We start from the raw sequence: 113,927 nt of genomic DNA, 5'->3' as shown, positions 1-113,927 counted from the left end.
TAGATGACGTCGGCGATGATGTGGGCGATGCGGCGCCAGTTGCCGCCGCTGGTGGTGTAGGCGGTGCCCTGGAGCTGTTGTCCGGTGAGCGCGTTCCAGAGGCGGAACTCGACGCGCACGGAGCCGCCGGAGCCGGAGGTGGTGCCCTGGGCGATCGCCTGCGCGCCCATCGCCTTGTAGCTGTTGAAGTCGGGCACGCCGCTGCCGCCGGCGGACGCGGCCATGCTGAGCGGACGGAACAGGCCGCAACCGGCGAGGTCGTCGCTGATCACCTGCGTCATCTGTTCGCCGATGCCGGGGCCGAAGCTGGGGATGGCGATGGGGATCGGCGCGGTGCGGGCCTGATCCACCGTGATCTCGGCGCCGCCCGGACCGGCGCCCTGGCCGCCTTGCGGCGCCGGGGCCTGTGCCAGCGCCTGCAGCGGCAGGGTGACGATTCCGGCGCCCGCCGCGCCGATCAGGCCGCGACGGGACAGGGTGCTTCGGTCGGAGGTGAGAAACGACATGGTGGTCTCCCTGGGATCTTGAGGCGGCCGGCCGTCATCGGAGGCGGCCGGGGATGCGCCCGTTACGGGCGGAACACGAACGAGAGTTGCTGCGTCTTGCCGAGCAGGTTGGGCGGGATCGGCAGCTTGGAACAGGTGGGGTTGAGCACGGCGTCGCGGGCGCGTTCGGCGAGCGCGCGGTAGCCCGGATCGGCGGCCATGCGTGCGGCGGTGTCGGGCTTGAAGTCGACGCGTCGCGCCTCGCCCGTGGCGTCCACCGTCACCAGCAGATGCGCGGTGAAGGAGGCGTAATCCTTGGCTTCGGTGTCTTCGGCATAGCAGCGGCGCACGGAGCCGCCGATCGCCTTCTGCTGTCCGGCGGTGAGCTGTCCGGTGACGTCTCCGGCGCGCGACGGCGAGCCGCCCTGGTCCGGGTTGGCGTGGGCGCGCGGCGGATGGGTCTGCGGCTGGTCGGCGCGGAACTTCTCCAGCGTCGCCATCAGCGAATGGGTGTCCGGCTGCGCGTTGGTGGTCTTGTTGGGCTGAGTGACGTGCGACGGCATCGTCATCTTCGGCAGCTCCGGGGTCGGATGCGGCACGGGCGGCGACGGGGTGCGCGCGGGCGACGGCGGGGCCGGCTTCGGCGGCGGCGGTGGCTTGGCCACCTCCGGCGACGGTTCCTCCACCTTGGGCGGAATGTCGATCGGCGGGGTCGGGGTCTGCACGGCCTGCGGCGGCGGCGGCACCGGGGTGGGCGGCGGCGGCGGCGGCGGCGGTTCCTCGACCGGCATCTTCTCGGGCGGGGTCGGCGACGGGGGGGCGACCTTCTCGACCTGAGACGGGGCTTCCACCGGCTTGGGCGCGGGTTCGTCGCCCTTGCGGCTCTTGGCCGGGGGGCCCACGAAATCCATCTCGACCGCCGGAGGCTCGGGCGGCTCGGGCGGCTTGGCGATCGGCGGCAACCCGACGACGAGGGCGAGCAGCACGGCCAGATGCAGCCCGCCCGAAATGAGGCCCGCGCGCGTCAGGCCGCGATTCTCATCCTGTCTGGTGCGGGCCACTGTCGGAAACGCCTTGGCTGGATCGTTGGGTCGTGAGGACGGGAGGCGCGGCGGCTTAGTGCGCGCCGCCGCCCTGCGGCTGCTCGGCCAGCAGCGCCACGTGGGTGAAGCCGCCCGAGGTGATGGTGCCCATGACCTGCATGACGCGGCCGTAGTCGATGTGCTGATCGCCGCGCACGAAGATGCGGTGGTTGGGGTCGTTCTGCGACGCGGCCTGCAGCTTGGCGACGAGCTGGTCGGTGGTGACCGCGTCGTCGCCCATGTAGAGCGAGCCGTCCTGCTTGATGGTGACGGTGATCGGCTTGGTGTCGGCGTTGACCGGCGAGGCGTTGGTCTTGGGCAGGTCCACGTTCACGCCGCTGGTCATGAGCGGTGCGGTCACCATGAAGATGATGAGCAGCACCAGCATCACGTCCACCAGAGGCGTCACGTTGATGTCGGACATCGGCTTGTGCCGGCGTCTGCCGCCGATCCCGCCGCCGCCACCGCCCATCTGCATGGCCATGGATTAAGCCCTTTCCTCGGACTGGCGGGACAGGATCGCGCCGAACTCGGTGCCGAACGCTTCGAGGCGGGCGGCGAAGCGGCTGAGATCCTGGTTGATCTTGTTATAGGCGATCACCGCCGGGATGGCGGCGACGAGGCCGATCGCGGTGGCAAACAGGGCTTCGGCGATGCCGGGCGCCACCACCGAGAGATTGGTGTTGTGCATGGCGGCGATGGCCGAGAAGGAGTGCATGATGCCCCAGACGGTGCCGAAAAGGCCGATGAACGGCGCGGTCGAGCCGACGGTGGCGAGAAAGATCATCCAGCGTTCGAGACGCTCGAGTTCGCGCGTCACGGTGATGCCCATGGCGCGGTCGACGCGCTCGCGGACGCTGCCGCGCGACAGGTCGACGCCTGCGACGCGGGCGCTGCGACGCCATTCGCCCATGGCGGCGCCGAACACGGCGGCCATCGGGTGCGCCGGCTTGGCGCCGTCGGTCTCGTAGAGCTCGTCGAGCGAGCCGCCGGACCAGAAGCGGTCCTCGAAGGCGGTGGCCTGCTTGTTGGCGCGGCGGATGGAGATCGTCTTCTCGAAGATGATCGCCCAGACCCACACGCTGGCGCCGACCAGGCCCAGCATCACCAGCTTGACGACAAAGGATGCCTGCATGAACAGGGCCCAGAGGGAAAGATCCCCGCCAGACGCCGCCGCCGCCAGGTTCGCCGCATCAACCGCCCGATCCAACCACGCCTCCATTGCTCAAACCGGGCCGCCGCTTCGGCCGTCGCCACTGCCGCGCCCTCCGTAGAGGGTTTTGATGCGAAGCAGAAGCTTCATCCCGTAGCAGGTTGCGGATGGACGCTTTTTAAGCTGGCGAAATCATGGCGGCCTGGTGTTCGGGCATGAAAAAGCCCGGTCCGGAGAGCTCCGGACCGGGCTGATTGCGGGAGAGCGGCCGTTACAGGCGGTCGGAGCCGACCACCGGGCGGGTATAGGGTTCCGCCGCGACGTCGTGCGCGGTCCACCCGCCGGATTCGTATTCGGAACGACGCGCGGCGGTATCGACGCCACGATGGGTGTCGAGGATGCCCTGCACGACCGGCACCTGAGTCTCGTCGGCGCGGACCGAGACGAGGTTGCCGCCGCGACGGACGCCTTCGGCATAGACATGCGCGTCGCGCTCCGGGACGCCTTCGCCGGTGAGCGATCCGACCAGACCGCCGGCACCGCCGCCGACCGCGGCGCCGACACCGGCTCCGGTCAGCGTGGCGACAAGCCAGCCCGCGGCGACCACCGGGCCGACGCCGGGGATCGCCAGGGCGCCGATTCCGGCGAGCAGACCGGCGCCGCCACCGACCAGCGTGCCGATGGAGGCGCCTGTGCCGGCCCCCTTCTCCGCGCCCTCGACCTTGTCGCTGGTGGTCCCGTCATGCACCGCGTGATCGCGATGTTCGTTGCCGATCAGGCTGATCTGGGAATGGGGAATGCCGGCGTCTTCCAGGGCCGAAACGACCTTTCTGGCTTCGTCATAGGTGTCGTAGAGCCGGGTGATGGTTTGATGGGCCATGGCGCGTTTCCTTGTTCGGCGATTTTTCGTGTGTGTGACAGCGATCTTCGGTGGAGATCACTCGGTGCCGACGTTGCCCTTGTAGTCGAGCCAGACTTTCACCGGCGCGCCGTCATGCGTGGCGGTACCGTGCCAGACGCCGTTGTCGTCCTTGGTCAGATCCTTGACGTCGGAATAGCCGTGCTTGCCGAGGCGGTGCATGACCTGCTTCTCGGTGAAGCTGTTGGAGCCGTGCGCGGGCTGCATCGCGTTGGCGGAGGTGGTGGCGACCGCCTGATTGTCATTGCCGGAGGCGGCGGTCTGCGCGAAGGCAGATGCGGTCGGCACGGCGAGCGCCAGGGAAACCAGAAGCGCCGTTGTTTTCGCCGTTTTTCTCATTGTCGACTCCCATGTGCTGAACAGCAGCATGGTCGGACAACGCCGGGATTTCCCGTTCGGTCATGCGCGACCTGCGATTAATTATCCGTGATGCCCATATTGCGTCGCGGCAATCTTTTTCAGGCGAGTCGGTCGAGAACGCCGGACCAGGGTTCGGGAAGACGGGTCGGTCTGCCGTCGTTCATGCGCATGAAGGCGAGCTGCACGAGAAGCGTGGCGCGATGGTCCCCGTCGACGGACAGGGTTTGTTGCAGTCTGGCACTGGCGCCGCGCCGTTCCAGCAGGATCGTCTCGACGCAGACCAGATCGTCGAGGCGCAGCGGGCGCGCGTAGTCGGCTTCGAGCCTGCGCACGACGAAGACGATTCCGTGCGCGCGTGCGAGGCTGGCCGCGCTGGCGCCGGCGGCGCGCAGGGCTTCGCTGCGCGCGCGTTCGGCGAAGGCGAGATATTGCGCGTGATACACGACGCCGCCTGCATCGGTGTCTTCGTAGTAGACGCGGACGAGATGCTGATGTGCGGCCATGGGATCAGTCGTCCGACAGCAGGTCGAACTGCGTGCGCGGATCGGTGGTGGGCGGCTTCAGGCCGAGATGGCGCCAGCCGCGCTCCGCGAGCACCCTGCCCCGGCTGGTGCGGAGAACCAGACCTTCCTGGATCAGATAGGGTTCCACCACGTCTTCCAGCGTGTCTCTCGCTTCCGCCAGAGCGGCGGCCAGGGTTTCCACACCGACCGGGCCGCCATGATGATGTTCGGCGATGCGTCGCAGATAGCGGCGGTCCATCGAATCGAGGCCGATCGCATCCACTTCCAGACGGTTCAAGGCGGCATCGGCCAGGATGCGATCCACCGGGCCTGAAGTCGTGCGTCCGACGGTGGCAAAATCGCGCACGCGTCGCAGCAGGCGTCCGGCCACGCGCGGGGTTCCGCGCGACCGTGCGGCGATTTCCTCGGCACCGTCATGGGTGAGTTCGAAACGCAGCTTCTCGGCGCCGCGCGACACGATCCGGCGCAACTCCTCCGGCGTGTAGAAGACAAGACGCAAGGGAATGCCGAAACGGTCGCGCAGCGGCGTCGCCAGCAGGCCGGCGCGCGTGGTGGCGGCGACCAGGGTGAAGGGCGACAGGTCGATGCGCACGGAGCGCGCGGCCGGGCCTTCGCCGATGATCAGGTCGAGCTGGAAATCCTCCATCGCGGGATAGAGAACTTCCTCGATCGCCGGTTGCAGGCGGTGGATCTCGTCGATGAACAGGACGTCACGTGGCTGCAGGTTGGTGAGGATCGCAGCCAGGTCGCCGGCGCGCTGGATCACCGGGCCGGAGGTGGCGCGGAAGCCGACGCCGAGTTCGCGCGCGACGATCTGCGCCAGGGTGGTCTTGCCCAGGCCCGGCGGGCCGTGCAGCAGCACGTGATCCAGCGCCTCGCCGCGTCCGCGTGCGGCCTGGATGAACACGGACAAGTTCTCCCGGCTGGCCTGCTGGCCGACGAAATCGTCCAGGGTCTGCGGGCGCAGCGTGGCTTCCGCCGCATCCTCTTCCGCGCGCCGCGAATCGATGGTGCGCGGTTCGCTCATCGTGCGAGCTCCTTGAGACTGTCTCGGATGATGGTGTCGAGACGGGCATTCTCGCCGAGGCGGGCGGTGATGCGGGTCACCACCGGATGCGCCTCGACGCGTCGGAAGCCGAGCCCGGCCAGGGCGGCGAGCGCGTCGGCTTCGAGACCGCCGCCGGCCTCGCGCATCGTGCCGCTGGTTGCGCCGACGCTGCCCGTGGGCATGCCGCCGGCCTTGTCTTTGAGCTCGCTCAGGATGCGGTCGGCGAGGCGCGGACCGACGCCGGGGGCGCGCGTGAGGCTGGGGCGGTCGCCCGCGGCGATGATGGCGATCAGGTCGCGCGCCGACAGCGCGGACAGGATGCCGAGCGCCACCTTGGCGCCGACGCCCTGGACGGTGGTGAGGAGACGGAACCAGTCCCGCTCGGCGGTTTCGGCGAATCCGTAGAGCAGGATCGCATCCTCGCGCACCACGGTCTCCACCAGCACGCGGCTGATCTCGGGCGGCGTGGGCAGGGCGGAGAGGGTACGCGTGGAGCACTGCACCAGGTAGCCGACGCCGTTGACGTCAATGACGCAGCGATCCGCCTCCACCTGCGCCAGCAGGCCTGTGAGCTGGGCGATCATGGGCGAAGGGCGGAGGAGGTCATGGGCAAGAGATAATGGAGGCGGGCCTCGCGCACCACAGGGCGGATTGGAACCGGACGGGAACGGGTCCACATAGACCGGATGCCCGAACCCCCTGCCCTCACCGACCGGGAGATGATCGCCATCGCCAGGGCGCTGGGCGATCCGCGCCGGTTCCAGATGCTGCGCGAGATCGCCGAGGCCGGGTCTCTCTGCTGCCAGGACATGCGGGCGGTGCATCCGGTGTCGGCGGCGACGGTGTCCTATCACGTCAGGGAGCTGGAGATGGCGGCGCTGGTGGAGATCGTCCGCGAAGGCAAGTTCGCCCGGCTGCGGTTCCGGGCCGAAACGATGCGGGCCTATCGCGCCCGGCTGGGCGCGGTGTTCGGCGAGCCCCTTGAAGGCGGAAACGTTTAGACGATTATCTAATCGTCTAAACGAGAAAGGGTCGTCATGTCTGTTCTCACCGGAAAGGTCGCGCTGGTCACCGGCGCGTCGAAGGGGATCGGCGCCGGGATCGCGCTGGGTCTGGCGGCGGCCGGGGCGAAGCTGGTGGTGAACTACGCCAGCAGCCGCGAGGGTGCCGACAAGGTCGTGGACGAGATCGTGGCCAAGGGCGGCGAGGCGATCGCCGTGCAGGGCGACGTGTCGAAGCCGGAAGAGGTGTCGGCCCTGTTCGGCGCGGCGCGCGAGCGGTTCGGGCGGGTCGACATCCTGGTGAACAATGCCGGCGTGTTCGCGTCGACGCCGCTCGAATCGCTGACGGAGGCGGACTACCGGCGCCATTTCGACATCAATGTCCTGGGACTTCTGCTGGCGTCGCAGGCGGCGGCGGCGCAGTTCGAGAACGGCGGCAGCATCGTGAACATCGGCTCGCTGGCCAGCCGCATCCATCCGCCGGGGCTGGTCGTCTACAACGCGACCAAGGCGGCCGTGGACGCCATCACCCGCACGCTTGCCAAGGATCTGGGCAGCCGGGGCATCCGGGTGAATTCGGTGAATCCGGGCGCCACCGATACCGAGGGCACGCGGGCGATGTTCGCCGGCAACGAGGAGGCGTTCACCAGCATGGCAGCGACGGCTCCCCTGGGACGGGTCGGCTTGCCGGCGGATATCGCCCGCGCCGTGGTGTTCCTGGCGTCGGACGAGGCGGGCTGGATCACCGGTGAAACGCTGGCGGCCGCCGGCGGGATGTGAGAGGGGTCGCGACGTCTGCCGGGAGCGAGCGTCGCGATCCGGTTCAGTGCGCTTTGGCTTCGGTCGCCGTGGAAACGCGCTTCGTGGTTCCGGGCTCGTTGGCCTGAAGGAAGCGCTGGGCGAGCGCGCCGTAGAGGGCGCGCGGCGAGATCAGGCGCGACACGCCATAGGCGATGAAGGCGGTGGCCATCAGCGGCAGGGTGAGGCCCTGGTTGTCGGTCATTTCCATGACGATCACCGTGGCGGTGAGCGGCGCCTGCACCACGGCGGCGAAATAGCCGACCATGCCGAGCAGCACCACCGCGCCGGCCGGGCTGTGCGGCAGCAGCAGGGCGATGTCGCCGCCGATGCCGGCGCCGATGGCGAGCGAGGGCGCGAAGATGCCGCCGGGGATGCCGCTGCAATAGGAGACGAGCGAGGCGAGGAATTTCCAGGCCGGAAAGAAACGGCCGAACTGCTCGTCGCCGTCGACCATGTGCCGCGCCTGGGCGTAGCCGGTGCCGTAGGTGGCGCCGTCGGTCCAGATGCCGATCAGTGCGAGCAGGAGGCCGCAAAGGGCGGCGAACAGCACCGGCCGGTCGCGCACGAAGCGTCCGAACGCGCCGGGCAGTCCGCGCGCGGCGCGCACCAGCAACGCCGAGAACAGGCCGCCGGCCAGACCGCCGCCGAGGCCACAGACCAGCACCGCGGCCCAGCCGATGCCCATCGGCAGCGTCGCGGTGGTGTGACCGAAATAGGTGTAGTTGCCGACCAGCGCGAGGCTGGTGACGCCGGACAGGATCACGGCGGTGAGCATGGTGCCGCTGGTGCGGACCTCGAAGGAATGGCTGAGTTCCTCGATGGCAAAGACGATTCCGCCGAGCGGGGTGTTGAAGGCGGCGGAGATGCCTGCTGCACCGCCGGCGAGGATCAGGCCGCGACGCACGGACACGTCGGCAAGGCCCATCCAGCGCCCGAGCGTGTGCATCAGCGCCGCGCCGATCTGCACGGTGGGGCCTTCGCGGCCGATGGAAGCGCCTGCGAACAGGCCGAGGATGGTGAGCAGGATCTTGCCGGCGGCGATGCGGAGCGAGAGCACGCGATCGACGGCGCGGTCGGATTGCATCTGCAGCGCGGCGATGGTCTGCGGGATGCCGCTGCCCTGGGCGCCGGGAAACACGGTGCGGGCCAGGAACACGGACACGGCGAGTCCGGTGGGCGCGATCAGCAGCATGAGCCAGGGATGCGGCGACACCAGCGCGTGACGCCAATGCGCGACGCGGTCGCCGGCGGTGGCGAAACCGATCGCGACCAGGCCGATCGAGATCGCGCCCAGCCACCAGACCAGACGACGTCGGAGAAAGGACGGAACCGCCGGCATCGCTTGCATCAGGCCATCCTGGTGCCGGCGGCGACGCGCAGCCGGCTGGCACGGTGATGGGCGTGGCAGATCGCGACCGCGAGGGCGTCGGCGGCGTCGGCACGTTTGATGTCGGCGCCGGGCAGCAGCCGGCGCACCATGACCTCGACCTGATCCTTGCTGGCGGCGCCCGTGCCGACCACGGCGCGCTTGACCTCCATCGCGCCGTATTCGGCGACGGCGATTCCGGCCAGAGCTGGTGCCAGCAGGGCGACGCCGCGCGCGTAGCCGAGCTTGAGCGTGGAGGAGCCAGAGCGGTTGACGTAGGTTTCCTCGACCGCCGCCTCGGCCGGGGCGTAGGTGTCGAACAGGCGGTTGAGGCCTGCGTGCAGGGTCTTGAGGCGCTCCGGCACGCTGTCCGTGCCGGTAGTGGCGATCACGCCGTCGGCGATATGACGCAGGCGGTTTCCGTCCACCTCGATCAGGCCCCAGCCCATGAAGCGCAGGCCTGGATCGATGCCGAGCAGACGGATCACGCGCTGAGTTTTTCGGCCACCGCGTCGGGCAGGTCGAAATTGGCGTAGACCGCCTGCACGTCGTCGTCCTCGTCAAGCACGTCGATGAGTTTGAGAAGCGAGACGGCCTTTTCCTCGTCGAGGGTGACGAGCACGTTGGGGCGCCAGTCGAGCTTGGCGACATCCGGCTGGCCGAACCGGGCTTCCAGCGCGTCGCGCACGCCGAAGAAGTTCTCGATGGCGCAGGTGACTTCGTGACCTTCGTCGGTGCTGGAGACGTTGTCGGCACCGGCCTCGATCGCGGCTTCCAGCATGTCGTCCTCGCTGGCGACGGAGGCCGGATAAGCGACGATGCCGACATGGTCGAACATGAACGAGACCGAGTTGGTTTCGCCCAGGCTGCCGCCATGCTTGGAGAAGGCGGCGCGCACGGCGGAGGCGGTGCGGTTGCGGTTGTCGGTGAGGGCCTCGACGATCACGGCGACGCCGGCGATGCCATAGCCCTCGTAGCGCACCTCGACGTAGTCGTCGCCGGCGGTGGCGCCGCTCGCCTTCTTGATGGCGCGCTCCACCGTGTCCTTCGGCATGTTGACCTTCTGCGCGGCCCACATCGCCGCGCGCAGGCGGGCGTTGGTGGACGGGTCGGGCAGGCCGGAGCGTGCTGCGACGGTGATCTCGCGGATCACCTTGGCGAACTGCTTCGCACGGCGCGCATCCTGGGCGCCCTTGCGGTGCATGATGTTCTTGAATTGCGAATGGCCGGCCATGGAACTTCTTCTTCTGAGACGGGTCTCGGGGGAACCTTAGGCGAGACGCCCGTGGCAGTGCTTGTATTTGTTGCCCGAGCCGCACGGGCAGAGTGCGTTGCGCGGCGTGTCGATCCAGCTCGCCGGATCGGCGGTCAGCGTCGGGTGCGCGGGCGCCAGATGCACCGCGTCCGGCGCCGGTTCCACCACCTGTTGCAGCGTGGCGTCGGCCGGTGCGGACAGGGTGACGTGATCGGCGATCGGTGCGGCGGCAGGACCGTTCGGGGTGACGGAGACCGTCGTGTCGATGCCCTGGCCCGGGAACGGATCGTCGGCCGGCGGCATGATCTCGACGCGCGACAGCATGCCGGTGACGCGCTCGCGCAGCTCGTCGAGCATGACGTTGAACAGGGCGAAGGCCTCGTTCTTGTATTCGTTGAGCGGATCTTTCTGGCCATAGGCGCGGAGCGAGATGCCCTGGCGGAGCTGATCCAGGGCGAGAAGATGTTCCTTCCACACGGTATCAAACGTGTTGAGCAGGAGCTGCTTCTCGATGTAGCGCATGACGGACGGGCCGAAATTCGCCGCCTTGGCCGCGGCGGACTGCGTGGCGGCCAGCTCGACCCGTTCGAGCACTTCGGTGAGGCCGACGCCGTCTTCCCTGGACCAGTCCTCGATCGGAAAATCGATCGCCAGCAGGCGCTGCAGATCCTCGCGCAGCGCTTCGCTTTCCCACTGCTCTCCGAACGACTTTTCCGGAATGCGCGCGCGCACCGCATGATCGATCAGCTCGTTGCGCATGGTGGCGATGATCTCGGACACGTCGTCGGACGACATGAACTCGCGGCGCTGCGCGTAGACTTCCTTGCGCTGGCTGTTGTTGACGTCGTCGTATTTGAGCAGGTTCTTGCGCGTGTCGAAGTTGCGGGCTTCGACCTTCTTCTGCGCCTTTTCCAGCGCGCGGTTGATCCAGGGATGGATGATCGCCTCGCCCTGCTTCAGGCCCATCTTCTGCAGCATTCCGGCCATCCGGTCGGAGCCGAAGATGCGCATGAGATCGTCCTGCAGCGACAGGAAGAAGCGGGATGCGCCCGGATCGCCCTGACGGCCGGAGCGTCCGCGGAGCTGGTTGTCGATACGGCGGCTTTCGTGACGCTCGGTGCCGATCACGAACAGGCCACCGGCTTCGCGCACGATGGGAGCGTAGGCGGCGACTTCGGCGCGGATCTGCGCTTCGCGCTCGGCGTGGGTCGCCTCGTCCAGATTGGCGAGTTCCTGACGCACGCGCATCTCGACATTGCCGCCGAGTTTGATGTCGGTGCCGCGCCCCGCCATGTTGGTGGCGATGGTGATGGCGCCGGGTGCGCCGGCCTGCGCGACAATGGTGGCTTCCAGCTCGTGGAAGCGCGCGTTCAGCACGTTGTGCGGGATCTTCTCGGCGGCGAGCAGGGACGACAGGTGCTCGCTCTTCTCGATCGAGGTGGTCCCGACCAGGATCGGTTGTTTGGTCTGGTGGATTTCGGCGATCAGGCGGGTGACGGCGGCGAACTTGTCGTGCTCGTTGAGATAGACCTCGTCGTCGCCGTCCTTGCGCTGCACCGGCAGGTTGGTCGGGATCTCGACCACGTCGAGCTTGTAGATCTCGGCGAACTCGTCGGCCTCGGTCATCGCCGTGCCGGTCATGCCGGACAGCTTCGGGTAGAGCCGGAAATAGTTCTGGAAGGTGATGGAGGCGAGCGTCTGGTTTTCCTGCTGGATTTCCTGATGCTCTTTGGCTTCCAGCGCCTGGTGCAGACCGTCGCCGTAGCGTCTGCCTTCCATCATGCGGCCGGTGAACTCGTCGATGATCACCACCTTGCCGTCGCGGACGATGTAGTCGACGTCACGCGAGAACAGCGTGTGCGCGCGCAGGCTCTGCTGCACGTGATGCACCACGGACACGTTGTGGATGTCGTAGAGGCCGCCCTGGGCGACAATGCCGGCTTCCTGCAGCATCCGCTCCACGGTTTCCGTGCCGTGCTCGGTAAGGATCACGGTGCGGAACTTCTCGTCCTTGTCGTAGCAGGACGCGTCCTTGCTCAGCTCGGCCACCACTGCGTCGACGGAGCGGTAGAGTTCGGAGCTGTCCTCGGCCGGGCCGGAGATGATGAGCGGTGTGCGGGCCTCGTCGATCAGGATCGAGTCCACCTCGTCGACGATGGCGTAGTTGAAGTCGCGCTGGACCATGTCCTCCAGCCGGTACTTCATGTTGTCGCGCAGGTAATCGAAGCCGAATTCGTTGTTGGTGCCGTAGGTGACGTCGGCAGCGTAGGCGGCGCGTCGTTCCGGGTCGGAGATGTTCGGCACGATCACGCCGGTGGTGAGGCCGAGAAAGGCGTAGAGCTGGCCCATCTCCTCGGAGTCGCGCCGGGCGAGATAGTCGTTGACAGTGACGACGTGGACGCCCTTCCCGGAGAGCGCGTTGAGATAGGTCGGCAGGGTGCCGACGAGGGTCTTGCCTTCGCCGGTGCGCATCTCGGCGATGCGGCCGGAATGGAGCACCATGCCGCCGATGAGCTGCACGTCGAAATGGCGCATGCCGAGCACGCGTCGGGATGCCTCGCGCACCACGGCGAAGGCTTCGGGCAGCAGGCTGTCGAGGCTGGCGCCCGCGGCGATGCGCTGACGGAATTCGGCGGTCTTGCCGGCGAGCTGCGCGTCGTCCAGCGCCCGCATCGCCGGTTCCAGCGCGTTGATCTCGGGCACGCGCCGCTGATGCGTCCGCAGCGAGCGGTCGTTGGCGTTGCCGAACAGGGAACGGGCGAGAGCAGCGAACATGCGGGCCTTCCGGGTGGCGTCCGCCCCAAACGCCCAATGTCCGGCATCCCCGCCGAGGAACGAACCGTGGCTCCCGGGGGATGCTTGATCCCGGGGCACCGAACCCAGAAGAGCTGGCCCATGACACTGGCGCGCGGGGCGCAGGCGAGCAGGCGCCCGACACCGTTCGGGCCGGACGCCACGCGGGTTTTCACATAGGACCGGCCCGGTGTCCGGTCAACCAAGCGTCCGGTTTCCGGGGTGCGGCCGGGGCCCGATCGGGGCCGGTTGGGGCTCGCCGGGGGCCTCGCTTGTGACCCCGGTCTGGTTTTGGCATCATCGGAGAACCGAAAGCTCGAGGTTTCCATCCCATGCGGCGTTCCAGCCCGGCTGCCCTTTTCTCGGCGGCCGCCTTCTTCCTGTCTGCTTCCGCTCTCACGCCGGCCGCGTTCGCCGCGCCGCACAAGAAGGATGCGGGCGCCGTCGAATCCTCCTCGAAGCCGGCCGCTGCCGCGCCTGTGACCAAGGACAGCAACCCGGTCGTCGCCTCGGTGAACGGCCAGCAGATCCATCTCGACGACGTGCGCGCCGCGGCCCAGGCCCTGCCGGAAGACATGCGCAGCGTGCCGCCGCAGATGCTGTTTCCGATGATCGTGAACCAGCTGATCGACCAGAAGGCGCTGGTGATCGCGGCCAAGAAGGAAGGTCTGGAGAAGGACCCGGCCGCCCAGAAGGCGATGCAGGCCGCCGCCGATCAGGCGCTGCAGAACGTCTATCTGTCGCGCATCGTCGGTCCGCAGGCCGACGAGGCCGCGGTGAAGAACGTGTATGCGCGCGACTACGCCGGCAAGCCGGGCGAGGAAGAGGTCCATGCCCGCCACATCCTGGTGGCCGACGAGAAGACGGCGCAGGACATCATCAAGCAGCTGAAGGCCGGCGCCGATTTCGCCACGCTGGCCAAGAAATATTCCACCGACAAGGCGTCGGTGGATGCCGGCGGCGGCGATCTGGGCTGGTTCAAGAAGGGCGACATGCTGCCCGAATTCTCCAACGCCGCCTTCGCGATGAAGAAGGGCCAGATTTCCGACACCCCGGTGCATACCCGCTACGGCTGGCATGTGATCCAGGTGCTCGACACCCGGACCTCGACCCCGCCCGCCTTCGACACCGTGGCCGCGCAGATCCGCCAGAAGCTGATCCAGGACGGCGTGCATGCCGCCGTGGACAAGGCGGTGGCGCAGGTGAAGGTGCAGCGCTTCAACCCGGACGGCACGCCCGCTTCGGACAAGCCGGCGCCGGCCTCTTCCGCTCCGGCCGGGTCTTCGCCGGTTCCGGCCCAGGCCGCGGCGCCGACCACGCCGGGCGCCACGCCGCCGAACGGCAACTGACGCCCTTCCATCCTGAACGCCCGGTGGCGGCGGGCCTACAGCCCGCCGCCATTTTCATGTGTTCCCGGGGCGGGGTACAGCCCGCCGCCGGTTTCATGTTTTCTGGGGCGCGCCTACAGCTCGTCGCCGTCTTTATGCGTTTCTGGAGCGGGCCTACAGCCCGTCGCCGCTTTGTTTCGTTACTGGAGCGAGCCTACAGCACGCCGCTCTCTTCGTTTGTTTCTCGGGGCGAGCGCGCAATCCATTGCCGCTTTCCTCCGATTCTGGCGCAGGCCCACAGCCTGCCGTTTTCATGTGTTCCTGAGGCGGGCCGATAGCCCGTCGCCGTTTTCATTTGTTTTGGACGCGCCATGGCCAAGTCGATCGCCCGTTCCCCGCTCGCCGTTCCGTTTCCGTCCCTGGGGACCGTTCCGGGGGTCCGCTTCGCCGCGGCGGCGGCCGGCATCCGCTATCGCGACCGCACCGATCTGGTGCTGGCGGCGTTCGCGCCGGGTACGACGGTCGCGGGCGTGTTCACGCGCAATCTGTGCCCGGGGGCGCCGGTGGATTGGTGCCGCGCCAGCCTGGTCGGCGGCGTGGCGCGCGGTCTGGTGGTGAATGCCGGCAATGCCAACGTGTTCACCGGCAGAGCCGGGCGCGATGCCTGCGCCGCGACGGCGGATGCGGCGGCGGCGTTGCTCGGCTGCACGCCGGCCGAGGTGTTCCTGTCCTCGACCGGGGTGATCGGCGAGGTTCTGCCGTTCGAGCGCATCACCGCCGCCCTGCCCGCCATGCTGCCGGAGCTGTCCGAGGCGAACTGGGAAGCGGCGGCGCGCGGCATCATGACCACCGACACCTTCCCGAAAGGGGCCGTCGCGCGGACCCGGATCGGCGAGACCGAGGTGGTGATCCAGGGCATCGCCAAGGGCAGCGGCATGATCGCGCCGGACATGGCGACCATGCTGTGTTTCGTCGCCACCGACGCGGCGCTGCCGTCTGCGGTGATGCAGACGCTGTTGAAGCGGTCGGTGGACCGGTCGTTCAACCGCACCACGGTGGATTCCGACACCTCGACCAGCGACACGGTTCTGTTGTTCGCCACCGGCCAGGCCGGGAATGCGGCGCCGGAGGGAGCGGAAGATCCGGCGCTGAGGGAGTTCGCGTCGGCGCTGGACGGGCTGATGCTGGATCTGGCGTTGCAGGTGATCCGCGACGGCGAAGGGGCGCAGAAGCTGGTGCGGATCGCGGTGAGCGGTGCGGCCTCGGACGAATCGGCGCAGCGCGTGGCGATGGCGGTGGCGAACTCGCCGCTGGTGAAGACCGCGATCGCCGGCGAGGACGCCAACTGGGGCCGCATCGTGATGGCGGTGGGCAAGAGCGGCGAGCCGGCCGATCGCGACACGCTGTCGATCGCCGTGGGCGGCACCTGGATGGCGCGGGCCGGGACGATCGTTCCGGGCTACGACGAGGCGCCGGTCGTGGCGCATATGCGCGGGCAGGAGATCGGCATCGAGATCGATCTCGGCATCGGCCAGGGGCGCGGCCACGCATGGACCTGCGACCTGACGCATGGCTACATCGACATCAACGGCAGCTATCGGAGCTAGGACAGCATGAGCGGCGCCTTCGGCAACGGGTCCATGCCTCCCGCGACGACGATGTCGCCGCCCGCCCTGGTGTGGGGCTATGCCGGGTTCTGGTGGCGGGTGCTGGCGTTCATTCTCGACATGCTGATCCTGGCCGTACTGGAGCGGGTCCTGCTTCTGGTGACCGGGATGCGCCACTTCGGCGTGTCGTTCCAGGACGATAACGGGGTGGTGCAGGACGGGCCGTTCTCGACCATCGATTATTCGGTGACGGTGAACCAGGCGCCGCATCTGCACTGGCACACCTACGGCCAGGAAAGCGGGCTTCTCGCGATCGCGCTGGCGGTCTGTTATTTCGCGCTGCTGGAATCGTCGCGCTGGCAGGCGACGCTGGGCAAGCGGATCTGCGGCATGAGGGTGACCGATCTGCACGGTCGCCGGATCGGTCTGGGCCGCGCGCTCGGTCGCTATGCCGGCAAATACGTGTCCTGGCTGATCTTCTGCATCGGCTTCCTGATGGCCGGCTGGACGCGCCGCAAGCAGGCGCTGCACGATCTGATGGCCGGCACGCTGGTGATGCGCCGTCACGAGGCCGACCCTGTGTTCGTGATGAACCCGCCGTAATTTTCCGGCATCGGGCCGCTTGTTTCGGGGCGGCTCGTATGACCACTCTCGGTTTCGCGCCAACGCCACGAGGACAGATGAACCACACCGTTCCGCCGGTTCGCCTGCAGCCCGATCCCGCTCTGTGCGGCGAGCCCGATCTGCGTCGCGTGGGCGCCCATCCTGATCACTGGTATCCGCTGGCCTGGTCGCGCGAGCTGAAGAAAGGCGGCGTTCTGGCCTGCGCCTTCGCCGGCGAGCCGATCGTTCTGGTGCGGCCCAAGGAAGGACCGGTCTTCGCGCTGGAGGATCGTTGCGCGCATCGCCAGGTGCCGCTGAGCAAGGGCAAGGTCGATGGCTGCGCGGTGCGCTGCGCCTATCACGGCTGGGCCTATGCCCAGACCGGGGCCTGCGTGGACGTGCCGTATCTCGGCAAGGACCGGATGCCGAACGGCGTGCGCTCCTATCCCGTGCGGGAAGTGAACGGGCTGATCCTGGTGTTCCCGGGCGATCCAGCCCTGGCCGAGGAGACTCCCCTGCCCGGCCTCGGTTCCGTGGCGGATCCGGCCTACAAGACGCGCCGTTTCGGCCGCGAGGTGGGCTGCCACTACTCGTTCATGCACGAGAACCTGATGGATATGAACCATCAGTTCATGCACTCGAAGCAGATGGGGCAGATGAAGCCCCGCGTTCTCGGCCAGTCCCGCGGCGAGGATTGGTGCGAGGTGAAATACTCGTTCAAGCGCACCGGCGGGTCGCAGCCTCTGGGCGAGGCCCTGATCTTCGGCGAGCGTCGTTCGGGCATCAAGAACGAGCTCGAGCGCGACGTGATGACGGTGCGCACCGAGTATCCGTACCAGACCCTGCGCATCCAGACCGAGGGCGAGCCGCCGGTGATGGATCTGTGGATCGTCTACGTGCCGCTCGATAAGGAACAGAAGCGCAATCGCGTGTTCGGGCTGTTGTCCGTCCGCAAGCCGAAGATCCCGTTCGTTCTGGATGCGGCCTGGCCGCTGCTGGTGCTGTTCACCGAGCGCATCTTCCGCGAGGACCGCGACATCGTGGAGCTGGAACAGGCGGCGCACGACGCCCAGGGCGAGGACTGGAACCAGGAAGTGTTCCCCGTGATCCGCACCCTTCGCGGACTTCTGGCCGAACGCGGCATTCATGGTTCCGCCGAACCGGCCTGAGCCGGGCGGCACGGGGCCGGAGGGCGAGCGGAACGGGACCGGCGCGGCCGGACCGGTTCTGCGGACGCGCCGGTTCTCCTTGCGTCCGCTCCTGCCCGGCGATGCCGAAGCGATCCACCGTCTGGTCAACGACTGGAGCGTGGTGCGCATGCTGTCCACGCTGCCGTTTCCGTATCCGCGCAGCCTGGCGGATGAGTGGATCGCCTCGACCGAGACGCAGCGTCTCGATGGGCGCGCCTGGCATTTCGCCATCATCGACCCGGATGCGACGCCGGAGCGTCTGCTGGGCTGCATCGGCATCCGCGTCGATGCGCAGACCCGGTCCGGCGATATCGGCTACTGGGTGGGCGCCAAGTTCTGGAACAACGGCGTGGCCGGAGAAGCCGTCGGGCGCTTGTCGCACTGGGCGCTGGCCAATCTGGAGATCGACCGTCTGACGGCGCGGGTCGCCAGCGACAACCCGCCCTCGGCCGCCGTTCTGCGCCGGATCGGGTTCCGCGAATGCGGCAGCGGCCGCCTGCCGTTCCTGGCGCGTGGCGGCGAGCATCCCGTGCTGTTGTTCGAGGCGCGGCATGACGATCTGCATCCCGCGGCACCGGAGCCGCCGCCGGTCGAGGTGAACGCCGAGGCCGTGCCGGTGCAGCGTCGCACCGTGCTGGTGGCGGCTTGCGCGCTGATCGATTCGGATGGGCGCGTATTGTTGGCGCGCCGTCCGGAAGGCAAGGCGATGGCCGGGCTGTGGGAGTTTCCGGGCGGCAAGGTCGAGCCGGACGAGACGCCGGAGCAGGCGCTGGTGCGCGAGCTGGCCGAGGAATTGGGGCTCGATGTCGGCGAGGCCTGTCTGGCGCCGTTCGCCTTCGCGTCGCACCCCTACGCGAAATTCCATCTGCTGATGCCGCTCTACGTGTGCCGGCGCTGGAAGGGCGTGCCGGTGGCGCGGGAAGGCCAGACCCTGGCCTGGGCCTCGGCCGAGCAGCTCGACCGCTATCCGATGCCGGATGCGGACAAGCCGCTGGTACCGTTGTTGCGGGATCTGCTCTAGGGAGCGTTCTGGATTGGAAACGTCAGAAGCCTTCTTTTTCTGAAGAAAAAGAAGGCTTCTGATTGTTGAAATCGTCAGCTTCCAGCTTGTACCGATCAAACAAACAGAAGTTCTTTGGTTCTTTCTTTCAAGAAAGAACACCGCTTCTGGTTCCGATGGTGGCTCGCATTCAGGCGCGGAACACGCACGGCGGTTGGCCGGGGGTTTCGACCTCGAAGCGGAACAGGCCGCCGGCGAGCGGCTGGGCGGCGAGAGCTTCGGGGCTGAGACCCTTGCGGGCGCTGCTGACGAAGGCGGTGCGGTAATCGGGGCCGCCGAAGGCGATCTTGGTGATGTTGGAGGCGGGGAGCGGGACGAAGCGGTCCCTGGTGCCGTCAGGGGCGAAGCGTTGCACGCCGCCGCCGGCGAACAGGGCGACCCAAAGGAAGCCGTCCCGGTCCACGGTCATGCCGTCGGGATAGCCGGTCTCGATTTGGGCGAAGATGCGCTTGTTCGACAGGGTGCCGTCCTCGGCCAGATCGAACAGGACGACGGTCTGGCGGACGGAATCGTTGTGGTAGAGGCGGTTGCGGAGCGGGTCGATCGCCGGGCCGTTGCTGACGATGTAGCCGGTGTCCATCTGCACCGGTTCCGCGCCGTGCCGGTTGTCGAGGCGGTAGAGCGAGCCGCTGGCCTCGGTTTCGGGATCGTGCATGGAGCCGAACCAGAGCCGCCCCTGCTTGTCGGCGCAGGCGTCGTTGAGGCGGTTGTCCGGGAGGAAGGATTCCACCGGCACCAGCGGGCCGAAGGTTCCGGTGCTGCCGTCGAACGTGCGGAGGCCGTCGGCGCAGCCGCAGAGCAGATGGCCTTCCGCGTCCGGCACCAGGAAGGTCGGCCGGGCCGGTGCGTCCCATACGGTGCGTTCGCCGGAGTCGGGGTGGAAGCGGTAGACCAGCCTGCCGATGATATCGACGCCGTAGAGCGCGGCTTCGCGCTCCATCCAGACGAGGCCCTCGCCAAGTTCGGCTTGGAGGTCCCATATGCAGGATGGTTCGGGGAACAGGGTCATCGGCCGCGCTTTCCTTTGCCGCGACTGTGTAGAGCATCGTCCCGCCGGACGGAAACGCCGGGCTGGCCGGAACGGCTCGCCGAAGCCACGAGGAGATCCATGAGCAACCCGCCCTCCCCCGTTCCGGCCCCTGTCGCCGCCATCCTGGTGATCGGCAACGAGATCTTGTCCGGGCGCACCCAGGACATCAACGTTCAGTTCCTGGCGCGCCGTCTGGGGGCGCTGGGCATCGCCGTGCGCGAGGTGCGCGTGATCCCGGACGTGGCGGACACGATCATCGGCACCGTGAACGAGCTGCGGGCGCGGTTCGATTATGTATTCACCACCGGCGGCATCGGGCCGACCCATGACGACATCACCAGCCCCTGCGTGGCCGAGGCGTTCGGAGTGCCTTGGGAGCCGCACCAGGAGTCGATGGAAAAGCTGGAAGCTTTGTTCGGGGCGGGCGAGTTCAACGCCGCGCGGCGCCGGATGGCGACGCTGCCGCGCGGGGCGGTGCCGATTCCGAACAGCGTGTCGGTGGCGCCGGGCTTCACCATCGGCAACGTGCATGTGATGGCCGGCGTGCCGCGCATCATGCAGGCGATGTTCGAGGCGCTGGAGCCGTCGCTCGGCCGGTTCGAGCCGGTCCGGATGGTAGCGGTGCATGCCGAACGGCTGGGCGAAGGCGCGCTGGCGGCTGGGCTCGAGGCGATCCAGCACGCGCATCCGACGCTCGATCTGGGCTCCTATCCGTTCGAGCGGCCGGACGGGCGTCGCGGCGTGGCCCTGGTGGCGAAGGGCACGGACGCGGCGGGGCTCGACGCGGTGCAGCAGGCGCTGCGGGCGCTGATCGCCGGTCTGGGGCGCGAACCGATCGACGGCGAACCGGCGCCCTGACGGAAAACCCGGCCTGCGGGGCTGGCGTGGCGGCGACACGGATGGTTTTGTTTCGGCCATGATCCGCCCCCTGCTGCTCGCCTCCGCGCTGGTTGTTTCCGCCCTTCCCGTCCGCCTGGCCTGGGCGGACCCGGCATTCCGGATCGTGGAAAGCGTTCCGGAGACCTCGATCTACGGCCAGCCGGGCGTTCCCCGGACGCAGGCGGTGTGGCTCGACATGATCGGGGGCGCCCAGCACAGCATCGACGTCGCCGCGTTCTACATCACCGACAAGCCGGGCAAGGCGATGGCGCCGGTGCTGGACCGGCTGATCGAGCGGGCGCGGGCCGGGGTGAAGGTGCGGCTGCTGGTTGGGCGCGCCTTCATGCGCGAGACCGGCCCGTCGATCGAACGGCTGAAGGGCGTGCCGAATCTGGAGATCGCCATTCTGCCGACCGGCGCCCTGACCGGCGGCGTGCTGCATGCCAAATACATGATCGTGGATGGCGAAAAGGTGTTCGTCGGCAGCCAGAACTGGGATTGGCGCGCCCTGGAGCAGATCCACGAGATCGGCGCCGAGATCGTCGATCCGCGGTTCGGCGCCAGTTTCGAGGCCGATTTCGCCGAGCTGTGGGCGCTGGCGCAGGGCGAGGAACTGCCGAAGGCGCAGAAGGCGGCGGCTCTGCCCGCGCCGTTCCGGCCGGCGACGGAGAACGATCCGGTTCTGCTGGACGGGTCGCTGATCGCGTTTCCGGCCTTCAGCCCGCCGGAGATGATGCCGTCCTTCCTGACGGCGGAGCAGCCGGCGCTGATCCACATGATCGCGGCCGCGCGACACAGGCTGCGCATCCAGGTGATGACGTTGAGCGCGTTGAAGGGCTACGGCGCGAAAGGGTGGTGGCCGGAGCTGGATTCGGCGATCCGCGATGCGGCGGCGCGCGGCGTGAGCGTGCAGATCGTGGTGGCGGACTGGTCCCTGACGGAGCCGTCGCAATCTTATCTGAAGAGCCTGGCGGCAATGCCGGGGATCGAGGTGCGGTTCAGCACCGTGCCGGAACTGGCGAGCGGCCATATCCCCTATGCCCGGGTCGAGCACTGCAAATACGCGGTGGCGGACGACGACAGCGTGTTCATCGGCACCGGCAACTGGGAATGGAGCTATTTCAACAACACCGTGGATGCGTCCGTGCTGGTGCATGGTGCGGCGCCCGCGGCCACGCTAAACGCGATTTTCGAACGCGACTGGACCGGGCCCTACGTGACCCGCTTGCAGCCGGGCGCGACCTACACTCCGCCTCATAATGGCTGATCGGATATGCCTGCCTTGAAATACGCCCTCGCCTGCGCCGGCCTTGCCGGTTTCCTGAGTGTCGCCGCACACGCCGCCGGAACGCCGATCGCGCCGACACCCGCCGGATGGTCAGAGCCGGAGAACATCGCGGACGCCGAGAAGCGCGCAGTCGCCTATCACGATTCCGGCCGCTACGAGCGCGACATCGCGGCGGTGGACACGGAAGCGGGCGACTGGATCGCGGCGCAGGCGCCGCATGTGCGCAAGCCGGCGCTGGTGCTGGATATCGACGAGACCTCGCTGTCGAACTGGGACGAGCAGCGCGCCAACGGGTTCGGGTTCTTCACCGACGGGTCGTGCGACCGGCTGCCGAAAGGGCCGTGCGGCTTCGGTGCCTGGGAGAAACTGGCGCAGGCGCCCGCGATCGCGCCGACGCTGGAGCTGGCGCGCCGGGCGCAGCGCCTGGGTGTGGCGGTGTTCTTCATCACCGGCCGCAACGAGGATGTGCGCGCCGCCACGGCCGCCAATCTCAGCAAGGCGGGCTATGCGAACTGGGCCGGGCTGGTGCTGGAACCGGTGGGCTCTTGGTACAAGAGCGCTGCCGATTTCAAGGCGCCGGCGCGGGCCGAGATCGAGAAGCAGGGCTACACGATCGTCGCGACCGTGGGCGACCAGCGTTCCGACCTGTCCGGCGGGCACGCGATGCGGGGGTTCCAGTTGCCGAACCCGTTCTACTTCATCCCGTAAGCCCGGCCTGACGGCGGGATGGCGCGGCCTCTGCCGGGATCAGGCGCAGCGGCGGCCTGAGTGCCGTCGGCAACCGCGCCTTGATCCGGTCTGGGGCGTAGTTCAGGACCATCATCTGCTGGCGGCGATTGATCGCGTTCCATGCCGCGGCGGGCGTGGCGGCCTGTTTCGGCAGTTCGGCCGGCAGGCCCAGGATCAGGGCGACGGTGACGCGTTCCGGGCGCGTGGCGATCGACCAGAGTTCGGGCAGAGCGAGCGTGCCGTCCCTGACCCGTTTCACCGCTTCCAGCACACGCATCCCGACCTCCTCTCCTGCGTCGGGAGGAGGATAGGACGGGTTTGGTTTCCGGCCGGTTAAGAGCCGAGCCGGCCCATGGCGAGGTATTTTTCACGTCGTTGCGCGCGCAGGGCGGCTGGATCGAGCTGGCACAAGCCCGGCAGCGCCTGACGGATCAGCTGACCGACATTGCGGATGGCGGCATCCGGATCGCGATGCGCGCCGCCGAGCGGCTCGGGCACGATCTCGTCCACCAGACGGAACTGTTTCAGATCCTGCGCGGTGAGACGCAGGGCTTCGGCGGCGGTGGTGGCCTGGCTGGTGTCGCGCCACAGGATCGACGAGCAGGCTTCGGGGGTGATCACCGAATAGATCGCGTGTTCGAGCATGAACACGCGATCGCCGGCGGCCAGGGCGATGGCGCCGCCAGAACCGCCCTCGCCGATCACCGTGGCCAGGATCGGCACCGGGGATGCCAGGCAGGCGTCGATCGAGCGGGCGATTGCTTCGGCCTGACCGCGCGCCTCGGCGTCGATGCCGGGAAAGGCGCCGGGCGTGTCGACGAAGCTGAGGATCGGCAGGCCGAACCGGCCGGCGAGTTCCACCAGACGCACCGCCTTGCGGTAGCCTTCGGGCCGGGCCATGCCGAAATTGTGCTTGAGGCGGGTGTCGAGATCGGAGCCGCGCTCGGTGCCGATCACGACCACCGAACGGCCCTCGAAGCGGCCGATGCCGCCGACCACGGCCTCGTCGTTCGCGAAGGAGCGGTCGCCGGCCAGCGGCATGTAATCGGTGATGAGGGTGCGGATGTAGTCGAGCGCGTGCGGCCGCTGCGCGTGACGCGCGACCTGCACCTTCTGCCAGGGCGTGAGCTTGGCGTAGGTGGCGCGGAGCTGCTTGTCAGCCTTTTCCTGCAGCTTGGCGATCTCGTCGCCGATCTGCACGGGATTGGCATCGCCGGCAGGGCGCCCGCCGCCTTCCGCGGGGGCGGACAGGAGCCGGAGCTCGTCGATCTTGGTCTCCAGTTCGGCGACCGGCTTCTCGAAATCAAGGAATTGACGCATCGTTCTCGCGCTTTAGCACAGTTCGGCCGCCCGCGAAGTCCCCGACTGCGGCGACCGCCAGCGGATGGTGCTGCTCCACCAGCTTTTGCAGCCGTTCGGCGAGCACGTGGGTGTAGATCTGGGTGGTGGCGATGTCGGCATGGCCGAGCAGGCGCTGCAGGCTGCGCAGATCGGCGCCGTGGGCCAACATGTGGCTGGCGAAGGAATGGCGCAGCATGTGCGGATGCAGCAGAACGGGGTCGAGGCCGGCGCAGCGGGCCACGTCGGCGAGGATCTTGTCGAAGCCCTGGCGGGTGAGCGCTGCGCGGCGGTCTCGGCCGGGAAACAGGAACGGTCCGGCGTCGCGCCCGTCGCGTTCCAGCAGAACGAGAACCGCATCGCGGGCCGGTTCGGACAGCGGCACCAGACGCTCGCGTCCGCCCTTGCCGCGCACCAGCAGCGCCGCGGCGTCGCCGGCGAAGGCGGCGCGCCTGAGGGACAGGAGTTCGGAGATTCGCAGGCCGGTCGCATAGAGCAGTTCGAGAGCGGCGGCGGCGACCGGCTGTCGGGCGGCGGAGAGAAGGCCGCCGGGGCCGCCCTCCGGGCCGGCCGAGCGCAGCAGCAGGGAGACTTCCGCCTCGCTGAGGACGCGCGGCAGGGTGCGGCGTGCGCGCGGGGTTTCGATCCGCGCGGTGGGATCGCTGTCCGACACCGCCTCGCGGACCAGGAAGCGATGGAACTGGCGCAGGCAGGACAGGCGGCGCGCCGCCGTGCGCGCGGACAGGCCGCGGCCGGCGAGATCGGCCATATAGGCGCCGATTTGCGCTGCGCCGGCCTCTTCGCCCTCGCCGAGGAACTGTTCGAAATCGGCGAGATCGGCGGCGTAGGCCTTCAGCGTGGCCGGAGACGCGCCGCGCTCTGCGGCGAGCATCTCCAGAAACGCTTCGGCGTGCTGGTTGCGCATCGGTGTGCCAGGATCAGCCACCGGGCGCCAGGGTCGCCGGGGCCACCGTCACATGCACCGGCTGCGGCACGACGTGCGGCGGAAACAAGCCCAGGTAGAGAAAGCCACCGGCCAGAAGCACCACGATGGTGAGGAACAGGATGGCGAGAATCCGGCGCATGGTGCCTCCCCGGCGGTGAAACGCTGCCCCCGCGCCGGCTCCGGGGAACCCGGTCGCGGCATGGTTGCCGGGCAGGCTCTATGGTAGGAATCGGTTCATGTCACGCACCCTTCCTGCCGGGGAGATCGGCCGGCCGCTTCCTGCCACCGCCCTCGTTTCCCCAGCGTCTTCGTCGAAAGACCAGCGCTCGATCGTGCTGGTCGGATTGATGGGGGCTGGCAAGACCACGGTCGGACGGCGCCTGGCGACACGTCTGGGGCTGCCGTTCCACGATGCGGACGTGGAAATCGAGCGCGCGGCGGGGATCACCATCGCCGAGTTGTTCGCCCGCTACGGCGAGGCCGAGTTCCGGCGGGGCGAGCAGGGCGTGATCCGGCGGCTGCTGGGGGGTGCACCGATCGTTCTGGCGACCGGGGGCGGCGCGTTCATGGATGCCGCGACGCGCGAGATGGTGCGGCAGACCGCGCGCTCCGTGTGGCTGCGCTGCCCGCTCGACCTGCTGGTGAAGCGCACGGCCGGGCGCAGCCATCGCCCTTTGCTGCAGACCGGCCAGCCGCGCGAGATCCTGGCGGGGCTGATCGAGCGCCGCCACCCTTTCTATGCCGAGGCCGACATGATCGTGGATTGCACCGATGACGGGGTGGAGCGCACCACGGAGCGCGTCGCGGAGGCGCTGGAGGCGCATGTTCCGCCGCGAAGGCTGGAGGTGTCGCTGCCCGGACGACGCTACGAGGTGATCACCGGCGCGGGGCTGCTCGGGCGGGCGGGAGCGCTGCTGACGCCGGTTCTGCCGCAGAAGCGGGTCGTGGTGGTGACGGATTCGACCGTTGCGCCGTTGCATCTGCAAGCGCTGATGGACGGTCTGGCGGCGACGGGGATCCGGGCGGAGTTCCTGGTGGTGCCGCCGGGCGAGGCGTCGAAGAGTCTGGCCGGGTTCGGCGATCTGGCGGATCGCATGCTGGCTTTGGGGGTGGAGCGTCGCACCACGGTGATCGCTCTGGGCGGCGGGGTGATCGGCGATCTGGCCGGGTTCGTCGCGGCCTCGGTGATGCGCGGCCTGCCGTTCGTCCAGGTGCCGACGACCCTGCTGGCGCAGGTCGATTCGAGCGTCGGCGGCAAGACCGGCATCAACATGAAGGCCGGCAAGAACCTTCTCGGCGCGTTCCACCAACCGATCGCGGTGCTGGCGGATACGGACGTTCTGGCGACACTTCCCATTCGCGAGTTGCGGGCCGGCTATGCGGAGATCGTGAAGGCCGGGCTGATCGGCGACGTGCCGCTCTACGATTGGTGCGAGTCGCATGCCGCGGCGTTGCTGGGCGGCGATGCCGCGCTGCAGGCGGAGGCGGTGCGTCTCGCCTGCGCCTTCAAGGCGCGTGTGGTGGGCGACGACGAGCGGGAAGAAAAGCCGAACGACGGCAGGGCGCTGCTGAACCTGGGCCATACCTTCGCGCATGCGCTCGAGGCGGAGATGGGGTTCGACGGCACGCTGCTGCATGGCGAGGCGGTGGGGATCGGGCTGGTGCTGGCGTTCCGGCTGTCGCACAGGCTGGGCCTGTGTTCCGGCCAGGATGTGGTGCGGGTGGCGCGGCATCTGCAGGGCGTAGGGCTGAAATGGCGTCTGGCGGATTGCGGCCGTCCGCTCGATGCGGAACGGCTCGTCGCGCACATGGGGCGCGACAAGAAGATGCGCGACGGCGCGTTGTCCTTCGTGCTGGTCCGGGGGATCGGCGAGGCGTTCACCAGCGCCGATGTGGGGCGCGACGATGTGCTGTCCGTACTGGCGGGCGATGACGCGGCGTTGACGATCGGCGGGTGACGCCATGCGCCGGGTTCACATCTGTGATGCGAATACCACGGCAAGTAAATAGTCCGTAACTTCCGCGCAACAGGTTTGCTCACGTAAACGTGTGGGAACCATGTCAGAACTATGGCACCCCGTTTCAAAACCGATACGGGACACGGTTTTCGTGGTTTTCGTTCCGATAACGAACCTGACTGTGGCGGCAATGACACGGTGCACAAACCGAATGGATTACGACCGCACTCACGGTCTCTCCATCGGCAACCGAAGGAACTATACGGTGCTTACGCATCCCGATGAGTTTGTGCTGCCGATGGTTGGCGGCCGATCGAACGGATCAAGAAGGACGAGACAATGCGTCTGCGCACGGCACTACTTGCAACAACCCTGCTGGCGGCGAGCACCGCCGTCGCGGTCGCCCAGCCGATCGTCGGCCCGTATGTCAGCCTCGGCGCTGGCTACAACCTGCGTCAGAGCCAGGGCGCGCATTACAGCCCGACCACCGTGGCCGACGGCCGCAGCAACACGACCGCTGGCAGCAAGTCGACCTTCCGCTTCGGCGACGGGTTCAACGGTTCCGGCGCCGCCGGCTGGGGCTTCGGCAACGGCCTGCGCGCTGAACTCCAGGGCGCGTACTACTACAACAACGTGAACCACCGTCATGGCACCCCGGTGCCGGGCGTGACGAGCGGCCATGCCGAGAGCTACGGCGCGCTGGTGAACGTGCTGTATGACATCGACCTGAACCAGTTCGGCATCGCCTCCCCGGTCACCCCGTATGTCGGCGTCGGCGCCGGCTACATGTGGAACCACCTGTCGCCGTTCACCACGACCTACACCAACGGCAACGTGAACCGCACCGGCGGCACCAACGGCTCCTTCGCCTACCAGGGCATCATCGGCGCCGCCTACAACATTGCTCCGGTCCCCGGCCTGGCCGTGACCGCCGAGTACCGCTTCCTCGGCCAGCTGGACCAGGAGGCCTATCAGTCCACCGCTTACACGCGGACCGGCGTCCACAAGGGCAACGCGGACTTCAACGACCAGTTCAACCACAGCTTCATGCTGGGTGTTCGGTACGCGTTCGACACCGCCCCGCCGCCGCCGCCGCCGCCGCCGCCGGTTGTCCCGGCTGCTCCGCCGGCCGAGGCTCGCACCTACCTGGTGTTCTTCGACTGGGATCGTTCGGACCTGACCCCGCGCGCTCGTGAGATCGTCGCTCAGGCCGCCCAGGCGTCGACCCACGTGCAGACCACCCGCATTGAGGTCAACGGCTACACCGACAACTCCTCGATCCATGGCGGCGCTCGTGGCGCTCGCTACAACCAGGGCCTGTCCGTCCGTCGCGCTCAGAGCGTGAAGGCCGAGCTGATCCGTGACGGCGTCCCGGGTGCGGCGATCGACATCCATGGCTACGGCGAGACCCACCCGCTCGTCGCCACCGGCCCGAACACCCGCGAGCCGCAGAACCGTCGCGTCGAGATCATCCTGCACTGATCTCGTCCTCTTCGGGACTGAACGACGGAAGGGGCGCCCTCGGGCGCCCCTTTCTCGTATCCGGGCCACTCTTTTCTTGTCTCCGCTCCAGCCACGCGATACCGATCCGCCCGTGACCAGCGCCTCGATCGATCTCCTTCCGGACGACCCTCTCCTTCCCGATGCCGGGAGCCCGATCGCCGATCCGGTGATCGCGGCCGTCAGCAGCCGGCAGAGCCAGTGGCTGAAACTGGCGGCGCAGCTTCTGCGGTTCGGAACCGTGGGCGGTCTCGGTTTCCTGTGGGATGCGGCGACGGTCTATGCCCTGAAGCCGTTCGTAGGGCTGACGATCGCAGCGCTTGCCGCCTATCTGGTCGCGGCGACCATGAACTGGATGCTGAACCGTCTCTGGACCTTCCGCGGTTGCGCGGGAGAGGACGGGCTGTTCCGGCAATGGCTGACGTTTCTCGGCGCCAATCTGTTCGGGTTCGCGATCAATCGCGGCATGATGTTCTCCCTGGTCTGGGCCTCGCCGTTCTGCGCGGCCTATCCGGTGCTGCCTCTGGCCGCCGGGTCTCTGGCGGGGATGTTCGCCAATTTCGGCCTGTCTCGCCGTGTCGTGTTCCGCGACGCCGTTTAAGGCGGAGGGTCCGACGGTCGCGCTCAGCGATCCGGACGCAGTTCGGCCAGTTTCAGCCGGGCGATTCGCGCCGCTTCGCTGTCGGGCGCCGTTTCCAGGATTCGTTCCAGGCACAGCACGGCCTGACCGGGCCTCCCCAGCGAGCGGTTGAGTTCGGCCGCGTCGAGCCAGTTCGACATCACCTCCGGCGCGATCAGCAGCATGCCTTCCAGCGACCCGAGGGCGCCGCGCAACTGGCCTGCCATCAGCCGCCGCTGGACGATGTTCCGCTGCAGCCGCAGCAGAACGGCGCGCGTGGACATCGGCCTGGTCAGGCCGGGGCCGATCGTGGTGGCGCTGCTTCCGGTGGCGTCCAGCATGGACAGGAGTCGCGCATTGCCGAGCGTGACGCCCTGCGCGAACGGGTCCACCAGCGTGCTGCGCGGCTGTCGCATGCGCATGCCGGGGCGGGTGCCCGACTGGACCGACAGCAGGAAATGGCCGGGGAAATCGACGCCGTGCGCGTCCCATCCCGCGGCGCGCACGCAATGCAGCCACAGGATTCCCAGGGCCACGGGCAGGCCGCGCCTGCGTTCGATTACCCGGATCAGATTGGCGTTGGCGAGGTCGTCATAGGTTTCGCTGTCGCCGCGATAGCCGTAACGCGCATGCAGCAGGCCTGCGAGTGCGCCGATCCGCGCCTCTGCGGTGCGGCCGCCCATCACCGCGCCGATCGCCGCGGCATCGCGCGCGAGCTCGGAGAGATGGGCGGAGGCGTCGTTCCACTCCGCGCCCGGCGCATCGAGGCGTGCGAGTTGAAGGGCCGCCATCGCCGGTTCGATCTCCGCGTCCGGCAACACGCCGATCGCGGCCAGGGCCTCGTCCGCCTCCGCCATTCCCACCGTTTCTCCCGTTCCACTGCCCTGACGCGCGAGGAAGCGGCCGGTTTGGAACGCGTCCGTTACGGGGTGCCCTTTCACCGCGGCGGTCCGTGCGCTAGGTGAACACGTCACGTTCAGGACCATCTCGCCGCGCCATGGCCTCCTCCAACGATATCCGCGCCACCTTCCTCGATTATTTCGCCCGGAACGATCATCGGATCGTGCCGAGCAGCCCGCTGGTGCCGCGCAACGACCCGACCCTGTTGTTCACCAACGCAGGCATGGTCCAGTTCAAGAACGTCTTCACCTGCCAGGAGACCCGGCCCTACCAGCGCGCCACCACGGCGCAGAAGGTGGTCCGTGCCGGCGGGAAGCACAACGATCTCGACAATGTCGGCTATACCGCCCGGCATCACACCTTCTTCGAGATGCTCGGCAATTTCTCGTTCGGCGACTACTTCAAGCCGCTGGCGATCGAGCTGGCCTGGAACCTGGTGACGCGCGAGTTCGGCCTGCCGGCCGATCGCCTGCTCGCGACGGTCTATTCCGAGGACGACGAGGCGGCCTCGCTGTGGAAGCGCATCGCCGGTCTGCCGGACAGCCGCATCATCCGCATCCCGACCTCAGACAATTTCTGGCGCATGGGCGATACCGGCCCGTGCGGTCCGTGCTCTGAGATTTTCTTCGACCATGGCGACCACATCCCCGGCGGACCGCCCGGTTCTCCGGACGAGGATGGCGACCGGTTCATCGAGATCTGGAACCTGGTCTTCATGCAGTATTACGAGGACCCGCCGGGCACGCGTTCGCCGCTGCCGCGGCCGTCGATCGATACCGGTCTCGGCCTGGAGCGCTTCGCCGCGATCCTGCAGGGCAAGCACGACAACTACGATACCGATACGCTGCGCGCGCTGATCCTGGCCTCGGCCGAGGCCACCGGGCAGGAGCCGGACGGTCCGTTCCGCACCAGCCATCGCGTGGTGGCCGACCATCTGCGTTCGTCCTCGTTCCTGATCGCCGACGGGGTGCTGCCGTCCAAGGAAGGGCGCGGCTACGTTTTGCGCCGGATCATGCGCCGCGCCATGCGCCATCTGCACATGATGGGCACCACCGAGCCCGTGTTCTGGCGTCTGGTGCCGGCCCTGGTGCGTCAGATGGGTGCGGCCTATCCGGAGCTGGTGCAGTCGGAAGCGCTGATCCGCGAGACCATGCGTCTGGAGGAGGAGCGCTTCAAGCAGCTTCTGGAGCGCGGTCTGGGCCTGCTGGCCGAGGAGACCGACGGGCTCGGCGAGGGCGAGGCCCTGTCCGGCGCCGTGGCGTTCAAGCTCTACGACACGTTCGGCTTTCCGCTCGACCTGACCCAGGACGCGCTGCGCGAGCGCGGCCGGACCGTGGATCTGGACGGGTTCGAGACCGCCATGCAGCAGCAGCGCCAGCGCGCCCGTGCCGCCTGGGCCGGGTCCGGCGACGCCGCCGACGAACAGGTCTGGTTCGATCTGCGCGAGACCCTTGCCGCCACCGAGTTCCTCGGCTACGCGACCGAGAAGGCCGATGCCGAGATCACCGCGCTCGTGGCCGGGGGCGCGTCGGTGACGGAGGCGGCGGACGGCGCGGAGGTGATGGTTCTGCTGAACCAAACGCCGTTCTACGCGGAGAGCGGCGGCCAGGTCGGCGATACCGGGCTGATCGAGGGCAACGGCTTTACGATCGAGATCGCCGACACGCAGAAGAAGCTGGGCGAGCTGTTCGTGCATGTGGGCCGCGTGCGGGGCGGCGTCGCCCGCGTCGGCGTGCCGGTGACGGCGACCGTGGACCATCGCCGCCGGTCCGACATCCGCGCGCATCATTCCGCCACCCATCTGCTGCATGAGGCGCTGCGTCGCCGTCTGGGCACGCATGTGGCGCAGAAGGGCTCTCTGAACGCGCCGGACCGCCTGCGCTTCGACATCAGCCAGCCGCGGCCGGTTACGGCGGAAGAGCTGGCGGCAGTGGAAGCCGAGGTGAACGAGAAGATCCGGGAGAACGGGGTGGTTTCCACCCGGTTGATGACGCCGGAGCAGGCCGTGGCCGGGGGCGCCATGGCGCTGTTCGGCGAGAAATACGGCGACGAGGTCCGTGTCGTGTCCATGGGCGCGCCGGAGGACGGGTCCGACCGCGAGAGCTACTCGATCGAGCTGTGCGGCGGCACGCATGTGGCCCGCACCGGCGATATCGGCCTGTTCCGCATCACCTCGGAGAGCGGCGTGTCGGCCGGCGTGCGTCGGATCGAGGCGGTCACCGGCCGCACCGCCGAACAGGCCGCGGGCCTGAGCGAGACACGTCTGGCGCAGATCGCCGCCCTGCTGCGCGTTCCGGCGGCCGAGGCGGTTGATCGTTTGTCGGTACTGCTGGACGAGCGTCGCGGCCTGGAGCGCCAGATTTCCGAGTTGCAGCGCAAGCTGGCCACCGGCGGCGCCGGCGCGACCGAGGCCGAGCAGGTGAACGGCGTGTTGTTCGCCGGTCGCAACCTGGGCGAGGTGCCGCCCAAGGAGCTGAAGACGCTGGCCGAGGAGATCGGACGCGGCCTCGGCTCCGCCGTCGTGGCGCTGATCTCCACCGCCGAAGGCAAGGCCAGCGTGGTGGCGTGGGTGTCGCCCGATCTGGTCGAGCGTTTCGACGCCGTGGCGATGGTGCGCGAGGCCAGTGCGGCCATGGGCGGCAAGGGTGGCGGCGGCCGTCGCGAGCTGGCCCAGGCCGGCGGGCCGGATGCCGGTCAGGCCGATGCGGCGCTGGCCGCGATCAAGGCGCTGATCGCCGCCGTCTGAGCAACGGAGAACGACGCATGATCCGGCCCACCAGACGCGACCTGCTGCGGCTGGGGGCCGGAGCGTCCCTGCTGCCGGCCTCGATCCGACGTGCCTTGGCGCTGCCGGCCCAGCGCCGGCATGGCAGCATCGAGGATGTCGAGCACGTCGTCGTGCTGATGCAGGAGAACCGGTCCTTCGACCATTACCTGGGCCGTTTGAATGGCGTGCGCGGCATCGGCGATCCGCATCCGCTGCGCCGCGCGGACGGCCTGCCGGTCTGGTGGCAGGACCGGCTCGATCCCGCGCAGGGCCTGGTCGCGCCCTTCCGTCTGCGCACCGACACCAGCAGCGCCGAGTGCGTGCTGGATCTGGACCATACCTGGCTGAAGACGCATGCGGCACTGAACGGCGGCCGCAACGATCGCTGGCCCGCGCACAAGACCGACATGTGCATGGGCTACTACACGCGCGACGATTTGCCGTTCCATTACGCGCTCGCCGACAGCTTCACCGTCTGCGACGCGTGGCATTGCTCGACGCCGACCCAGACCCATCCGAACCGGTTCTATCTGATGACCGGCTGCGTCGACGGCGCGGGAAAAGGCGGCGGTCCGTTGCTGGACAATGTGGACTGGGTGGACCGGGCCTTCTACCAGCAGGTGCCGCCGCCCTTCACCTGGACCACCTTCCCGGAGCGGCTGGAGCAGGCCGGCATCTCCTGGCAGGTCTATCAGCAGGGCACCTCCGTCACGGACAAGCTGGAAGGCAATTTCGGCACCAACGTGCTGGCGAATTTCCGGCAGTTCGTGGAGGCGCCGCCGGACTCGTCCCTGGCCCGGCGCGGCATGAGCAAACGCACGCTGGACCAGCTCCGTGCGGACGTGATGGCGGAGACGCTGCCGCAGGTCTCGTGGCTGCTGCCACCAGCCGCGTTCTCGGAGCATCCGCGCTACACGCCCGATTACGGCGCCGCGTTCATTTCCCGCGTGCTGGATGCGCTCACCGCCAACCCCGCCATCTGGGCGAAGACGGTGCTGCTGCTGACCTATGACGAGAATGACGGCTATTTCGACCATGTCTCGCCGCCGCAGCCTTGCGGTCCGGTGCTGCCCGGCGCCAGCACGGTAACGACGGAAGGCGAGATTCATGACCGCGCGCCGTCCCGCGACGCGAAGATCCTGCCGCCGGACGGGCTGCCCTATGGGCTCGGTCCGCGCGTGCCGGCGGTGGTGATCTCGCCCTGGAGCAGCGGCGGGCATGTGTGTTCGCAGGTCTTCGACCATACCTCGGTGATCCGCTTCATCGAGACCCGGTTCGGCGTGCACGAGCCGAACATTTCGCCCTGGCGGCGTGCCGTGTGCGGCGATCTGACCAGCGCGTTCGACTGGAGCCGGTCGGAGCCGCGCAAGATCGCCCTGCCCGATCCGGCCGCGCTGATGCGCAAGAGCGACGAATCCTGCCGCCTGCCGACGCCGGGACTGCCCGCGGTCAGCAGCGCCGCCGATATGGGAACGCAGGAGCTCGGCCCGCGGCCTGCGCGCGCCCTGCCCTACGATCTGGCCGTGGATGAGGAGCCGGGTGCGGATGACGCGCTGCATCTGCGGTTCCGGTGTTTCGGGCGGCAGGCGGTGCATCTGCTGGCGATCCGCGAAGGCGTGGCGGAGCTGCCGCGCCGCTATACGGTGGAGCCGGGCAAGTCGCTGTCGGATCGGTGGATACTGCCGGAGGGCGAGGCGCTGGTGCTGACGGTGAGCGGGCCGAACGGCTTCCTGCGCCGGTTCAGCCGGACGCGTGGGGTGCGCCTGCCTGTGCATGCGCGTCATGACGGTGCGTCGGGCGATCTGGTGCTGCGCCTGCCGGAGAACCGGACCGGCCGCGTCGTGCTGCGCGACAACGCCTATGGGCGTGCCGACATCGTGCTGGCGCCGGGGCAGCCCCTCGAGCCGATCGCCCTGTCGGACAGCGCGTACTGGTATGATTGGAGCGTGTTGCCGGAGGGGCGTGCCGAGAACGGGACGCGTCTGGCCGGGCATGTGGAGACCGGACGAGCGAGCACGACCGATCCGGCGATCGGGCCGGTGGTGACGGAGCGTGCGGCGCTGATCTGAGCGTCAGGCGGTCATGGTTCGTGCCGTCTCGACGCGTTTGCGTCGTCGGACAAGCGAGACCAGGGGCAGCACCGGCCGCACGGCGCTGTAGAGGGCGAGGAAGCCGAGCGAGCGGGCGTTCCGGTTGCGTTTCCAGAGTAGGATGGCGATGCGCAGAGGCGACAATCTGCGTTTCACCAGCGCGCGCAGCAGCACCGTGTCGACCCTGTGCGGCGAATCGCGTCTCGCCCGTCTGGACAAGGCGGCGATGGCTTGCCAGTCGCCGCAGCTCGCCGCCTCGGCCAGGGTGGCAAAGTTGCGTCCGCCGGCCAGGATGGGCGTGACGTGATGGCCGACGAACGGGATGTTGTAGAGGGTGACGTCGGCAGACAGAGCGGCGATCGCCTCCGCATGGGCGAGGTCGGCGTGATCGTAGCGATCGACCAGCACGGCGATAGTGCCGTGCAGTTCTTCGGCACGGAGCCGCCGGTGGCGGAGCGACGCGTCGGGATATTTAAGCAACCGGCGATCATGCAGGCCCGAATCGTCGGGATGCGGCCCCACTTGCGGGCACAGGCTGAGCACGAGGTCGGGCGAGAAAAGCCGCGAATATCGCAACGCCGCGTAGCCGCCCATCGAGCCGCCGTACAGGATCACCTGCCGGTATCCCTGCAGGAAAGGCTGCAATGCGAGAAAGGCGGCCTGTACGCTCGCCGGAGGATACCAATTCGGACGCCGCGCCATCAAACCGAGAGCGGCGATGCCGTATTTGCGGAACATCGGTTCGCCGAAAAAGACGTCGACGTTCTCGCAGCCGACGAGATCGCCGAACGTGATCACGAGGCGGTCGTGGGCGCCGTCGAGGCGATAGGCGACGATATGGTCGTCGGCGTAGACGAGGATCTTTTTCGCTGGATCGGACGCGTTCATGAAGTCTTCGCCGGCTTGAGCACGGTCTCGTAAGGGAATTCCGCCTGGTCGCATCCGGCGACGAGAGGCAGACGGATCAAGCCGCCTTGTCCCCAGAGCACGGTCTGGTCGTTGGCGTTGGCGCTGCCGATCCAGCCATCCTGGCCGCCGAGCTGGATGGTGAAACTGTCGGTCGCATGGGCGAGATCGGCGATATGGCGTGCGCAGGAGCCGTAATGCGCGCCGTGGGGACCGGCGGGAAACGAATGGCCGGATTTGTTGACCGTGTCGTTGCTACCGCCGGCGGCGCAGTCCGTGCGCGGGAAGCGTTTGCCGATCAACGGCAGAGCGGCGAGCGGGTGATGCAGGCGGATACGATGCCGATCGCCCCAGTTTTGGTCGGGAGAAAAGCAAAGGGCGGCTTTCCGGAAGGCGTCGGCCAGGAGACGGTGTTTTTCCGCTGCGTCGCGCTCGTCAAGCGCGTCTTGCACGAAGCGCTCCACGCCCCAGACCTGTTCGTGCCCGTGAAACGCGTCGGCGCTTCCGAGTTGGTCGATCAGCGCCTGGATCAGCGAGACGAAGGCGGAGGCGCCTTGCGATGTTTCGGCGTAATGGCCGTCCCAGTCGCGCAGGTTTTGAAACAGTGTCGTCTCTGGACCGGTCGCGGGTTCGGGCAGGAGGGGCAGCAGGGCGTCTCGCGTGTCCGCACTCCAGCGGCTGAACACGTCGCGTTGGATCGCGCCGATCGTGGCGATGTCGACATCTCCGGCGTCCAGCAGACAGGCGCGGATGCGGGTCTCGCGGTCGGGCGGCGCGAAGAAGAAGCCGACCGGCACGGTGCCGCCCGGCGGTTTCGCATTGGCCGACACTACGACGCCTTCGGTCGGGTCGAACTCGCGCGGCAACGCCGTGCTGTCGACGATCGCATCCCAGCGCCGAATCTCGCCGGGCGGGAGAACGAGATCGGGCGGCGGTGTTTCGGGACGGTTCGGCATCTGCGCCGCGCAGAGCCGTCCGACATGGCCGTCCCGATCGGCGAACACCATGTTGAGTCCGGAAATGGCGAAACCGCGCAGGCTGTTCTGGAAACCGCTCCAGTCCCGGGAGCGCGCGACGCCGAGCATGGCGGTGAGTTCGTCGCTCGCCCGATGACCGAGCCAGCGCATCGCGAGCGGCGTGTCGCTGCGGAACTGCATGCCGTCCGAGACCACCGGGCCGATGGCGTGTTCGCGCAGGCCGACGCGGCGGGCACGCGCGCCGCGTGCGCGTATCCGGATCGTGCGGGTTCGGAACGACGCCGACGGTTCCTGCGACAGATCGAACAGATCGCTGCTTTGCGCGTGCAGGCTGGTGCCGCCCCAGGCGATGTCGCGATTGCGTCCGAGCGCCAGGAAGGGCTGGCTCGGCATCATCAGCCCGGCGCAGTCGAAGCCGGGCGAGCGCATGGACACCGCGATCCACGGGCTGGGCAGGCTGTAGGGCAGATGCGGATCGCTGGCGATGAGGGCGGCGCCGGAGCGACGGCGGCATCCGGACACGGCCATGGAATTGGAGCCGTGACGTGCGGACAAGGCGAACAAGGCGGTGGCGGCGTCTGCGCTTTTGGTGTCCGGGGCGGCGGGCGCACCGCAACGGAGCAGGCGCGGCCAGAGGGCACGCCACGAGTCGCGCCCCATGCGCGCACGCAGAGGCAGGAGGCGCTGCCAGATCTGCCAGCTCATATCCGTGGCGCACAGGCGTTGCACGGCGAGCGCGTGCTCGATCGTCCAGGGTTCAGGCTGGATCGCGAGAATCCGAAACTCGTGCGGACGCTGCGCGGCATGCGCGATGACATGGTTGATGCCGGCGACGAAAGCGCCGAGCAGGACGCGCGTCTCGTCCGGCAGGGCGTCGGCGATGGCCGGAACCGCACGCGCTATGTCGAGCAGACGGACGGCGTGATCGAGTTCGAGTCCTGCCGGACCGACGATCTCGGCGGTTCTGCCGAGGGCCACGCGACGCAGGAGTTCGAGCTGCGCCAGACGAAGATGTGCATGGACAATGCCGAGCGCCGTGAACAGATCGGCGTCGCTGGACGCGTCGATCGCCGGGATCTGCCGGGCGTTCCAGCGGATCGAGACCGGCGCACGCAACGGCGCATCCTCGAGCGGCAGCATGCGCAGGCGCTCGGCGACGCCGGTGCCGCGCGGACGGCGCTGCACCGCGCCGCGTGCGAGAATGGCGAACAGGACGCAGCCGGACCAGAGCTTGCCGAAACGGCTCGTCCCGATCCGGTGTGCCGCCGGCCTCACGGCTGGATGCGCGAGAAGCTGTAGGTGGCGGCGGCAAGAAACAGCAGGTCGAGACCGCCGAGCAGGGACAGCGAGAACACCGGGTCGAACAGGTGCCGGCCGACCAGGGCGCCGCGCATGCCGTCGATTCCGTAAGTGAGCGGGTTCAGCGCGGCCAGGTTGCGGATCAGGGCGCGCTGCCCTTCGAGCGGGAACACCGCGCCGGACAGGTAGAAGAGCGGGCTGACCACGAAATTCACGATCTGCGAGAAGGCCTGCGGGTCGGTCATCACCGATCCAAGGATGGAGCCGATCATCGCGAAAAGGAACGCCGTCATGGACGCGAACAGGATCGTCAGCAGGACGCGGCCCGGATCGGGGTAGTGGAAACCGACCAGGCCGCACACGGCGGCGACGATCACGCCTTGCAGCAGCGACACGCTGGTGACGCCGAGCGCGCGGCCGAACATGATCTGCGACCGCCTGACCGGCGCGGCCAGCGTTTCCTTCAGGAAGCCGAATTGCCGGTCCCAGAGCAGATCGGCGCCAGAGAACACGGCGTTGAACAGCATGGCGCTGCCGATCACGCCGGGGATCAGGAACACGAAATAGTTGCCCTCGCCGGCGCGGGAGAAGACGGGACCGAATCCGAAGCCCAGCGCCACCAGAAGAAGAAACGGCTGCACCATGGTGGAGACGATGCGCGCGCGGGCCCGCATGAATCCCCTCACCTGCCGGAGCCAGAGAACGAAGATCACATCCATCGTCTTTCTCCTCAGGCTCGGTCGCGTCCGGCGTTCTCGTCGCGCCACGGATCGGCTGTCGCCACATCCGTTTCCACGGCCGGACGCGTCAGATGGATGAAGGCTTCTTCCAGACTGCGATGGTTGGTCTGGTCGGCGATCTCGCCGAGCGTTCCCTGCGCGATGATGCGCCCCTTGCGGATGATGGCGGAACGCTGCGCGAAACGTTCCACCTCGTCGAGATAATGGGTGGTGAGAAAGATGCTGATGCCGGTGGTGAGTTGCAGGACGCGCAGATGATCCCAGAGCAGCCTGCGGCTGTGCGGATCGAGGCCGAGCGTCGGCTCGTCGAGGAACACGAGGGACGGTCTGTGCAACAGCGCGCGGGCGATCTCGACGCGCCGTTTCAGCCCGCCGGACAGTCCCTTCACCAGATCGCCGCGACGATCGCCGATATCGAACATCTCCAGCGCGTCGGCGATCCGGGCCCGTCGCTCGCGACGCGGAATGCCGTAGAACGAGCAATGCGCGTAGAGATTCTCGTGCACGGTCATGCCGACATCGAGCGTGCAGTCCTGGAACACGATGCCGAGCCTGCGCCGCACCTCCAGCGGATGACGCGTGACGTCGAGCCCGTCGATCAGGATCTCGCCGGCATCGGGGCGCAGCAGCGTGGTGAGCATCTTGATGGTGGTGGTCTTGCCGGCGCCGTTCGGGCCGAGAAAGGCGAAGGTCTGGCCTGCGGCAACCTCCAGATCGACGTGATCGACGACGCGCTTTCCGCCGAAGCTCTTGACCACTCCGCGCGCGCTGATGATCGAGCGCGGTGGAAGGCCGCTCATGCGTGGCCCGCCGGACGCATCGCGTCGAGGTTGTTTCCCGGCGGCGGCGTCACGGGTTCGCGTTCGGTTTCGCCTGCTTGCGGCAGCATGTTCCAGCGGCGCAGGGCGGCGATGGCGTTGGCGATTCCATCCTCGCGCGCCATGGCCGACGCCACCCGTTGCGCTTTCGCGCGCGATGGGGCGGACAAGGCGTTGCGGATCGCGTCGAGCAGGGTTTCAGCATCGAGCCTGCGGCGATCGAGCAGTGCGGTGGTGAGGCCCGCGGCCTTGAGGCGCCAGCTCCAGAAGAACTGGTCGGCCACGAACGGCACGACGATCTGCGGGATGCCGACGCGCGCCGCCGCGGCGACCGTGCCGCTGCCGCCGTGATGGATCGCGAGCTTGACGCGCGGGAACAGCCAATCGTGCGGCGCGCCCTCGATGCAGAGGATGCGATCGTTGCCTTCACGACGCACCGTTTCGGCATCGAGCGCGCCCCAGCCGGTGGCGACGATCGCGCGCTCGCCGGAACGGCGAACGGCGTCGAGCACGCGCCGCGTGAAGCCGACCGGATCGCCGGACAGCATGCTGCCGAAGCCCATGTAGATCGGCGTCTCGCCGTGATCGAGGAAGGCGGCGAGATCGGCGGGTGGCGTCCAGGATTCGGTCTCATCGTAGAACCAGCTTCCCGTCACGCAGACGCTGTCATCCGGCCAGTCCGGTGGCTGCGGCTGCAGATGGCGGCTGAACGCGTAGAGGATGCGGCGCTCGCGTTTGAGCTCCGGCACCGCCCAGGGCCCCTGCCACGGAAACGGCTCCAGCCCGAGTTCGCGCCGGATGATGGCGGTGGGTGCGGCCTGCAGGCGCCACATGGTGGCCCGCACCGCGCCGTAGAGCGCCAGGTTGATCGGGCCGGGCAGCTTGCGCCGCGGCGACGGCCAGAGCGGCGGGATGTCGCGAGAGGGCGTCAGCGGCATGAACTGCGCTTGCACGAACGGCACGCCGAGTTTCTCCGCGAAGGACAGGCCCATCACCGTGCCGGACCCCGACGCGATCACGAGTTCGGCGCCGCGCGCGGCCCGCTCGCCCTGACGCACCCATTCCGGCATCCAGTCCGTGACCGCGCGGGCCATCTTGAGGCCCATGCGGAGCTGGTTGCCGGCATCCATGGTCGCGTGTTCGCGCGCCATCAGGTCGGCGAAATCGGAGCGGATCGGCGCGAAACCGACGCCGGCGCCTTCGATCAGCGCCTGGTGACGTTCGGCCGTGGCGATCGTCACCGCGTGGCCTTCGGCGACGAGCGCCTTGCCGAAGGCGGCGAACGGGCGGGCGTCGCCCTGCGTGCCGATGGTGAAGATGACGATCCTCATGGGCGAACCTCGAACGCGCCGGTACCGTCGAGATGGTTGTTGAGGATGTCTGCCAGTTTCTCGATATGGCCCGGTTGCAGCATGTCCTGATGACGGCAGTCGAGGTCGAAGTGACGGATGGTGCCGGTGTTGTGCTGGCTCCACACGTCGATGGTGTCCGCGATGATGGTGTCGGCGCCGCTGCCGCCGCGCTGGCTGGCGCGCACGAAGATCATGTCCAGCTCGGTCTGCTTCGGTTTGTGCGAGCGGACCAGATCGACATTGTGCAGCGTGACGCGGCGAAGATCGGAGGCGAGCTTGTCGATCGTGCCGCCGCGCGCCCGGAGCTGGGTCGGCACCTGCGCCAGTTCCACCGCCAGGATGGTGTCGGCGAGTTCGTCCAGCGTGCGCGGGACGGGCATGCCGCGCGGCAGGTCGATGGACAGGAAGTCCATCACCGCGCGCACGGTTTCCGGACTGTCGATCGGCTGCTGCGCGGCATGTTCCTGGTAGGGATAGGCGTCCATCAGCGCCAGCATGGCGACGGTTTCCCGGTCGTTCTGCAGGGCGCCCGCGATGGCGTGCGCCAGCAGACCGCCCATGGACCAGCCGAGCAGGTGATAGGGGCCGTTCGGCTGGATGCGTCGGATCTCTTCCAGATGCATCTGCGCGAGGGCGCCGAGATCGCTGGCCGCGCGATCTTCCAGCACCGGCTTGGCATGTTGCAGCGCATAGACCGGGTAGCGCGCCGGCAGCAGCGAGGCGAGACCGGAGAAACCCCAGCCCACGCCGATCACCGGATGGATGCAGAAGATCGGCGTCTGCGCACGCCCGGCACGGATCGGCAGCACGCAGGAGAGCGGGTCGCGCTGTTCGGTTTCGCGCTCGAAATGCGGCGCCAGCGCGGCGATGGTCGGCACGGCGAAGATCTGGCCGATCGGCAGCTCAAAGCCGCGCTCGCTGAGGGCGGAGACGAGCTGGAGCACCATCAGGCTGTCGCCGCCGAGATCGAAGAACGACGTGTTGACGTCGATCTCGCGAATGCCGAGCAGGGACGACCAGAGATCGGACAGCATCCGCTCGGCGTCCGTGCGCGCCAGGACGAGGCCGGTCTCCACCGGTGCGCTGTCGATGCTGCGCAGGGCGGCACGGTCCAGCTTGCCGGCGGCGGTACGCGGCAGGGCTTCCACCGCCACCATGCGGGTGGGCACCATCTGCGACGGCAGCTCCGCCAGCAGGGCCTGACGGATGGCGGCGGGATCGAACGGCGCGGCGGGATCGGCCGGCACCAGATAGGCGGCCAGGATCGGCGCCGACTGCGGCGTATCCCGTTCCGCCAGCACCGCGGCCTGCGATACCGATGGCAGCGCGACCAGGACGGTTTCCACCTCCCCCGGCTCGATCCGCATGCCGCGTATCTTCACCTGGTCGTCGTCGCGGCCGAACAGCCGGACGATGCCGTTCGCCTCGCGCGCGGCGCGGTCGCCGGTGCGATAGGCGCGCTGGTCCGGCCGGCCGAGCGGATCGGCGACGAAGCGTTCGGCCGTGAGGTCCGGGCGGCCGAGATAGAAGCTGGCGACGCCGTCGCCGCCGATCGCGAGTTCGCCGATCACGCCGTCCGGGAGTGGGCGTCCTGCCGCATCCATAATGAAGAGTTCGGTATTGGCGATGGCGTGGCCAACCGGCGGCTCGTCGAGATCGGCGGCGGTGAGACGGTGGGCTGTGGACCAGATCGTGGTCTCGGTCGGTCCGTAGAGGTTGAACACGGCGGGCGACAGCCGGAACAGGCGGCGCGCCAGATGGCCCGGCAGCATCTCGCCGCCGGTCAGCAGCGTCATGCCGCGCATGGCGGCGCCGTCGCGATCGGTGAGCAGGGATTGCCACAGAGTCGGAGTCGCCTGCATCGCGGTGACGGAATGGGCTTCCAGCATGCGCGAGATGCGCGAGGGATCGCGCACGTCGGCGCGCGTCGCGATCACGATCGAGCCGCCGACGACCAGAGGCAGCAGCAATTCGAGCGCTGCGATATCGAAGGTGAGCGTGGTGACGGCGAGCAGGCGAAGATGCCGGTCCGCGCCCAGGGTTTCGCGCATGGCGTGCAGCAGATTGGCCAGGGCGGCGTGCGGAACAACGACACCTTTCGGGCGGCCGGTGGTGCCGGAGGTGTAGGTGACGTAGGCGGAACCGGCCGGCAGGGTTTCGGTGCGCGGGGTGGGCGGGTTCGGGTTGCCGGCCAGCACCATGCCGCGCACCGGATCGCGCGCGTCCGGCATCAGCAGGAAACGGCGCTCCCCGTCGAGTTCGAGCACGCTTTCATCGGCGGCGATCACGAGGATCGGCGATGCGTCCTCGACGATGGCGCGTGCGCGCATCACCGGACCGTCCATGTCCACCGGAAGCCATGCGGCGCCGGCCATGGCGGTGGCGAGCAGAGCGATCACCATGCGCCGGTCGCGCGGCAGGGCGATCGCGACGATCTCGCCCTGCCCTGCCCCCAGTTCGGAAAGACGGCGGGCCAGCAAGCGGCTTTGACGCATCATCTCGCCGCGCGACAGCTCGCCCTGCGCGTCGGTGATGGCGGCGGGACCGCGTCCATCGAGCGGAACCGCCTCGAGCATGGAGACGAGGTGGTTCTGCGGCCAGGCGCGGAAGGCGATCGCGGCGCGTCGGTCGGCTTCCGCTCTGTCGTGCGCGGTCAGCAGATCGTGGGACAGGATCGGCGCGTCGGGCGCCGCGATCAGCTGCGTGGCGAGATGATCGAGACGGGCGAGATGGGATTCGAGTTCTTCCGCGCTATATAAAGCCGGATTGGCGTCGAACTGGATCACCAGGCCGCCGCCGTCCTTGCGGTCGAACATGAAGATCGTCAGATCCTCCATCGCGCCGTTGCTCAGATTGCCGTTGCGGGCTTCGATGCCGCCGAAATCGAGCTTGTAGTCAAAGGGCTCGATGTTGATCCCGACCCGTGCGACCTGCTGGCTGGTTTCGAACAAGCCGAGTTCGCGCCTGAGGTCTTCGTAACGGAACTGCTGATGACGCAGCGCGCCGCGCATGGCCCGGCGCGATTGCGCCATCAGGGCGACGAAGCTGGTGTCGGGCTCGATGCGGAAGCGCAGTGCGACGGCGTTGGCGACCATGCCCGGCGTGTTGCGCAGCACGCGATTGGCCCGTCCGCTGACCGGCATGCCGACCACCAGATCGGAGGCGCCGGTGACGCGCTGGAGATAGGCAACCGCCATGGCGGTGAGCGCCTGCGGCAGCGTGGTGTCGAACGGCTTGGCCATGGCAGCGAGCCGGTCGACGCGGTCTTGCGAAAGGCACAGGCTGCGGCTGACGAATCCGCCATTCTCGCCGTCCGGACGGCGCTGCGGCGTGAGCGACAGCGTGACCGGCGGCGGTGGATCGACGAGATGATCGAGCCAGTAGGCCCGGTCGGCCTCGCGACGGTCGGAAGCGCGATAGATCGCTTCCTGTTCGAGCAGGTTGGACAAGGGCAGGAACGGCGTCGGTCCCGCATCGCCGCCGGATACGAGCGCGCTGTAGAGCGCCGCGACGCGTGCCGCGATCAGGCCGCCGGAATAACCGTCCAGCACCGCATGGTGGCAGCAATGGAACCAGATATAGGCTTCGTCCGCGACGCGGATCAGCGCGTTCTGCCAGAGTTGATCGCGATGGAGCGTCACCGGCGCCCGGATGCGCGCATCCATCCACACCCGCGCCGCCGCGTCCGGATCGGGACGATCGCGAAGATCGAGAACCGGAAAGGAAAGTTCCACGTCGTCCCGGATCTCGATGCGCGGACCGCCGTCGGTTTCGACGATGCGGGCGCGCAGCGTTTCCGCTTCGGCGGCAACGAGAGACAGGGCGCGCAGGAAGCAGGATTCGTCGACCGGGCCCGGCAGCAGGATCGCTTCGGCGATGTTGAAGGTCGATCCCGGTGGAGCGATGAAGCTGGCCATCCAGAGGCCGCGCTGCGCGACCGTCAGTGCTTCGCGTCGAACCGTTGAGTGCGCCGACATGTCCGCCTCCACCACCGTTCTGTTCGCGAACGCTACAAACGGTGTCGAAGGCGGGTGAACTGTTTTTTTCGTTGCAAGGCGACGTGGGAGACGAGCGGACCGGATCGCGATCGTCTCAATGTCGGGCGTTTTCGTTTATCGCCCGAAAGCCATTTTGCACTGCAACATATCGCGGTCAGAAACTTCGCTGAAAACTAAACGATCGTTTGAGGCAGAGAATTTGACTGATTATTACAGATCCTCGTCTCAAAACCGATCCGAACTCTATTATATCAATTCCGCGCGTGATTTCTCACAAATTCGTTAGGCAACCCCTCGCTCTGATCGGAGGCTGCCGTTTCGGCTCAGCCGGCGTAGTCCAGCCCGATATCCAGCACCGAGACCGAATGGGTCAGCCAGCCGATCGAGATCAGATCGACGCCCGTTTCGGCGATGGCCGGGGCGGTTTCCGGGGTGACGCGGCCCGATGCTTCGGTGATGGCGCGGCCGGCCACCATGGCGACCGCTTCGCGCAGGGTCGGCGGGGTCATGTTGTCGAGCAGCACGGCATCGACGCCGATCCGCAGCCCTTGTTCGAGCTGTTCGAGCGTATCGACTTCCAGCTCGATCTTCACCAGATGGCCGACGGTGCGGCGGGCACGCTCGATCGCGACGGCAACGCCGCCGGCGATGGCGATGTGATTGTCCTTGATCAGCACCGCATCGTCCAGGCCGAAGCGGTGGTTCGACCCGCCGCCGACGCGGACGGCGTATTTCTGCAGCGCGCGCAGGCCGGGCGTGGTCTTGCGCGTGCAGCACACGCGGGCCCTGGTGCCGGCGATGGCCTGCACCACGCGGCCAGTGGCGGAGGCGATCCCGCTCAGATGGGAGAGGTAGTTCAGCCCGACCCTCTCGCCGGTCAGCACGGAGCGGGCCGATCCTTCCACCGTAGCGATCAGATCGCCGGGGGCGACGCGGCTGCCGTCCGGGGCGTGGACGGTGAAGCGGAGAGCGGGATCGACCAGGGCAAAGCTCAGCCGGGCCATGTCGAGCCCGGCGATGATGCCGGGCTGGCGTGCGGCGAGCACGCAGCGTGTCTGGAGGGAGCTCGGCACGATGGCGTCGGTGGTGATGTCGCCGGCCCGGCCCAGATCCTCCAGCAGCGCCGCGCGCACCTGCGGTTCCAGCATTAGGTCGGGCAGCGGGGGAACCAGGCGGGCATCGGTGTCGGGAAGCATCAGGAGGCCATTCTTTCCGGTTCGCTGCCGGCGCGGTCGAGCGCGTCCCGCAGGGTGATGCGATGCCGCACGGCGTCCGCCGCCGGCTCGGGGTGATCGGTGCGGAAATGGCCGCCCCGGCTTTCGCGGCGGTCGCGTGCGGAGAGCGCGATCAGGAGCGCCACCAGAGCGGCGTCGTCCCGCCGGGCTGCGGGCGCCAGCGCGCGGATGGCCGCGGCCAGTCCCGTGTCGTGCCGCAGCACGCCGGCGGCGCTGGTCATGATCGTACGAATCGCGAGGCCGGACGGGCCGGTGGCCTCATCTGCCCCCTGCTCCGAGACGGTCCCGTCCTGATCCGCTTCCCCCGCCAGCACCCTGGCGACGGCGAGGGCGCCCGCGGCGGCTTCCAGCAGCGAATTGCTGGCCAGGCGGTTGGCGCCGTGCAGGCCGGTGCAGGCCACCTCGCCGCAGGCGAACAGGCCCGGCACAGAGCTGCGCCCATCCGCACCCACGACGATGCCGCCCATATGATAATGCGCGGCGGGACGGATCGGGATCGGCATGCGGGCGGGGTCGATCCCATGGGCGCGGCAGATGCGGTCGATACCGGGGAAGCGCGCGGCGAACCGGTCGCCGAGCGCCGGGCGCGCATCCAGGAACACGGTGTGCCCGGCGGCGAGATGATGCCACACCGCGCGCGACACGACGTCGCGGGGCGCCAGCTCCTCGGTGAAACGCGCGCCGGTCTCGTCGATCAGATGCGCGCCCTCGCCCCGCACCGCCTCGCTGATCAGCGGCAAGGGCGGCCCCCCGCCCGGACCGGCCGCGAGCGCCGTGGGGTGGAACTGCACGAATTCCAGATCGCCGAGGACGGCGCCTGCGCGAGCCGCAGGGGCGAGACCGCTGCCGACGGAATCGAGCGGATTGGTGGTGTCCTCGAACAGGCCGCCGACGCCGCCGGTCGCCAGGACCACGCTGGCGGTGGGAACGCGCAGGCTGCGTCCGTCGCGTCCGAGATGCACCGCCCGCACCACGCCGTCGCTCTCGATGCGAAGCAGCCGGGTGCGGTCCAGAACCGTGATCGCCGGTTCCGCGCGGACGCGTGCGGCGAGCGCGCGAACGATGGCGGCGCCGGTGGAATCGCCTTCAGCGTGGACGATGCGGCGGTGGCTGTGCGCGGCCTCAAGGCCGAGCGCCAGCGCGCCGTCGGCGGCGCGGTCGAACCGGACACCGTGGCGCTCCAGCAGACGCACCACCTCCGGGCCTGCGGCGACGATGCGGCGGACCGCACCGGGATCGCACAGCCCGTCACCGGCGGCGATCGTGTCGGCCTCGTGGGCGGCAAACGAGTCGTCCGGCGCCATCACGGCGGCGATGCCGCCCTGGGCCCAGGCGCTGGAGGTATGCTCGCCGAGCGTGCCTGCGGTGACGAGCACGGACGGGCGCGGCAGAAGCGACAGGGCGCACAGCAGCCCGGCCAGGCCGCTGCCGACGATCACCGGCTGTCCGGCAGGGATCGGCATGGTTTCGGTCCTTTGCCTGCGACCGGATCAGATCGCCAGCATGCGCTCCACGGCGGCGCGTGCGCGATCGGCCAGATGCGGCTCGATGGTGACTTCGGTGGTCATGGTTTCCAAAGCATGGCGGATCGCCGGCAGGGTGATCCGCTTCATGTGCGGACACAGATTGCAGGGGCGGATGAATTCGATCTTCGGGTGCTGCACGGCGAGGTTGTCGCTCATGGAGCATTCGGTGATGAGCACGACCTTCTCCGCCTTGCCGCTGGCGACGAAATCCGACATGTGCGCGGTGGAGCCTGCGAAATCGGCTTCGGCGACCACCTCCGGCGGGCATTCCGGATGCGCCAGGACGACCACGCCCGGGTGTTCCTCGCGCATCCGGCGGATCTCGCCCGGGGTGAAGCGCTCATGCACCTCGCAATGGCCGGCCCAGGTGATCATGCGGATGCCGGTTTCCTTGCCGATGTTCTGGGCCAGGAATTCGTCCGGGATCATGATGACGCTGTCGGTGCCGAGGCTTTCGACGATGCGCCTGGCGTTGCCGGAGGTGCAGCACATGTCGCTTTCCGCCTTCACCGCGGCCGACGTGTTCACGTATGTGACGACCGGCACGCCGGGATGGGCGGCGCGGAGGGCGCGCACGTCTGCGGCGGTGATGGAGTCCGCGAGCGAGCAGCCGGCCTGCATGTCCGGGATCAGCACGGTCTTGTTCGGATTGAGCAGCTTGGCGGTCTCGGCCATGAAATGCACGCCGGCCATGACGATCACGTCGGCTTCCACGGTCTGCGCCTCGCGGGCGAGAGCGAGGCTGTCGCCCACGATGTCGGAGACGCAATGGAAGATTTCCGGCGTCTGATAGTTGTGCGCCAGGATCACGGCATTGCGCTCGCGCTTCAAACGAAGGATCGCCTCGATGTCGTCCTCGAACAGCGCCCATTCCGCCGGCGGCACGACCCGGCTGACGCGATCGTAGAGCGACGGGATGCGTGGCGACACGATGTGGTTCACGAGGCCGGTTCCTAATTCTCAATCTGAGTATAAGGGTGGGTCGAGAAAAGGCGCCACCCAGCGCCTCGGCAAGAATGAGGGCATGGCGCGGCGTTTCGTCAAGAGGCCATGCGAAAACCCGCGCCCGGCCTGGGGCCAGAACGCGGGTTCGGAGGCGTCGGAAGACGACGATGCCCGCCCCGGCGACGACCGGGACGGGTGAGTGCCTTTCAGAAGTGCTTGCGCAGGGTGAAGAACACCATGCGCGGCGCGCCGCTCTGCAGGGTGGCGAAGGTGGCGGTCGGATCGTTGAAGACGAAACCGTTGGTGCCGACCGAGGCGACGTATTTCTTGTCGAACAGGTTGGTGACGTTCACCTGCGCGTCCACGCCGCGCAGCACGCCGGTGGCGTTCACGAAGCGGTAGCCGACGTTCAGGTTGAACACCGCGTTCGGGGCGACGACCTGATCGTTGGTGTATGTGTAGTAGCGGCGATCCTGGAACTGCATCAGCACGTTGCCCCAGATCTCGCCATTGTCGTAGCCGAGCTGGATGTTGGCGAGATTGCGCGGCGTGGCGACCACGTTCTTGCCCGAGGTGCGGTAGGTGGTGCTGCCCGAGGTGACGTCGTCGTTGTAGCGGCTGTCGTTGAAGGCGTAGGAGCCGTAGATCGACCAGTTCGGCGCGAATACGTAGTTCACGGCGGCCTCGATGCCGCGCGACGTGACGCCGCCGACATTGGCGAGCGCGGCTGCGTTGCCCTGGATTCCGGTGCCCTGGGTGATGGACAGGAGGCGGTTCTCGAACTCGACGTAGTAGCCGGTCAGAGAGGCCTGCAGATCGCGATCGTGGTAGCGCCAGCCGAGTTCTTCCGTGTACGACATCTCGGGGTCGATACGGCCCTTGATGGCGTTGTAGCCGGCGACGGTGGTGGCGAACGGGCTGGTGGCACCGGTGGCCGAATTGTCGAACGCCGCCATGTTGCGGGCGAAATCGCCGAAGATCTCGTTGTGGCGATTGATGCGGTAGTTCGCGCCCACCTGCGGCAGGAATCCGTTGCTGGCCTCGATGCTGCCAGACGGATGCGTGTTCGCTGTCGGCACGCCGAGATAGTTGCCCGGCAGCGCCTCGGCCGTGTCGTCGACGATCAGGGACTTGAAGCCGTAGTTCAGCTTCAGCGCCGGCATGATTTGCCATGTATCCTGCAGATGCACCTGATAGGTCTTGGTGCGGAAATTACCCTGCCAGGCAGTCTCATAGGAATTGCCGCGATACCAGTAGGTGCTGTTCGGCGTGCCCGACAGCGACAGCGGGTAGAAGCGCCGCGCCTGTTCGAAAATGTTGTTCTCGAACCAGAAGCCGCCTTCGATGGTGTGGTGGCCGATCTGATACGACAGGCTGCCGATGAAGCCTTCGCGATGGATGTCGTATTCGGTGGTGCGCGTGGACAGCGGCGAGCCGCCGAGCGAGGCCGGTGTCGGCGAATACGGCGTTACCCAGACGCCCTCGCCCGTGTTGGTGTGGCCGTACACCGTGGCGAAACCGCTCAGGCGGTTAGTGAAATGCGCGTCCAGGCGCCCGTAGCCGAGCACGTCCTCGCGCAGACCGGCGGCGTTGTAGTATTCCAGATCCTGCGGGCCGCCGCTGGTCGGTAGCAGGCCGGCCGGGAACGGCGTGTTGTTCTGGTAGGCGTAGGCGATCTGTTTCGCCAGCGCGTAATTGCCGGTGATGTTGTCGACGTCGTAGCCGTACTGGCGGATCGTCGCCGGCGACAGGTCCTGGTAGTCGTTCTCGCGTCGCAGCGAGTAGTCGCCGAACAAGGTCAGCTTGTATTTCTCGCCGATCGGCTGGACGAACTTCGCGTTCGCCTGCTGCTGCTTCTGGACGCCGTCGCCCTTCCACTTGTTGGCATCCTGGTAGTCGTAGCTGGCATAAAGCTTGCCGCCGCCGGGCAGGATGCCGGAATTGACGCGCAGGAAGGTGCGATAGGTTCCGGACGAGCCGACCGTGCCGGCGACGTCTGCGCCGAACTTGTCGCTCGGGTCGATCGAGGTGAACTGCACCGCGCCGCCGAGATCGTTGGAGGCAGCGACGCTCACCGCGCCCGCACCCTGCGCCAGAGTGGCCGCGCCGTTGTTCTCCGTTTGCAACGCACGACCGATCGAAAGACCATTATCGTTGCCGTAGGCGAGATTGCCGAGCGGAATCCCGTCCATGGTGAAGCCGAGACGGCTCTGGTCGAAACCGCGGATGATGATCTGCTGCGACCATTCGTAGGCGCCAAGCGGATCGGAGGCGGTGAACATCACGCCCGGCAACTTGCTCAGCACCTTCAGCGGGCTGGTGCCCGGTGCCACGGTCTGGATCGCCGTGCGCGTGATCGTCTGGGTCTGGCGCGAGGAGCCGTGACCAAGCACGACAACGGACTCTGACCCGGCATTGGCCGAAGCGATGCCGGTCTTGGCGGCAGGCGCGGCGGTATTCGCGGATGTGATCTGCGCCCGCGCGGCCGGCGCGCACAGGGCAAACATGCAGACATTGGCCAGCAGGAAATCTCGGATCTTCATCACTCTTCCGTTCCGCGACCGACCCGGCAGCCTTGTGGGTCTTCGATCGCGGCGGGAACCTATGGACGGGCGCCGATTCCGTCTCGTGATCGTTTCGTTACGCTCTATGTCTGCAGGAACCTCGGTCGGTTCATCAAACGGTCACACATCGTCAAGGACGCACCCTGGTCGTACGGGGTTGACAACGGCCCTGGAAGACGCGTCCAAATTCGGGCGACAGACAAACGGCCGTTTAAATGGCACGTTGGTTCTGTCCGACAAATAAATGAAGCAAGAACAACGACCCGGAGGAACCCATGAGAGTCCGTTTTTCGGCTCTGTTCGGCACGACGTTGCTGTGCGGCGCCTTGATCGGAGCGGCGCATGCGCAGCCGGTCCCCCTGCCCGGCCAGGACCCATTCTATGTCGCGCCGGCCAACCTGTCCCAGCTATCCAACGGCGCGCTGATCCGCGAGCGGCCGGCCAATTTCGGGTTGAGCCCGGCCGGTCTGGCGTCGACCCTGGCCGGTTATGCCGGCGCCGATCTCGGCGGGCTCCTGCCGCAGCTGGTGCAGGCGGTGGCGAACGGCTTCGTCACCTATCAGGTGCTCTACAAATCGACCGACGGCGCCGGCCAGCCGGTGGCCGAGGCGGCGACCATCCTGGTGCCGAACATTCCCTGGTACGGCACCGGCTCGCGACCGCTGGTATCGTATCAGACGGCGGAGGATTCCGCGTCGAACAACTGCCAGCCTTCTTATGTGATCCAGACCGGGTTCCTGGCCCAGGGCGGCGGCGCTCTGTCCGGCTCGCTGGAATCGCTGTTCGGTCTCACCGCCCTGCTGAAGGGCTATGCGGTGGTCTACCCGGACTATGAGGGTCCGCAATCGCAATGGCTGGCCGGCCCGCAGGCGGCGCATGCGACGCTGGACGGCGTGCGCGCCGTGCTCCAGTCCGGACATGGCTTCTCGGCCAGCACCAAGGTCGCGCTGTGGGGTTATTCCGGCGGCGGCGGCGCCACCGGCTGGGCGGCGGCGCTCGCCAAGCAATATGCGCCGGATCTGAACATCGTCGGCGCTGCAGTGGGCTCGCCGTCCAACGGCACCCTCTCCACTGTGCTGAACAACCTGAATGGCGGGTTGCTGAGCGGATTCGTGGCGACCGGTCTGGTCGGTCTGTCGCGTGCGGAATCCGATCTCGACGTCACCCGCTATCTGAACGATCGCGGTCTCGCCTTGCTGAAAGGCGCCGGTGATCCGAACAAGTGCCTGGTGCAGGAGATCACCAGCTACGCCACCATGGGCAAGATCGAGGCCTACACCAAGACGCCGCAGACGCCATTCACCAGCATCCCTGTGGTGAAGCAGATTCTCGATCGCAACAGCCTGTCTGTGCAGACCACGACGCCGAAGATTCCCGTTCTGTCCTATGCGGATAATTTCGACGACGTGATCCCGATCTCGTCCACCAATGACATGACCAAGCGCTGGTGCGCCGCCGGTTCGCCTGTGGAGGTGATGCGCTATTCGACGCCGGTGGTGGTCGATCCGACGCAGCTGCTGATCCATGTGGTCGGCGCCGTGGAAGGCACGACCAGCGCGCTCAGCTATCTGACCGCGCGCTTCAACGGCGACACGCCGCGCAACGATTGCAGCGCGGCGTTCGCCTGGGACAATCCCCTGAAGATTCCGTATCTGCCCGGGATCGTGAAGTAGAGACCGGCCGGCGCGCTTCCGCGGTTCAGTTCCAGGACGGGACCGTGAAGTGCGCCGGGCAGTTATCCTGCGGCACCGGAGAGTCCATCAGACTGTCCGGTGCCGGAAAGTCCGCGATCCTGTCATGACGGATCGTGATCCAGAGCTGCGACAGAACCGCGCTGCCGTCGTGATCGACATGACATTGCAGTTGCAGCGCGCGCGGATGATCGGTGTGGAAATCGCGTGCGAACGCGGCCAGAAGATCGGTGCGCGCGACGTCGTGGCCGGTATCGGCGACGAGTTCGGTGCCGAACGGGCTGTTCGCGACCAGGTCGCGCATCGCGATCGCGGTCTGGAAGAATTCCGGCGTGTCGAAGCCGAAGCACTGAACGTGCTTGTCGTATTCGTGCCTGAGCAGATCATGCGCGGTTTGCGGCATGATGGCGGCGAGACGGCGTCGCAGCGCGATCGGCATGGACGGATAGGCGCGGCTGCGATGGAAATAGTCGCAGCCTTTGGCCCACCATTCCTTGTTCTCGATGCCGCGCGCGCGCAGCGTGTCCGGCAGAGACGCCCAGAGCCCGTGCAGGCCGATCGGCGAGGTGCGCGCGGTCTCTGCCGTGCAGCTTCCTTCGGCGCAGAAGCCGGGAGTCCAGCTCAGGGCCAAAGTGTAATGGTCGAAATCGCCGTGCTGGGCGGGTTCCAGATCCGGCACCGCCGCCGAGGCGGCGACGGGTGCGGCCAGAAGCACGGTGCAGGCGAGCAGGATGGTGCGGAGCATGGGGCGGTTTCCGATCATCGCGTGGGCAGAAGGGGAAGCTTGGTGCCGACGATCGCCCTCGCCTCGAGGATCTCGCGCCGGAAGCGGAACAGTTTGGCCGGGCGGCCGGGACGGTCGGCGCTGATCTGGCCGGTATCCTCGATCAGGTTCTGCTGCGCGATCAGGCGGCGGAAATTCGGCTTGTGCAGACGCACGCCCGACAGCGCCTCCACCGTATCCTGGAGTTCGAGAAAGGTGAACCGTTCCGGCAGCAGCTCGAAGAAGACGGGCCGGTAGGTGATCTTGGCGCGCAGCCGGGCGATGCCGGTGGCCAGGATGCGGCGATGGTCGCGCGGCATCGGCCGCCCCGCCGGTTCGAACGGCGCGCCGCCGGCTTCCGGCACCAGACCGGCCTCGAACAGAAGCTCGTAGCGCTGGAGCACCAGCTCGTCCTGCCAGTGTTCGGCGGAAAACGCGCCGTCCACCCTCTGGCGCCTCGCCTCGCGCAGCGCGTCGGGCGCGTCCCGGCACCAATCGGCCAGTCGCGCCGACAAGGCGGCCAGAAGGCGCCGTCCCGCCTCGCCGCGCTGGTCCTCCCACGGGAAATGCGCGTACCAGTCCACCCAGCCGGTTTCCTCCGGCGTGGTGCGCGTGAGCGCCAGATAGGAGATCGAGATCGCCCGCACCGGATCGCCGAGCCCCCCGCCCCGTTCACGCGTGCGATCGCGATCGGCGAAGGTGTAGAGTTGTTCGACATGGCCGAGCGGATGACGCGTGGTGTGTTCCACCCAGGCGCGCAGCCCGGCCTGGAGCGAGCGGTGTTCCGGCGCCAGCGGCCCGGCCGGCAGGGCGCCGTCGGCCAGGGTCAGCACCGCGGGCACGACGCCGCGCCCGTCCGGCGCCGGCTGCACCGCGACCAGCACCGCCGTCAGGTCCGCCTTGAACGCCGCTTCCATGGTCCCGCCCTTTCCCGCCGGCCCATGGCTCCGGCATGATGCATCCTGCGCCGTCCGGTTCCGAACCGGCGGCGCTTTCCGCATCTACCGGCTCAGGGGCGCCCGGCCCAGGGGCTTTCGGCTGGAAGGATCGTTCCATGACCGCGCCGCGTCCGCCTCATGAACTCTTGTCGCTGCTCGAAGGCGTGCAGGATTTCGCCACGCGGGTTTATCCCGAAAAGCGCGACCTGTTCGACACGCTGGCGCAGGGCCAGGCGCCGCACACGCTGCTGATCGCCTGTGCGGACAGCCGCGTCAGCCCCGGGCTGATCACGCAGAGCGAACCGGGCAAGCTGTTCGTGCTGCGCAATATCGGCAACATCGTGCCGCCCTACGGCGAGATGCTGGGCGGCGTGTCGGCGGCGATCGAGTATGCGGTGCTGGCGCTGGGCGTGCGCAACATCATCGTCTGCGGCCATTCCGATTGCGGGGCGATGAAGGCGCTGCTCGATCCGGCGGGGAGCGGACTCGACACCATGCCGACCGTGTCGTCCTGGCTGCGTCACGCCGATGCGGCGCATGCGGTGTGCGAGGCGCTGCATCCCGGGCTGGACGGCGCGGAGAAGCTCCAGGCGGTGGCGGAACAGAACGTGCTGTTGCAGCTCGATCATCTGCGCACCCATCCGGCGGTGGCCGCGCGGGTGGCGGACGGGCGTCTGTTGCTGATGGGCTGGCTCTACGACATCGCCACCGGCACCGTCCGCGTGTTCGACGGCACCAGCCGCGACGCGCGCACGGTGTCCGAGGCGATCGACACGCTGCGCGCCGGCGCATGAAGCGGTTTCTCGGCGCCGTTCTGCTGCTGGCCGGGCTGGCCGCGCCGGCCGTCGCGGAGACGCCGTCCGGCGGGTTTAAGATCGCCACCTGGAACGTGGAATGGCTGACCCAGCGCGGCGCACTGTTGCCGCCGGACGCCGCGCCGAAGCGCGACGACGACATCGCCACGCTGTCCGGCTACGCGTCGCGTCTGGATGCCGACGTGGTGGCGCTGGAGGAGGTGGACAGCCTCGATCTGGTGGCGCGGATCTTTCCACCGGAGCGCTACCAGCTCTTCATCACGGGCGATCCGGTGCTTCAGAAGGTGGCGCTGGTGGTCCGCCGCGGCATCGCCGTGGAGCGCCATCCCGATCTCACCGCGCTCGACGTGATCCCGGATGCGAAATACCGGCTCCGCTCCGGCCTCGACGTCTCGCTGTCGCTGGACGGCAAGACCTTGCGCGTGCTGGCGGTGCATCTGAAGAGCGGCTGCTTCGACGGGCCGTTGCAATCGTCGCCGCGCAATGCGTGCCGCAAGCTGATGCTGCAGCTTCCTGTTCTGCAGGACTGGATCAGGGCTCGCGCCGCAGAAGGCGTGGCGTTCGCGGTGATCGGCGATTTCAATCACCATCTTCAGCCCGGCGATCCGCTGCTGGCCGGGCTGGAGACCGCCGCCCCGATGCTGGTGGCGACGGCGGGAAATGCCAGCCCGTGCTGGGGCGGCGAGGATTTCATCGACCAGATCCTGCTGGGCGGTCCTGCCGCGCGCTGGGAGGTGCCGGACAGCCTCCGGGTGATGGTGTATCGGGAAACCGACCCGGAGATGAAGGAACGCCTATCCGATCATTGTCCGGTGTCAGTCAGGATGCGGCCGAACGGGTGAGTCCGTCCGGCCGCATCAGGCAATCAGAAATTGTCGTCGCCGCCCCAGTCGCCACCGCCGCCGAAATCGCCGCCGCCGCCGTTGAAGTCGGGATCGATGTCGCCGCCGCCATTGTTGAACGGATCGCCGCCGACGCCGCCGGCATCACCGTAGTTGTTGTTGATGATCGTCTCGCCGCCACCGAATTCACCGCCGCCGAAGCCGCCGCCGCCGTGATGGCCGTCGAACATGTCCATCAGCAGGTTGCCGGCCACCATGCCGCCGGCCACGCCGGCCGCGGTGGTCAGCGCCGAGCCGAGGAAGCCGGAGCCCTGGCGCTGGAACATGCCGGGCTGGTAGCCGGGCGGATAGCTCGGTGCGGGCGGCGGCGCGGCCTGGTAGCCACCCGGATAGCCGCCGGCATAGCCCTGCCCGCCCTGCTGTCCGCCCCAGCGCGGTGGGGGGGCCTGGTTCTGGTTCTGCTGGCCGCCGCCGAACAGGCCGGAGAAGAAGCCGCCGCCGCGGTTCTGCTGCCCCTGGGGCTGGGCGCCGCTCTGCAGCTGGGCCTGCGCCTGCTGCAGCTCCCATTCCAGGCGCTTGATTCGGTTCTGCGCTTCGGCGAGCGCCGCTTCCTGCACCACGGCCATCTGGGTGATGCGATAGGGCGCCTCGGGGAAGCGGTTGAAATTGTCGCGTATGGTGCGGTCGGCCTCCGGGTCGATCGGCGGCAGGGCGGTGCGCGTTTGCGGCACGCTGCCGAAGCCGCCGCCGCTACTCTGCCCGCCGCCGACGCGGGCGACGAAGCGTTCGATGAGGTCGCGTTCTTCGTTGGTCATGGGATGTTCATCCGGGTTTGGTGGACGAAAAGTCGTGGCGGGGATGGTGCGCGTCAAGCGCCCCTACGGTTCGACCGGCGGGAGGCCGAGGCGGGGGATCTCGATCTTCGGGCAGCGATCCATCACCACGACCAGACCCGCCGCCCGGGCCTTGGCGGCGGCGCGCTCATGCACGAGGCCCAGCTGCATCCAGACGCTGCGCGCGCCGAGACGGATGGCATCGTCCACCGCCGCCTCGATCTGATCCAGGCTGCGGAACAGATCGACCATGTCGAGCGGCCCCGCCTCGTCCAGCGAGCTGACGACGGTGCGGCCGTGGATGGATTGCCCTGCGAGCCCCGGATTGACCGGCGTCACGTCGTAGCCATGGCGCACCAGCATCGCCAGAACGCCATTGGAGGGCCGTTCCGGCTTGTTGGAGGCGCCGACCAGTGCGATCCGTCGCGTCTCCCGCAGGAGCCGCGCGATCGCGTCGTCGTCTAGTCCGTCTGCGCTTGGCATGGCGTTTCCGTTCCCGCTTCCTTGCCGGGGTTCGGCCGCTTGCCTATGGTGCCGCCCCCTCTTGCCGGAGCGAACACGGAATGGAAACGGCGGTCGCGCGAGCCCCCGATCACACGGAAACGGCGCGGAACGGTTCGCGTTCCACGCCCCGGAAAGGCGCCCTGTCGTTCCAGGACCTGATCCTCACGCTGCATCGCTTCTGGGCCGACCAGGGCTGCGCGATCCTGCAGCCCTACGACACCGAGGTCGGTGCCGGCACGCTGCATCCGGCCACCTCGCTGCGCGCGCTCGGCAACACGCCCTGGCGCACCGCCTATGTGCAGCCCTGCCGCCGCCCCTCCGACGGACGCTATGGCGAGAACCCGAACCGTCTGCAGCACTACTACCAGTATCAGGTGCTGCTGAAGCCGACCCCGGCGGAAAGCCAGGCGCTGCTGCTGGACAGCTATCGCGCCATCGGCATCGACCCGCTGGAGCACGATATCCGCTTTGTCGAGGACGATTGGGAGAACCCGACCATCGGCGCCTGGGGCCTGGGCTGGGAGGTCTGGTGCGACGGCATGGAGGTGACGCAGTTCACCTATTTCCAGCAGGTCGGCGGCATTCCCACCGTTCTGCCCTCCACCGAGCTCACCTACGGGCTCGAGCGTCTGGCGATGTACGTCCAGGGGGTCGAGAACGTCTACGATCTCGATTTCAACGGCCAGGGCCTGCGCTACGGCGACGTGTTCCTGCGCGCCGAGCGCGATTACTCGCGGCATAATTTCGAGCTGTCCGACACGGAGATGCTGCTGCGCCACTTCGCCGATGCCGAGCGCGAATGCGCCAGCCTCGTGAAGCACGGCGTGGCCCAGCCGGCCTACGACCAGTGTTTGAAGGCCAGCCATCTGTTCAATCTGCTCGACGCGCGCGGGGTGATCTCCGTGTCCGAGCGCGCTTCCTTTATCGGCCGTGTCCGCACCCTCGCCCGCGCCTGCGCCGAGGAATGGCTGCGGGGCGAGGGCTGAGATCATGAGCGAGCTGTTCATCGAACTGTTCTGCGAAGAGATCCCGGCGCGCATGCAGGCGCCGGCGGCCGAGCAACTCGAACGTCTGCTGACCGAGGCATTGTCGTCGCTGGCGCCCGCCGCCGCGCGACGCTGGTGGGGCCCGCGACGCATCGCCGTGTCGCTTCAGGTGGCCGAGTCCGTCGCCGCCAGCGCCAGCACCGAGCGTGGTCCGCGCGAGGGCGCGCCGGAACAGGCCCTGGCCGGGTTCCTGCGCAAGCACGGCGCCGAGCGCGACGCGCTGACGCTGGAAAACGGCTTCTGGGTGCTGTCGAAGCAGAGCCCGGCCGTGGAGGCGTCCGCCCTGGTCGCGCAGATCATGCCTGGGCTGCTGCGCCGTTTCTCCTGGCCGAAATCCATGCGCTGGGGCGGCACCAGCGCCTTCGCCTGGGTGCGCCCCCTGCGTCGCATCACCTGCCTGCTCGACGGCGCCGTGGTGCCGTTCGATCTCGCCGAGGGCGAGGATGACGGGCATGGGCTGCGCTCCGGCAACGAGACCGAAGGCCATCGCTTCCTGTCCCCTGCCGCCTTCGCCGTGTCCGGCGCCGACGATTGGGCGGCGAAGCTGGCGGCGGCGCATGTGGTGGTGGATGCCGCCGAGCGTCGCCAGCGTCTGGGCGACGAGCTGGCCCGGCTCACCGCCGCGCGCGGCCTGTCCGTGGTGCCGGATGCGGGTCTGGAGGACGAGGTCGCCGGTCTGGTCGAGTTCCCGGTCGCGCTGATCGGCCGCATCGACGACAGCTTCATGGATCTGCCGCCGGAGGTGATGCAGGTCTCCATGCGGGTGAACCAGCGCTATTTCGCCCTGCGCGGTGCGGACGGCGCGGCGGCGCCGTTCTTCGGCTTCATCGCCAACCATGCGCCGGAGGATGGCGGCGTCACCATCGTCGCCGGCAACGAGCGCGTCCTGCGCGCCCGCTTCTCCGATGCGCGCCATTTCTGGGATCTGGACCGCACCACCCGCCTCGCCGACCGCGTCGCGGCGCTGGATGCGGTGACGTTCCATGCCAAGCTCGGCACCCAGGGTGCGCGGGCGCAGCGTCTGGAGCGTCTGGCCGCGTCGATCGCGGAACGGATCGGCACCGACCCTGTGCAGTCCGCTCGCGCCGCTCTGCTGGCCAAGGCCGATCTCACCACCGGCATGGTCGGCGAGTTCCCCGAGCTCCAGGGCGTGATGGGCGGCTACTACGCGCGTCATGACGGCGAAGGCGACGCGGTCGCCGATGCGGTGGCGCAGCACTACCAGCCGCGCGGCCCCGGCGATGCGGTGCCGACCGCGCCGGTCGCGATCGCGGTGGCCTTGGCCGACAAGATCGACACGCTGGCCGGGTTCTTCGCTGCGGGCGAGCGCCCCGGCGGCTCGGGCGATCCGTATGCGCTGCGACGCGCCGCCCTGGGCGTGATCCGCATCCTGCGCGAGAACGGGTTGCGACTCGATCTGCACGCCGTGTTCGCAGGTGCGGCCGACGCCTATCCGGAGGCGCTGCGCGGGTCGGACGATCTCGCTCTGCTACCGGGCTTCATCGCCGAGCGCCTGCGCGTGCAGCTTCGCGCCGAGGGCTCGCGCCACGACGTGCTGGAGGCCGTCTCCGCTACCGGGCGCGACGGCGATCTGGTACGCCTGCTCGCCCGCACCGACGCGGTCGCCGCGCTTCTCGGCACCGAGGACGGCGTGAACCTGCTCGCCGCGGCCAGACGCGCCGCCAACATCCTGCGCATCGAGGAGAAGAAGGACGGACCGCATGACGGTGCGGTCGACCCGGATCTGCTGGATCAGGACGAGGAGCGCGCCCTGCTCGCCGCCCTGGACGGCGCCGCCCCGGCGATCGCGGACTCGCTCGCAGCCGAGCGTTTCCCGGAGGCCATGTCGGCGATGGCGGGCTTGCGCGCGCCGCTGGACCGGTTCTTCGATGCGGTGATGGTCAACGATCCGAGGCCGGATGTGCGGCGGAACCGCCTGCGCCTTCTGTCGCGGATCCGCGAAACAACCAGCCGCGTGGCCGATTTCGGCGCGATCGAAGGCTGACCGACGGGAGAAAACGAGCCATGACCGATGTGCGTGCCCTTGAAGACAACGGCGTCCTGCATCTGGTCATGGACCGGCCCGCGAAGAAGAACGCGCTGACCGGCGCGATGTATCACGCGCTGTCGGACGGTCTGGAGCGGGCCGGGGCGGCCGACGCGATCCGCGCCGTGCTGATCTCCGGCGCAGGCGACGCGTTCAGCGCCGGCAACGACGTGGCCGATTTCCTGGCCAGCGGCGCGTCCACCGCCGCCGATGCGCCCTCGGTGCGCTTCATCCTGGCGCTCACCCGCTTCGCCAAGCCGCTGGTGGCCGCCGTGCAGGGCAATGCGGTCGGCATCGGCACCACCATGCTGCTGCATTGCGATCTGGTGTTCGCGGACGAGACGGCGCGCTTCGCCACCCCGTTCTCCAGGCTGGGTCTGGTGCCGGAGGCCGGCTCGAGCCTGCTCCTGCCTGCCCGGATCGGCCCCGTCCGCGCCAACGCCATGTTGCTGCTCGGCGAAGCGATGGACGCGACCACGGCCTTTGCCGCCGGGCTGGTGAACGCCGTGGTTCCAGCCGGGACCGTGCTCGCGCATGCCCGCAAGCAGGCCGAGACCCTTGCCGCCCTGCCGCCCGCCGCGCTCCGCGCTTCCAAGAGACTGATCCAGGGCGACCGCAATGCGTTGGAAGAGCGGATCGATGCCGAACTGGAAGCGTTCGGCACGGCGCTGCGGTCCGAGGAAGCCCGCGCCGCCTTCAACGCCTTTCTGAGCCGCGCCAAGGGCTGAGCGGCAGCGAGGATGCCGCGCGCCCGGTCCCTGCCGGCAGCACTGTTCGGCGACGGCCTGATCCAGGCGCCGATGGCCGGTCTGACAAACGCCGCTTTCGTCGCCGCCTGCTGCCGGGCCGGCGTGCTCGGCTCGCTCGGCGCCGGCGGTCTGCAACCGGAGACGATCCGGGGCGAGATCGCGGCGATCCGCGCTGCGACCGATCGACCATTCAACATCAACCTGTTCGTGATCGACTCGCGCGACGGCGCCGCCGTGCCCGAGGCCGAGCAGGACGCGCTGGTCGCCTATTGCCGCGCCCATGACCTGCCCTTCGCCGTGCCGGAGCGGTTCGCCCCGTGTTTCCGCGACCAGTTCGACGCCGTTCTGGAGGCAGCACCGCCCGTCGCCAGCTTCACCTTCGGCATCCTGGACCGCGCCGATCTCGCCGCTCTTCATGCGCGCGGCGTGTTCGTGGTCGGCACCGCCACCGGCCGGGCAGAGCTGGAAGCGTGGCAGGAGCGCGGTGCGGATGCGGTCTGCGTGCAGGGCGTCGAGGCCGGCGGTCATCGCGGCAGCTTCCTGCACCCCGATCGGCGCGACGGGCTCGACGCGCTGCTGGCGGAGCTGGCACCGATCGCCCGCATGCCGCTGATCGCCGCGGGCGCGATCATGAATGGCGCGGCGGTGGTGGCGAAGCGCCGCCTCGGCGCGTCGGCCGTGCAGATGGGCACGGCCTTCCTGTGCTGCGACGAGGCGCCGACGCCCGCCGCCTATCGCGACGCTCTCCTGGCCGGCGGCGAAACGGTGCTGACCGAAGCGTTCTCAGGACGCTGGGCGAGGGGGCTTCGCAACGGCTTCATCCGGCATTTCGAGGCGGCGATGGTCTCGCCCTATCCGATCCGCAACGCGTTGACGCAGATGCTGCGGAAGACCGCGACCGCGCGCGGCGACACCGAGAACATGTCGCTCTGGGCCGGTACCGGCGTCGGCGCCGTCCGCGCCCTGCCGGTCGCGGATCTCGTGGCTACGCTCCGCGCAGAGATCGACGCTTCTCGTTCTGCCTGAGAGGGCGCGCTCAGGGACCGTCGAGCGAAGACCATCCCAGCAGACTGTGGTGCAGAACGGAGCGGAACTGCTCCAGCCCTTCTTGGTCGCTGAAACCGATATACTGCGACACGTCCTGGCTGATCGCCACCGTTTCGATCCGCAGCCTGTCGTCGATCCAACGTGTTTCGGCGCTCAGGATCAGGAAGCGCGTCCAGCTTCTGCGCAAAAGCAGCGCGTCCCCATCCAGATAGACCCACCAGCGGTCATCCATGGAGGCAGGGCGGCATCCCATCGCCACCAGACGGGATTCCCAGGGGGTCAGCGTTCGGTCGAACGGGACTGTCCGCATGCTGACGGGCGGCGGCGGGAGTTCGGCTGCAGCATAGGCACGCAGCGCGAAATCGCCGATCTCGTTTTCGGTCGCGCCGAACAGACCGCGCAGATAATCGGCGGCGCTCCAAACGGCGGACAGCCCGAACATCGGCCAGGCCGGCGACCGCGCCGCCAACAGGCGCGGACAGGAGGCGGAGAGCCAATCGGCCGTGCATGAAGCGATCGTCGCCACCCGGAGACTGCCATCCAGGTCGCGATAGGTACCGACGATCAGCTCCGACCTGTGCAACTGTATCCGCAGCACGAGCGTGCGATGGGCCGGACAGCGCGGCACCAGCACCTCGATGAAGCGCAGATGAAGCTCGCTCAGCCCATTCCCGCGGGGCTTTACGTCGCAGAGAAAGATCGGCGACGCGCCCCATCCCGGAATGCGGAAGGGCTGCTCGCTCCATCCCCACCATTGCCCGGCTTCGAGATGCAGCATCTCGGTCAGCCCAGCAGACGCGTCCTCGCCGCCCGGTATTCGCGGTCGAGACGGGCGACCAGTTCGGCGGCCGGCAGCACGGCGTCGATCGCGCCGATCCCCTGCCCGCTGCCCCAGACGTCGCGCCAGGCCTTCACCAGCCCGTCACCGAAATTCATCTTGCTCGGATCGGAAGAGGGCAGCGCCTCAGGATCGAGCCCGGCGGCGCGGATCGAGTTCTTCAGGTAGTTGCCCGGCACGCCGGTGAAGAGATCGGAATACACGATGTCCGCGGCATGGTCGGTGACCACCATGCGTTTATAGTCCGGCGCCGCGTTGGCCTCCTCCGTGGCGATGAAGGCCGAGCCGACATAGGCCAGATCGGCGCCCATCGCCTCTGCGGCGAGCACGGCGTCGCCTGTGGCGATGGCGCCGGACAACGCCAGCGGACCGTCGAACCAGCGCCGGATCTCGCCGATCAGGGCGAAGGGCGACAGGGTGCCGGCATGGCCGCCCGCCCCGGCCGCCACCGCCACCAGCCCGTCTGCGCCCTTCTCGACCGCCTTGCGGGCGAACGCGTCGTTGATGATGTCGTGGAACACGATGCCGCCATAGGAATGCACGGCCTCGTTCACTTCGGGCCTGGCGCCCAGCGACGTGATGACGATCGGCACGCGATGCTGCACGCAGAGCGCCAGATCCTGCTCGATCCGAGTGTTGGAGCGGTGCACGATCAGGTTGATCGCGAAGGGTGCCGCCCTCTGCCCGGGATGGGCCGCGTCGTGCTCAGCCAGCGCCGTCGTGATCTGGGTGAGCGCCGCGTCCAGCGCCTCGGTGGTGCGGGCGTTAAGCGACGGCATGGCGCCGACCACGCCCGCCTTGCATTGCGCGATCACCAGCGCCGGCGTGGACACGATGAACAAGGGCGCCGCCATCATCGGCAGGCGCAACCGCCCACGCAGAACAACGGGAAGGGTCATGGCGTTCTCTCCAAACGGCCGTTTGACACGGCTCGGGCGAACGCTAGCAGCCCTTCCCGCCGCGCGGGAAGCCGGTTCGGTCAGAGCAGCGGTGCGTCCTGTCCGGTCATCTCGCGCCGGATGATCCGCATCGGCATCAGCCCCGCGCCCAGCAAGGCGTCGTGGAAGCGCTGGAGAGAGAATGTCGGCCCTTCCGCCCGCTGCTGATCGTCGCGCAGATGCAGGATCATCAGCTTGCCCAGCGTGTAGGCGTAGTATTCCGGGTCTTCGGTGCCGCGACGCGCTTCCTTGGCGGCGGCGGCACCCGACTGGAAGCACTGCGTCCGCATCATCGCGGTGGCGTCGGCGAGGCTCATCCCCTCCGCATGCATGCCGAACGCGGCCAGCAGGCGGCAATCGCGCAGGAGCGCGTCCTGGAGCTGCATCAGATGCAGCTTCGGATCGTGGTCGCGCAGCCCCTGCTCCACCATCATCTGCTCGGAATAATGCGCCCAGCCTTCCGTGGTCGCGTAGGAGCTGGCCAGCTTGCGGATCAGCGACCAGCCCGGATTGTGATGAAGATAGAGCGACTGCACGAAATGGCCCGGCATGGCCTCGTGCACGGTAATGTTCAGCAGCAGCGGCCGGTTCAGATCCTCCAGCGCCTCGCGCTGTTCGGCGGCTGGCGCGGACGGGTCCGGCGGCGTGACGTTGTAGAACGCGGTCTGCGCGCCCGGCCGCGTGCTGTGCTCCAGCGCGCCGGGCCAGTCCATCGCCGCGGTGATCAACGAACGGCCGAAAGGCGGCGTCTCGATCACCCGCGGCAGGGTATGCGAGGGCAGCGTGACCAGCGCATGCGCCATCACGAATTGCTGCAGGCCGTCGAGCTGCGATTGCGCTGTCGCGATCAGCCGGTCGGCGGCGGGATGATCGGCACGCACCACGGACAAAGCCTGATCCGGCGCCGTCGGGTCCACCTGCTTCTCGGCCGCGAGGAAATCGGCGTGGTCGCGCGCGAGCTGCGCCCGTCCCGCGGCGACCACGGTCTCGATCGGCAGATCGACCAAATCGGCCGACAGCATCGCCTGCATGGTGTCGCGGCCCAGCACGAAGCTGCCGGACGGTTTCACGGCGTCCAGATCGTCCTGGAACCGGTGCAGGGCGGCGACCACGTTGCGGCTGGCCTCGGCCAGGGCCTGCTGCCGCTTCGGGTCGTCCACCCCGCGGAAGGCGGCATGCACGTCATGCGTGACGAACGAGAACGAGCCGGCGAGATCCTCTCGGGCGATGTCGCGGAACTCCGCCGGAACCGTGGTGAGCTGAGTGCGTGCCTGATCCAGCATCGCCGGCATGGCGCGCTCACGGGCGATCGCCGCATCCATGCGCCGGTCCAGAGGCGCGAAATCGCGCTCGATCAGCGAATACAGGGCGCTGGTGAGCGAGGACACATAGAAATCGGGGTCGTGGCGCTGCGGCTGGATGCGCTCGTCGGTGATCAGGATGCGGGCGATCTCTCCGTCCAGCGTTTCGGCCTCGTCGCGCTCGCGCGGCGACAAGGTCTTGCCGGCCAGAAGCGCCCGCAGCGAAGCCCGCTCGCGATGCAGCCGGGCATCGCGCGCGGCGAAACCGGCCAGCGACACATCGTTCAGGCGCCCGTCGCCGGAATGAACCCCGGTCTGGGTCGCCGTCACAGGGTTGAACGCCCACTCGGCCTGGTAATGCGCCTGCGCCAGCGCCTCGAGCGGCGTGTCCGCCCGCGCCGCGAGACACGGCCCCGTCGCGAACATCGCGCCGCACAAAAGCAGGAAACGCAGATTATACGATCTCATGGCGCAACGAGTGCACGAAACGCGCCGTATCGACAAGGCACTCCGGAACGCAAACCGCCCTGCCCGTCATGGCGACGGACAGGGCGGCGAATGCGAAGATCGGCGAAGAAGACCGCTCAGCGCGGCGACAGCACCATGATCATCTGACGGTTTTCCATGCGCGGCATCTGCTCGACCTTGGCACGCTCGTCGAGATCGCCGCGAATGCGCTCGAGCACCTTCACGCCGAGATCCTGGTGCGCCATTTCGCGACCACGGAAACGCAGGGTCACCTTGACCTTGTCGCCTTCCTCGATGAACGACTTCATCGCGCGCATCTTAACCTGGTAGTCGTTCTCGTCGATGTTCGGACGAACCTTGACTTCCTTGATCTCGATGACTTTTTGCTTCTTGCGCGCCTCGTTCTTCTTCTTCTGCTGCTCGTACTTGAACTTGCCGTAGTCGAGGATCTTCACGACCGGCGGTTCGGCGTTCGGGCTGATTTCCAGAAGGTCGAGGCCCACGGAGAAGGCGCGCTGGAGCGCATCGCGTGTGGTCATCACGCCCTGCATCTCGCCCTCCTCATCGATCAAACGAACGGTGGGGACGCGGATCTCTTCGTTGACGCGGGGGCCCTCGCGAGTCGGCGGCGCGGGCATCGGGGGTCTGGCTATTGGACTGCTCCTGTTATCGTCGTGCGTCGGGGGACACTAGCACGCGAAGATTGTCAAGTGGTGAAGGCTGGACGCAACGCTGTCACGCGGTCTCGCGCTTCAGATCGGGCGGCAGGGCCTCGGCTGCAAGAGCCGAAACCGCCTCGTCGAGCGAGAGGATCGTCTGGTCGGTGCTGCCCAGACGGCGCATCGCCACGGTGCGGGCCTCGGCCTCCTTGCGGCCCACCACCAGGATCACCGGGACGCGCGCGAGCGAATGGGTGCGGATCTTGGCGTTGATCTTTTCGTTCGCGACATCCGCCTGCGCCACCAGACCGGCACGCTTGAGGGCATCTGCCACCTCGACGGCGTAGGGCTCGGCATCGCTGACGATGGACGCCACCACCACCTGCACCGGCGCCAGCCAGAGCGGGAAGCGGCCGGCGAACTGCTCGATCAGGATGCCCAGGAAGCGCTCGAACGAGCCCAGGATCGCCCGGTGCAACATCACCGGCCGGTGACGGCCGCTATCCTCGCCGATGAAGGACGCGTCGAGACGGTCCGGCAGAACGTAATCGACCTGCAAGGTGCCGCACTGCCAATCGCGGCCGATCGCGTCGCGCAGAACGAATTCGAGCTTGGGACCGTAGAAGGCGCCCTCGCCCGGATTGTGTTCGTACTCGACGCCGGCCAGCACGCAGGCTTCCTTGAGCGCCGCTTCGGCGCGATCCCAGCTCGCATCGTCGCCGGCGCGGTTCTCGGGGCGATCGGCGAACTTCACGCGGAAGCTTTCGAAGCCGAGATCGCGATACACCTCCGCCAGCATCGCCACGAAGCGGGCCGTTTCCGGCGCCACCTGCTCCTCGGTGCAGAAGATATGCGCGTCGTCCTGGGTGAAGCTGCGCACGCGCATGATGCCGTGCAGCGCACCGGACGGTTCATAGCGATGGCAGGCGCCGAACTCGGCCATGCGCAGCGGCAGTTCGCGATAGGAGCGCAGCCCGTGGCGGAAGATCTGCACATGGCACGGGCAGTTCATCGGCTTCAGGGCGAGGGTCTTGTCCTCGTCCTCCACCGTGGCGATGAACATGTGCTCGCGATAATTCTCCCAGTGCCCGCTTTGCTCCCACAGCACGCGGTCCACGAGCTGCGGCGTACGCACTTCCTGGTAGTCCGCGCGGGTCTGCATGCGGCGCATGTAGTCCTGAAGCACCGTGTAGAGACGCCAGCCTTTCGGATGCCAGAAGATCGAGCCGGTGGCTTCTTCCTGGATATGAAACAGGTCCATCTCGCGGCCGATGCGGCGATGGTCGCGCTTCTCGGCTTCCTCGAGCTGCAGCAGATGCGCGTCCAGCTCCTTCTGGTCGCGCCAGGCGGTGCCGTAGATGCGGGTCAGCATCGGGTTGCGATGATCGCCGCGCCAATAGGCACCGGCCACCTTCATGAGCTTGAACGCCGTCCCGGCATCGCCGGTGCCGCGCATATGCGGACCGCGGCACAGATCGAGCCAGTCGCCCTGGCGATAGATCGAGATGGTCTCGCTTTCCGGCAGATCGCGGATCAGCTCTGCCTTGAAGCGCTCGCCCTTGTTCTCGAAGAAGGCGATCGCCTCCTCGCGCGGCCATTCCTCACGCTGGAACGGCGCGTTGGCGGCGACGATCTCGCGCATGCGCGCCTCGATCGCGGCGAAATCGTCCGGGGTGAACGGCTCGTTGCGGCTGAAATCGTAATAGAAACCGTTCTCGATCGCCGGCCCGATCGTCACCTGCGTACCGGGATAAAGCCCCTGCACCGCCTCGGCGAGAACATGCGCGATGTCGTGGCGGATCATGCCGAGCGCCGCATCGTCCTTGCGGGTGATGAAACGCAGGGCGGCATCGTCGCGGATCTCGCGCGACAGATCGGCGAGAACGCCGTCCAGTTCCATGGCGAGAGCGGCCTTGGCGAGACCCGGTCCGATGGACGCGGCCACCGCCGTGCCGGTCACCGGGCCGTCGAAGCGGCGAACGGTTCCGTCGGGCAGGGTGATGGCAGGCATGGAGGACGCTCCGAGATTCGGGAAAGTGTGTTCCTATGGAGGCAGGGCGACGCAGCCGCAAGCCTCGGTCCCGTCAGGGCACGGCAACGCCCAGCCGATGGCTCAGGCCGTCGCGGCCTTCGGGCCGGATGCGGCGAAGCGGTCCGGCGACGGCAAGAACCCCAGCAGAGGATCGAGTGCCGCCACCACGTCCGCGACCGGCAGATCGGCCAGGGTTTCGCGACGCAGAACCGCGCAACGGCCTGGCACCGGTCCGACCGGAGCGGTCAACGCCGGATCGCTGTCGGCGGAAAACAGCGTGAGCGTGGCGCAGCCCATGGCGGCAGCCATGTGCATCGGACCGGTATCGTTGCCCACCGCCAGAACCGCCCGGCCGCACAGGCCGCCGAGCTCAAGCAGGCTGGTGGCGCCGCACAGATCGACTGCTTCCGGACAGATCGCCCGGACCACATCGGCCAGAGCCCGGTCGGCGGCACTGCCCACCACCACGGGGCGCAAACCGCGTGCGTGCAGAAAGGCGGCCACCGTACCGAAGCGTTCCGTCGGCCAGCGTTTGCGCGGACGATGCGGCGCCGCACCCGGCACGATCAGGGCCATCTGGCCGCCCGGCGCGGGGCCGAAGGCGGACAGCCAGGACAGATCGGCATCGGGAACGGCGGCGATCCCGGCCTGACGCAGCTGCCCGGCCTGACGGATGCGGGTATGGAGGTTGTTGCGGTTCGGATCGGCATCGGGATGCGACGCACCGCGCGCGATGCCGGACCAGGGGGGCGCACCGGCGAGACGATGATAACGCGACGAGCGGCCGGAGGTCTGGAGATCGTAGACGAAATCGAAGCCGCGCAGCTGCGCCCGCAGACGATTCAGGCCGGCGAGGTTCCAGAACGAAGGGCGCTCATCCACAGAGATGGCGTCGAACCAGGGGCTCGCGTCGGCGAGATCGCGAAACGCGGCGGTGGTGAGCAGGGTGATATGGTCGCCCGCGTGATGCGCGCGGATCGCGGCGAACGGTGCGGAGGCCAGAACGACGTCGCCCAGGGCGCCGAGCTTGATGACCAGGATTCGTCGCCCGCTCCGGTCCGGCGTCTTGTCCGCCTCGGCGGTCAAGCGCCGCCGCCCAGAAGCTCGGCATACACGGCCAGCGTCGCCTCCTGCATGCGCCGAGCGGTGAAGCGGTCGAGCACGGACTGACGTGCGACGGCGCCGATGGCGGAACGGGCGGTCTCGTCCAGCCCGAGGGCGTGCTCGATCGCGTTGGCCAACGCCCCGGAATCGCCGGGCGGCACGTGAAAGCCGGACACGCCGTTCTCGACCGTTTCCAGGGCGGCGCCGTGCGCGGCGGCGAGGACGATCCGTTCCATCGCCTGCGCCTCGACGATGGTGCGTCCGAACGGTTCGGGTTTGAGCGACGGGATCACCACCAGATCGGCGAGCGCGAAGGCGGCCGGCATGTCGCTGCAACTGCCGGCGAAGCGCAGGCGAGAGGTCAGCCCGAGACGCGCCGCCTCCTGCACGAGGCTGGCGCCGAATTTGTCGCGGCCGGTGCCGGACGGCCCGACCATGACGCAGACCCAATCCGGCATGTCGCGCAGTTTCGCCAGAGCCTGCAGGAGCAGCGCCTGCCCCTTCCAGGCGGTGAGACGCCCGGGCAGCATGATCACACGGGCCCCGTCCGGCAGCTCCCAGCTCTTGGCGAGCGCATGGATACGGTCGCCGCGTACGGTGGCGGGATCGAAGGAGGCGGTATCGGCGCCGCGCGGGATCACGCGCAGGCGGTCGGAACCGACGCGATACTGGCCGGCGATCCGGTCGGCGACGAACTGGCTGATGGCGATGACGCGGTCACCCGCCGCCATCACCGCATTGTAGCGGCGCTTGAAGGGGAAATTCTCCGAATACACGCCGTGCCAGGTGGTCACGAACGGCACGCCGGTCCTGCGCGCCGCGAACCGCGCCGACCAGGCCGGCGCGCGCGAGCGGGCATGCACCAGATCGACTCCGTACCGGCGGATCAGCGTTGCCAGCTTGGCGGCGTTCAGCAGGATAGCGACAGGGTCCTTGGTCATGAGGCCAAGTTTGATATGGATGGCACCCGCCCGTTCGAGCTGCGGCACCAACCGTCCGCCGGCGCTGGCCACGATCGCGGTTCCACCTGCGTCGACGATCGCACGTGCCATCTCGATGGTGCCGCGCTCGACGCCGCCGGTCTGCAAAGACGGCAGAACCTGCAGGATCACGGGTTTCTGGTGCTGAATCGGCAAGGCGGATCGGAGCGGCATAGAGTTCGGCTCTAGCACGCCGTTTTTCCGGCGGCGACAGAGGAGCCGACGGCAACTGTCCGGCCGGGTGAGATCCGCCTACCCTCCCGCCATGAGCCAAGAAACCCTGCACACCGTCACGCGTGACGGCAACGATCTCGCCGCCCTGCACAGACCGGGAAACGGGCCCACGCTGGTGTTCCTGCCGGGCCTGCGCAGCGACATGACGGGCGACAAGGCGACCGCCCTGGCCGCCTACGGCGCCGAACGCGGTCTCGCCACGCTCCGTCTCGACTATTCCGGCCACGGCCAAAGCGGCGGTCGTTTCGAAGACGGCAGCATCGCCCGATGGCGGGACGATGCCATCGCCATCATCGACGCCATGGCACCCGGACCCGTTCTGCTGGTCGGCTCCTCCATGGGAGGATGGATCGGCCTTCTGGTCGCGAACGCGCTCGCCGAACGCGTGCGGGGATTCGTCGGCATCGCCGCAGCGCCGGATTTCACCCGCCAGGTGGCGGCATCGCTGTCCGCCGAGCAGTCGGAAGCCTTGTCCGGCGGCGAAACGATCTTTCTTCCCGCCATTCCGGATCCGTTGCCGCTGACGTCGCGCGCGCTGGCCGAAGGGGAAACCTGTTGCATCATGGACGAACCGATCTCCATCGATTGCCCTGTCAGGCTGCTGCACGGACAACGGGACGACGTGGTGCCCTGGCACACGGCGCTCGATATCGCAGACAAGATCACCGGGGCCGATTGCCGGACGATTCTCGTAAAGGACGGCGATCACCGTTTGTCGCGCCCGCAGGACATCGCCCTGCTGCGCGACACGGTGGCGTCGCTTCTGACGAGGGCGGAGGGATAGGTCGCCCTTCGCTCCGCCCCGGCGGGATCAGGTGAAGCTGATCCCGGAATGGTTGCCATCGGTATAGTTGTGGAACGTGGCGTGGGCGCCGTCGGCGAACCCGACCACAAGGCTGCCGCCTTGGATCGCGCTGCCGATGACGTTGGACAGCTGAACCGTCGCGCGCGACGGATCGTAGCCTGTCACGTCCAGATCGCCGCTGATCCGCCCGTTGAACGACAGAACCGATTGCACCGCCGCGGACAGATCCACCGTCGCGGTTCCGCTACCACCGGTGATGGTGGTGTTGCTGCCGGCATGGATCTCCGCAGCGCCTTCCCCGAGAACCAGCGTGGCGGGATTGCTGCCCCCGAGGAAGCGCAGCGACGCGGAGGCGTTCTGGCCCATGGTGATCGACTGGGCACCGGTTGCGGAACCGCTGTCGGACACGGTCAACGTGCCGCCGCCGGACATCGCGATCGTCTGCTGCGCCGCACCGCCCTCCACGACGTTGTTGCCGCCGGACAGGGACAGATTGGCCGCCTTGGCACCGCCCTCGTAGGTGAACGTGCCGCTATTGCCGAACGACATGACGGTCGTCGTGCCGCCACTGCTCGAACCCGCACCGTGGATCGTGGTAGCGGAAGCACCGGTCAGAAGCACGGTATCGTTGCCGCCGCCTTCGAACAGATCAAGCGCGGCGGTGCCGGTCCAGACCGTGTTGCCGCCCGTGCTGTCGATCGTCACGGCACCGGTCTGTTCCGCACCGTTCAGCACGACCGTGCTGTTGCCGCCGGTGAAATGCATGTTGGCGCCGCCGCCGAAGATCGTCGATGTCGCGACACCGTCGGTCTTGATCGTCTGCAGCTCCGACGCATCGCCCCACACGTCGAACTCGGCACTGTCGGCTCCGGTGCCGCCATGGAGGGTGACCGTGGACGACGTGTTGTACATGTCACCCATGATGAAGCGGGTATGGCCACCGGCGGTGCAATCCACCGCACCCGTCCCGACCCATACGGCGGTATTGCCAAGGCTTTGCAGCGTCAGCGCACCGTTCTGATGCGGCCCGTTCAGAACCACCACGGTGTTTGCCGCACGCAGCGACAGAGCCGAATCTCCGCCGAACACCACAATCCCGGTGTTCTGGTTATGACTGAGATCGATCTGCGCCGTCAGGTTCGGGTCGCCACCGACATAGAACGCTCGGGCCGTGATGTCCGAAGACGTGTCGCTGCCGTAGCCCGCACTGGTCAGCGTGACCGTCTGGGTGAACGGGACAGCGGACAGAACCGTCGTGCCGCCCTGATTGCTGAGTGCCAGCGTCAGCGCAACCTGGGATCCTGCCGACTGGGCAGGCATGCGCATGCTCAGCTGAGCCAGCGCGGACTGAGCGGACGTGGCCGAGCCGCTTATCGTGACGCTGGCACCGTCGCCGGACTGCGTCATGCCGGCAGCGAAAGACGTCGTATCGAACAGGCCGGCGACGGAACTGGTCACCGTCGCATAGACCGTATCGCCGATGTTCGGATCGGCGATAACGGCCTGGGGAAACGGCGTGAAGGACTTGCCTTCGGCCACTCGCGCCGTCGCCGCGATGCCCGTCACCGCGTCGGCGATCAGCGGAGCGCCCGTAACGGCGATGCCGGTCGCGAACGTTGCCGAGCCGGCATAGGCGGAAACGCGCAGCGTCGCTGTTTCCTGCGCTACGGTTCCGCTCTTCACGGTCGCCGTATTCAACCTGAGCAGACGGAGCGCCGACGCCACATCGACGGCGTTGCCGCTCACCTGCAAGCCTGAGCCGTCGCTCGAGAACGAGTAGCTGATCGCGCCGTTGCCGGACTCGGCAGCCGCGAAACCCTGCTGATCGAACCCGGCGATGCCCGGATCCGACAGCGAGACGTTGGCGGTGACCGGCGTGGTCGGTCCGACGAGCGACAGATCGGCGTAAAGGGCCGCGGATGCTCCGCTCAGCGAGACGGTCGTATTGCCGGAAACCGTCGGCGCGGATCCGGATGAATTGATGGTCAGATGCTCGATCGAGGATGCCGTCCCGTTTGCGGCGGTGGTGACGTTCACCTGGATCGCGGCGTCCATCGAGCCACTGCCGGGATTGGTGGCGACGAAATGCAGCGCCCGCACATCGGACTCCACGAGGCCGGCCTGGCCCGTCAGCACCACCGTGCTTCCATCCGCACTCAACTGGCTCGTCACGCCGCCGGCCGATCCGATCGGCAAGGCCGAGATATCGAACCTGCCCTTGGACGGGTCGGTCAGCGTCAGCGTCGCCGTGACCACGGTCTGCGCCAGGTTCTGAACCGAGATCGATTCGAACGGTGCGGAATTGGAACCGCCGCTCAGGAATATCGGCGACGCGTTCTGCGAGACGGACACCGCGGAATGCGTACCGGCGATCGCCAATGTCGCCGTACCGCTCGTGGTCGTTCCGTTGACCACGTCGCGCGCGGAGACGGTGAACGTTTCCGTGCTGGTGGTGCCGAGATACCGGGCTGCGGGCGAGAAACGCAGAGCTTGCAAGCCCGTGCTGACTGCGGACGCGCTGCCGTTCAGCGTGACCGATCCGTCCTGATTGGTCGTCACCGTGACGCCGGACAACCTGCCGGTATCGAACGTCCCGAGCGTTCGATCGCTCATCGACACGTTCACGCTCACGCCGTCATTCGCCGCCGACACGACGACCGACGTCGGCAGAAAGGCGGTCGCGATGGTGTCCGACACGGTCGACCCGTTCGCGACGTTCTTCAACGCCACGGCGACTCCCTGATTGTCGACCAGGCTGCTGAAGATCGACCGGTCAGAGGTCACGCCGCCAGCCGTGTTGGACATCACGACCGTCAGATGCGCCGTCAGCGTCTGCCCCGCCGGGAGGGCGTTCGCATCGAACCGAAGCGCCCGCAACGCCGTCTGCACGGTCGCCACGCTGCCGGAAATCATCACCAGCGTTCCGCTCGGCGCGACGAAACTTCCAGGCGGAAGCGCGCTGGCGTCCAGCGCGCCGGCAGGCAGATTGTCGTTCAAAACATAGCAGGTCACGACATCATCGGCACCGTTCGTGCCGGAGATCGCGGCCTGGGCGAACGGCGTCACCACCGTCCCGCTCGTACTTGTCTGGGCGGCCAGGCCGGACAAGATATCCTGGTTGGGACCGCTGGTCATTGCGTGCGTCTCCGACTTTCGGTTCGGCATGAAAGGCATGCCGTGTCCTGTGTTCGGAGCGAACCTAGAAGCTGGATCGCAAATAAAACGTTAACAGGATTCTGTGCGACCTATCCCGTCCAGCATTTTCGCCGGTCGTCACGGTCACGACCGAGTGAGCAATTTCTCTTCCAGGAGAGTCGCCGCAAGTCCTTCCTTGTAGCTCGGATAGCGCCATTGTCGTTTGAGCGCGGCCTGGGTCGCCCGGCCGGAGACCTTGCGATGCTCGGACCAGAAACTCCGTCCCATCGGGCTCATCGTCTCCAACGCGTCCTCCAGCGGCACTTCGGGCGGCGCGGCGACGCCGAGCAGCGACGCTGCGTAGGCGATCACGTCTGCGCTCTCCGCCGGCACGTCGTCCACGAGATTGCAGATCCGATGGCCCGGTCCCTCCCGCATCGCCGCCAGCGTGGCGCCGGCGATGTCGTCACGATGGATCCGTCCGAACTCGTGCCCGGGCGCCACGATCCGCCGGCTCGTCCCGTTGCGCAGAGCGTCGAACACGCTGCGCCCAGGCCCATAGATGCCGGCCAGACGCAACAGATCCATGCGGGCGCCGAGCCGCGCGGCGAGAGCCGACCAGGCTGACTCGGCCACGACGCGGCGTTGGCCGCGCGCTGTGCCGGGCGCCGGTGCGGTCGTCTCGTCCACCCAATCCCCGTTCCGGTCGCCATAGACGCCGGTGGTGGAGAAATAGCCGATCCAGTCGGGCGCGCAGGCCTCCGGCGCCTCGCCGAGCAGGTTGAGGAACGGATCGCCCCCTTCTCCGGGCGGCGCGCCGGCCAGCCAATGCGTCGCCGAGGGGAGCACCGTCGCCGCCTGTTCCGGCCGAAGGACGGAAATCCCGCGCGGAACCAGCTTTGCGGAATCGCGCGTCGTCGCGGTCACGGCGTATCCGGCCGCGACGGCGTGTTGCGCCACCGCGGTCGCGGAATAGCCGAGCCCCAGGATCAGCAGATGGCCGGGGCGCCTCAAGATGGGCTTCTCCAGATGTAGAATCGCCACGATGCGGCGATCCCTTGCCGATCGACCCTTGACCCGACCACCCTCCCGGGAGCCACAGTGCCGGACAAGCCATGAAACACGTCCCGGTTCTCCTTTGCGGTGCGATCCTGGCGGGTGCGGTTCCGTCGCCCTCCGAGGCCACGGACCTCCCGCATACGGCATCCCCTGCGTCTCGCTCCAGCCAACGCGCCGCGCGAACCGAAGCTGCACTCAAACGGGCCGCCGCCACGCAAGGCGACATCGAAAACCGCTGCCTGTCGATGATCGCGGACGATCCGGACGGCGCGCGCGAGCAGGCCGAGGACTGGGCCAGACATGGCGGCGGCGACGGCGCGACGCGCTGCGGTGCGCTGGCCGAGATCGCCCTGGGCGATCCCGAAGGCGGCGCCATCAGGCTCGACACGGCATCGCACGATGCGACCCTGGCCGCATCACGCCGCGCCCTGCTGGCGTCGGACGCATCGCACGCATGGCTCCTGGCCTCCAGACCGGATCGGGCGCTGCAATCCGCCGGCCTCGCCGTCACGCTCGATCCGTCGCCGGATCACGCGGTCGATCACGCCCGTGCGGCGCTGTCCGCGCACCAGCCGGATGCGGCCATCGGCGACCTTTCGCCGGTGCTGGCCGCACATCCGAACCGGACGGACGCGTTGATCGTCCGCGCCACCGCGTTCGGTCAGACAGGCGCCCTCGACCGGGCCCGCGCCGACATCGACGCCGCCTGCCGGCTGCAGCCGGACGATCCGGCGGCGCTGCTGGAACGCGGCGTGTTGCGGGAACGCATCGGCGATCTCGATGGCGCACGGGACGACTGGAGCCGGGTGATCGCCGCCTCGCCGGATACGCACGAGGCGGATCTGGCGCAGCAGGATCTGGCCTTGCTGGAAGCAGGCCCCGAGGCGCGCTAGCGTTCATCGTTGCTCTGAAGACTGCCGGTCAGAACAAGAATCACCAGAATAAAGATCACTGGGAGCGCCATGAGTTCGAGCTATCAGCCGGTCACGCAATGGGACCAGCGCGACGTCACCGAGTTGCTGCGCGTGGAACCGGACGGCAGCGACTGCTTCGTCGCGCGGCACAATCAGGTGAATGCCAACGGTGCCGTGTTCGGCGGTCAGGTGCTGGGCCAGTCCCTGGCCGCCGCCAGTGCCACGGTGGAAGACCGCTCCCTGCATTCGATGCACGGCTATTTTCTCCGCCCTGGCCGCTGCGACGAGCCGGTACGCTACCGGGTCGAGCGGACGCGCGAGGGGCGCTCCTTCACGACACGCCGGGTCACCGGCACGCAGGGCGCCGAAACCATCTTCCATATGGAGTGCTCGTTTCACGCCGACGAACCCGGCTGGGACCATCAGTTCGACGTCCCCGACGTGCCGGCGCCGGAGCATCTGACCAGCCTGGAACAGATCGCCGGCGAGATGGAGACCGGCCCGCTTCGCGCCCTGCTGGACCGTCTGCGCTTCACCCTCGACGTGCGTCCGGTCGATCCGGACCATCTGCTGACCCGACGTCACGACAGCACGCTTCTGCTCTGGTTCAGGATGCCGAACGCCGCGACGGTCGACGATCCGGCGGTGAAACAGCAGATCCTGTCCTGGATGAGCGATCACTGGATCAGCGCCGCCGCCGTGGTGCAGCATCAGGTGGCACTACCCAATCCCGACATGATGATCGCCAGCCTGGATCACGCGATGTGGTTCCACCGGCCCTGCCCGCCCGGAGAATGGTTGTTGTTCGCCTATGACAGCCCGTCCGCCTTCAACGGCACGGGCCTGTCGCGCGCCCTGATCTATGCGCAGGACGGAACGCTGGTGGCGACGGCGGTTCAGGAATCGCTGCAGCGACCGAGACGCCGGCCACCCATCGTCGGATGACGGCACTGCGGGTCTGCGTCCCGACCGGCGTGTGTTAGCGGAACAAACGAAAAACAAACGTGACCTGACGACGGTTTCGTGACGGTATCGGAGCGGATCGGTTCAAAGACTGGACGTCCACCCCGCCCCGAACCGGAATCAGGTGGTCATGACTGTCGAAACCCTCCCGACCGCGGATGCGGCAGCACCCGCGACCGGCCATACCCTGCGCTGGGCCGGCGGTTCAGAGGGGCGCTGGGACGATGCCCACAACTGGACCGACGACCTGACCGGGACGATCGCCGGGTCACCGCCCGGGGCGACGGATACGGCGATCGTCGATGGCGGCGTCGGCGTCAGGATCGACGGCGACGGCGCGGCGCACAGACTGATCCTGACCGGCACGATCCAGATCAACGGCAATCTTCGAACGACCAGCCTCGTCGATACGGATACGACGCCCGGCGCGAGAATTTCGGTGTCGCAGGACGCCAGTCTGACCGTCACGGCGGATTCCACGCTGGTCTCGTCCGATCCGCAGCCCATGTCGGCCGGCCTGCCAACCGGCATGGACGTGGCGGCGAACAGCCATCCCGGCAGTCTCGTCATCGAGGCCGGAGCATCGTTCGTCCTGCCGGTGGCCGTCATCGCGGCGCCGATCTGGAACGACGGCGTCGTCACCATCGCCCCGAACAGTGCGGTCCCGGCCGGAGAGATCGACGGCTCCGGCGTTCTGCTGGTCGAGCCGGGCTTCAAAGGCGACGTCCAGCCGGCCGCGTGGTCCGGTTCAGGACCGGTGCTCGGAATGTTCCAGCAGATCCGCTTCGATGGCCCGAACGCATCGCTCTGCCTCAACAACGGGGGCAATACGGCCGACACGCCGATCCTGGTGGAGAACTTCCAGCCCGGAAACACGATCGCCGTCTGGGGCACGCCGATCGCCAGCACCGTCACACCATCGGCGGATGGCGACCTTCTCGATCTGACCGAACTGATGGGCGGGCTGCGTGGCCGGACGATCCATCAGTTCTTTCGGTTCGATAACGATCCCGAAGAGAACGGCTTCGCGATCCAGACCGTTTTCCATCCCACCGGGGCGTTCGACGCCGGCTACACGACCGTCTTGTTGCAGCAGGCGACGACATGTTTCTGTCCCGGCACACGGATCGCCACGCCTGTCGGCGAACGTGCGATCGAAGATTTGCGCATCGGAGACCGGATCACGACGGCGGACGGCGATGATCGTCCGATCCTGTAGATCGGGAGACGATCCTATGACATCCGTTTCGCGCGAAGCCGTCCATCTCTCTGGCCGATCCTGATCCGTGCCGGAGCGCTCGGCGCGGGGCGGCCGCGACGCGACCTGTTCGTTTCGCCCAGGCACGCCATGCTGGTGCGCGACGTGCTCGTTCCCGCGGAGTTGCTGGTCAACGACCGGTCGATCCTGCGGCAGGCGCCGTCGGGCGATATCTCCTATCTGCATATCGAGCTCGAGAACCACGATCTGTTGCTGGCGGAAGGCGCTGCCACGGAGAGCTTCGTCGACGACAACAGCCGCATCCTGTTCGAGAACGCAGCCGAATACGCGGCGCTTTATCCCGACCGCGACGCCCGCCTTCCTGCCTGGTGCAGGCCGCGCGTGGACGACGGCGAGGCGCTTCTGGCGGCTCAACATTTCGTGGATATGCTGGCCGGACGATCGCGGCGACGGACAGGCCCTGCGCTGCAAGGATCCCTGGACCGGGTGGAGAACGGGATCGCCCAAGGCTGGGCGTGGAGCCCGGAGCATCCGAACGCGCCGCTGCTGCTGGAATTCCTGTGCGACGGCGAGCCGGTCGCGCGGGAGCTCGCCAATCTTTACCGCGCCGATCTGGCGGAGGCCGGGATCGGCACCGGCTGCCACGGATTCGAAGCCGCTCTGCCCCATACGACCGGCGCGATCACCATCCGGCATGTGCGGGACGCGAGCCCCCTGGCGATCTGATCGGTGATGCCGTCGCCCGTTATCGGCAGGATCGACGAGGCCGGTCGGACCGGGGTGAGGGGCTGGGCCTGCGACGGCCGGCGTCCGCATCAGGCCGTCAGCCTGCTCGTCCTGCAGAACGGCGTTCTGCTCGGACGCGTGCTGGCCAATCGCTTCCGGCAGGATCTGCTCGATGCCGGTGTCGGCGACGGCCGGCACGGGTTCGACCTGCCCTTCAACGATCCGCTGTCACCGCTCCGGCCGCACGAAATCCGGGTGCTGGTGGAAGAAACCGGCGACGATCTGCCGCATTCGCCCTGGATCGTGCAGCCGGCCGCCGAGTTGAAGCAAACGGAACTGCCCGCACTCGCCCGGCTGCTGCAAAGCGAGACGGCGGAATGCGGCGCGATCGACGAACGTATCCGCTTCCTGTTCGACCAGATCGATACGCTGCGGCAGACACGGGCGCGCCTGATCGAACGGCTCCCCACGGGACCGGTCGGACGGGAGATCGCTTCGCAAGATGCGCTGGGGCAGAAGCCGCTCGCTCTGGTTCTGGACGAAATCCTGCCCGACGCGACCCGCGATGCCGGCTCCAACGCAGTCCTGTCGCACATGCAGGCGCTGCGACACCTCGGCTACCATGTCATGATCGCCGCTGCGGACCTGAAACCGGAGCCGGAACGCGGTTCCGCACTGGCCGCGCAGGGCTTCGAGGTCTGCGCGCTGCCGTTCTACGCAACGACTGAGGAGGTCCTGAAACGCCACGGCATGTCGGCGCGCCTCGTTTACCTGCATCGCGGCTCGATCGGCAGTCGCTACGCCCGCCTCGTGCGGCACCATTGCCCGCAGGCCCGGCTGCTGTTGTCTGTCGCGGATCTGGAACATCTGCGTCTCAAACGTCAGGCCGAAGCGGAGCGTCGTCCCGAACTTCTGCCGGCGGCACGTGCGGCCCAAGGCCGCGAGATCGATGCCCTCATGAAGGCGGACGCCGTCATCACCCATTCGGCGACCGAGGCCGCCCTCTTGCGCGACGCGTTCCCGTTGAAGCCGGTGCATCGCGTGATGTGGACGCCCGGCACGCGACCGGTCGCAACGCCGTTCGCGGCGCGCTACGGCGTCGTGTTCCTGGCCGACTACGCGCACGCCCCGAACCTGGATGCGGCCCACCGCCTGCTGCACGACATCATGCCGCTGGTCTGGGAACACGACCCGACCCTGCCCTGTCTTCTGGCCGGCAGCCGCCTGCCGCCCGGGCTGGGCAAGGGCGATCCACGAATCCGCCGGGTCGGGCACGTACCGGTTCTGCAGACCCTGTTCGAGCGGGTTCGGCTGTCCGTCGCACCGCTCATGTTCGGCGCAGGCGTCAAGGGCAAGGTGCTGGACAGTCTGGCCGCCGGAATACCCTGCGTCTGCAGCCCGATCGCCGCCGAAGGTCTGGACCTTCCCGTCTCCCTGGCGGCATCGGTGGCGCGCGACACGCACGACGTCGCCCGGCTGATCCTCGCCCTGCATGGCAATGCCAGGATCAACACCGATCTGAGCAAAGCCGGTCTCGACTGGACCGCGCGCCATCTCTCGGACGAGGCCATCGAAGCCGGGTTGAGCCTCGCAGCCGCACCGCCCGGCAAGCGGCCCACGAACCGTCAGGCCGCCTGACCTGCCGCCCAGCCGCTGCTCCAGGCCCATTGGAAATTGTAGCCGCCCAGCCAGCCGGTGACATCCACCGCCTCGCCGATGAAGAACAGGCCCGGGACCGCGGTCACGCCCATGGTTTTCGACGACAGCGCCGCGGTGTCGATCCCGCCGCGCGTCACCTCGGCCTTGGCATAGCCCTCCGTGCCCGTCGGGCGCACGCGCCAATCGCCGATCCGCGACGCCACGGCGTCGAGCACACGCTGTGCCACCCCGCCCAGAGGCCCATGCGCACCGCTTTCCTCCGTCACCGCCTGGGCCAGACGCTGCGGCAGGATCTCCGCCAACACGGTCTGGAGTTCCGCCTTGCCCCGGCTCTGACGCTTGCCGCGCAGGAACGCTGCGGCGTCGGTGCCGGGGGCGAGATCCAGCCTGATCTCCGCGCCCGGCCGCCAATAGGAGGAGAGCTGCAACAGCGCCGGGCCGGACAGGCCGCGATGGGTGAACAGCATCGCCTCGTCGAAGGCAGTGGCCCGCTTGCCCTCGCCCACCCGTCCGATCACGCGCAGCGACACGCCGGCCAGGGCCTTCAGCGGCGGCAGCGCATCGCCCTCGAACGTGAACGGCACCAGAGCGGGCGCCACCTCCGTCACTGGAACCGCGAATTGCTCCGCCAGGCGATAGGCGAACCCCGTGGCGCCGAGCTTCGGGATCGACGGGCCGCCGGTGGCGACGACGAGGCTATCCGCCTCGATCGCGCCCCCATCCGTCTCGATGCGGAACCGGTCCGGCCGATCCACGGCGCCGATACGCTGTTCGAGCGCGATCTCCACCCCGGCTGCCGCGCATTCGGCCAGCAGCATGGCGACGATCTGCCGCGCCGAGCCGTCGCAGAACAATTGCCCCAGCGTCTTCTCGTGCCAGGCGATGCCGTGCCTTTCCACCAGCGATAGGAAATCCTGCGCCGTGTAGCGGCTCAGAGCGGAGCGGCAGAAATGCGGGTTGGCGCCCAGGAACCGGTCTGGACGGCAATCGCGATTGGTGAAATTGCAGCGTCCGCCGCCGGAGATCACGATCTTGGCGCCCGGCTCGGCATTATGGTCCAGCACCAGCACGCGGCGGCCGCGACGCCCGGCGCTGATCGCCGCCATCAGCCCGGCCGCGCCGGCACCCAGCACCACCACGTCCGGGCGGGCGTTTCCCACCCGGGTCATCGCGCTAGAAATCGAGATCGCCGTAATGGTCCGGCGGGTTCATGCCGGTGACACGGTCGTTCAGCAGCGACCGGAAGCAGGGGCGCGACTTCACCTTCGCGTACCATTCCTTGGTCGGCGGGCTCAGCGACCAGTCCACGTCGCCGATATAGTCCAGCACGGAAAGCTGCGCCGCGGCGGCGAAGTCGGCCTGCGACAGGGACGGACCGGCGAGCCATTTCCGCGTTTCCGCCAGCCAGCCGATATAGTCCAGGTGATAGCGCATGTTGCTGTATCCGGCGCGAAGCGCGGTCGCGTCCGGATTGCCGCGTCCCATCAGACGCTTGAGGTATTTCTCGCCCACGAGATTGCGGGTGACCTCATGGTGGAACTTGCCGTCGAACCAGGCGGTGAGCCGGCGCACCTCGACGCGCTCGGCCAGGGTGCGGCCCAGAAGCGGCGTGTCCGGGTAGGCTTCCTCGAGATACTCGCAGATCACCGTCGAATCGGGGATCGACAAGCCGTTCTCTTCCACCAGCATCGGCACCGTGCCGGCGGGATTCAGGTCCAGGAATTCCGGCCTGCGCTCCCACACCTTCTCGACCTTGAGCTCGAACGGCAGCCGCTTCTCGGACAGAACGAGACGCACCTTGCGGGAGAACGGCGAGAGCGGAAAATGGTGCAGGATTCGCATGCTGCGGAGGATATTTCATCCAATCGCGCACGGCCAGACGTCGCGCGACTCCGGGCCTGCGGTTTGATACCGGCAGCGGGCACGTGCATGCTGTGCCGATTCCGTTTCAAGGCTCCTCGCCCTTGTCCGACCAGACCGGTTCCGTTCCCGAACTCGACCAACATCCCGAAGCCGGGGAGGTTCCGCACGATCACGCCGACGCCGTGATGCCGGAAGCCGATGCGCCCGATGCGCCCGATGCGCCCGATGCGCCCGATGCGCCCGATGCCGGGCATCACGAGGAAGCGCCAACCACCATCGGCCTGTTCTCCACGCCGCGCGAGGACGATCAGGAGCCGCGTCCGCTGCCGCAGATCCGCGTGCGCGGCCGATCCTTCATGGCCCTGGTTCTGTCGCCGGAACCGCCTCTGGTGGACTGGATGGCCGCGCTCGATCTCCAGATCCATAAATCCGCCGCCTTCTTCGCCGCCAAGCCGGTGATCCTGGATTGCGGGCTATTGCAGCCGGACGAGCACGGGCTCGACGCGCTGGTGCCGGCCCTGCTGGAACGCGGCATCCGGCTGATCGAGATCGAGGGCGCCGATCCGGAATGGCCGGCCACGGCGGGCTGGGCGTGGCCCGAAGGCTATTCCGGCGGCCGCGCGATCGGTGCGATCGAGATCCCGGAAGAAGCCCCGCCTCCGCCGCCCGATCCGTCCCGCGCCTCGCTGGTCATCGACGAGCCGGTGCGCTCGGGTCAGACCGTGTCGTTCCCGGACGGCGACGTGGTGGTGCTGGGCTCGGTGGCGTCGGGTGCGGAGATCTCCGCCGGCGGCTCCGTGCATGTCTACGGCACGCTGCGCGGACGCGCCTTCGCCGGTGTCGGCGGCAACAACAGCGGACGCATCCTGTGCCGTCGCCTGAACGCGGAGCTGATCGCCATCGGCGGCCTCTACATGACCGCGGAGGATCTGCCGCCCGACCGCATCGGCCAATCGGTGCAGGTCCGGCTCGACGGCGAACGCCTCATGCTGTTACCGCTGGATTAACGCGCCGGGAGCTTTAGAAGCGGCTCCCGGAACATAAGCAACGGTTCGGCACCCGTCGGGTCCGTGCCGCTCGAACTGGGAGGGTTCTCCGTATGGGCAAAGTATTGGTGGTCACTTCGGGCAAGGGAGGCGTGGGCAAGACCACTTCGACCGCGTCCCTCGGCGCCGCCCTGGCCCAGGAGAACCAGAAGGTCGTGGTGGTCGATTTCGATGTCGGCCTGCGCAATCTCGATCTGGTCATGGGCGCCGAACGCCGTGTGGTGTTCGACCTGATCAACGTGGTGCAGGGCGACGCCAAGCTCGCCCAGGCGCTGATCCGCGACAAGCGGGTCGATACGCTGTCGATCCTTCCCGCCAGCCAGACGCGCGACAAGGACGCGCTGACCGCCGATGGGGTGGCGCGCGTGATCGCCGAGCTGCGCGACAGCTTCGACTGGATCGTGTGCGACAGCCCGGCCGGCATCGAGCGCGGCGCGCAGCTCGCCATGCACCATGCCGACGAGGCGGTCGTCGTCACCAACCCGGAAGTCTCGTCCGTCCGCGACAGCGACCGCATCATCGGCCTGCTCGACAGCACCACAGCCAAGGCCAAGGCTGGCGAGAAGATCAACAAGCACCTGCTGCTGACCCGCTACGACGCGGCCCGCGCCGCACGCGGCGAGATGCTCCGGGTCGAGGACGTTCTGGAGATCCTGTCCATCCCGCTGATCGGCATCATCCCCGAAAGCGAGGAAGTGCTGCGCGCCTCCAATCTCGGCGCACCGGTCACGCTGAACAATCCCGACAGCGCCCCGGCCCGCGCCTATTTCGATGCAGTGCGTCGCCTGCGCGGCGAAACGCTCGACATGAACGTGCCGACCGACCGCAAGGGCCTGTTCGGCAAGCTGTTCAAATGGAGGGCTGCATGAGCTTCCTCAGCCAGCTCTTCGCGCGCCGTTCCTCGGCGCCCGTCGCCCGCAATCGTCTGCAGATCCTGCTCGCCCATGAGCGCGCGCATGGCGGACCGGGCGCGGAAGGCCAGTCCGAGCTGATCGCCAAGCTGCGCGAGGAGATCCTCGACGTGATCGCCCGGCACGTGCCGATCGATCGCGACAAGGTTCAGATCAAGCTCGATCGCGGCGCCGCCGTCTCGACGCTCGAGATCGACATCGAGGTGCCGGAACTGAAGAAGAAACCCGACGCTCCCGGCGTCTCGAAGCCGGCGGAGGCCAAACCGGCCGAGGATGCCAAACCGGTCGCCGCGACCAAGGCCGACGGCGGGAACGACGCCTGAAACGATGAAACCCCGGCCGCCATACCGGCGGCCGGAACGCGATCAGGCCGCCGACGGATGCGGGTTGACGTAGTTGTAGGCCGCCATCACGTCGATCATCGCGGCGTCGCGCGCCGCCTGCACGTCACGGCGGTTCAGCGCATCCAGCATGTGCTCGTGCGGATGCTTGCCGTCCTCGAAGCTCGGCAAGGGGCCGCCGATGCGCGGCGCGTAGGTCGGCCCCAGCCGCAGCCACAGCCCTTCCAGCGCATGCAGCGTCAGCATGGACCGGCCGAAGACGCAGATCGCACGATGGAAGTTCAGATTGTGCGACATCGCCTCGAGCGCATCGTGGCGCGCATAGGCTTCCAGACACGGCGCATTGATCGCCTTCAACTCGGCGAGCTGGGCGTCGGTGGCCTGCGCCACCGCACGCTCGATCGCCCGTGATTCGAGATCGCCCCGCAAGGCGATCAGCTCCTCGAAACACTCCGCCGACATCACCGGAACGGTCGCCGAGCCGCGCTCGTCCAGGGTCAGCGCCTGCTCCGAAACCAGACGCAGCAGAGCCTCGCGCACGGGTGTCGGGCTCAAACCGAGCTGCTGCGCCAGCGGACGCAGGATCAGGCGGTGTCCGGGGTGCAGCTCGCACGCCATCAGGCTGGCGCGAATGCTCTGATAGGCCCGGTCGCTCAGGCTTTCGCGCTGTGCCGCTTCCGTCGCAAGGCCGGTTTCGGACATCCCCGTGCCATCCTTGTTCGACACGCGCGAGACCGCGTTCGCAGCGAGCTGTTCCATTCCGTTCACCGGCCGTTTCGTTTCCCTGGCGTCACGTGCCACGGCTGCGGTCCCGATACCAGGGGGCCTTATATCGTATCCTCGAGGCTCATCGCCTGCTTGGCGAGCAGTGAGCGATACGGTCCTTCGGTGCGTTCCAGCACCGCCGGCGGACCGTCCTGGAGCACGCGGCCGGACTGCATCACCACGATGCGGTCGAAATCGCGCAGGGTGGACAGTCGATGCGCCACCGCGACCACGGTACGGCCGACCATCAGACGCTCCAGCGCTTCCTGCACCAGCTGCTCGCTCTCGCTGTCCAGCGCGCTCGTCGCCTCGTCCAGCAGCAGGATCGGCGCGTTGCGCAGAAAGGCGCGGGCGATGGCGATGCGCTGGCGCTGGCCGCCGGACAGCTTCACGCCGCGATCGCCGACCTCCGTGTCGAAGCCCTCGCTCATCGCCTCGATGAACTCGCGGCACCCCGCCGCCTCGGCCGCGGCCCGCACCTCGTCGTCCGACGCTTCCGGCTTGCCGTAGCGGATGTTCTCCATCACCGAGCGATGGAACAAGGACACATCCTGCGGCACCACCGAGATCACGGCGCGCAGGGCGGCATCGGTCAGGGTGTTCAGCTCCTGCCCGTCGATCAGGATGCGTCCGCCCTGGATGTAGCGAAGGCGCTGCAACAGGGCGAGAACGGTGGTCTTGCCCGAACCGGACCGTCCGACCAGGCCCATGCGCGTCCCGGCACTGATCGAGAGCGAGAAATCGTCCAGCACCGCGCCGCCGCCCGGATAGGCGTATTTCACCCGCTCGAACACGATCTCGCCCCTTGGGTGGTCGTCGAAATCGCCGGCATCGTGCGCGTCCGGCATGTCGTGCGGCACCAGCAGCGTGGACAGCGCCTCGGACAGGCGGGCGACGTGCTGGATGGTCTCCACCAGCGCCACGGCGAGATCCCGCGTGCCATGGAGGATCATGAAGCCCAGCGTCACCACCATCACCACGCCGCCGACGCTGGTGACGTGCTCGTGCCAGAGCGTCACCGCCCAGGCCAGAAGACCGGCGGTCAGGATCGCGGTCAGCACGGCATGGATCAGACGTAGGCGCTCCAGATAGCGCAGCGAGGTGCTGCGCGCGCGCATCTCGCCTTCCATCTTGCCGGAGAACCGTGTCCGCTCGCGGCCGATGGCACCGAAGGCGCGCACCAGCGGCATGTTGTTAATCACGTCCAGCAGCTCGCCATCCACGCGCGCGGCATCCGACGCGTAGCGGTGATGCAGCGGCCGCCCGTTCGCCGCGAGCCGGAACATCAGCAGCGACAGGAGAAAGGCCAGCCCCACCAGCACGCAGCCCATGGTCGGGCTCACCGTCATCATCAGCAGGATCGAGAAGGCGACGTTCAGGCAGGGCGGCAGAACGTTCCAGGTGGTCAGGTTCTCCAGCGTGAACATCGCGTTGGAGGTGGCGGTGATCCGCCCGGCCAGGGTGCCCGGCATGCGGTCGGCGAAATAGGACGGGGCATGACCGGTCAGATGCCGGAACAGATCGCGCCGCAGATCGCCGGTCACCTGGACGAAGGCATAGGTCGCGACCCAGCCGCCGACCCGCCAGGCCAGATTGTCGATCGCGATCAGGACGGCCAGCATGGCCACCGCCAGCCAGACCGGCCGCATCGATCCGCCGCGGAACCCGTTCAGCGTGTCCACCAGATGGTTCACGGCATAGGACGAGCCCACCACGGCGGACACGGCCACCACCACGGAAGCCAGAATGATGCCGTGCTGCAGCTTGTGCTGCATCACGTAGCGGAACATGAAGGCCAGAGGCTTGGGCGCCAGACGGATCAGATCGGCATCCGAGACCGTGACGGATTCGTGGCCTGCCATGGCGCCCGGCGATCCCGGACGCGCGCTGTCCCTCGACTGCACCGTCATGCGATATCCTTCTAAACCGGGCGCCGCACCCGGCACACTGCAAACCCCGGCCGCATGCGACCGTTCCGTATCCGTCATACCATCACATTGACGGCACAACCGATTCGCCTTTAACGCGCTACCATCATACCCGCGCCAACAAAATGCCTCCGTCGGCAGGCATGGGGTGCGTATTGGCCGCTCAAGGAGAGTTTTCCGCATGCGCATCGCCCAGATCGCCCCCCTGCACGAGGCCGTGCCGCCCAAGCTCTACGGGGGCACGGAGCGGGTGGTCTCGTTCCTGACCGAGGAGCTGGTCTCCATGGGGCACGAGGTCACTCTCTTCGCCAGCGGCGACAGCGTGACCAGTGCGACGCTGCATCCGTGCTGGCCGCGCGCGCTCCGTCTCGATCCCGCGATCCGCGACCCGATCGCGCCGCACATGCTGATGATGGAGAACGTGGCCCGTGCGCTCGATCAGTTCGACGTGCTGCACTTCCATATGGACTACTGGCCGTTCACGCATTTCTCGCGTCAGAACAAGCCGTTCCTGACCACCATGCACGGCCGTCTCGACCTGCCGGAACTGCAGCCGGTGTTCGCCGCCTTCCCGCAGGTGCCGGTCGTCTCGATCTCCGACGCGCAGCGCCGTCCGCTGCCGCAGGCGCATTTCGTCGGCACCGTGCTGCACGGCCTGCCGATCAATCTGCTCACCCCGCAAGGCGATCCGGACGGCGCGGACCGTTCCTATCTCGCCTTCCTCGGTCGCATCTGCCCGGAGAAGGGCGTCGACAAGGCGATCCGCATCGCCCGCGCCGCCGGCATCCCACTGAAGATCGCCGCCAAGGTGGACGTGGTCGACGTCCATTATTTCGAGAACGTCATCAAGCCGCTTCTGGGCGACGGCGTCGAGCTGATCGGCGAGATCAACGACGCGCAGAAGCCTGCCTTCCTCAGCGGCGCGCGCGCCCTGCTGATGCCGATCGACTGGCCGGAGCCGTTCGGTCTGGTGATGATCGAAGCCATGGCCTGCGGCACGCCGGTGATCGCGTTCAATCGCGGTTCCGTGCCGGAAGTGATCGAGGACGGGCTCACCGGTCTCGTGGTCGAGAACGAGCATGAAGCCATCGCCGGGATCGATCGTCTGAACAGCTTCTCGTTCAAGGCGATCCGCGAGCGCTTCGAACAGCGCTTCACCGCCCGTCGCATGGCGGACGACTATCTCAAGCTCTACCAGCAGACCGCCGAACACCATCAGCCCAGGCTGCTGGAAGCCGTGAACGGCTGAACCGGAAACGGGCGGGTCCGGTGGACCCGCCCTTTCTTTTATCCCCCGGTCGCCGCCAGCCAGGCGCGCGCCCGCGCTTCCGGGTCGGCATTCGCCACCACGTCCGACACCACCGCCACCGCATCCGCCCCCGCGTCGAGGCAGGACGGCACGCGCTCCAGCGTCACGCCGCCGATCGCCACCAGCGGCACCGCGCCGAGCCGCGCCTTCCACGCCCCGAGCCGCTCCACGCCCTGCGGCGCCCATGGCATCTTCTTCAGCGTCGTCGGCCAGACCGGCCCCAGCGCCACGTAATCCGGCCGCACGCTCAAGGCCCGGTCGAGTTCGGCGTCCGAGTGGGTGCTGACGCCGAGACGCAACCCCGCGGCACGGATCGCAGGCAGATCGGCCACGTCCAGATCCTCCTGGCCGAGATGGATGAAATCGATCCCGAGCGCGATCGCCAGCGCCCAATAGTCGTTCAGCACCAGCGTCGCCCCGTGGCAGCGGCAGCTTTCCTGCGCCGCTTCCGCCTCCTGGCGCAGTCGGTTCGAATCCAACCCCTTCCATCGCAGCTGGATCAGCTTTGCGCCCGAGGCCGCCATGCGTTCCACCCAGGCGGCGGAATCCACCACCGGATAGAACCGGCCGGGCAGGCCGCGCTCAAACAAAGGCGCGCCCCAGAACCGGCGTGGACGGGCAGGCCATGTCCCGCGGCTCCATCGGATCGGCCAGTCGCCCGGCCAGACCCGCCTCGATCGCCAGCCTGAACGCATGCGCCATCGCCACCGGATCGCCGGCCTGGCTCACCGCACTGTTCAGCAGGATCGCGTCGTAGCCCATCTCCATCGCCGCCGCGGCATGGCTCGGCAGGCCGATCCCCGCATCCACGACCAGAGGCACGTCGGGGAAATGCGCCCGCATCGCCCGCAACCCCCAGGGATTGTTCAACCCGCGTCCGGAACCGATCGGCGCGCCCCACGGCATCAGCACCTCGCAGCCTACGCGCAGCAGACGCTCCGCCACCACCAGATCCTCCGTGGTGTAGGGAAACACCTTGAACCCATCCTCGTGCAGAATGCGCGCCGCTTCCACCAGACCGAACACGTCCGGCATCAGCGTGTCGCTTTCGCCGATCACCTCGAGCTTCACCCAGTCGGTGTCGAACACCTCGCGCGCCATCTGCGCCGTGGTCACCGCATCGCGCACCGAATGACAGCCGGCGGTGTTCGGCAGCACCCGCACGCCGAGCCCCTGGATCAGCGACCAGAAGCTCTGCCCCGCCTTCGTGCCGGCCCCTTCGCGACGCAAGGAGACGGTGACGATCCCGGCGCCGGACGCCCGGACCGCCTGGGACAGGATGTCCGGCGACGGATACTGGGCGGTCCCCAGCATCAGGCGCGAGCCGATCTCCTCGCCATAGAACCGGATCATGCTCATCCTCCCTGCATCGGCGCGACGATCTCCAGCGCCGAGCCGGGCAGCAGTTCCGCCGCGCCCCGCGCCCGCGCCGGCACGAAATCGCCGTCCAGCGCCGTCGCCACGCGCGCCTCGCCGTAGCCCAGCTCGAGCAGAACCTCCGCCACGGTCGCGGCGGCGACCTCGTGCTGTTCCCCGTTCACCGTGATGTTCATCGCCGTTCCCCGGTTTCGAGATACGCGCCGATCCGACCGCATGCCTCGCGCAACGTGTCCTCGCCGACCGCGAAGCACAGGCGCAGGCATCCTTCCCCGTCCGGACCGAACGCCCGCCCGGGCGCCAGACCGACACGCGCGCCTTGCAGCATATCGGTGGCCAGGGCCACGCTGTCCATGCACCCGTCCACACGAAAGAACGCGTACATCGCCCCCGCGGGGCGCGGCACCGTCACGCCCGCGATCCCGCCCAGCAGGCCGACGGCCAGATCGCGACGCGCGCGCAGCTCGCCCACCATCTCGCGCACGAACGCTTCGCCCTCCTCCAGCGCCGCGATCCCCGCACGCTGGACGAAGCCCGGCGCGCAGGAGGTGTTGAACTCGCACACCTTGCCCAGAGCCGGCATCAGCGCCACCGGCGCGGTGATCCAGCCCAGCCTGAACCCGGTCATCGCCCAGCTCTTGCTGAACGAATTCACCGTGACCAGCCGATCCTCCGGCGCGGCGATATCGAGAAAGCACGGCGCCACCGCCCCGTCGAACACCAGCCGTTCATAGACATCGTCGGCCAGGATCCAGATGCCATGACGGCGGCAATGACGCAGGATCGCCTCCTGCTCCGCGCGGTCGAGCATGAACCCGGTCGGATTGGCCGGCGCGTTCAACACCACCATGCGCGTTCCGGGCGTCAGCGCTTCGAGCAGCGCCTCCAGATCGAGACGCCATTCCCCGTCCACGATCCGCAAACGCACGGTCTCGACCACAGCGCCGCACACCGCCGGAATCCCCGACAGGTTCGGCCAGTGCGGCGTCGGCAGCACCACGCGGTCGCCCGGCGCCAACAACACCTGCGCGCACAGCAGCAGCGCGTTCACGCCGGACGAGCACACCATCACCCGGTCCGGCGTCACCGCGCGCCCGAACCCAGCCTGATAGGCGGCGATCGACTCGCGCAGCGCCGGCAGGCCGAAATTCGAGACGTAGCGCGTGTCGCCCGCGTCCAGTGCCCGCTTCGCCGCCTCGCGCACGAAGAACGGCGCATCCCGCTCCGCCTCGCCGAACCAGAGCGGGATCACGCCCGGCAAACCGATCCCGCTATTGGCGACCGTGCGGATCAGCGACCCCGGCAGCGCCTCCACCAACGGCCTGCCCAAGCCGCCCGGCAACACCTCTTCCGATCCCACGCGGCGATCTCCTTCGCCCAACTCTCGTACTCCCACTCTGGCCCATTCGGGAAAGGCCCGTGTAGCATCCGCGCCTTCATTCCCGTCGGGACCACGCATGCAATTCCGTCATGTTCTTCTGATGTGCCTGTTTCTGCCGGCACCCGCCCTGGCCGCCGATCCGGCACCCGGCAACACCACCCCGCCCGCCTTTCTCGATCAGGTCGAGGGCAAACAGGCGCTGGCCTGGGTCCGCAAGCTGAACGACCACACCTTCTCCGTGCTGCAAGGCGATCCGCGCTACAAGCAGATCCACGACGAGGCGCTGGCGATCGCCCAGTCGCATGACCGCATCCCGGTCCCGCACGTGATCGACGGGCAGGTCTACAATCTCTGGCAGGATGCCGGCCACAAGCACGGCATCTGGCGCCGCACCACCCCGGCCTCGTTCCACACCGACCACCCCGACTGGCACACGGTGATCGATCTGGACGCGCTCAGCGCCCGCGAACACAAGAACTGGGTCTGGAAAGGCGCGGACTGCCTGGAGCCGCAGGAAACGCGCTGCATGATCGGCCTCAGCGACGGCGGCGGCGACGCAGTCACCGAGCGCGAGTTCGATATCGCCACCGGCCAGTTCGTGCAGAACGGCTTCACCCTGCCGACCTCCAAGCAGACTGTCGCCTGGGAAGACCCGGACACACTGCTGGTCGCGCGCGACTGGGGCCCCGGCACCATGACCGCCTCCGGCTATCCGTTCGTGATCAAACGCCTCAAGCGCGGCCAGGCCCTGGACGCGGCGCAGGAGATCGAGCGCGGCACGCCCGCCGACATCACCGACGACGCCGAGGTGCTGGTGGACGGCGACGGGCATCGCCTCACCCTGATCCATCGCGGGCTCACCTTCTTCACCTCGTCCTATTCGGTGCTCACGCCCAACGGACTGCAGAAGCTCGACCTGCCGCCGAAATCCACCCCGGTCGGTCTGGTCGCCGGCCGCCTCGCGGTGAAACTGGACGAAGACTGGCAGCCCGCCGCGGGCCCGAAACTGCCTGCAGGCAGCCTGGTCTCGATCGACCCCGCGAACCGCAACGCCGCGCCGATGATGATCTTCTCCCCCAGCCCGCGTCAGTCGGTGGAAGCCGAATCCGTCGCCGCCACCAGGACCGGCCTGCTCGCCGTGATCTACGACAACGTCCGCGGCGGCGCCGTCCGGTTCACCCCGACACCGACCGGCTGGTCGCAGACCGCGCTCAAGCTGCCCGCCAACGTCGCGGTGACGCTGATCGACGCCGGTCCGCGCAGCGACGACGCCTATCTGGGCGTCACGGGCTTCCTGACCCCGAACGAACTCTGGCACGTCGACGGCGCCGATGCCCAAGAGGTGAAATCGCTACCGGCCCAGTTCGACGCCACCAACCTCGTCGCGGACCAGCAGGAAGCCACCTCCACCGACGGCACCAAAATCCCCTATTTCATCGTCCATCGACGCGACATGAAGCTCGACGGCACCAACCCGACCGAGCTGACCGCTTATGGCGGCTTCGGTGTATCGAACGTGCCGTCCTATTCCGGTGCGATCGGCAAACTCTGGCTGTCGCGCGGCGGCGTCTACGTGCTGGCCAACATCCGCGGCGGCGGCGAGTTCGGGCCGAAATGGCACGAGGCCGGACGCAAGACGCATCGCCAGCGCGTGTTCGACGATTTCGCGTCCGTCGGCCGCGACCTGATCGCCCGTCACATCACCGACGAACGCCATCTCGGCATCCGCGGCCGCTCCAATGGCGGCCTGCTGATGGGCGTGGAATTCACCCAGCATCCCGAGTTGTGGCGCGCGGTGATCATCGGCGTGCCGCTGCTCGACATGCGCCATTTCGAAACCATGGCGGCCGGCGCCTCGTGGGTCGACGAATACGGCTCGCAATCCGTCCCCGCCGAAGCCGCGTTCCTGGACAAGATCTCGCCGCTCGATGCGCTGCGCCCCGGCGTTGCCTATCCGGAGCCGTTCATCTTCACCTCCACCCAGGACGACCGCGTCGGCCCGGTGCATGCGCGCCGCTTCGCCTGGCGCCTCGGCCAGCTCGGCGTGCCGTTCCTGTATTACGAGGACACCGAAGGCGGTCATTCCGGCACCGCCAATCTGGGCGAAGTCGCTCACGAACAGGCGCTGGAGACCGTCTACCTGCTGAAGCGGCTGGTGGACTGACACACAAGCGCGTCAGGCGGAGAACGATCGCTCCGCCTGCGCGCTCTCCGCTCCGACCTTTGCAGGAGCGACATCATGGACGATCACCGCATTTGGGGCTCGGAAGAGCAACTCTGGACCGGCGACGCGGAGAACTACCGCCGCACCATCGATCCGGACTGCATCATGGTTCTTCCCGAACCGCCCTACGTGAAGAGCGGCAAGGATGCCGTCGAATCCGTGGTCGACACGCCACGCTGGACCAGGATCGAACTCACGCAGCGTCAGGTCTCGCGCCCGCAGGAAGGCCTGATCGTCATCGCCTACCGCGCCGATGCCGAACGCGATGGCTCCCCACCCTATCAGGCCTTCTGCACCACGACGTATCGCATGATCGAGCACGGCACCTGGCGCGTGGTGCAGCACCAGCAGAGCTCGGGTCTCAAAGCCGCAGGCTGATCCAGGGCGGAACTGCTTGGAAGACGCCGCGGTCGGACGGATCGCGGCGTCTAGGCGGCCATGATCCGATCGGCAACTTCGCCGGCCAGAACGGGCCCCATCAAGAACCCGTGCCGGAACATACCGTTCACGTGCAGCACGCCATCGCGCTCCTGCACACGCGGCATGTTGTCCGGCAGAGAGGGCCGCAGGTCGGCCGACATTTCCAGAATCTCCGCCTCGCCAAAGGCCGGATGTAAAGCGAAAGCCGCACTCAGCAGCTCCATCACCGAGCGCACACGCGGCTTCCCACGATCCTCGCTCTCGATCATCGTCGCGCCCAGCATCACCACGCCATTCTCGCGCGGCACCAGATAAAGCGGGAAACGCGGATGCAGCAGACGGATCGGACGATGCAGCGTCACCCCAGACACGCGCAGCAACAGCATCTCGCCGCGCACGCCGCGCAATTCCGGCAGAACCGGTTCCGATCCGATCCCGCGCGCATCCACCACATGGTCGAACGTCCCGTCAGGCTGCGCGCTCTGATTCAGCAGAACCGTCCCGCCCAACGCATGCAGACGCTCCGCCAGCGCCGGCAGCGCGCGCCGCGGGTCGAGATGCGCCTCACCCGCGAAGAACAACCCACGCGAGAAGCGGTCGACCAGATCCGGTTCCAGCGCCGCCAGCTCCGCGCCCTCCACCCAGCGATGCTCGGCCGTGCGACGCGCCATGCGGGCGATCTCGCCGCCATCGCGGCTCAACGCCAGAACCAGCGTACCGGCGGACTCCGTCTCCGGCACATGATGCCGCCACCAGTCGAGCGACGGCAGAGCCTGCTCCACGAGGCCGGGCGGCGCGGTCTCCGCTTCGCACCAGGGCGCCAGCATCCCGCCCGCCTTCCAGGACGCGCCGGAACCGATCGCGTCGCCGCTCTCGGCCAGAACCACGCGCGCCCCGCGCTCGGCCAGCGTCACGGCGCAGCACAGCCCCGCCACACCCGCACCACGCACCAGAACCGAAAACGTCACGACCGTACTCCGTGCGAGCGCCCGAACACGGCGATCTCGCCATTGCCGCAGAAATCGTCCTCGACCGACAAAACGGCGGTCAACACGGGATCCAGACGCAACCGCCCATCGCGCACGGCGGCCAGCATCGCCGTCGCCGCGTCCGGCGGATACCGCAGATCGAGCATATCGGGCCCCCAGCATCGCAAAAGATCAAGCGCATAGCGCTCCGCACCGACATAGAAACGTTCGAGCGCAGTGAAGACGGTTTGCGAATACCCGTCCTCGCGGAACATGGGCGCGGGAGGCGACGAACCGGAATCGTATCCGATCACCTGGCCATGCGGCGCCGTCAGAAACGCCTCCAGCATCAAGCCGAACCCGCCGGTGAAATCCGCCACGTCGCCATCCGCGAAGGCGCCGAACGCATGGCCGCCTCCATCGCTCACCTGCGTCGCGGCATGCGACACGCCCATATAGAGCCCGATCAGCGGCGAACCCGTCACGCGCTGCAGCGCCGCCTGCATGGTGCCGCTATAGCCCACATCCACGAAGGCGCTCGGCCCCTGCCCGATCCCGGCCGCCTCGGCATAGGCAAGCAGCCCTTGGGCCGCGTGGCGGCCATGCTCCTCGATCGGCTCACGCAGCAAGTCCATCGTGCATCGCAGAACGGCGTTGTCGCGCGGCAGGCTGAGCGGCACATGATCGAAGCCGAGCGACGCCTGCGCTTCGAAACCGATCCGCGCCCTCAGGAACGCCTGCAGGCTGCCGTTGAAACCGGCCCCTTTCAGAACCGCATCCACGTCGAGTCCGCCCCCCTGCAACGCGCCCAGCGCCGCACGACGGGAACAATGGAAATACGCCGTGTCCGGCAGGTCGGTGCGACCGCTCGCGCGCGCGACGGCGTCGAACATACGCTTCAGGAAATACCCTTCGCGCGACACGAAGAACAAACGCTTCACCAGGCGCGTCGCAGGATGGCGCATCAACCATGCAGCGAAGCTGAACAGCAACGGTCCGAGCAGCAACGCACCCGCCTGCTCCGGCGCGCGCAACCAGACCGGATTCTCCGCACCGCTTTCCGGCCAGGGCGAGTTGAACAGAATCTCCGCGGCCGGTCCCAGCAGAATATCCGACGCGAGATCGTCCACGCAGGCCGGCGGCAGAAGACCATGCGAACGGAACAGGGCCGACGGCGACAGGACATGCAGATGCCGAAGATCGCGATCGGCGGTGTTCTGAATGTCGGAATGCTCGTTGTCGCCGACATGGAACAGCGCGCCGCGCTCTTCCCGTTTCACCAGATCCCAGAGATCGCCACGATCCTTGCGGGCCCGCCGCTCCGACGACAGATAGATCGCATCGACCGTGTCCGTGAGACCGAACCGACCCAACATGTCGTCGAATTGCGCACGGGTCAGATAGGAGTCGCTGACCAGGATCGTCCTGCGCCCCGCCTCGCGCGCTGCGGCAAGCGCCGCCACGACGGCGCCCCGCGGCCGTAGCGTCCGCAGATCGAGCGCGATCTCCTCCCGCTCCACGAAGGCGATCGCATCCTCGCACCAGCCCTCGCCGGCCTCTTCACGAAAGCAGCGGTGGATTTCGGCGAGATCGACCTCGCCGTCCGAACGCGAGGCGCGCGCGTGCATCTCCGCGGCACGACGACGCGCAACGTAATCCGTCGCCCCAGGGAACCGACACACCACTCCGAGCGCGATGAAACGGTGCACCGCATCCGGCGACAAGCAGCTCCGGGTCAGCAAGGTATCGAACATGTCGAACGAGGCGACATCCGACGCGGCCAATTCCCGCGTCAGTCCGTCACGATCGTATTCCGGATAAAGATCGAGATTGCGACTGCCCCAGCCGATGCGAACGATGCCGCGCACGGCATCGATCTCACGAAACCCGAATCCCGCCGCCCGCGCGATCAGAATGACGGATCGTTCGATCGCATGGGCGACGGTGCCGTCGGTCTGGCCACCCTCTTCCGGAAAGTCCTCTTCCTGCCAGGGATGATCGAGCAGGCGCGCGATCGCCTGCGTTCGCGCCCAGAACATGCCTCCGGCCGGAAAGTCGATCCCGCCCTCCGGCAAACGCCCGGGCAAGCCGAGAAGCGCTAACAACCCGGACACCGCCTCGCGATTGCGCAACCAGGAATACGCCCAGGGACGCACCGCTTCCGGCGGGGCCGGACTCAGCACCCCCAACCGCGGATCGTCATCAAAGGCGTGCAGATATCCGCGGACCACCGACTGCGCCGGCAGCAACGTCGTCAGCAACGACGACCGCCACGCATCGAGCCCGCCTGCACGATACAGAGACCGCTTGGTATGCAGATGCAGCAGGAACTCATGCGCGCGGATCGCGTGGCGGAAATGCACCAGCATCGGCCCAAAATTACGCCCGCGATTGGCGCAGACCGCCACCAGCAGATCGGCCGGCAGGTCGCGCGCCGCCACCGTGTCGCGTATCCCGTTCTCGTGCTCCGCTTCGGCGATCGACACCAGCAGCGTGAAACGGTGCGGCATGAACGACAGCACGTCGCAGATTTCCCCGAACAGTTCGGGATGAAACACATGCACCATCACGGCGACGCTCGGCGCGCACGACAGCGCCGGCAACAACCGCAACGGTTCGACCGCACGCCCCGGCACCCGGCTTGCGGACTCCAATTGCGCCAGGGGCCGCGCCTCGTGATGCGTCTGCTCCAGAAACGCAGCCAGCGGATCGTCGATTCCCGGCCGCAAACGCCAGGAGCGGCGCAGGAAATCCTCCGGATCGAACAAAGGCCCTGGCGACGCGCGCGCCGCCACGCCCCAACTCAGATAATGATCGACCGGGGCGAGATCGCTGTCCCGCGCCGCCGGATAGCGCGACACATACCAGTCCGCATCGAACAAACCCGAGCGCGACACACGCTCGCGACGCGCCCGCATCTCCGCACGCCGCCGCAACCCGTCCTGTCTCGGATCGGGCGCGGTCGGATCGGACGCGGGCGCGGGCGCTTCGGTGTCGGCCATGGGCTCAGGCTAACACCGGCAAGCCGCCAGGGTCAGCCGGAAAACCCCGCCTATTCGACGGTGACGGATTTTGCCAGATTGCGCGGCTGATCCACATCCGTGCCCTTCAGCAGCGCCACCTCGTAGGCCAGCATCTGGACGGCGATGCTGTGCAGGATCGGCGCCACGAAATCATGCACCTCCGGCAACTCGATCACATGCTCGGCGAGCGGGCGCAGCCGCACTGCACCAGCGGCATCGGTGAAGCACAGCAGGCGCCCGCCGCGCGCCCGCGCTTCCTGCAGATTGGACGCCGTCTTCTCGAACAAACGCCCGGACGGCACGCTGGCGACGATCGGCACATTGCGGTCGATCAGCGCGATCGGACCATGCTTCATCTCGCCAGCCGCATAGGCCTCGGCATGGATGTAGCTGATCTCCTTCAGCTTCAAGGCGCCTTCCAGAGCCACAGGGAACTGCGAACCGCGCCCCAGATACAGAACGTCGCGCGCATCGGCGACCATGGACGCCGCCTCCTGGATCGCTGGCTGCAACGCGAACAATTCCGCAGCACGCCCGGGCAGATCGAGGAGCGCCTGGACCAATGCCTCCTCCCGCTCTTCCGTCATCGATCCGCGCGCACGGCCGAACGCGATCGACAAACACGCCAGCACCGACAGCTGCGCCGTGAACGCCTTCGTGCTGGCCACGCAGATCTCTGGACCCGCCACCGTGTCCAGCACCACGTCGCTTTCCCGCGCCATGGTGCTTTCCGACACGTTCAGCACCGACATCACATGCTGGCCGCCCTCGCGCAGGGAGCGCAGGGCCGCCAACGTATCCGCGGTCTCGCCGGACTGGCTGATCAACAGACCCAGCCCGCCCTTCGCCAAAGGCGGCTCGCGATAGCGAAGTTCGCTGGCCACATCGGCATCCACCGGGATACGCGCTTCCGCTTCCAGCCAGTACCGCCCGATCAACCCGGCATAGAACGCCGAACCGCAGGCGGTCATGGTGATGCGCGGGATCGCCGCCAGATCGAACGGCAGTTCCGGCATCACCACCCGACGCGTCGCCGGATCGATCATCCGCTGCAAGGTCTGCCCGATCACCAGCGGATGCTCGTGCAGCTCCTTTTCCATGAAGTGCCGATACCCGTCCTTGCCGATCGCGCCGCCCGGAAGCGCGCTGATGCTGATCTCGCAGGAGGTCTGGTTGCCATCCGCATCGAAGAAACGCGCATCCTCGCGCGACAGAACCGCCCAGTCCCCATCGCGCAGATACGCGATCCGGCGCGTCAGCGGTGCCAGCGCCAGGCTGTCCGACCCCAGGAACATCTCGCCGTCGCCGAACCCGACTGCCAGGGGCGCACCATGGCGCGCGCCGATCATCAGCTCGGGGTGGCCGGCGAAGATCATCGCCAGCGCATAGGCGCCGCTCAAACGTTGCAGACAGGCATGGGCGGCTTCAGCGGGCGCCATGCCGCGCTTCAGGTTCAGATCCACCATCTGCGCCACGGTTTCCGTGTCGGTCTCGGTGGAGAACACCTGCCCTTCCGCTTCCAGCTCGGCACGCAATTCGGCATGGTTCTCGATGATGCCGTTATGCACCACCGAGACGCGCTCGGTGCCGTGCGGATGCGCGTTGCCCTCGGTCGGCGCGCCATGCGTCGCCCAGCGCGTATGCCCGATCCCGGTCAGGCCGGGCAAAGGCGACCGTTCGAGAACATGCTCGAGATTGTCGAGCTTTCCTTCCGCGCGGCGACGCTCGATATGGCCGTTCACCAGCGTTGCGATGCCGGCGGAATCGTAGCCGCGATATTCGAGACGACGCAGCGCGCCGAACACCATCGGCGTCGCGTCCTGGCGTCCGACGACGCCCACAATGCCGCACATCAGTTCTTGCCCTGCTTGATGCGGGCGCGAAGCGTTTCCGCCCCGCCCGTCTTGGTTGTTTGCCGCGCACGCCCGAAGGCGAGGTCGTTCTCGTCCACCGCGTCGGTGATGGTACTCCCCGCCGCGACGAACGCCCGATCCCCGATCGTCACCGGCGCCACCAGCGTCGCATTCGACCCCACGAACACATCCGCACCGAGCACGGTGCGATGCTTGTTCACCCCGTCGTAATTGCAGGTGATGGTGCCGGCGCCGATATTCGTGCGCGCGCCGACCGTCGCATCGCCCAGATAGGTGAAGTGGTTCGCCTTGGCCCCTGCGCCAAGTGTCGCGTTCTTCAACTCGACGAAATTGCCGACATGTGCCGCGGCACCCACATCCGCGCCCGGTCGCAGACGCGCGAACGGTCCCACCATCGCGCCGTCGCCGATCACGGCCCCTTCCAGATGGGAGAAACTCCTGATCTCCACACCCGATCCGACCACGACGCCCGGCCCGAACACGACGTTCGGATGCACCACCGTATCCGCGCCGATCACCGTATCCGCCTGCAGGAACACGGTGTCCGGCGCCAGCAGCGTGACGCCCGCCTCCATCGCCGCCCGGCGCAGACGGCGCTGGATCACCGCCTCCGCTTCCGCCAGCTCGGCCTTGGAATTCACGCCGCGCAGTTCCTCTTCCGGCGCCTCCACATGGCGCACCCGCGCCCCGTCGGCCGCCGCCAGTGCCACCACATCTGTCAGGTAGAACTCGCCCTTGGCGTTGGTGTTCTCCACACGGCGCAGCCAGCCCGCGAACCGGCCCGCCTCGGCGCAGAGAACGCCCGCGTTGCACAGCCCGATCGCCCGCTCTGCCGCGTTCGCCTCGGCCCATTCGACGATCCGCAGCACCTGCTCGCCGCCCGAACCGTCCGGCTCGGTCACCAGACGGCCGTAGCGCGCGGGATCGGCCGGGCGCATCGCCAGCAGCGCCAGATCGGTGCCGGGCTCGGCACGGCGCGCCACCAGGCGCCGCAGTGTGTCCACCGTCACCAGCGGATTATCCGCATAAAGCACCGCCACGTCGCCGCCGCCGAACAGGTCCACCGCCTGCAACGCCGCATGCGCCGTGCCCAGACGGTCGTGCTGGACCACCACCGGATGCGGCGACGCCACCGCTTCCAGCGCCTCCATGCCCGGCCCGACCACGACCACCACGCGCTGGAACACCGCCTCGGCGGCGTCGATCAGATGACGCAGCATCGGCCGTCCGGCCAGGGCGTGAAGGGCCTTGGGCAGATGCGAGCGCATCCTGGTTCCAAGGCCGGCGGCGAGCAGGATGGCGGTGGCATCGACACGATCGGACATGGCTTCGGCGGTAGCGGCAGCGGCCGATCCCTGTCAAACCCGTGGGGCTTCTGTTTCGGATCAACAAGCGTTACGCATTGCTGCATGCCGAACAGCCATGCGAACACCAGCGACCCGGGCCGCCTGCTCCTGCTCGATCTGGACGGCACTCTGGTGGATTCCGCCGCGGGCCTCCTCGCCAGCACCAACCGCATGCTCGCCGCACGCGAGCTCGCCCCGATCACGCTGCCCGACATCCGCATCATGATCGGCGACGGCATCGCCGCCCTGGTCCGCCGCGCCCTGGCCTTCCGTGACATGCCGTTCGACGAGGCCGCCCTCGCCGAATTCGCCGCCGATTACGAGCGCAGCGCCGCCGACCATTCCCCGCTCTTTCCCGGCATCCAGAGCATGCTCGGCCGCGCGCTCCAGGATGGATGGCGCCTCGCCGTCTGCACCAACAAGCCGGTCGGCGCCGCGCGCACCCTGCTGTCCGCACTCGGCATCGCCCATCTGTTCGCCGCCATCGGTGGCGGCGACAGCTTTCCCGTCCGCAAGCCCGATCCCGAACATGTGCGCATGACCATGCTCGCCGCGGGCTGCGTGCCGGAACGCTCCGTCATGGTCGGCGACCACCGCAACGACGTCCAGGCCGCCATCGGCGCCGGTATCCCCGCCATCTTCGCCGACTGGGGCTACGGCGCGCCCGGCATGTCCAACGGCGCCGCCGCCATCGCCGAAACGCCGGATGCGGTTCCCGTGCTCGCCGCACGCATCCTCGCCAGCGGTCCGTTCAAGGGACGCGCCGGCTAGTCCGGTTCGCGGGAAACCCGCACGATCCCACCTGGCGAAACCCCTCTCCGGAACCCGCGCCGAGGCGCCCACCCCGCTCGCCGGGCGGGTACCACCCTACTCCACTTGCGCCGACCGCATCCGCAGGGTCGCACGCCCCCACAGCGCGCTCTCGAACACCGCCTTCACCGCCGCCACCGGCGCTCCGGCCACCGGCGCCGCCAGCCACGCGCTCCCGTGCAGCGGCTTCAACAAGCGCGCCCGCGTGTCGTCGCGCAGAAACCCGCCCAGTTGCCGGCTGACGAAATCGCAGCGCAACGCCCGGCCGGAAAACGCCCCCGCATCCGTCACCGCCTCCTCGCCGCCGGTCGTCACCTCCAGGCGCGACAGCCGCCGCCCGTCGAACACCAGCGCCTGCCCATCGCAGCGCCCGGTCCGCGACACCAGACGCGACAGTTCCACCACCGCCGCCAACGTGTCGACCGCACCCTTCGTTTCCGCCGGCGAGACGGGCTCCCGGTCCGGCTCCGGCGGCGTCAGCGTTTCCAGCACCGGGTTGCCGTCCGGATAGGCGATCCGCACCGCCCGGTCCGCACCACGCGAATGTCCCGCGCTCCGGAACATCTGCGGGATCACGCGGTCCGCCGCGAAACGCCCGCTCCCCGTGCTCCACACATCGCTGCGCGCCAGCACGCCCACCAGCCCCACCGTCCGCGTATGCACGTTGATGGCATAGCCGGACGGTTCGAGCTGCGTCCGCGTCTGCATGTCCACCAGGGTCAGCCCATGGCTCGACAGCGTGTAATCGACCGACAAACCCCGCACGGTATCCGCATGCACGGGCGCGCAGACCCCGAACGACACCGCCAGGGCAGCGACCATACGGGCAAGAACAAGAACCGGACTCTTCACGTTCAGCATTGCCCCCACATGCGAACGCCGCCCTGCCGCCGCAACCCGATCGCCGCTCTGGCGTGATTCTTGCTCGGCCGTATCGTTTCCCGAACCCGGAGTGCTCTCGTCCATGCGTCTCGCTTTCGCATCCGCCGCCGCCATCCTCGCCTTGTCGGCCGCCCATGCTCAGGCCGCCCCGGACGGCAACGCCCTGTTCGCCGCCAATTGCGCCGCCTGCCACCAGGCCGACGCCTCCGGACAGCCCGGACAGTTCCCGCCGCTCAAGAACCGCATCGACAAGATCGCCGCCACGCCGGAAGGCAAAGCCTACCTCGCCGACGTGCTCACGCACGGGCTGAACGGCTCCATCGACGCCGCGGGCGATTCCTTCGCGGGCTTCATGCCCTCCTTCGCCCGCCTGCCGGACGAGCAGATCGCCGCCATCCTGAGCACGATCGCCGCCATGGGCGACACCAAGCCGGCGCCCGTGTTCACCGCCGCCGATATCGCCGCGGCCCGCGCGCGCAACCTCACCGCCGCCGCCGTGAACGCTGAGCGCACCGACCTCGACGGCAAGCACAAGCTGCCCTGAGCGCTTCCTTTCCGAACCGGACACGGCAAGACTGAGCGTGGGGCGGCGCAAGAACCGCCCCGCCGGAACAGGAGCGTTCGGATCGATGTATCCCTGGTTCAGATTGCTGCGCGTGGCGATGGCCCGCGTCGACGGACCGCCGCCGGGCGCGTTCGATACCACCGTGATCCGCCTGCGCGCTTGGCCGAACGATCTCGACCTCAACGTCCACGTCAACAACGGACGCATCCTGTCCCTGGCCGATCTCGGCCGCATCGACTGGTTCCGGCGCGCAGGCCTTCTGCGCGTCGCGCGGGAGCGCAAGGCGTTTCCGGTGATCGGCGACGCCATCGCCAAGTTCCGCCGCGAACTGCGCGCCTTCGAACGCTTCGAGATCCAGAGCCGGCTGATCGGATGGGACGAGCGCTGGGCCTATCTCGAACACCGCTTCGTCAAAGGAGGCCGCGTGTTCGGCGTGGTCGCCATTCGCGGCATGTTCACCGGCAAGAACGGACCGGTTCCACCACAGGACCTCGTCGACGCTCTCGGACGCACGGAGCGATCCCCGCCTTTGCCGGACTGGGCTCTTTCCTTCGATGCCAGCTGCGAACGTCTCAGCGAAACCCTGCGCGCCGAAGAACGCGCCGCCGGACAGCGCGGCTGACGCCCGACGCTACATCAGCCTCCGAAGCACCGCCGCACCGCGCATCACGGACACGCCCCGAACGAAGCGCGCCACATCCGGCACACCGCCGGACACGCACAACTCCACCACCGCCTCCTTGTTCGCGCGCCGTTTCCTCCAGTCCGAGTAAGGAAATTCCGCGATCGGCAGAAACGTATCGCGGCCACGCGGCGTACCGAAGGGCCTGGTCGCACCGCTATTGATCGGCGACAAGGTGATCCGTTGCCGATACGCCGTCACCAGCGCGCTGGAATCGAGCTCCAGCACATCATGTTCGAGCGCACGATACGGTCTGGCATCCAGCAATCGCAGCAATCGTGCGCGCGTCAACCAGAAGAACACCCGCGCATTCAGCAGGCGATACCAATCCGCCGGCTCCAGCCCGTCGCGCAGGCAGCGACGCAAACCGGCATCGTCCATCGGCTTCTGATCGCGCAACAGAACGCGTCCATGCACCGGATGCGCCAACGCCACCCCTTCGGGACGATGCTCGCTCTCGATCCGCCGACGCTCGTCACCGGCCACATCCCACAGATCGAGCAGCGCGCTCGTGCTCAGGAGCCCGTGCCGCGCGATCTGCGGCCAGCTTCCGCACTCCGCAGCGTGGAACAGAACCGGATGCGCCGCGAGCAGCCCATCCAGCTCCTCTTCCGTCATCGCTCACACGTCGAGATTGGCGACCTTCAGGGCATTGCCGACGATGAAGTCACGACGCGGCTCGACCACATCGCCCATCAGCGTCGAGAACACCTGCCCGGCATCCTCCACATCGCCGACACGCACCTGCAGCAGCGTCCGCACCGCCGGATCGAGCGTCGTGGTCCAGAGCTGCTCGGCGTTCATCTCGCCCAGGCCTTTGAACCGGTTGATCGCCAAACCCTTGCGTCCCTGCGCCAGGATCCGGTCGAACACCGACGCCGGACCCGCAGCGCGCTGCGCATTGCCGTCCAACGTCAACACCGCCTCGCCGCCGAAATCCTTCGCCAGCAGATCGGCATGCTGTGCCAGCCACAACACGTCGGCAGAACGCAGAGTCGCCGGGTCGAGACGGTACAATTCCCCCACACCCCGCACGGTGCGCGCGAAGGTGATGCCGGTATCGTCCGGCGTCACGGTCCAGCCGCGCTCCCCTTCCGGCGATGCCGCATTCAGGCGATCCACCAGAGCCTGAGCGCGCGACAAGGAAACACCCACATCCGCCGTCAGCGCACCGGCGATCGCCGCCTGCTCCAGAATCCAGACCGGCGCGCGCACGCTCAAACGACGCAAAGCCCGCGTCGCCTCGCGCAGCCAGCCGGTCTCGGCCTCCAGCGCCGCACCGACCAGCTCGCGCCCGTCGGCGTAGCGCAGGCTCGCATTGTTCAGCGCCTTGTCGAGCAGATACTGCTCCAGCGCCGCATCGTCCTTCAGATAGCGTTCATCGTTGCCACGCTTGGCACGATACAGAGGCGGCTGGGCGATATAGAGATGGCCGCGCTCGATCAGCTCCGGCATCTGCCGGAAGAAGAAGGTCAGCAGCAGCGTGCGGATATGCGAGCCGTCCACGTCGGCGTCCGTCATGATGACGATGCGGTGGTAACGCAGCTTGTCCGCCGTGAAACCGCCCTGCTCCGGCTCGCCGCGTCCGATGCCGGTGCCGAGCGCGGTGATCAGCGTGCCGATCTCCGCGGAACCCAGCATGCGATCAAAGCGCGCACGCTCCACGTTCAGGATCTTGCCTTTCAGCGGCAGGATCGCCTGGAAACGACGATCGCGCCCCTGCTTGGCGGTGCCGCCCGCGGAGTCACCCTCGACCAGGAAGATTTCCGCCTTCGACGCGTCGCGCTCCTGGCAATCCGCCAGCTTGCCCGGCAGAGAGGAGATATCGAGCACGCCCTTGCGTCGCGTCAGCTCGCGCGCACGACGCGCCGCTTCGCGCGCGGCCGCCGCATCCATCACCTTGGCGACGATGGCGCGTGCTTCCTTCGGATGCGTCTCGAACCAGTGCGAGATCGCGTCCGACACCGCCGCATGCACCACGGGCTGCACCTCGGAGCTGACCAGCTTGTCCTTGGTCTGCGACGAGAATTTCGGGTCCGGCACCTTCACCGACAGAACGGCGGTGAGTCCCTCACGCATATCCTCGCCGGACAGGGCGAGCGCGTCCTTCTTGCCGACCCCTTCGGCATATTTTCCGACCACGCGCGTCAACGCCTGACGGAAACCAGCCAGATGCGACCCGCCGTCACGCTGCGGAATGTTGTTGGTGAAACACAGCATCGTCTCGTGGAAGCTGTCGTTCCAGGTGCAGGCGAACTCCACCTTCACGCCGTTGGCATCGTCCGCGCCATCGGCGGTGATCGGCTCCGGCACCACCTGCGCCTTGCCGCGATCGAGCCATTCCACGAAGGCGATCAGACCGCCCTCGAAGCAGAAGCGCTGCTCCTGCGCCGGCGCATGGCGCTCGTCGCGCAGAACGATCTCCAGGCCCGAATTCAGAAACGCCAGCTCGCGCAAGCGGCGTTCCAGGATCGGAAACTCGAACTCCACCTTCGCGAACGTCCCGGCGCTCGGCTTGAACGTCACCTGCGTGCCGCGCGGCGCGTCGCTCGGCCCGACCACAGACAAGGGCGCCATGGTCTCGCCGTGCTCGAACCGGATCATGTGCTCCTGGCCCTGACGCCAGATCCGCACGTCCATCCATTCCGACAGGGCATTCACCACGGCGGCACCCACGCCATGCAGACCGCCGGAAACCTTGTAGCTGTTCTGGTTGAACTTGCCGCCGGCATGCAGCTTCGTCAGCACCACCTCGGCGGCGCTGATGCCCTCCTCGACATGCATGTCGGTCGGAATGCCACGGCCGTTGTCGCGCACGGTGACGCTGCCGTCGCCGTTCAGCGTCACGAAGCACGACGTCGCATGACCCGCCTGCGCCTCGTCCACGGCGTTGTCGATGATCTCGAACGCCATGTGGTGCAGGCCGGACCCGTCATCGGTATCGCCGATATACATGCCGGGCCGCTTGCGCACCGCGTCCAGCCCCTTGAGCACGGAGATGGAGGCCGCATCGTAGTCGGCCACGGGCACGGCCGGCTGCGCAGAGGACCCGGAATTGTTGTCTTGCATGCCGACGAGATGCTCCAGAACCGAACGAACGAACCCAAACGGGCGAAAGCGGAATCAACGCATTATACGCCGTCGCCCTCCAGGGAACCAGCGTCGAACAGCATCCCTCCGCCGGCGCGGATCATCTCGGCCTGCGACCGCAGCGGCGCGAACGGTTCCGCATCGGTCCCGGTCAGGATCGCCTGCGACGGGGTGCGAGACAGCGCCTCGAACAAAGCCCGCCGCCGCTCCTCGTCCAGATGCACCAGAGGCTCGTCCAGAAGCAGGATCGGCGCATTCCCGCTCGCACGACCGATCAATTCCGCATGCGCCAGAACCACGCCGATCAGCAGCGCCTTCTGCTGTCCCGTGGAGGCGCCCGCCGCAGGCCGCCCCGTTTCGCGGTCGGACAACACCAGATCCGCCTTGTGCGCCCCCAAGGACGCCCCGCCCGCCGCACGGTCCGCGTTGCGCGCCTCGGCCAGCGATGCACGCAGCCAATCCTCCACCGCCAGGGCCGGTTCTCCGTCCAGACGCGCACACAAGGCGCAGGACAAGGACAGCACCGCGGGCGGAAACCCGGTGCGCTCACCACGCTCGGCCAGCGCGTTCAACTGCGCCACCAACCCACGCCGGGCCGCACTCGCCGCCACGGCATGACGCGCCATCGACAATTCGAGCCCGTCGATCCACGCCCCGCTGCCGCGCCCCGTCGCCAGCAGCCGGTTGCGCCCCTGCATCGCCTCGTCATGCGCGGCGATCTCGCGCGCATGACCAGGATCGAGCGCCAGAACCAGACGATCCAGAAACCGCCTGCGCCCAGACGCCCCTTCGCTGAACAGCCGGTCCATCTGCGGCGTCAGCCACACCGCCGAAAGCCGCTCGCCCAGCGCGTTGCGGTTGCGCAGAGCCTGCCCGTCGAGCCGGAACGCACGCCGCCCGTTGGCCGAAGCGACGCCGTTCTGCTCCGGCGGCGTGCCGGTCCCGGCCTCGAACGAGTCCGCACCCGCCTCGAACCGTGCCGCCACCGCCCAGCGCGCGCTGCCATGGCGCGGCAGCTCGGCCATGCGCGCGCCACGCAAGCCGCGCCCAGGCACGAGCAGCGAAACGGCTTCCAGCAGATTGGTCTTGCCGGAGCCGTTCGGCCCGGTCAGCACCACGACGCGACTGGAAAAGTCGCGCCGCAGGGTCTCGTAGTTACGGAAGTCGGTCAGAACCAGGCGCCGCAGCGCCGGCCCCTCACCCGCCATGGAGGCTCGAACGCGCGACTACACCCGCATCGGCATCAGAACGTAGAGCGCGGACGGGCTGTCCACATCCCGCACCACGGTCGGCGCCGAACTGTCGGAGAAGGCGAATTCCACATCCTTCTCGATCTGGTCGGTGATGTCGTTCAGGTAGCGCGCCTGGAATCCGATCTCGATCGGCCCGGCCTCGTAGCTCACGGTGCCGTCGTCCAGCTCTTCCTTGGCCGTGCCCTGGTCCGGGCTCGCCGCGGACAAGGTCAGCAGATGCTTCTCCAGGGACAGCTTCACGGGGCGCGAACGCTCCTGGCTGATCGCGGAAACGCGCGCCACGGCATCGGCGAAATCGCGCTTGCCGACACGCAGGATCTTGTCGTTGTCGCGCGGAATCACGCGCTCGTATTCCGGGAAGGTGCCGTCGATCAGCTTCGAGGTCAGCATCACCGTGCCGACGGTGAACTGGATGCGGGTTTCCGACAGCGCCACCTCGACCTCTTCAGGCGCCTCGTCGAGCAGCTTGCGGATCTCGGCCACCGTCTTGCGCGGCACGATCACGCCCGGCATGCCCGACGCACCGGCCGGAAGCTCGGTCTCCACGCGCGCCAGACGATGCCCGTCCGTCGCCACGGCGCGCAGCATCTCGCCGGCGTCGCCCTTGGCCACATGCAGATAGATGCCGTTCAGGTAGTAGCGGGTTTCTTCCGTGCTGATCGCGAAACGCGACCGGTCGATCAGCCCGCGCAGAACGCCGGAACCGATCTTGAACTTGTGCGGCAACTGCCCTGCGGTCATGGACGGGAAATCGTCCACCGCCAGAACGTTCAGGCTGGTCGCATAGCGTCCGGCGCGCAGCGCCAAAGGCGCGTCGCCGCCGGACTGGTCCAGCTCGATCTCGGTATCGCCGCCGAGCTTGCGCACGATCTCGAACAGAACCGAGGCCGGCGCGGTGGTCGAACCGTCACGGCTGACGCTCGCCGTCACCTCCTCGACGATGGCGATCTCCATGTCGGTGGCGGTCAGGGTCAAACGCGAGCCCTGCGCCTGGATCAGCACGTTCGCCAGGATCGGAATCGTGTTGCGCTTCTCGGCCACGCTCTGGATGTGAGCGAGCGCCTTCAGCAGGGTCGTCCGATCGGCCTTGAACTTCATGATCCTGCACTCGCCGGCAACAAAACTGAGGGGCCAGGACCTTAGCAGCCCGCCGCCCCCCGGAAAAGCCGCCCTCCCCGCCCTAGGCCGCCACCACCTTCCGCCGCCCGCGCCGCCGCAGCAGCACCAACGGCCCCGCCATCAGCACCAGCAGCATCAGCAGACAGAACACGCTGTTCTCGTAGCCCGCGGCCCCACCCGTCACCCAATCCGGCCCGCTGGCCCGCACCACCAGCAGATGTTCGGCCGGCGTATCCACGCCGCTATCGGCGCCGGAAAAGATCACCCCTTCGGCGTAGTCGACCCCCACATGCAGCCCGATGCCGTACCAGAGCGACCCCGTCGCACGACGCAACAGGCTGAAGCACAGCCCCGCCACGACGATGATCGCCACGCTGCCCACACCCTCGCCCGGATTGAAGCCGTGCGCCGCACCGAACAGAAACGAGGTCAGCAGCGCCGCCAGCCAGAACCCGCCGCTTCGTTCCAGGACGGTGAAGGCATAGCCGCGGAACCACGCCTCCTCGAACACGCCCACCAGAAGATAGGTCGCCGCACTCACGCATGCGACCGGGCAACCGGTCCAGAACGCGTTCTTCCAGCCCAGGATCTCGAACGATCCGAAACAGGCGATCGCACCGACCACCAGCGCCATTCCGGCGAGCCCACTCAGCACACCGACCGACAAACGCGTCAGGCCGCCGCGATCGAGCGGCAACCCGCTGAACGCGAACACATCCCGCCTGCGGCGAAACGCGATCATCAGCAGAACCATCACCAGCAGGGCGCAGGCCTCCGCGACCATGCCCGGCACCAGGCGAGACACAGGCGGTCCGGACAGCCAGGCGGCGATGCGGTGGATCGCGCGACCGACAAAATGCGGCAGAAACAGCGCCCCGATCGCCAGGAGCATGAACGCGAGCGCATGCAGTATGCCTAAAAGCCGAGCCTTCACGCCACGCATCGTATCCTCCCGCACCGCAGTTCGCCCGGAGCCTGCCGACGCCGCCGGAACCGGAACGTTACCGCAACAGATATAGCAACCGGTTTCCTTTCGAAGCCGCACGAAAACGCACTGCCATCGCCGCCGGCCCATGCCATGCTGGGTGCATGCTACACGCCCCGCTCCTGCTCGCCTTCGCCGCCGCTGCGACCCTGTTCGCCATCACGCCCGGAATCGACACCGCGCTCGTGCTGCGTACGGCCGCGATCAACGCACGCGCCGCTTTGTTCGCAGCACTCGGCATCTGTCTCGGCTGCTTGTGCTGGGGCGTCGCCGCGTCGCTCGGCCTCGGCGCCGTACTGCGCGCCTCTGCTCTGGCCTACGCGGCGGTGAAATGGACAGGCGCCGCCTATCTGGTCTGGGTCGGCGTCCGCTTGCTGCTGAAACCCCGGCAGGCCCTCGGTGCCGATACCGTCAGCGTCCAATCGAACGCAGCCGCTTCCCTGAGGCGCGGCTTCCTGACCAATATCCTCAATCCGAAAGTCGGCGTGTTCTACATCACCTTCCTGCCGCAATTCGTGCCGCACGGCGCGCCTGTCGCCACCACGTCGATCCTGCTGGCCGCGATCCATGTGGCGATCTCGTTCGCCTGGTTCTGCGCCCTGGTCGCCACGATCGCCCCGCTCGGGCGCTTCCTGCGCAAGCCAAGCGTGGTCCGCACGCTGGATCGCCTCACCGGCGGCGTTTTCATCGCGTTCGGTGTCAAACTCGCCGTCGCACGCGGCTAGAAGCTTCTTTTTCTGAAGAAAAAGAAGCAAAAAGACTTTTATCCGTTTGGGTTCAGAGTCTTTCGATCCTTACCGAACCAAACGGACAAGAGTTCTTTGGTTCTTTCTTTCAAGAAAGAACATCCCTCCAGCCGTGATCAGCTTTCCAGCATACGGCGCAGCAGCTCGACATCCTCGGCGAATGCGCTGTCGGTCGTCATCAGCTCCTGTACGCGGCTCACCGCATGCATCACCGTGGTGTGGTCGCGATTGCCGAACTTGCGGCCAATTTCCGGCAGGGACCGGCTGGTGAGCTGCTTCGACAGATACATCGCCACCTGACGCGGACGCGCCACCGCACGCGCACGACGCGCCGAACTCATATCCGTCAGGCGGATATTCCAGTGCTCGGACACCTTGCGCTGGATTTCCTCAATGGTGACGCGGCGATCATGCGCCTTCAGGATGTCGTGCAACACCTCCTGCGTCGCTTCCAGCGTCACGGGACGGCCGAACAGATTGGCATGCGCGATCAAACGGTTCAGCGCGCCTTCTAACTCGCGAACGTTTGTCGTGATCTTGTGCGCCAGGAATTCGAGCACCTTGGGCGGCACGGCCACGCCGGAAGCCTGCGCCTTCGCTTCCAGAATGGAAATGCGAAGTTCGAAGGTGGTGGCATGGATGTCGGCCACCATGCCGCAACCGAGACGCGTGCGCAGACGATCCTCGAGCCCGGACAGATCGCTCGGCGACTTGTCCGCCGACACCACGATTTGCTTGCCCGCATCCACCAGCGCGTTGAAGGTGTGGAAGAACTCTTCCTGCGTGTTGTCCTTGCCGATCAGGAACTGCAGATCGTCGATCATCAGCACGTCGACCGAACGGAGCTGCTCCTTGAACTCCATGGTCTGCTGCGAGCGGATCGCGGCAATGAATCGGTACATGAACTTCTCGGCCGACATGTAGGCGACCGACACCGCCCCGCCGCTGCGGTCTGGGCGCGTCAGCTCGAGACCCACGGCATGCATCAGATGCGTCTTGCCGAGACCGACCCCGCCATACAGGAACAAAGGATTGAAGCCGGGGCTGGACGGACGCTCCGCCACGCGGCGCGCGCAGGCATAGGCGAACTCGTTCGGCTTGCCGACCACGAACCCGTCGAACGAGAAACGCGGATCGAGCGGCGCCGCCAGATCGGAATTCTTTTCCAGAACCGGCGCAACGGCCGTCATGGGCGCAGCCGGCACGGCCGGACGCACCGCTTCCGCCGTCGCCGAACCGTCCTCGACCGGCTCAGCACGCAGCTGCGCCGCATGATCCGGAGCCAGCGCAAGCTCCACACGGCGGATCTCCGCCACCTCGGCATGCCACAGCGCACCCAGGCGATCGCCGTACTGGCTGCGCACCCAGTCGCGCAGGAAGCGCGTCGGCAGATACAGCGTGATCTCGTCCTGATCCACCGCGCCCAGGGTCATCTGGCGCAGCCAAGTCCGATACTCGACCTCGCCCACCTCGAGCTGCAGGCGCGCGCAGATACGGCCCCAATGCGCCGCGAACGGATGTCCACCGCGCATGTCCGAACCACGGGCCGGCCCTTCACCGTCGAACCGATCCAGCGCCACGCCACCGTGCCCGTCCGCCACCATCACCCCACCGGGACTGCCGCCCATCATCGTTGTTGACATCACCGAACGGCTCTCAATTCCCAGAACACAGCTTTCCCATCCGCGAAACACGGTCGAAACGAACGTGGCAAGAAGGGGATTGCCGTTT

At 67.9% G+C, this 113,927-nt stretch carries 97 protein-coding genes and 1 pseudogene (1 of these 98 running past the window's edge); 37 read left to right on the top strand and 61 right to left on the bottom strand.

All coding sequences use genetic code 11. From position 1 onward, the window contains the following. From tolB to ruvA, 9 genes are all read right to left on the bottom strand, one after another. Nucleotides 1-506, bottom strand: partial view of a Tol-Pal system protein TolB gene (gene tolB / locus ACZ5BM_RS00490; RefSeq protein WP_498909360.1) — the 5' portion only. It extends 859 nt beyond the left edge of the window; the window shows 506 of its 1,365 coding nt (coding positions 1-506); it begins with the start codon at nt 504-506; its stop codon lies off the left edge, out of view. Nucleotides 507-568: 62 nt separating this feature from the next. Next, nucleotides 569-1,546, bottom strand: a complete 978-nt coding sequence (locus tag ACZ5BM_RS00485; RefSeq protein WP_498909359.1) for an energy transducer TonB — start codon at nt 1,544-1,546, stop codon at nt 569-571. Between the two features lie 55 nt (nt 1,547-1,601). Continuing rightward, entirely contained in the window at nt 1,602-2,051 is a 450-nt protein-coding gene (gene tolR, locus ACZ5BM_RS00480) for an ExbD/TolR family protein (RefSeq protein ID WP_498909358.1), read from the bottom strand. A 3-nt stretch (nt 2,052-2,054) separates the two neighbouring features. After that, nucleotides 2,055-2,789, bottom strand: coding sequence for a protein TolQ (tolQ, locus tag ACZ5BM_RS00475; RefSeq protein WP_498909357.1), 735 nt, complete (start codon nt 2,787-2,789; stop codon nt 2,055-2,057). A 202-nt stretch (nt 2,790-2,991) separates the two neighbouring features. Next, nucleotides 2,992-3,600, bottom strand: coding sequence for a general stress protein (locus tag ACZ5BM_RS00470; protein ID WP_498909356.1), 609 nt, complete (start codon nt 3,598-3,600; stop codon nt 2,992-2,994). Between the two features lie 57 nt (nt 3,601-3,657). Then, nucleotides 3,658-3,978, bottom strand: a complete 321-nt coding sequence (locus ACZ5BM_RS00465) for a hypothetical protein (protein WP_498909355.1) — start codon at nt 3,976-3,978, stop codon at nt 3,658-3,660. Between the two features lie 119 nt (nt 3,979-4,097). Further along, complete coding sequence (locus tag ACZ5BM_RS00460; protein ID WP_498909354.1) at nt 4,098-4,502, bottom strand: hotdog family protein; 405 nt, start codon at nt 4,500-4,502, stop codon at nt 4,098-4,100. 4 nt (nt 4,503-4,506) lie between these two features. After that, nucleotides 4,507-5,550, bottom strand: a complete 1,044-nt coding sequence (ruvB, locus tag ACZ5BM_RS00455) for a Holliday junction branch migration DNA helicase RuvB (RefSeq protein ID WP_498909353.1) — start codon at nt 5,548-5,550, stop codon at nt 4,507-4,509. After that, the gene (ruvA, locus tag ACZ5BM_RS00450) at nt 5,547-6,155 is read right to left on the bottom strand and encodes a Holliday junction ATP-dependent DNA helicase RuvA (RefSeq protein WP_498909352.1); all 609 of its coding nucleotides are present in this window, start codon (nt 6,153-6,155) and stop codon (nt 5,547-5,549) included. Before ruvA ends, ruvB begins: the two co-directional genes overlap by 4 nt. 102 nt (nt 6,156-6,257) lie before the next feature. Here ruvA and ACZ5BM_RS00445 point away from each other — a divergent pair, with 102 nt between their 5' ends. Together ACZ5BM_RS00445 and ACZ5BM_RS00440 are read left to right on the top strand one after the other, a co-directional pair. Continuing rightward, nucleotides 6,258-6,572, top strand: coding sequence for an ArsR/SmtB family transcription factor (locus tag ACZ5BM_RS00445; protein WP_498909351.1), 315 nt, complete (start codon nt 6,258-6,260; stop codon nt 6,570-6,572). A 36-nt stretch (nt 6,573-6,608) separates the two neighbouring features. Beyond that, nucleotides 6,609-7,352 (top strand): SDR family NAD(P)-dependent oxidoreductase, encoded by a 744-nt coding sequence (locus tag ACZ5BM_RS00440; protein ID WP_498909350.1) that lies wholly within the window; start codon nt 6,609-6,611, stop codon nt 7,350-7,352. Between the two features lie 43 nt (nt 7,353-7,395). Here ACZ5BM_RS00440 and ACZ5BM_RS00435 read toward each other — a convergent pair whose 3' ends face one another. The 4 genes from ACZ5BM_RS00435 to secA are packed head-to-tail and all read right to left on the bottom strand — an operon-like array spanning nt 7,396 to nt 12,769. Next, nucleotides 7,396-8,721 carry a chloride channel protein gene (locus ACZ5BM_RS00435; protein ID WP_498909349.1) on the bottom strand — a complete coding sequence of 442 codons (1,326 nt, stop codon included), beginning with the start codon at nt 8,719-8,721 and terminating at the stop codon, nt 7,396-7,398. Beyond that, nucleotides 8,721-9,227: a crossover junction endodeoxyribonuclease RuvC gene (gene ruvC, locus ACZ5BM_RS00430; RefSeq protein ID WP_498909348.1), complete on the bottom strand. Its 507-nt coding sequence runs from the start codon at nt 9,225-9,227 to the stop codon at nt 8,721-8,723. The genes ACZ5BM_RS00435 and ruvC overlap by 1 nt, the downstream gene beginning before the upstream one ends. Then, the gene (locus tag ACZ5BM_RS00425; RefSeq protein WP_498909347.1) at nt 9,224-9,973 is read right to left on the bottom strand and encodes a YebC/PmpR family DNA-binding transcriptional regulator; all 750 of its coding nucleotides are present in this window, start codon (nt 9,971-9,973) and stop codon (nt 9,224-9,226) included. Before ACZ5BM_RS00425 ends, ruvC begins: the two co-directional genes overlap by 4 nt. Nucleotides 9,974-10,009: 36 nt before the next feature. After that, nucleotides 10,010-12,769, bottom strand: coding sequence for a preprotein translocase subunit SecA (gene secA / locus ACZ5BM_RS00420; protein WP_498909346.1), 2,760 nt, complete (start codon nt 12,767-12,769; stop codon nt 10,010-10,012). A gap of 350 nt (nt 12,770-13,119) precedes the next feature. On the opposite strand from secA, the gene ACZ5BM_RS00415 reads away from it, so the two are divergent. The 5 genes from ACZ5BM_RS00415 (at nt 13,120) to ACZ5BM_RS00395 (ending at nt 18,536) form a co-directional block, all read left to right on the top strand. After that, a complete protein-coding gene (locus ACZ5BM_RS00415; RefSeq protein ID WP_498909345.1) occupies nt 13,120-14,136 on the top strand; it encodes a peptidylprolyl isomerase in 1,017 nt (338 codons plus the stop codon). A gap of 350 nt (nt 14,137-14,486) precedes the next feature. Then, nucleotides 14,487-15,722 carry a bifunctional ornithine acetyltransferase/N-acetylglutamate synthase gene (gene argJ / locus ACZ5BM_RS00410; RefSeq protein WP_498909344.1) on the top strand — a complete coding sequence of 412 codons (1,236 nt, stop codon included), beginning with the start codon at nt 14,487-14,489 and terminating at the stop codon, nt 15,720-15,722. A gap of 6 nt (nt 15,723-15,728) precedes the next feature. Continuing rightward, nucleotides 15,729-16,325: an RDD family protein gene (locus tag ACZ5BM_RS00405; protein ID WP_498909343.1), complete on the top strand. Its 597-nt coding sequence runs from the start codon at nt 15,729-15,731 to the stop codon at nt 16,323-16,325. A 77-nt stretch (nt 16,326-16,402) separates the two neighbouring features. Further along, nucleotides 16,403-17,494, top strand: coding sequence for a Rieske 2Fe-2S domain-containing protein (locus ACZ5BM_RS00400; RefSeq protein ID WP_498909342.1), 1,092 nt, complete (start codon nt 16,403-16,405; stop codon nt 17,492-17,494). Next, nucleotides 17,472-18,536: a bifunctional GNAT family N-acetyltransferase/(deoxy)nucleoside triphosphate pyrophosphohydrolase gene (locus ACZ5BM_RS00395; RefSeq protein WP_498909341.1), complete on the top strand. Its 1,065-nt coding sequence runs from the start codon at nt 17,472-17,474 to the stop codon at nt 18,534-18,536. The genes ACZ5BM_RS00400 and ACZ5BM_RS00395 overlap by 23 nt, the downstream gene beginning before the upstream one ends. Before the next feature lie 169 nt (nt 18,537-18,705). Here the strand turns inward: ACZ5BM_RS00395 and ACZ5BM_RS00390 are convergent, their stop codons facing one another. Further along, nucleotides 18,706-19,584: an SMP-30/gluconolactonase/LRE family protein gene (locus tag ACZ5BM_RS00390; RefSeq protein WP_498909340.1), complete on the bottom strand. Its 879-nt coding sequence runs from the start codon at nt 19,582-19,584 to the stop codon at nt 18,706-18,708. Between the two features lie 99 nt (nt 19,585-19,683). Here ACZ5BM_RS00390 and ACZ5BM_RS00385 point away from each other — a divergent pair, with 99 nt between their 5' ends. Genes ACZ5BM_RS00385 through ACZ5BM_RS00375 form a run of 3 tightly spaced genes read left to right on the top strand, consistent with a single transcriptional unit; the run spans nt 19,684 to nt 22,480 of the window. Then, entirely contained in the window at nt 19,684-20,463 is a 780-nt protein-coding gene (locus ACZ5BM_RS00385) for a competence/damage-inducible protein A (RefSeq protein WP_498909339.1), read from the top strand. A 58-nt stretch (nt 20,464-20,521) separates the two neighbouring features. Next, complete coding sequence (locus tag ACZ5BM_RS00380; RefSeq protein WP_498909337.1) at nt 20,522-21,751, top strand: phospholipase D-like domain-containing protein; 1,230 nt, start codon at nt 20,522-20,524, stop codon at nt 21,749-21,751. A gap of 15 nt (nt 21,752-21,766) precedes the next feature. Beyond that, nucleotides 21,767-22,480, top strand: coding sequence for an HAD family acid phosphatase (locus ACZ5BM_RS00375; protein ID WP_498909336.1), 714 nt, complete (start codon nt 21,767-21,769; stop codon nt 22,478-22,480). Here ACZ5BM_RS00375 and ACZ5BM_RS00370 read toward each other — a convergent pair. The 4 genes from ACZ5BM_RS00370 to ACZ5BM_RS00355 are packed head-to-tail and all read right to left on the bottom strand — an operon-like array spanning nt 22,470 to nt 24,924. Further along, nucleotides 22,470-22,778 carry a hypothetical protein gene (locus ACZ5BM_RS00370; protein ID WP_498909335.1) on the bottom strand — a complete coding sequence of 103 codons (309 nt, stop codon included), beginning with the start codon at nt 22,776-22,778 and terminating at the stop codon, nt 22,470-22,472. The two genes, ACZ5BM_RS00375 and ACZ5BM_RS00370, sit on opposite strands and share 11 nt — an antisense overlap. A 56-nt stretch (nt 22,779-22,834) precedes the next feature. Continuing rightward, on the bottom strand, nt 22,835-23,821 hold the full coding sequence (locus tag ACZ5BM_RS00365; RefSeq protein ID WP_498909334.1) for an acetyl-CoA carboxylase carboxyltransferase subunit alpha: 987 nt from the start codon (nt 23,819-23,821) through the stop codon (nt 22,835-22,837). Continuing rightward, entirely contained in the window at nt 23,805-24,764 is a 960-nt protein-coding gene (locus ACZ5BM_RS00360) for a site-specific integrase (protein ID WP_498909333.1), read from the bottom strand. Before ACZ5BM_RS00360 ends, ACZ5BM_RS00365 begins: the two co-directional genes overlap by 17 nt. A gap of 13 nt (nt 24,765-24,777) precedes the next feature. Beyond that, nucleotides 24,778-24,924 (bottom strand): hypothetical protein, encoded by a 147-nt coding sequence (locus ACZ5BM_RS00355; RefSeq protein ID WP_498909331.1) that lies wholly within the window; start codon nt 24,922-24,924, stop codon nt 24,778-24,780. Nucleotides 24,925-25,021: 97 nt separating this feature from the next. On the opposite strand from ACZ5BM_RS00355, the gene aroB reads away from it, so the two are divergent. The 3 genes from aroB to ACZ5BM_RS00340 all read left to right on the top strand — a co-directional run bounded on the left by aroB (nt 25,022) and on the right by ACZ5BM_RS00340 (nt 28,844). Then, nucleotides 25,022-26,743 carry a 3-dehydroquinate synthase gene (gene aroB, locus ACZ5BM_RS00350; protein WP_498909330.1) on the top strand — a complete coding sequence of 574 codons (1,722 nt, stop codon included), beginning with the start codon at nt 25,022-25,024 and terminating at the stop codon, nt 26,741-26,743. 339 nt (nt 26,744-27,082) lie between these two features. Beyond that, nucleotides 27,083-28,225, top strand: a complete 1,143-nt coding sequence (locus ACZ5BM_RS00345) for an OmpA family protein (protein ID WP_498909329.1) — start codon at nt 27,083-27,085, stop codon at nt 28,223-28,225. 112 nt (nt 28,226-28,337) lie between these two features. Continuing rightward, nucleotides 28,338-28,844, top strand: a complete 507-nt coding sequence (locus tag ACZ5BM_RS00340; protein ID WP_498909328.1) for a GtrA family protein — start codon at nt 28,338-28,340, stop codon at nt 28,842-28,844. Nucleotides 28,845-28,867: 23 nt separating this feature from the next. Here the strand turns inward: ACZ5BM_RS00340 and ACZ5BM_RS00335 are convergent, their stop codons facing one another. Continuing rightward, a complete protein-coding gene (locus ACZ5BM_RS00335; RefSeq protein ID WP_498909327.1) occupies nt 28,868-29,719 on the bottom strand; it encodes a SirB1 family protein in 852 nt (283 codons plus the stop codon). A gap of 140 nt (nt 29,720-29,859) precedes the next feature. On the opposite strand from ACZ5BM_RS00335, the gene alaS reads away from it, so the two are divergent. Both alaS and ACZ5BM_RS00325 read left to right on the top strand, forming a co-directional pair. Continuing rightward, nucleotides 29,860-32,508, top strand: a complete 2,649-nt coding sequence (alaS, locus tag ACZ5BM_RS00330) for an alanine--tRNA ligase (RefSeq protein WP_498909326.1) — start codon at nt 29,860-29,862, stop codon at nt 32,506-32,508. A gap of 17 nt (nt 32,509-32,525) precedes the next feature. Next, nucleotides 32,526-34,598, top strand: coding sequence for a phosphocholine-specific phospholipase C (locus ACZ5BM_RS00325; RefSeq protein ID WP_498909325.1), 2,073 nt, complete (start codon nt 32,526-32,528; stop codon nt 34,596-34,598). 3 nt (nt 34,599-34,601) lie between these two features. Here ACZ5BM_RS00325 and ACZ5BM_RS00320 read toward each other — a convergent pair whose 3' ends face one another. From ACZ5BM_RS00320 to ACZ5BM_RS00275, 10 genes are all read right to left on the bottom strand, one after another. Continuing rightward, nucleotides 34,602-35,507 carry an alpha/beta fold hydrolase gene (locus ACZ5BM_RS00320; RefSeq protein WP_498909324.1) on the bottom strand — a complete coding sequence of 302 codons (906 nt, stop codon included), beginning with the start codon at nt 35,505-35,507 and terminating at the stop codon, nt 34,602-34,604. After that, the gene (locus ACZ5BM_RS00315) at nt 35,504-37,777 is read right to left on the bottom strand and encodes a penicillin acylase family protein (protein ID WP_498909323.1); all 2,274 of its coding nucleotides are present in this window, start codon (nt 37,775-37,777) and stop codon (nt 35,504-35,506) included. Before ACZ5BM_RS00315 ends, ACZ5BM_RS00320 begins: the two co-directional genes overlap by 4 nt. After that, nucleotides 37,774-38,520, bottom strand: a complete 747-nt coding sequence (locus ACZ5BM_RS00310) for an ABC-2 transporter permease (RefSeq protein ID WP_498909322.1) — start codon at nt 38,518-38,520, stop codon at nt 37,774-37,776. Before ACZ5BM_RS00310 ends, ACZ5BM_RS00315 begins: the two co-directional genes overlap by 4 nt. Nucleotides 38,521-38,531: 11 nt before the next feature. Continuing rightward, nucleotides 38,532-39,341 (bottom strand): ABC transporter ATP-binding protein, encoded by an 810-nt coding sequence (locus ACZ5BM_RS00305; protein ID WP_498909321.1) that lies wholly within the window; start codon nt 39,339-39,341, stop codon nt 38,532-38,534. Next, nucleotides 39,338-40,690: a glycosyltransferase gene (locus ACZ5BM_RS00300; RefSeq protein ID WP_498909320.1), complete on the bottom strand. Its 1,353-nt coding sequence runs from the start codon at nt 40,688-40,690 to the stop codon at nt 39,338-39,340. Before ACZ5BM_RS00300 ends, ACZ5BM_RS00305 begins: the two co-directional genes overlap by 4 nt. Further along, nucleotides 40,687-44,688: an amino acid adenylation domain-containing protein gene (locus tag ACZ5BM_RS00295; protein WP_498909319.1), complete on the bottom strand. Its 4,002-nt coding sequence runs from the start codon at nt 44,686-44,688 to the stop codon at nt 40,687-40,689. The genes ACZ5BM_RS00300 and ACZ5BM_RS00295 overlap by 4 nt, the downstream gene beginning before the upstream one ends. A 344-nt stretch (nt 44,689-45,032) precedes the next feature. Continuing rightward, a complete protein-coding gene (nadC, locus tag ACZ5BM_RS00290; protein WP_498909318.1) occupies nt 45,033-45,905 on the bottom strand; it encodes a nicotinate-nucleotide diphosphorylase in 873 nt (290 codons plus the stop codon). Beyond that, nucleotides 45,905-47,407 carry an L-aspartate oxidase gene (locus ACZ5BM_RS00285; protein WP_498909317.1) on the bottom strand — a complete coding sequence of 501 codons (1,503 nt, stop codon included), beginning with the start codon at nt 47,405-47,407 and terminating at the stop codon, nt 45,905-45,907. Before ACZ5BM_RS00285 ends, nadC begins: the two co-directional genes overlap by 1 nt. Nucleotides 47,408-47,434: 27 nt before the next feature. Continuing rightward, a complete protein-coding gene (nadA, locus tag ACZ5BM_RS00280) occupies nt 47,435-48,403 on the bottom strand; it encodes a quinolinate synthase NadA (RefSeq protein ID WP_498911704.1) in 969 nt (322 codons plus the stop codon). A 218-nt stretch (nt 48,404-48,621) separates the two neighbouring features. After that, nucleotides 48,622-50,958: a TonB-dependent receptor gene (locus ACZ5BM_RS00275; protein WP_498909316.1), complete on the bottom strand. Its 2,337-nt coding sequence runs from the start codon at nt 50,956-50,958 to the stop codon at nt 48,622-48,624. A 296-nt stretch (nt 50,959-51,254) separates the two neighbouring features. Between ACZ5BM_RS00275 and ACZ5BM_RS00270 the strand changes: the two genes are divergently transcribed. After that, nucleotides 51,255-52,652, top strand: a complete 1,398-nt coding sequence (locus tag ACZ5BM_RS00270) for an alpha/beta hydrolase family protein (protein ID WP_498909315.1) — start codon at nt 51,255-51,257, stop codon at nt 52,650-52,652. A gap of 25 nt (nt 52,653-52,677) precedes the next feature. Here the strand turns inward: ACZ5BM_RS00270 and ACZ5BM_RS00265 are convergent, their stop codons facing one another. Both ACZ5BM_RS00265 and ACZ5BM_RS00260 read right to left on the bottom strand, forming a co-directional pair. Further along, nucleotides 52,678-53,415 carry a ribonuclease T2 family protein gene (locus ACZ5BM_RS00265; protein ID WP_498909314.1) on the bottom strand — a complete coding sequence of 246 codons (738 nt, stop codon included), beginning with the start codon at nt 53,413-53,415 and terminating at the stop codon, nt 52,678-52,680. A gap of 14 nt (nt 53,416-53,429) precedes the next feature. Further along, nucleotides 53,430-54,350, bottom strand: a complete 921-nt coding sequence (locus ACZ5BM_RS00260) for an NUDIX hydrolase (RefSeq protein ID WP_498909313.1) — start codon at nt 54,348-54,350, stop codon at nt 53,430-53,432. Between the two features lie 137 nt (nt 54,351-54,487). Between ACZ5BM_RS00260 and ACZ5BM_RS00255 the strand changes: the two genes are divergently transcribed. Both ACZ5BM_RS00255 and ACZ5BM_RS00250 read left to right on the top strand, forming a co-directional pair. Continuing rightward, nucleotides 54,488-55,165 carry a carbonic anhydrase gene (locus ACZ5BM_RS00255; RefSeq protein WP_498909311.1) on the top strand — a complete coding sequence of 226 codons (678 nt, stop codon included), beginning with the start codon at nt 54,488-54,490 and terminating at the stop codon, nt 55,163-55,165. Continuing rightward, nucleotides 55,162-56,028, top strand: a complete 867-nt coding sequence (locus ACZ5BM_RS00250) for an endonuclease/exonuclease/phosphatase family protein (RefSeq protein ID WP_498909310.1) — start codon at nt 55,162-55,164, stop codon at nt 56,026-56,028. Before ACZ5BM_RS00255 ends, ACZ5BM_RS00250 begins: the two co-directional genes overlap by 4 nt. A gap of 23 nt (nt 56,029-56,051) precedes the next feature. On the opposite strand, the gene ACZ5BM_RS00245 is transcribed toward ACZ5BM_RS00250, so the two are convergent. Further along, on the bottom strand, nt 56,052-56,843 hold the full coding sequence (locus ACZ5BM_RS00245; protein ID WP_498909309.1) for a DUF2076 domain-containing protein: 792 nt from the start codon (nt 56,841-56,843) through the stop codon (nt 56,052-56,054). Nucleotides 56,844-56,906: 63 nt separating this feature from the next. Continuing rightward, entirely contained in the window at nt 56,907-57,344 is a 438-nt protein-coding gene (locus tag ACZ5BM_RS00240) for a CoA-binding protein (protein WP_498909308.1), read from the bottom strand. Nucleotides 57,345-57,424: 80 nt separating this feature from the next. Between ACZ5BM_RS00240 and ACZ5BM_RS00235 the strand changes: the two genes are divergently transcribed. The 4 genes from ACZ5BM_RS00235 to ACZ5BM_RS00220 are packed head-to-tail and all read left to right on the top strand — an operon-like array spanning nt 57,425 to nt 62,233. After that, nucleotides 57,425-58,351, top strand: a complete 927-nt coding sequence (locus tag ACZ5BM_RS00235; RefSeq protein ID WP_498909306.1) for a glycine--tRNA ligase subunit alpha — start codon at nt 57,425-57,427, stop codon at nt 58,349-58,351. Between the two features lie 4 nt (nt 58,352-58,355). Continuing rightward, nucleotides 58,356-60,416 carry a glycine--tRNA ligase subunit beta gene (glyS, locus tag ACZ5BM_RS00230; protein WP_498909305.1) on the top strand — a complete coding sequence of 687 codons (2,061 nt, stop codon included), beginning with the start codon at nt 58,356-58,358 and terminating at the stop codon, nt 60,414-60,416. Between the two features lie 20 nt (nt 60,417-60,436). Then, entirely contained in the window at nt 60,437-61,186 is a 750-nt protein-coding gene (locus ACZ5BM_RS00225; RefSeq protein WP_498909304.1) for a Clp protease/crotonase-like domain-containing protein, read from the top strand. A gap of 12 nt (nt 61,187-61,198) precedes the next feature. Next, the gene (locus tag ACZ5BM_RS00220) at nt 61,199-62,233 is read left to right on the top strand and encodes an NAD(P)H-dependent flavin oxidoreductase (RefSeq protein WP_498909303.1); all 1,035 of its coding nucleotides are present in this window, start codon (nt 61,199-61,201) and stop codon (nt 62,231-62,233) included. 10 nt (nt 62,234-62,243) lie between these two features. Here the strand turns inward: ACZ5BM_RS00220 and ACZ5BM_RS00215 are convergent, their stop codons facing one another. From ACZ5BM_RS00215 to ACZ5BM_RS00185, 7 genes are all read right to left on the bottom strand, one after another. Beyond that, entirely contained in the window at nt 62,244-63,032 is a 789-nt protein-coding gene (locus ACZ5BM_RS00215; protein WP_498909302.1) for a hypothetical protein, read from the bottom strand. Nucleotides 63,033-63,037: 5 nt separating this feature from the next. Next, nucleotides 63,038-63,991, bottom strand: a complete 954-nt coding sequence (locus ACZ5BM_RS00210; protein WP_498909301.1) for an NAD(P)H-dependent flavin oxidoreductase — start codon at nt 63,989-63,991, stop codon at nt 63,038-63,040. An 80-nt stretch (nt 63,992-64,071) separates the two neighbouring features. Continuing rightward, nucleotides 64,072-65,799, bottom strand: a complete 1,728-nt coding sequence (locus ACZ5BM_RS00205) for a DUF885 domain-containing protein (RefSeq protein WP_498909300.1) — start codon at nt 65,797-65,799, stop codon at nt 64,072-64,074. Between the two features lie 116 nt (nt 65,800-65,915). Continuing rightward, complete coding sequence (infC, locus tag ACZ5BM_RS00200; RefSeq protein ID WP_422864453.1) at nt 65,916-66,437, bottom strand: translation initiation factor IF-3; 522 nt, start codon at nt 66,435-66,437, stop codon at nt 65,916-65,918. Nucleotides 66,438-66,534: 97 nt separating this feature from the next. Next, entirely contained in the window at nt 66,535-68,469 is a 1,935-nt protein-coding gene (thrS, locus tag ACZ5BM_RS00195) for a threonine--tRNA ligase (RefSeq protein WP_498909299.1), read from the bottom strand. Nucleotides 68,470-68,571: 102 nt separating this feature from the next. Next, complete coding sequence (locus tag ACZ5BM_RS00190) at nt 68,572-69,576, bottom strand: glycosyltransferase family 9 protein (RefSeq protein WP_498909298.1); 1,005 nt, start codon at nt 69,574-69,576, stop codon at nt 68,572-68,574. Next, on the bottom strand, nt 69,573-70,730 hold the full coding sequence (locus ACZ5BM_RS00185) for a glycosyltransferase family 4 protein (RefSeq protein WP_498909297.1): 1,158 nt from the start codon (nt 70,728-70,730) through the stop codon (nt 69,573-69,575). Before ACZ5BM_RS00185 ends, ACZ5BM_RS00190 begins: the two co-directional genes overlap by 4 nt. A 109-nt stretch (nt 70,731-70,839) precedes the next feature. Between ACZ5BM_RS00185 and ACZ5BM_RS00180 the strand changes: the two genes are divergently transcribed. Further along, nucleotides 70,840-71,592 carry an alpha/beta fold hydrolase gene (locus ACZ5BM_RS00180; RefSeq protein ID WP_498909296.1) on the top strand — a complete coding sequence of 251 codons (753 nt, stop codon included), beginning with the start codon at nt 70,840-70,842 and terminating at the stop codon, nt 71,590-71,592. Nucleotides 71,593-71,619: 27 nt separating this feature from the next. On the opposite strand, the gene ACZ5BM_RS00175 is transcribed toward ACZ5BM_RS00180, so the two are convergent. Together ACZ5BM_RS00175 and ACZ5BM_RS00170 are read right to left on the bottom strand one after the other, a co-directional pair. Next, complete coding sequence (locus ACZ5BM_RS00175) at nt 71,620-74,748, bottom strand: beta strand repeat-containing protein (RefSeq protein ID WP_498909295.1); 3,129 nt, start codon at nt 74,746-74,748, stop codon at nt 71,620-71,622. A 144-nt stretch (nt 74,749-74,892) separates the two neighbouring features. Continuing rightward, nucleotides 74,893-75,762, bottom strand: coding sequence for an SDR family oxidoreductase (locus ACZ5BM_RS00170; RefSeq protein WP_498909294.1), 870 nt, complete (start codon nt 75,760-75,762; stop codon nt 74,893-74,895). 101 nt (nt 75,763-75,863) lie between these two features. Between ACZ5BM_RS00170 and ACZ5BM_RS00165 the strand changes: the two genes are divergently transcribed. The 4 genes and pseudogenes from ACZ5BM_RS00165 to ACZ5BM_RS00150 all read left to right on the top strand — a co-directional run bounded on the left by ACZ5BM_RS00165 (nt 75,864) and on the right by ACZ5BM_RS00150 (nt 81,267). After that, nucleotides 75,864-76,700 (top strand): tetratricopeptide repeat protein, encoded by an 837-nt coding sequence (locus ACZ5BM_RS00165; RefSeq protein WP_498909293.1) that lies wholly within the window; start codon nt 75,864-75,866, stop codon nt 76,698-76,700. A gap of 69 nt (nt 76,701-76,769) precedes the next feature. Next, nucleotides 76,770-77,666 (top strand): acyl-CoA thioesterase, encoded by an 897-nt coding sequence (locus ACZ5BM_RS00160; protein WP_498909292.1) that lies wholly within the window; start codon nt 76,770-76,772, stop codon nt 77,664-77,666. A gap of 148 nt (nt 77,667-77,814) precedes the next feature. After that, nucleotides 77,815-79,629, top strand: a pseudogene (locus ACZ5BM_RS00155) (Hint domain-containing protein). Between the two features lie 6 nt (nt 79,630-79,635). Further along, the gene (locus tag ACZ5BM_RS00150) at nt 79,636-81,267 is read left to right on the top strand and encodes a glycosyltransferase family protein (RefSeq protein ID WP_498909291.1); all 1,632 of its coding nucleotides are present in this window, start codon (nt 79,636-79,638) and stop codon (nt 81,265-81,267) included. Here ACZ5BM_RS00150 and ACZ5BM_RS00145 read toward each other — a convergent pair. Beyond that, nucleotides 81,255-82,457 carry a BaiN/RdsA family NAD(P)/FAD-dependent oxidoreductase gene (locus ACZ5BM_RS00145; protein WP_498909290.1) on the bottom strand — a complete coding sequence of 401 codons (1,203 nt, stop codon included), beginning with the start codon at nt 82,455-82,457 and terminating at the stop codon, nt 81,255-81,257. The two genes, ACZ5BM_RS00150 and ACZ5BM_RS00145, sit on opposite strands and share 13 nt — an antisense overlap. 4 nt (nt 82,458-82,461) lie before the next feature. Continuing rightward, nucleotides 82,462-83,130 (bottom strand): glutathione S-transferase family protein, encoded by a 669-nt coding sequence (gene fzlA, locus ACZ5BM_RS00140; RefSeq protein WP_498909289.1) that lies wholly within the window; start codon nt 83,128-83,130, stop codon nt 82,462-82,464. A gap of 302 nt (nt 83,131-83,432) precedes the next feature. Between fzlA and minC the strand changes: the two genes are divergently transcribed. From minC to minE, 3 genes are all read left to right on the top strand, one after another. Next, nucleotides 83,433-84,158, top strand: a complete 726-nt coding sequence (gene minC / locus ACZ5BM_RS00135; protein ID WP_498911702.1) for a septum site-determining protein MinC — start codon at nt 83,433-83,435, stop codon at nt 84,156-84,158. Between the two features lie 92 nt (nt 84,159-84,250). Beyond that, nucleotides 84,251-85,066 carry a septum site-determining protein MinD gene (gene minD / locus ACZ5BM_RS00130; RefSeq protein WP_498909288.1) on the top strand — a complete coding sequence of 272 codons (816 nt, stop codon included), beginning with the start codon at nt 84,251-84,253 and terminating at the stop codon, nt 85,064-85,066. After that, complete coding sequence (gene minE, locus ACZ5BM_RS00125; protein ID WP_498909287.1) at nt 85,063-85,431, top strand: cell division topological specificity factor MinE; 369 nt, start codon at nt 85,063-85,065, stop codon at nt 85,429-85,431. The genes minD and minE overlap by 4 nt, the downstream gene beginning before the upstream one ends. Nucleotides 85,432-85,473: 42 nt before the next feature. Here minE and ACZ5BM_RS00120 read toward each other — a convergent pair whose 3' ends face one another. Both ACZ5BM_RS00120 and ACZ5BM_RS00115 read right to left on the bottom strand, forming a co-directional pair. After that, complete coding sequence (locus tag ACZ5BM_RS00120) at nt 85,474-86,151, bottom strand: GntR family transcriptional regulator (protein ID WP_498909285.1); 678 nt, start codon at nt 86,149-86,151, stop codon at nt 85,474-85,476. 125 nt (nt 86,152-86,276) lie between these two features. Next, the gene (locus ACZ5BM_RS00115; RefSeq protein ID WP_498909284.1) at nt 86,277-88,124 is read right to left on the bottom strand and encodes an ABC transporter ATP-binding protein; all 1,848 of its coding nucleotides are present in this window, start codon (nt 88,122-88,124) and stop codon (nt 86,277-86,279) included. Between the two features lie 199 nt (nt 88,125-88,323). Between ACZ5BM_RS00115 and ACZ5BM_RS00110 the strand changes: the two genes are divergently transcribed. Beyond that, the gene (locus ACZ5BM_RS00110; protein ID WP_498909283.1) at nt 88,324-89,391 is read left to right on the top strand and encodes a glycosyltransferase family 4 protein; all 1,068 of its coding nucleotides are present in this window, start codon (nt 88,324-88,326) and stop codon (nt 89,389-89,391) included. 38 nt (nt 89,392-89,429) lie between these two features. On the opposite strand, the gene ACZ5BM_RS00105 is transcribed toward ACZ5BM_RS00110, so the two are convergent. From ACZ5BM_RS00105 to ACZ5BM_RS00090, 4 genes are read right to left on the bottom strand one after another with little or no spacing between them, the layout of a single operon-like run. After that, a complete protein-coding gene (locus ACZ5BM_RS00105; RefSeq protein WP_498909282.1) occupies nt 89,430-90,041 on the bottom strand; it encodes a thiamine phosphate synthase in 612 nt (203 codons plus the stop codon). Then, nucleotides 90,034-90,801: a thiazole synthase gene (locus ACZ5BM_RS00100; RefSeq protein WP_498911700.1), complete on the bottom strand. Its 768-nt coding sequence runs from the start codon at nt 90,799-90,801 to the stop codon at nt 90,034-90,036. Before ACZ5BM_RS00100 ends, ACZ5BM_RS00105 begins: the two co-directional genes overlap by 8 nt. Nucleotides 90,802-90,806: 5 nt before the next feature. Then, a complete protein-coding gene (gene thiS / locus ACZ5BM_RS00095; RefSeq protein WP_498909281.1) occupies nt 90,807-91,004 on the bottom strand; it encodes a sulfur carrier protein ThiS in 198 nt (65 codons plus the stop codon). Next, nucleotides 91,001-92,188 carry a pyridoxal phosphate-dependent aminotransferase gene (locus ACZ5BM_RS00090; RefSeq protein ID WP_498909280.1) on the bottom strand — a complete coding sequence of 396 codons (1,188 nt, stop codon included), beginning with the start codon at nt 92,186-92,188 and terminating at the stop codon, nt 91,001-91,003. The genes thiS and ACZ5BM_RS00090 overlap by 4 nt, the downstream gene beginning before the upstream one ends. A 97-nt stretch (nt 92,189-92,285) precedes the next feature. On the opposite strand from ACZ5BM_RS00090, the gene ACZ5BM_RS00085 reads away from it, so the two are divergent. Both ACZ5BM_RS00085 and ACZ5BM_RS00080 read left to right on the top strand, forming a co-directional pair. Beyond that, entirely contained in the window at nt 92,286-94,373 is a 2,088-nt protein-coding gene (locus tag ACZ5BM_RS00085; RefSeq protein WP_498909278.1) for a prolyl oligopeptidase family serine peptidase, read from the top strand. Nucleotides 94,374-94,448: 75 nt separating this feature from the next. Continuing rightward, nucleotides 94,449-94,811 (top strand): nuclear transport factor 2 family protein, encoded by a 363-nt coding sequence (locus ACZ5BM_RS00080; protein WP_498909277.1) that lies wholly within the window; start codon nt 94,449-94,451, stop codon nt 94,809-94,811. Between the two features lie 50 nt (nt 94,812-94,861). On the opposite strand, the gene thiO is transcribed toward ACZ5BM_RS00080, so the two are convergent. From thiO to glmU, 4 genes are read right to left on the bottom strand one after another with little or no spacing between them, the layout of a single operon-like run. After that, nucleotides 94,862-95,821 carry a glycine oxidase ThiO gene (gene thiO, locus ACZ5BM_RS00075; protein ID WP_498909275.1) on the bottom strand — a complete coding sequence of 320 codons (960 nt, stop codon included), beginning with the start codon at nt 95,819-95,821 and terminating at the stop codon, nt 94,862-94,864. Further along, a complete protein-coding gene (locus tag ACZ5BM_RS00070; protein WP_498909274.1) occupies nt 95,818-98,823 on the bottom strand; it encodes a rhamnan synthesis F family protein in 3,006 nt (1,001 codons plus the stop codon). Before ACZ5BM_RS00070 ends, thiO begins: the two co-directional genes overlap by 4 nt. 50 nt (nt 98,824-98,873) lie before the next feature. Further along, nucleotides 98,874-100,697: a glutamine--fructose-6-phosphate aminotransferase gene (gene glmS, locus ACZ5BM_RS00065; RefSeq protein ID WP_498909272.1), complete on the bottom strand. Its 1,824-nt coding sequence runs from the start codon at nt 100,695-100,697 to the stop codon at nt 98,874-98,876. After that, nucleotides 100,697-102,043: a bifunctional UDP-N-acetylglucosamine diphosphorylase/glucosamine-1-phosphate N-acetyltransferase GlmU gene (gene glmU / locus ACZ5BM_RS00060; RefSeq protein WP_498909271.1), complete on the bottom strand. Its 1,347-nt coding sequence runs from the start codon at nt 102,041-102,043 to the stop codon at nt 100,697-100,699. Before glmU ends, glmS begins: the two co-directional genes overlap by 1 nt. A gap of 84 nt (nt 102,044-102,127) precedes the next feature. On the opposite strand from glmU, the gene gph reads away from it, so the two are divergent. After that, nucleotides 102,128-102,835 (top strand): HAD family hydrolase, encoded by a 708-nt coding sequence (gph, locus tag ACZ5BM_RS00055; protein ID WP_498909270.1) that lies wholly within the window; start codon nt 102,128-102,130, stop codon nt 102,833-102,835. A gap of 96 nt (nt 102,836-102,931) precedes the next feature. Here the strand turns inward: gph and ACZ5BM_RS00050 are convergent, their stop codons facing one another. Further along, entirely contained in the window at nt 102,932-103,735 is an 804-nt protein-coding gene (locus ACZ5BM_RS00050) for a DUF3108 domain-containing protein (protein WP_498909269.1), read from the bottom strand. 103 nt (nt 103,736-103,838) lie between these two features. On the opposite strand from ACZ5BM_RS00050, the gene ACZ5BM_RS00045 reads away from it, so the two are divergent. Both ACZ5BM_RS00045 and ACZ5BM_RS00040 read left to right on the top strand, forming a co-directional pair. Beyond that, nucleotides 103,839-104,300: a c-type cytochrome gene (locus ACZ5BM_RS00045; RefSeq protein ID WP_498909268.1), complete on the top strand. Its 462-nt coding sequence runs from the start codon at nt 103,839-103,841 to the stop codon at nt 104,298-104,300. Nucleotides 104,301-104,385: 85 nt separating this feature from the next. Further along, nucleotides 104,386-104,943 carry a thioesterase family protein gene (locus tag ACZ5BM_RS00040; protein ID WP_498909267.1) on the top strand — a complete coding sequence of 186 codons (558 nt, stop codon included), beginning with the start codon at nt 104,386-104,388 and terminating at the stop codon, nt 104,941-104,943. 9 nt (nt 104,944-104,952) lie between these two features. Here the strand turns inward: ACZ5BM_RS00040 and ACZ5BM_RS00035 are convergent, their stop codons facing one another. The 5 genes from ACZ5BM_RS00035 to ACZ5BM_RS00015 form a co-directional block, all read right to left on the bottom strand. Next, nucleotides 104,953-105,621: a DUF7002 family protein gene (locus ACZ5BM_RS00035; RefSeq protein WP_498909266.1), complete on the bottom strand. Its 669-nt coding sequence runs from the start codon at nt 105,619-105,621 to the stop codon at nt 104,953-104,955. 3 nt (nt 105,622-105,624) lie between these two features. After that, the gene (gene gyrB, locus ACZ5BM_RS00030; protein WP_498909265.1) at nt 105,625-108,072 is read right to left on the bottom strand and encodes a DNA gyrase subunit B; all 2,448 of its coding nucleotides are present in this window, start codon (nt 108,070-108,072) and stop codon (nt 105,625-105,627) included. 62 nt (nt 108,073-108,134) lie between these two features. Then, nucleotides 108,135-109,301: a DNA replication/repair protein RecF gene (recF, locus tag ACZ5BM_RS00025; protein ID WP_498909264.1), complete on the bottom strand. Its 1,167-nt coding sequence runs from the start codon at nt 109,299-109,301 to the stop codon at nt 108,135-108,137. Between the two features lie 18 nt (nt 109,302-109,319). After that, complete coding sequence (gene dnaN, locus ACZ5BM_RS00020) at nt 109,320-110,444, bottom strand: DNA polymerase III subunit beta (protein ID WP_498909263.1); 1,125 nt, start codon at nt 110,442-110,444, stop codon at nt 109,320-109,322. 82 nt (nt 110,445-110,526) lie between these two features. Continuing rightward, nucleotides 110,527-111,357 carry a CPBP family intramembrane glutamic endopeptidase gene (locus tag ACZ5BM_RS00015; protein WP_498909261.1) on the bottom strand — a complete coding sequence of 277 codons (831 nt, stop codon included), beginning with the start codon at nt 111,355-111,357 and terminating at the stop codon, nt 110,527-110,529. A gap of 197 nt (nt 111,358-111,554) precedes the next feature. Here ACZ5BM_RS00015 and ACZ5BM_RS00010 point away from each other — a divergent pair, with 197 nt between their 5' ends. Beyond that, nucleotides 111,555-112,175: a LysE family translocator gene (locus tag ACZ5BM_RS00010; RefSeq protein ID WP_498909259.1), complete on the top strand. Its 621-nt coding sequence runs from the start codon at nt 111,555-111,557 to the stop codon at nt 112,173-112,175. A gap of 137 nt (nt 112,176-112,312) precedes the next feature. Here ACZ5BM_RS00010 and dnaA read toward each other — a convergent pair whose 3' ends face one another. After that, complete coding sequence (gene dnaA, locus ACZ5BM_RS00005) at nt 112,313-113,728, bottom strand: chromosomal replication initiator protein DnaA (RefSeq protein ID WP_498911698.1); 1,416 nt, start codon at nt 113,726-113,728, stop codon at nt 112,313-112,315. Nucleotides 113,729-113,927: the final 199 nt, after the last annotated feature.

It is taken from the genome of Lichenicola sp. GTC18331 (assembly GCF_055386855.1).
Note: the sequence above shows the minus strand (reverse complement) of the source record. Positions and strands in the feature narration are given on the sequence as shown.

What these genes read in the sequence shown, in the direction of transcription:
- tolR (WP_498909358.1), bottom strand. Translation starts at nt 2,051, where the DNA reads ATGGCCATGCAGATGGGCGGTGGCGGCGGCGGGATCGGCGGCAGACGC.
- tolQ (WP_498909357.1), bottom strand. Translation starts at nt 2,789, where the DNA reads ATGGAGGCGTGGTTGGATCGGGCGGTTGATGCGGCGAACCTGGCGGCG.
- ACZ5BM_RS00470 (WP_498909356.1), bottom strand. Translation starts at nt 3,600, where the DNA reads ATGGCCCATCAAACCATCACCCGGCTCTACGACACCTATGACGAAGCC.
- ACZ5BM_RS00465 (WP_498909355.1), bottom strand. Translation starts at nt 3,978, where the DNA reads ATGAGAAAAACGGCGAAAACAACGGCGCTTCTGGTTTCCCTGGCGCTC.
- ACZ5BM_RS00460 (WP_498909354.1), bottom strand. Translation starts at nt 4,502, where the DNA reads ATGGCCGCACATCAGCATCTCGTCCGCGTCTACTACGAAGACACCGAT.
- ruvB (WP_498909353.1), bottom strand. Translation starts at nt 5,550, where the DNA reads ATGAGCGAACCGCGCACCATCGATTCGCGGCGCGCGGAAGAGGATGCG.
- ruvA (WP_498909352.1), bottom strand. Translation starts at nt 6,155, where the DNA reads ATGATCGCCCAGCTCACAGGCCTGCTGGCGCAGGTGGAGGCGGATCGC.
- ACZ5BM_RS00445 (WP_498909351.1), top strand. Translation starts at nt 6,258, where the DNA reads ATGCCCGAACCCCCTGCCCTCACCGACCGGGAGATGATCGCCATCGCC.
- ACZ5BM_RS00440 (WP_498909350.1), top strand. Translation starts at nt 6,609, where the DNA reads ATGTCTGTTCTCACCGGAAAGGTCGCGCTGGTCACCGGCGCGTCGAAG.
- ACZ5BM_RS00435 (WP_498909349.1), bottom strand. Translation starts at nt 8,721, where the DNA reads ATGCAAGCGATGCCGGCGGTTCCGTCCTTTCTCCGACGTCGTCTGGTC.
- ACZ5BM_RS00425 (WP_498909347.1), bottom strand. Translation starts at nt 9,973, where the DNA reads ATGGCCGGCCATTCGCAATTCAAGAACATCATGCACCGCAAGGGCGCC.
- secA (WP_498909346.1), bottom strand. Translation starts at nt 12,769, where the DNA reads ATGTTCGCTGCTCTCGCCCGTTCCCTGTTCGGCAACGCCAACGACCGC.
- ACZ5BM_RS00415 (WP_498909345.1), top strand. Translation starts at nt 13,120, where the DNA reads ATGCGGCGTTCCAGCCCGGCTGCCCTTTTCTCGGCGGCCGCCTTCTTC.
- argJ (WP_498909344.1), top strand. Translation starts at nt 14,487, where the DNA reads ATGGCCAAGTCGATCGCCCGTTCCCCGCTCGCCGTTCCGTTTCCGTCC.
- ACZ5BM_RS00405 (WP_498909343.1), top strand. Translation starts at nt 15,729, where the DNA reads ATGAGCGGCGCCTTCGGCAACGGGTCCATGCCTCCCGCGACGACGATG.
- ACZ5BM_RS00400 (WP_498909342.1), top strand. Translation starts at nt 16,403, where the DNA reads ATGAACCACACCGTTCCGCCGGTTCGCCTGCAGCCCGATCCCGCTCTG.
- ACZ5BM_RS00395 (WP_498909341.1), top strand. Translation starts at nt 17,472, where the DNA reads ATGGTTCCGCCGAACCGGCCTGAGCCGGGCGGCACGGGGCCGGAGGGC.
- ACZ5BM_RS00390 (WP_498909340.1), bottom strand. Translation starts at nt 19,584, where the DNA reads ATGACCCTGTTCCCCGAACCATCCTGCATATGGGACCTCCAAGCCGAA.
- ACZ5BM_RS00385 (WP_498909339.1), top strand. Translation starts at nt 19,684, where the DNA reads ATGAGCAACCCGCCCTCCCCCGTTCCGGCCCCTGTCGCCGCCATCCTG.
- ACZ5BM_RS00380 (WP_498909337.1), top strand. Translation starts at nt 20,522, where the DNA reads ATGATCCGCCCCCTGCTGCTCGCCTCCGCGCTGGTTGTTTCCGCCCTT.
- ACZ5BM_RS00370 (WP_498909335.1), bottom strand. Translation starts at nt 22,778, where the DNA reads ATGCGTGTGCTGGAAGCGGTGAAACGGGTCAGGGACGGCACGCTCGCT.
- ACZ5BM_RS00365 (WP_498909334.1), bottom strand. Translation starts at nt 23,821, where the DNA reads ATGCGTCAATTCCTTGATTTCGAGAAGCCGGTCGCCGAACTGGAGACC.
- ACZ5BM_RS00360 (WP_498909333.1), bottom strand. Translation starts at nt 24,764, where the DNA reads ATGCGCAACCAGCACGCCGAAGCGTTTCTGGAGATGCTCGCCGCAGAG.
- ACZ5BM_RS00355 (WP_498909331.1), bottom strand. Translation starts at nt 24,924, where the DNA reads ATGCGCCGGATTCTCGCCATCCTGTTCCTCACCATCGTGGTGCTTCTG.
- aroB (WP_498909330.1), top strand. Translation starts at nt 25,022, where the DNA reads ATGTCACGCACCCTTCCTGCCGGGGAGATCGGCCGGCCGCTTCCTGCC.
- ACZ5BM_RS00345 (WP_498909329.1), top strand. Translation starts at nt 27,083, where the DNA reads ATGCGTCTGCGCACGGCACTACTTGCAACAACCCTGCTGGCGGCGAGC.
- ACZ5BM_RS00335 (WP_498909327.1), bottom strand. Translation starts at nt 29,719, where the DNA reads ATGGCGGAGGCGGACGAGGCCCTGGCCGCGATCGGCGTGTTGCCGGAC.
- alaS (WP_498909326.1), top strand. Translation starts at nt 29,860, where the DNA reads ATGGCCTCCTCCAACGATATCCGCGCCACCTTCCTCGATTATTTCGCC.
- ACZ5BM_RS00325 (WP_498909325.1), top strand. Translation starts at nt 32,526, where the DNA reads ATGATCCGGCCCACCAGACGCGACCTGCTGCGGCTGGGGGCCGGAGCG.
- ACZ5BM_RS00320 (WP_498909324.1), bottom strand. Translation starts at nt 35,507, where the DNA reads ATGAACGCGTCCGATCCAGCGAAAAAGATCCTCGTCTACGCCGACGAC.
- ACZ5BM_RS00310 (WP_498909322.1), bottom strand. Translation starts at nt 38,520, where the DNA reads ATGGATGTGATCTTCGTTCTCTGGCTCCGGCAGGTGAGGGGATTCATG.
- ACZ5BM_RS00305 (WP_498909321.1), bottom strand. Translation starts at nt 39,341, where the DNA reads ATGAGCGGCCTTCCACCGCGCTCGATCATCAGCGCGCGCGGAGTGGTC.
- ACZ5BM_RS00300 (WP_498909320.1), bottom strand. Translation starts at nt 40,690, where the DNA reads ATGAGGATCGTCATCTTCACCATCGGCACGCAGGGCGACGCCCGCCCG.
- ACZ5BM_RS00295 (WP_498909319.1), bottom strand. Translation starts at nt 44,688, where the DNA reads ATGTCGGCGCACTCAACGGTTCGACGCGAAGCACTGACGGTCGCGCAG.
- nadC (WP_498909318.1), bottom strand. Translation starts at nt 45,905, where the DNA reads ATGCTTCCCGACACCGATGCCCGCCTGGTTCCCCCGCTGCCCGACCTA.
- ACZ5BM_RS00285 (WP_498909317.1), bottom strand. Translation starts at nt 47,407, where the DNA reads ATGCCGATCCCTGCCGGACAGCCGGTGATCGTCGGCAGCGGCCTGGCC.
- ACZ5BM_RS00275 (WP_498909316.1), bottom strand. Translation starts at nt 50,958, where the DNA reads ATGAAGATCCGAGATTTCCTGCTGGCCAATGTCTGCATGTTTGCCCTG.
- ACZ5BM_RS00270 (WP_498909315.1), top strand. Translation starts at nt 51,255, where the DNA reads ATGAGAGTCCGTTTTTCGGCTCTGTTCGGCACGACGTTGCTGTGCGGC.
- ACZ5BM_RS00265 (WP_498909314.1), bottom strand. Translation starts at nt 53,415, where the DNA reads ATGCTCCGCACCATCCTGCTCGCCTGCACCGTGCTTCTGGCCGCACCC.
- ACZ5BM_RS00260 (WP_498909313.1), bottom strand. Translation starts at nt 54,350, where the DNA reads ATGGAAGCGGCGTTCAAGGCGGACCTGACGGCGGTGCTGGTCGCGGTG.
- ACZ5BM_RS00255 (WP_498909311.1), top strand. Translation starts at nt 54,488, where the DNA reads ATGACCGCGCCGCGTCCGCCTCATGAACTCTTGTCGCTGCTCGAAGGC.
- ACZ5BM_RS00250 (WP_498909310.1), top strand. Translation starts at nt 55,162, where the DNA reads ATGAAGCGGTTTCTCGGCGCCGTTCTGCTGCTGGCCGGGCTGGCCGCG.
- ACZ5BM_RS00245 (WP_498909309.1), bottom strand. Translation starts at nt 56,843, where the DNA reads ATGACCAACGAAGAACGCGACCTCATCGAACGCTTCGTCGCCCGCGTC.
- ACZ5BM_RS00240 (WP_498909308.1), bottom strand. Translation starts at nt 57,344, where the DNA reads ATGCCAAGCGCAGACGGACTAGACGACGACGCGATCGCGCGGCTCCTG.
- ACZ5BM_RS00235 (WP_498909306.1), top strand. Translation starts at nt 57,425, where the DNA reads ATGGAAACGGCGGTCGCGCGAGCCCCCGATCACACGGAAACGGCGCGG.
- glyS (WP_498909305.1), top strand. Translation starts at nt 58,356, where the DNA reads ATGAGCGAGCTGTTCATCGAACTGTTCTGCGAAGAGATCCCGGCGCGC.
- ACZ5BM_RS00225 (WP_498909304.1), top strand. Translation starts at nt 60,437, where the DNA reads ATGACCGATGTGCGTGCCCTTGAAGACAACGGCGTCCTGCATCTGGTC.
- ACZ5BM_RS00220 (WP_498909303.1), top strand. Translation starts at nt 61,199, where the DNA reads ATGCCGCGCGCCCGGTCCCTGCCGGCAGCACTGTTCGGCGACGGCCTG.
- ACZ5BM_RS00215 (WP_498909302.1), bottom strand. Translation starts at nt 63,032, where the DNA reads ATGCTGCATCTCGAAGCCGGGCAATGGTGGGGATGGAGCGAGCAGCCC.
- ACZ5BM_RS00210 (WP_498909301.1), bottom strand. Translation starts at nt 63,991, where the DNA reads ATGACCCTTCCCGTTGTTCTGCGTGGGCGGTTGCGCCTGCCGATGATG.
- ACZ5BM_RS00205 (WP_498909300.1), bottom strand. Translation starts at nt 65,799, where the DNA reads ATGAGATCGTATAATCTGCGTTTCCTGCTTTTGTGCGGCGCGATGTTC.
- infC (WP_422864453.1), bottom strand. Translation starts at nt 66,437, where the DNA reads ATGCCCGCGCCGCCGACTCGCGAGGGCCCCCGCGTCAACGAAGAGATC.
- thrS (WP_498909299.1), bottom strand. Translation starts at nt 68,469, where the DNA reads ATGCCTGCCATCACCCTGCCCGACGGAACCGTTCGCCGCTTCGACGGC.
- ACZ5BM_RS00180 (WP_498909296.1), top strand. Translation starts at nt 70,840, where the DNA reads ATGAGCCAAGAAACCCTGCACACCGTCACGCGTGACGGCAACGATCTC.
- ACZ5BM_RS00175 (WP_498909295.1), bottom strand. Translation starts at nt 74,748, where the DNA reads ATGACCAGCGGTCCCAACCAGGATATCTTGTCCGGCCTGGCCGCCCAG.
- ACZ5BM_RS00165 (WP_498909293.1), top strand. Translation starts at nt 75,864, where the DNA reads ATGAAACACGTCCCGGTTCTCCTTTGCGGTGCGATCCTGGCGGGTGCG.
- ACZ5BM_RS00160 (WP_498909292.1), top strand. Translation starts at nt 76,770, where the DNA reads ATGAGTTCGAGCTATCAGCCGGTCACGCAATGGGACCAGCGCGACGTC.
- ACZ5BM_RS00150 (WP_498909291.1), top strand. Translation starts at nt 79,636, where the DNA reads ATGCCGTCGCCCGTTATCGGCAGGATCGACGAGGCCGGTCGGACCGGG.
- ACZ5BM_RS00145 (WP_498909290.1), bottom strand. Translation starts at nt 82,457, where the DNA reads ATGACCCGGGTGGGAAACGCCCGCCCGGACGTGGTGGTGCTGGGTGCC.
- fzlA (WP_498909289.1), bottom strand. Translation starts at nt 83,130, where the DNA reads ATGCGAATCCTGCACCATTTTCCGCTCTCGCCGTTCTCCCGCAAGGTG.
- minD (WP_498909288.1), top strand. Translation starts at nt 84,251, where the DNA reads ATGGGCAAAGTATTGGTGGTCACTTCGGGCAAGGGAGGCGTGGGCAAG.
- minE (WP_498909287.1), top strand. Translation starts at nt 85,063, where the DNA reads ATGAGCTTCCTCAGCCAGCTCTTCGCGCGCCGTTCCTCGGCGCCCGTC.
- ACZ5BM_RS00120 (WP_498909285.1), bottom strand. Translation starts at nt 86,151, where the DNA reads ATGTCCGAAACCGGCCTTGCGACGGAAGCGGCACAGCGCGAAAGCCTG.
- ACZ5BM_RS00115 (WP_498909284.1), bottom strand. Translation starts at nt 88,124, where the DNA reads ATGACGGTGCAGTCGAGGGACAGCGCGCGTCCGGGATCGCCGGGCGCC.
- ACZ5BM_RS00110 (WP_498909283.1), top strand. Translation starts at nt 88,324, where the DNA reads ATGCGCATCGCCCAGATCGCCCCCCTGCACGAGGCCGTGCCGCCCAAG.
- thiS (WP_498909281.1), bottom strand. Translation starts at nt 91,004, where the DNA reads ATGAACATCACGGTGAACGGGGAACAGCACGAGGTCGCCGCCGCGACC.
- ACZ5BM_RS00085 (WP_498909278.1), top strand. Translation starts at nt 92,286, where the DNA reads ATGCAATTCCGTCATGTTCTTCTGATGTGCCTGTTTCTGCCGGCACCC.
- ACZ5BM_RS00080 (WP_498909277.1), top strand. Translation starts at nt 94,449, where the DNA reads ATGGACGATCACCGCATTTGGGGCTCGGAAGAGCAACTCTGGACCGGC.
- ACZ5BM_RS00070 (WP_498909274.1), bottom strand. Translation starts at nt 98,823, where the DNA reads ATGGCCGACACCGAAGCGCCCGCGCCCGCGTCCGATCCGACCGCGCCC.
- glmS (WP_498909272.1), bottom strand. Translation starts at nt 100,697, where the DNA reads ATGTGCGGCATTGTGGGCGTCGTCGGACGCCAGGACGCGACGCCGATG.
- glmU (WP_498909271.1), bottom strand. Translation starts at nt 102,043, where the DNA reads ATGTCCGATCGTGTCGATGCCACCGCCATCCTGCTCGCCGCCGGCCTT.
- gph (WP_498909270.1), top strand. Translation starts at nt 102,128, where the DNA reads ATGCCGAACAGCCATGCGAACACCAGCGACCCGGGCCGCCTGCTCCTG.
- ACZ5BM_RS00050 (WP_498909269.1), bottom strand. Translation starts at nt 103,735, where the DNA reads ATGCTGAACGTGAAGAGTCCGGTTCTTGTTCTTGCCCGTATGGTCGCT.
- ACZ5BM_RS00045 (WP_498909268.1), top strand. Translation starts at nt 103,839, where the DNA reads ATGCGTCTCGCTTTCGCATCCGCCGCCGCCATCCTCGCCTTGTCGGCC.
- ACZ5BM_RS00040 (WP_498909267.1), top strand. Translation starts at nt 104,386, where the DNA reads ATGTATCCCTGGTTCAGATTGCTGCGCGTGGCGATGGCCCGCGTCGAC.
- ACZ5BM_RS00035 (WP_498909266.1), bottom strand. Translation starts at nt 105,621, where the DNA reads ATGACGGAAGAGGAGCTGGATGGGCTGCTCGCGGCGCATCCGGTTCTG.
- gyrB (WP_498909265.1), bottom strand. Translation starts at nt 108,072, where the DNA reads ATGCAAGACAACAATTCCGGGTCCTCTGCGCAGCCGGCCGTGCCCGTG.
- recF (WP_498909264.1), bottom strand. Translation starts at nt 109,301, where the DNA reads ATGGCGGGTGAGGGGCCGGCGCTGCGGCGCCTGGTTCTGACCGACTTC.
- dnaN (WP_498909263.1), bottom strand. Translation starts at nt 110,444, where the DNA reads ATGAAGTTCAAGGCCGATCGGACGACCCTGCTGAAGGCGCTCGCTCAC.
- ACZ5BM_RS00015 (WP_498909261.1), bottom strand. Translation starts at nt 111,357, where the DNA reads ATGCTCCTGGCGATCGGGGCGCTGTTTCTGCCGCATTTTGTCGGTCGC.
- ACZ5BM_RS00010 (WP_498909259.1), top strand. Translation starts at nt 111,555, where the DNA reads ATGCTACACGCCCCGCTCCTGCTCGCCTTCGCCGCCGCTGCGACCCTG.
- dnaA (WP_498911698.1), bottom strand. Translation starts at nt 113,728, where the DNA reads ATGCGCGGTGGACATCCGTTCGCGGCGCATTGGGGCCGTATCTGCGCG.